Raw genomic sequence first — 115,343 nt, 5'->3', positions numbered from 1 at the left:
GCAGGGAGTCAGTCCGGCAGACTTTGAGCTGGAGCTGCGCAGTGATTTTATTATGCGCCGCAGTGAGTCTCTGATGCGGGTATTAACCGCCTTTCGCGATGCTGGCACCACCATTTATCTGGATAACGTGGGTCATGGCCGGTTTCGGTTCGATACACTGAAAAGTCTGCCCATAGACGGCATCAAGCTTGACCGGGGCCTGCTGAGCGACAGCATGGACGAATTTGACCGGGCGGTGATCCAGTCGTTACTGGCGCTGGCGCGTACCCTTGGGCTGACAACGGTTGCCTGTGGTGTGGAAACGCAGGCACAGCTTGCTCTGTTGCGGCAATATGGCTGTCAGCAGGTGCAGGGGGCGCTGGTGGCCAGCCCGCTGCCACCAGCACAAGTGCCGAGTTTTATTCCAGCCCTTGCAGAGTGAGTTGTCCGGGGCTGATACTCAGCCCCAGTACACTTTCTTTTAATTGTCGCTGCAGCGGATCCTGCTCATCCAGCCGGTAAACCGGATTCTGAGCCAGATATTCGGCCAGGCTTTGCAGCAGCAATGGCATAATGAAATTGGCCTGACCGCTGGCATCCTGATTATTGAGCCGGTAGCCGAGCAGCTCAAACTCATCCAGATAAAGTGCTCCCTCTTCGCTGTTAAAGCGGGGGCGGGCACTGAAATCACCACTGATGTCCCAGTCCCTGCGCACGCCGCCCTGCTCCAGTATCACCACTGCGCGGCCTGACACCCTTGCCTTGTCGGCCTCCTGCCGGCCCAGCGCCACCTGTATATCGGCCAGGCGCACACCGGCTTTCAGCCAGCTGCCAAGGTTGATGGGAAAGTCCCGGCCCAGCTGTGTAGTCAGGTGCTGGTTGATCTGTTGCTCTGTCAGTGTCAGGGTTTGTGCAGATAATGCCGCAGATACGCTAAATATCAGGAAAAAAAGTATACTTTTCATCATGCTGTACTCACGATGTGAATAGTCATTTGCTACAGTCTGCCCCGTCTGGTTAATAAGGAGCAAGGCGTTTTTGAACGATTACATCTCTACCATGGTGGGCTGGTTGCTGTTCGCTGCCCATACCAGTCTGGTACTGGGGGTAACTTTCAGGGTGATCATGAAGCGCCGGCCGGTGGGGGTTTCCCTGGCCTGGCTGGCACTGATCTATGCTATTCCGGTAGCCGGTGCCGCTACCTATATTCTGTTTGGTGAGGTACGGCTGGGCCGGAAGCGGGCCGAGCGTGCCCGGGCCATGTACCGGCCTCACGCCGACTGGATCAATGTGCTGGTCACCCGTTTTCCCGGCCAGCAGTTTGAAGTGAACGATCAGGTCAGGCCTATTTATGAGCTGGTCAGGGCCCGGTTCAATATGCCCATGCTCAGCGGCAACGGCATGACACTGCTGCAGCAGCCCGACACTATTCTGCATGCGATTGTAAAAGATATAGAGCGAGCGCGCAGCTCCTGTTACATGGAGTTTTATATCTGGCATGCGGGTGGCATGGCGGATGATGTAGCCCATGCACTGATGGCCGCTGCCCGCCGGGGGGTGGATTGCCGGCTGTTGCTGGACTCGGTGGGCAGCGCCGACTTTTTTCGCAGCCACTGGCCCAGGCGCATGAAAGAAGCGGGCATCAAGGTGGTGGAAGTATTACCGGTAGGTGCCTTTCGCGTGTTGTTTGAGCGACAGGATCTGCGCATGCACCGCAAGCTGGTGGTGATCGACGACGATGTGGCCTACACCGGCTCCATGAATCTGGTTGATCCTGCCTGCTTCAAGCAAAACGCCGGTGTGGGCCAGTGGGTGGATATCATGCTGCGTATTCGCGGCCCCATTGTGCCCATTATCTGGTCGCTGTTTGTGTGGGACTGGGAAATGGAAACCGGCGAGCGCTTGCTGGAGCAGCTGGAGTATCACCCGATCAGCTGTCTGGATAATCAGCTCAAGCTGCAGCTGTTGCCTTCCGGCCCCTTTATGGGGGGGGATGCCATTTCTCAGAGCCTGCTCTGTGCTGTGTATCAGGCGCGCCGCCGGCTGGTGCTGATCACCCCTTACTTTGTGCCTGACGATCCGCTGGTGGCTGCGCTGTGCTCCGCCGCTGACCGGGGGGTGGAAGTGCAGCTGGTACTGCCGGAGAAAAACGACTCACGCATGGTCAATCATGCCTGCAATGCTTTCTTTGATGAGCTGCTGCGGGCCGGCGTGGAAATTCACCTGTATTCTGCCGGCCTGCTGCATACCAAGTGTGTACTGGTGGATCACCAGTTTGGTCTGGTGGGCACGGTCAACCTGGACAAGCGCAGTTTCTGGCTGAATTTTGAAATGACCCTGCTGATCGACGACGGCAAGGCGATGGGCGAGTTGCTGCAGTTGGCCGACGGTTACCTGTCTCAGGCGCGTCCTCTGTCCTGGATGGAATGGCGCAAACGCCCGCTGCGCAAACGCCTGCTGGAAAACCTGTTTTATCTGCTCAGCCCGCTGCTTTAAATGCGGGGAATAGGAGCAGGGAATAGGGAGAAAACGATTCCCTGCTCCCCAATCCCTAATCACTGGGGTTATTGTTGGTAATGCTTGAGAAAGCGGGCAATACGCTCGACGGCATCGGTAATGTCGTCGACTCTGGGCAGGGTCACCAGCCGGAAATGATCCGGTTTGGGCCAGTTAAAACCGGTGCCCTGTACAATCAGCATTTTTTCCTGCAGCAGCAGATCGTAGACCATCTTTTGATCGTCTTTGATCTTATACACCTTGGGATCCATTTTGGGGAACATATAGATAGCGCCCTTGGGTTTGACGCAGCTGATGCCGGGAATTTCATTTAGCAGTTCCCAGGCCCGGTCGCGCTGGCGGCGCAGCCGGCCGCCGGGCAGCACCAGCTCGTTGATACTCTGATAGCCGCCCAATGCCGCCTGAATGCAGTGCTGCATGGGCACGTTGGCGCACAGCCGCATGGAGGAGAGCATTTCCAGCCCTTCGATATAATCCCGGGCCTGATGCTTGGGGCCGCTCAGCATCATCCAGCCCTGGCGAAAACCGGCGGCGCGGTAGCTTTTGGAGAGACCGTTAAAGGTGGCTACCAGCACGTCATCGCACAGGGTACACACCGAATGGTGGGCCACATCATCGTAGAGAATTTTGTCGTAAATTTCGTCGGCAAAGATAATCAGCTTGTTCTGGCGGGCAATTTCAATCACTTCCAGCAAAAACTCGCTGCCATACACGGCACCGGTGGGATTGTTGGGGTTGATCAGCACTATGCCCTTAGTGCGTGGGCTGATTTTGGACTTGATATCATCCAGATCCGGATACCAGTCGGCCTGCTCATCACACATATAGTGCACCGCTTTACCGCCGGACAGGGTCACGGCAGCGGTCCACAGCGGATAGTCGGGGGCGGGCACCAGAATTTCATCGCCGTTATTCAGCAGCGCCTGCATGGCCATCACAATCAGCTCGGACACGCCGTTACCGATATAGATATCGTCGATGTCGGTGGTGCGCAGTCCTTTTTGCTGATAATACTGCATCACCGCCTTTCGGGCGGAAAACAACCCCTTGGAGTCACAATAGCCCTGGCTGGTGGGCAGGTTCATGATCACGTCTTTCAGCAGTTCTTCCGGTGCTTCAAAGCCAAAGGGAGCCGGGTTGCCGATGTTCAGCTTAAGAATCCGGTGGCCTTCATCTTCAAGGCGGCGGGCTTCTTTATGTACTGGCCCGCGAATGTCGTAACAGACGTTATCCAGTTTGTGGGATTTTTCTACAGAATACATAAGTGGTGACGGCCTCGGAATCATGGAGCTGCCTGATGATGGCCCGCAACAGAAAAAACCGGTACAAGCCGGTATTTTGTGTCAGAGCGGATGCGGCAGTATCAAAATCAATGGCCCATAATGGAGCTTTGGCTGCGGAATGAAAAGAGGTTAAAGCGGGCTTTGAACGAAAAAAATGCTGATAAAGGGAGTTTTCAGATGAATAAGGCGTGAAACACACCAAAAAGGCGGCACTCGGGCCGCCTCGGTAATGCTTAGCTGTACAGGCCAAGATGCTCTTTGGCATGGGCTTCAAACTCGGTAAAGCCGCCAATATGGGCTTGATCCAGAAAAATTTGCGGCACTGTCTCTACCGGTTTGCCCACGGTTTTTTCCAAATCTTCCTTGGAAATGCCTTCCGCATGAATATCCACATAACGGAAGTTAAAATCATCCCGCTCGGCGGTGAGCTTTTCTGCCAGCTCTTTAGCGCGCACACAGAAAGGGCAACCGGGACGACCAAAAATCACTGCAAACATGTATCTCTCCTTTTAGTTAACTGGCGGCAGTATAGAGCAAGTCCAACTGCCGCCAAAATTGTTAGTTCTTGGTTTATTGATTGGTGCTGGCGATGGAAGCCCGCTCGGTAATGCCGGTCAGCCAGTTGCGCTCAAAGCGCCGGGCCGGCCATTCCAGCTGGCCGGCGGCCATGGCATTGGATTGCTCCGGGCTGATGGACAGGCCGTTTTGCAGCAGCACAAAGGCCTTGCGCTCGCCGTTGGGCGTGTCGATAAAGCCCGCCAGGTTCTGCACATGAGCGATGGTGCCGGTCTTGGCAATCACCTTGCCCTTCAGTGCCGGCCCCTGCACGCTTTTGCGATAGCGCAGGGTGCCGCTCTCACCACTGACCGGCAGGCGGGCAAGCAGCCACTGGGCGCGCGGGTCCTGACTGATGGTGAGCAGCACCGCCATCAGATCGCGGGCGCGCAGCAGGTTGTGGGCGGAAAGGCCCGAGCCGTCGGCCAGCCAGCTTGGGCCCAGATCAATATTGGCCTGAGCCTTGAGAATGTCCCGCACCGCCTGAGTACCGTTGCGAAAACTGCCGGGCTGACTGAAGTGCATGGCCCCCAGGGTACGCAGCAGGCTGTCGGCATAGAGGTTGTCGGAATAAACCAGAATACGCTCGGCAAGCTCCGCAAAAGGCGGTGACTTATGACTGGCCAGCACCGGCCACTGGCTGGTGTTGAGTCTGCTGTCTTCAATGGTGCCCGAATGGCCGATGCCGGCCTGTTTCAGTGCCCAGCCGGTCAGCTGTGTGCCCCAGTGAGACACATCCTGAATGGCAAAACGCAGGGGCCAGGGCTCCTTGCGCGGACCGATACAGCCGGTGAGGTGATATTGATTGTCCGGCCCCATGTCCAGCTCCAGCTCGCAGAAACTCTGCTCCCGCTCGGTGCGGTTGAGCACGGCCACTTCGGCACTGACACTGACGGGCTGATGAGCCGGCACTGTGGCCCGGGCCGGACTGCCGGTGCGGGCATAGAGGGCACCCTGCACACAGTTGCGATCCAGAATCAGCGCGGCAGCGGGTGCCGTGTAGCAAACGCCGAGATCGTTCCAGGACCAGCCATTTCCTCTGTCATAGCCGGTAAAGTGATACTGGTTGAGTAGTACCTTGCCGCTGATATGGCGAATGCCGCTGCGTCTGAGCAGCTCAGCCAGCTGCTCACGGGTAAGGCTGGGATCGCCGGCAAAGTCGATGAGCAAATCACCGGTGAGCCGTCCCTGGTCGAGATCTCCCCTGTACTGCAGGCGCGTTTCATATTGCCAGTCCGGCCCCAGTGTCAGCGCACCAGCCAGCACGGTGACCAGCTTTTGGGTTGAGGCCGGTTTCATCAGTAATTCATCCTGATGGCGCATTTCTATGTTGCCGGTATTGGCGTCGGCCAGCATCCAGGCGCTCTGGCCATGGGCCGGCGGCTCTATGGCCGCGGCACCGGCACTGAACAACAACAGCAGGGCACTTGTTAACCGTTTCATAAGCTCTCTTATAAGGCATGGGCGGTACGAAACCGACCCCGATAATCAAAAATGGTTTCCCGAATTTGCCAGCCCCGTTTAAAGGCCCGGGCAATCACAAAGTCCGGATGACGAAAACGGCCGGCGGCAGCCAGCACCTGCTCCAGACTGGCAAACTCGGGCTCAGTGCCCGGTGCCGGCCAGTGTGGACGCACAAATTCCTTGTAAAAACGGCCCTTGGGGCCTTTTTTGTCAAAAGCATACCATTTCTGCAGCTCGGTGCCGTCCTCGTCGTGATAGGTCACCTTGAGCGCAGGACCATGTTTGCCGGCGGCGCTTTCAAGGGTCAGACCGGCGCAGCGCAGCACCAGGGCATCCTTCAGCGCCAGCGCGTCTTTCAGTTTTTTGTCCGGATCCACCAGCACTTCGCCACAGTCATGGCACTGACGGGCGGCAATGTCGTTTTCCGCCAGACACTGAGGGCAGCTTTTAAAACGAAAGCGATAGCCGCATTCTTCCTGCTCGCCGTCATCGGTTTCGAACAAGCCCTGACAACGACGGCCAAAATGCTCCAGCACGCGGCCCTCGCTGTCGGTCTTGCCCCAGAAAATATTGGCAAAGCCGCAGGCGGGGCAGAGCACCTGTACCTGAGTGGTGTCCGGGTCGGGTCTGGGCTCGCCCACTTCCGGCGCAAAAATGTCCATATTGTTGCCGGCATAATCCAGTACCAGACAATCGGTTTTACCCGGGCTGAGGCGCAGGCCCCGGCCGATGATCTGCTGATACAGGGCCACCGACTGGGTGGGACGCAAAATGGCAATCAGATCCACATGGGGAGCATCAAAGCCGGTGGTGAGCACAGCCACGTTCACCAGATATTTCAGCTCACGCGCCTTGAAGCGATGGATAATGGCATCCCGCTCCGGCCCGGGAGTCTCGCCGGTTACCAGCGCAGTTTGTTTCTCAGGCAAGAGGCCGGCCACCTCGGTGGCATGGCGCACTGTGGCGGCAAAGATCATCACGCCCCGGCGTTCTTCGGCGTAGTCTTTTATCTGCTCCACCACATGAGGGGTGACCCTGGGCTGACGGGCCAGCTCCCGCTCCAGCGCCTGCTCGGTAAAGAGCCCCTGTTCATACAAACGGGAAAAATCGTAATGCACCACGGGGGCATCCACCAGATCCGGCGGACACAGGTAGCCCTGCTTGATCATCAGCCGCAGCGGCAGCTCAAACAGGCAATGCTCAAAAAAACGCGGGCCCCGGCTGCGCACCATGCCATTATGATGCGTGCGGTAAATCCAGCCCAGCCCCAGCCGGTAGGGAGTGGCGGTCAGTCCCAGTACCTTGAGCGCCGGATTGCTCCGGCGCAAATGATTAATCACCTGCGCATACTGACTGTTGTCATCATCGGAGACCCGGTGGCATTCATCGATAATCACCAGGCTAAAACCGCTGAAGACATCCAGATTACGGGCCACCGACTGTACCGAGCCAAACACCACCTGACGGCGGCTTTCCCTGCGCTTCAGGCCGGCGGAAAAAATATCGGCGTCCACGCCGTAAGCCTGGTATTTGGCATGGTTTTGCTCCACCAGCTCACGCACATGGGCCAGCACCAGCACCCGGCCTTTGGCCAGTCGCGCCAGCTCGGCAATCACCAGGCTCTTTCCGGCCCCGGTGGGCAGCACCAGCACGCCGGGCTCGCTGTGACGGCGAAAATAGGCAAGAGTGCGGTCAACCGCCTCCTGCTGATAGGGACGTAATGTAAACATTGTTCTCACTAAAGCTCGAAATCTGCACGTCGTCTGTTACCTCCGCCATGCGAAGCACCAACAGGCGGCCTCGAAGTCAGGCGATGCAGCAGCAGGGATTGCCGGAGCCGACCGTCAAATGCCATGGATGGCATTTGCCGAGCGTTCCATGGATGGGCTTGAAGCGTGTCGGCGCAGGTAACCCTGCTGCTGCATCGTGAGGCTGGCGGCAGGCAATTTGGGCCTCACATTTGCTTCGGAATAGGGTATCTTTAGCGCCTATTGTTTGTAATAACCGAGGCTATCAAGTTTATGATCATCAAACCCAAGGTTCGTGGCTTTATCTGCACTACCACCCATCCGGTTGGCTGTGAGGCGAATGTACGTGAGCAGATCGCCTACGTCAAAAGCAAGGGCAAACTGGCGCAGGGGCCGAAAAAGGTGCTGGTGATCGGCGCATCCACCGGTTACGGTCTGGCGTCCCGCATTAATGCCGCCTTTGGCAGCGATGCCGCCACCATAGGTGTCTTCTTTGAAAAACCGGGCACCGAGAAAAAAACCGGCACCGCCGGCTGGTATAATGCCGCCGCTTTTGACAAGGCCGCCAAGGAAGCAGGTTTGTACGCCAAGAGCATCAACGGCGACGCCTTCTCCAACGAATGTCGCGAAACAGTGATTGAGCTTATCAAGCAGGATCTGGGCGAGATCGATCTGGTGGTCTATTCCCTGGCGTCTCCGGTGCGCAAACTGCCCGACAGCGGTGAAGTGGTGCGTTCCGCGCTCAAGCCCATTGGCGAGCCCTATAAGTCTACTGCCCTGGACACCAACAAAGATGTACTGGTAGAAGCCGTGGTAGAGCCTGCCAATGAGCAGGAAATTGCCGACACCATTCAAGTGATGGGCGGCCAGGACTGGGAGCTGTGGATGAACGCCCTGGAAGAGGCAGGCGTGCTGGCCGAGGGGGCCAAGTCCGTGGCCTATTCCTACATTGGCACCGATCTCACCTGGCCCATCTACTGGCACGGCACTCTTGGCAAGGCCAAGGAAGATCTGGATCGCGCCGCTCACGCCATCGACAGCAAGCTGAAAGCGCGCGGCGGCAACGCGCATGTGGCGGTGTTGAAGTCCGTCGTTACTCAGGCTTCTGCCGCCATTCCGGTGATGCCGCTGTACATCTCCATGGCCTTTAAGGTGATGAAGGAGCAGGGCATTCACGAAGGCTGCATCGAGCAGATTCAGCGCCTGTTTTATGATCGCCTCTACAGCGCCCAGCCGGCATCGGTGGATGAACAAAATCGCCTGCGCCTGGACGACTGGGAGTTGCGTGATGAAGTACAGAACGCCTGCCGTGAGATCTGGCAGCAGGTGCAGGATGACAATATATACCAGCTTACCGACTATCAGGGCTACAAGGACGAATTCCTGCGCCTGTTCGGCTTTGGCCTGCAGGGCGTGGATTACGACGCCGATGTGGATACCCAAGTCGACTTTGATGTGATTGAACTGGCCTGAGCTGATTGAGCTATTCTGATAAAGCCCCGCAAGGGGCTTTTTTTATAACTGCGCCAATATGTGTCCCGTGACCGGCTGGCGTAAATAGTCAGCGGGCCTGACTCACACTAGAGTTACTGAATACAGTAAGGAGAGCGGAGGCATCATGAACAGAAAAACCATTATCATTTCGGCGCTGCTGGCTGGGCTGACAATGCCGGTGCAGGCCCAGCCGCCGGAAGGCAAGGGGCCTGATCATGCGCTAGGTCGTGAGAAAGAGCACAAATGGCAGCACGATGATCGGCGCAAGGATGACCGGCGTGGTGAATACCGTGAGCACAGACGCGATGACCGCCACGAGAATGATCGCCGTTACCGCCGTGATCCCGATATTGATGAACGGCTGCTGCGCCGGCTGTTCAGCGAGCACAGAGACTGGCTGGATTATGATGACAGACACAGTCTGCCGCCGGGCATAGCCAAAAATCTGCGCCGGGGCAAGCCACTGCCACCGGGCATTGCCAAACGCTTTGATCCCCGCCTGCGTGAGCGTCTGCCTTACTATGAAGGTTATGAGTGGCGGCGGGTTGATAACAAGGCGGTGCTGGTGGATCTTGCCACGGAAAACGTCCGTTATATTCTGGATGATATCCTCAGATAAGTGATGCTTATGCCTGGCAGACACACACCCGGTTACGGCCCGAGTTTTTGGCCTGATACAGTGCTTTGTCTGCACGCTGCAACCAGTCTGCAGCACTGCTCAGGTCCGGGGTCAGAGCTGCCAGACCCAGGCTGATGGTGTAATGGATGATTTCACCATGAGTCATTACCGGCTCGCTGCTGACGGCCAGACGCAGCCGTTCGGCAATCACACCCGCACCTTCTGCATCGGTTTGCGGCAAAATAAGGGCAAACTCCTCACCGCCATAGCGGCCTGCCGTGTCAGCATCCCGCAGCAGAGACTTAATCAGACTGGCCAGGTGACGAATCACATCGTCACCAGCGGGGTGACCATAACGATCGTTAATGACCTTGAAGTGATCGATATCCAGCATGACCAGGGTACCGGCCTGGTGATAGCGCTGAAAGCGGGAAAATTCTGCCTGGAGCAGATTTTCCCAGCTGCCCCGGTTCTGCAAGCCGGTCAGCGGATCCGTGATACTCAGCAGAGAGAGCTGTTCATTGGCTTGCTCCAGTGCCAGCTTGCTGGTGGCGACGTCGGTCACGTCATACACCATAAGACATACGCGCTGAATGCTGCCGTCAGGCTCAGCCAGCGGGTGTATGGTCAGGTTCTGGAACATATAGTCATGAGTGCCGGTAATAGGCCGGGTGCTGCGAAAGGGAAACAGCCAGGGGCGTTGCTCCCAGCTGGTAAAGGTACGGGTATTGAGCGTGACCACCGTATCTACCTTGCGTCTCAGCCATTGCTCCGGCAGGGCTGGAAACTGGCTGAAGATATTCTTGCCACGGACTTCGGCCGCGTTCAGGCCGCTGTGGTTTTCCATAAAGTCGTTCCACAGCGCAATACTGAAGTCCTTATCCAGTACCACCAGGCCAATATCAACCGACTCCAGCATATCGATAAGCCAGTGAAACTCCCGCGGGCTGTTTCCGGTCAGGGGCATAAATCTACTCCGTCAGATAGGCAAGCTTTTGCTGCAGCCGGCTGAGTGAGGTTTCTGTCAGCAGCACCAGCAGGTTGCAGTGAATGTGCTGTTGCTCCAGCACATAAGGAATTTCAATACACAGCAGTTGTTCCTGGCGATGGCGGTGATGTTCAAGCAGTGTACTGATGGGCTGATGTCTGCCCAGCACGGTAGGCTGGCCCAGGCCCAGACGTACATCCAGCTGATCGCCAAGGCCCTTGAGAAAGGCACCAAACAGTATGCTGGACATATCCATTAACACTTCCACATCCGGAGATATCGCATCGGCGGCGTCGTAGTGCAGTAACTGCATCATGGCATCCATGCCTTTGTCGGAAAACAGCAGTAACGCCTCGCCTGAAATGCCGGCACCGACAAAGCCCTGACACACAGCAGAAAAACCACTGTGCTCATCAGCGGCGCTGATGGCCATACTCAGTTCACCGCGGGCAATATGGGCCACTCTGGGAATGGGCTGGGGTACAAATACATTCAAGAGCCGGGCCAGCAGATCCGATGCTCTGCCCATGGCAATATTGGCCACTTCCTGCAGATAATCGGTCAGTTGCAACCCGTGTTCCGGGAGCCGGGCCGGCGCAGCAAAACGGGTATTACCGGGTTGATATAGCCCATATTGATGCAGCAGGCCGCTCAGCTCCATGTTGTTGACAGGTTTGGCAATAAACGCCATGGCTCCCAGCGCCATCACCCGCTCCCGTGCTCTGGGCTGAATATCTGCCGATACCACCAGAGTGAATACTTCCAGCTGCTCCCGGCGCAGCGCTTCCAGCACACCAAAACCGTCCAGCTTCGGCATATTGAGATCGAGAAACAGCAGGTCAAACGTCTGCTGGCGCAGCATGGCCAGCGCTTCAAGGCCATGACCGGCAAAATGCAGGCTGACTTGCCAGTCTTCGGGCAGGGATCTGGCCATTTGCTTACGGGCAACCGCCGAGTCATCGCAAATCAATATTTGAATGGTCATGGCAGTGCGGCCCCGGCAGCGTTGGTGTGAGTATTAACGATTTAACCACATAAACTTTACGTAAAAAAGCGCAGGCAGTAGGCAGTCTGTATAAAGGGCGGTATATTCCTGAGGCTGACGCCTGGCAACCGCACACCATCAGTGCGCCCAAATGAATGGTTAATATCTAACCAGTTGATAATCAAGCTAATATATTGTGAATTAGTGCCGTCTGACTCATATTGAAAACGAGGAGCAGTGGCTCGTTGCACGGGAATGTGTTTAAACATGCAGGATTTTTTTTCGTTGTCGCGCTGGATGCCCGGCCTGGTCACACTGCTGGATTACCGGCGTGACTGGCTGGCTGATGATGTTCGTGCCGGCCTGTCGGTGGCGGCGGTAGCCCTGCCGGTTGCCATTGCCTATGCCGAGCTTGCCGGTGTGAGTGCTGTGGTGGGGCTTTACTCCTGTATTTTACCCATGATCGCTTACGCGTTTTTTGGTACTTCCCGTCAGTTGATAGTGGGACCGGATGCGGCCACCTGCGCTGTAATTGCCGCTGTAGTGACGCCGCTGGCCGCCGGCGATGCTACCCGCCACTGGCAACTGGTCATGACCATGACCGCCATGACCGGACTATGGTGTCTGGCGGCCAGTTATTTTCGGCTGGGAGTGCTGGCCGACTTTTTATCACGGCCTATTTTACTGGGTCTGCTTAACGGGGTGGCCATCACCATTATGGTGGGTCAGCTGTCGCGGATTTTTGGCTTTACCTTTGATGAATCCCAGTTAATAGAGCGTCTCGCTGCCACGCCGGATTATCTGGCCCTGGTGCACTGGCCCACCTTGGGAGTCAGTGCTCTGACACTGATTATTATGCTGTTATGCCGGCACTACCGTCCGCTCTGGCCCAGCAGTTTACTGGCGCTGGTTGTCGCTGCTGGTGTGCTTTGGTACTTGGGTCCGGAGCGACTGAATATTGCCGTGGTAGGAAGTTTGTCAGAGGGCATTCCCGATTTTCAGCTGCCTGAGTTTCCTCCCGGTCTGATGCGGGATCTGGTGCTGCCGGCACTGAACCTGGCTATGGTAAGCTTTGTATCCATGATGCTCACTGCCCGCAGCTTTGCCGCCCGCAACGGCTATGATATCGATGCCGACAGAGAGTTTCGTGCGCTGGGAGTGGCCAATCTGGCCTCGGCTGTTTCTCAGGGATTTGCTATCAGTGGGGCCGACTCCCGCACTGCCGTGAACGATGCCAACGGCGGCAAAAGTCAGCTGGTTTCCATTGTGGCTGCCGGTGTAATTGCTGGCGTGACTTTTTTTCTGACCGAACCATTGCAATATATTCCTACCGCTGCACTGGGAATAGTGCTGGTGATGGCGTCCTGGTCTCTGATTAACCTGCGTGGCCAGTGGCAGTTGCACAAGTCTGACAAGCCTGCTTTCTGGCTGGCCTGGATTACTTTTATCAGCGTACTCTTTATGGGGGTTATTCCCGGTATTACGCTGGCGGTGTTGCTGGGGCTGTTTCAGTTTCTGCGCAATGTGATGCGACCCACGGATCAGCTGATGGGCATGAACGAAGAGGGGGTGGTGCACACTCTTGGCCGTAATGAAGAAGTGAAGGCCATTGCCGGTGTGCTTATTTACCGGTTCAATTCTCCCCTGACTTACTTTAACGCCTCTTATTTCAAGCGCCGGGTGCTGGCATTAATCGGACTGGAGAAAGCACAGCCCAATTGTCTGATCATTGATGCGGTTTCCTGTTTTACTCATCAGGATATCAGCGTGATGAGTGTGGTAGGGGAGCTGCATAAGGAGCTGAAACGCCGGGGTATTCATATGGTAATGGCAGGCCGGCGCACTCAGATGACCCATTGGCTTCAGCAGGCAGGAATCAGGGTTGGCGAAGAAGGTGTGCTGGTTTATCCCGACTTGTATGAGGCTTTGCGCATGACCCGCTGTTATCACACCCCCATGCCGGTAGTGACCCCGCAAGTAACCGAAGCGGTTAGGAGCGAGGCATGAGCAAGGCCCGCTTGTTGTTGTGGCTGCCGCCGCCCGCCGTGGCGGCATTGGTGGCGGGCCTGATGTGGCTGATGGCCGGCTGGCTGCCCGGGCTGACCGTTTTCTGGCCACGCTGGCTGGCCTGGGGGCCCTTACTTGCGGGTATTGGCTTGATGGTGCTGGCGGCCCGGTCGCTGCAACAGGCTCATACTACGCTGCTGCCCTTTACGCCGGAGCGGGCCAGCCGGCTGGTCACTAACGGCGTGTTTGCTCGTTCGCGCAACCCCATTTATCTGGGCGATGCCCTCTGGCTGCTGGCCTGGGCGCTTTGGCTGCAAAGCTGGCCGGCGCTGCTGGGGCCGGTACTGTTTGTGGTCTATATGAACCGAGTGCAAATCGCCGCCGAAGAGCGCGCCCTGACGCTGCGCTTTGGCAAAGCCTACACCGACTATTGCAATCGGGTACGGCGCTGGCTTTAACTCCTTGCCTGTAAGCCCGTGCACCCTTGTCGGACAAAGCACACTACTTCTCCGGCACGCCGTGACGAAATAAAAAGCCTGACCGAACATTGAGTATGTTTGCAGCAGGTATTTTTAGTGAGTGGCCTTTAACGAAGCGTGTCGGCTGAGCGCAACCGCGCTGTTGCTTCGCATGGCAGACTCTTTCAGCGAGCGCCAGCCCTTGCGGGGTGGGTGTCTGCGCCTTACACTGGCGCGGTTTAGCCAGGCCTGCTCTTTTCAGCCTTTGCCCGGCTGTTTTTAATTACCGGTAAGGAGCTGCCATGACCGATACCCCTCTCGATACCCGCCTGAATAAATTTATCAGTGAAACCGGCATCTGCTCCCGGCGGGAAGCCGACCGGCTGATTGAACAGGGCCTGGTGAAAGTAAACGGCGAAGTGGCCGGCATGGGTGTGCGGGTCAGTGACGCCGACGAGATCACCGTTCGTGGCAAGCCGCTGCGGGCCAAGCCCAAAGCGGTTTATCTGGTCTATAACAAGCCCATTGGCATTACCTGCACCACCGACAGCGCCGTGCCCGAAAATATCGTGGATGCGGTGAACTATCACGCCCGCATTTTTCCCATCGGCCGGCTCGACAAGCCGTCCTGCGGGCTGATTTTGCTGACCAACGACGGTGATATCGTCAACAAGATACTGCGCGCCGGCAATGCCCATGAAAAAGAATATATCGTATCCATGGACAAACCGATCACCGATGACTTTGTAGCAAAAATGTCGGCAGGGGTGCCCATTCTCGATACCGTCACCAAACCCTGCAAGGTGCGCAAAATCGGCCCCAGAACCATTAATATTATTCTGACTCAGGGGCTGAACCGGCAAATCCGGCGCATGGCGGAATATCTTGATTACCGGGTAACCAGCCTGAAGCGGGTACGCATCATGAATATTCACCTCGGCAACCTTAAGCCGGGGGAGTGGCGCTATGTTACTGAAGAAGAGCTGGCGCTGATTAACAACATGATTGCCGGCTCCAGCAAAACCGAAGAAGCCTCGGTTCTGGAACAGCCCAAAGCCGCTCGCCAGGGGCCACGTGCGGCACCTGCCCAGGCTCGCCGCCCGGTTAACAATGAACGCCGTAAACCACAGCCTCAGGGGCAGTCTCGGGGAAACCCGCGCAAAGAACGAGATGGCCAGCACAACAAGCCGGGCAGTTCCCGCATTCAACGCTGGAAGGGGCCTGCATCGGGCCGCCGTAAAAAAGACTGAGGCTATCTCTTTATCTGAAGATGTCCGGACGTCCTTGTGGCTCTCGCTCAAATGCCGTGGCGGTGTATAATGACCGCCATTCTGGGCAATACCGACAAGGACAAAGGGGACGCAGGTCATGATCCCAAGGTTAGCGCTGCAACAGCAGACAACCCCCACCTATTATTCATTTCTTGACGCGCTGGCTGACAGCGGCTTTCGTGGCGATATAGAGCGCAGTTACGCCAGCCGGCTGGCAGTGGCCACCGACAACAGCGTCTATCAGTGCCTGCCCCAGGCGGTGGTATTTCCGCGCTCCTCCCAGGATCTGGTGGTGATGCTGACCCTGGCGTCCAGGGACGCCTACAAGGAAATTCGTTTCTCTCCCCGGGGCGGTGGCACCGGCACCAACGGCCAGTCTCTCAACGACAATATAGTGGTGGACCTGTCCCGGCACATGACCCAACTGGTCACCATGGACGCTGCTGGCCGCCGGGTGCGCATTCAGACCGGCATGGTAAAAGACAGGCTCAACCAGCTGGTCAAACCCCACAACCTGTTCTTCTCGCCGGACTTGTCCACCAGTAACCGGGCTACAATCGGCGGCATGATCAATACCGATGCCTCCGGTCAGGGCTCGCTGGTGTACGGCAAAACCTCGGATCATGTGCTGGGCGTGACTGCCGTACTGGTGGACGGCACCCTGATTGAAACCGGCCCTGTCTCCGGCGAGGCGCTCGACCAGAAGCTGGAAGAAGACAGCCGGGAAGGGGAGCTGTACCGTTGCGTATATCACAGCGTGACCGGCCATGCCGGAGAAATTGAGCAGCGCTTTCCCAAACTGAACCGTTTTCTCACTGGTTACGATCTGAAACACGTTTACGATAAGCGTACCCATACCCTGGATCTGACCCGCATTCTGTGCGGCTCGGAAGGGTCGCTCGCCTTTATTACCGAAGCCTGGCTGGATCTGACGCCCATTCCCAACTGCCGTACCCTGGTCAACGTCAAGTACGACAGTTTTGAGTCGGCTCTGCGCAATGCCCCCCTGATGGTGGAGGCCAAGGCGCTGTCGGTGGAAACTGTCGACTCAAAGGTACTGAATCTGGCCCGGGAAGACATTATCTGGCATTCGGTGAGCGATCTCATTCAGGACGTGCCCGGCCGAGTGATGGACGGCCTCAATATGGTGGAATACGCCGACGAGGACGAGACCGCCCAGCGGGAAAAAGTGGAGGCGCTGTGCCAGCGGCTCGACGGCCTGATTGAACGGGGCGAAGCGGGCGTTATTGGTTATCAGGTGTGCGATGATCTTTCGTCCATCAACCGCATTTACGGCATGCGCAAAAAGGCGGTGGGCCTGCTGGGCAATACTCAGGGCCGCAAAAAGCCGGTAGCTTTTGTGGAAGATACCGCTGTGCCCCCTAAGCACCTGGCGGACTATATTATGGAGTTCCGCGAGCTGCTGGATAATCATGGCCTGCAATACGGCATGTTCGGCCATGTGGATGCCGGTGTGCTGCATGTTCGCCCTGCTCTCGACATGACCGATCCCGAGCAGGAAGTCATGCTGCGGCGTATTTCTGACAAGGTGAATGCGCTCACCGCCAAATATGGCGGCCTGATGTGGGGTGAGCATGGTAAGGGTTTTCGCTCCGAATACAGCCCTACCTTCTTTGGCGAGGTGCTGTTTACCGAGCTGCGCCGCATCAAGTCGGCTTTTGATCCCTTTAACCGGCTGAATCCGGGCAAAATCTGCACGCCGCTGAACAGCCTGGAGCAGCTGGTATCGGTGGATGCCACCAAGCGTGGTTATTTTGACCGGCAAATTCCGGTGCATGTGCGCGACGGCTTTACCCAGGCCATGGACTGTAACGGCAACGGCCTGTGCTTTGATTTTGATGTGCGCTCGCCCATGTGCCCGTCGATGAAGCTCTCCGCCGACCGTCGTTACTCGCCCAAGGGGCGGGCCGGTCTGGTGCGGGAGTGGCTGCGTCAGCTGTCGGCTCAGGGCTTTGACCCCATGACCGGCGAGGCCGCGGTGCAAAGCCGCAGCACCAGCGTCAAGAACATGGTGCTGCGCATCAAGCACACCCTCGACAAGCGCCGTGGCGAGTACGATTTCTCCCATGAGGTGAAAGAGGCCATGGATGGCTGCCTGGCGTGCAAGGCCTGCTCCAGCCAGTGTCCGATCAAGGTGGACGTGCCCACCTTCCGCGCGCGCTTTTTGCAGCTGTATCATCAGCGCTATCAGCGTCCGCCCCGGGATTATCTGGTGTCCTGGGTAGAAACCTATACCCCCTGGATGGCCAAAGCACCGGGCTTGTTCAACCCCATTATGAACCACAAGTGGGTGCAGAGCGGTACCTCCTCACTGCTTGGCATGGTAGATATGCCGGCCCTGAGCCAGCCCAGCCTGAAAAAGCGCCTTGGCAACAGTCCGGCGGCGCAGTTTGACCTGGAACAGTTGCAAGCGCTGGGGGATGAAGAGCGGGCCAACACCCTGCTGGTGGTACAGGATCCCTTTACTTCCTTCTACGACGCCGGCGTGGTGCACGATCTGGTGCGCCTGGCCACGGCACTGGGCTTTAATCCGGTGGTGCTGCCGTTCAGGCCCAACGGCAAGCCGGCTCATGTAAAGGGTTTTTTGCGCCGTTTTGCCGGTATGGCTGCCGACAGCGCCCAGTTTCTGAACCGGCTGGCCCGGCTCAATATTCCCATGGTGGGCGTGGATCCGTCTCTGGTACTTTGCTACCGGGATGAATACGCCAAAGTACTGGGGCCGGCCCGGGGTGACTTTGAGGTATTACTGCCTCAGGAGTGGCTACTGGGTATGCTGGACAGGATTCCGGCCCGGGAAAGCACCGGCGAGTCCTGGCATCTGTTTGCTCACTGCACCGAAAAAACCGCCAAGCCCACCACCCATCAGGACTGGAGCCGTATTTTTGCCCATTTGGGTGCAACACTGGAAGCCGTGCCCGTGGGCTGCTGCGGCATGGCCGGCACCTATGGCCACGAGCGGGAACACGCCGAGGGCTCGCGGACCCTGTTTGCCATGAGCTGGGCCGAGCCTCTGAGCCAGCTGCCACGGGAACGTTGCCTGGCCACTGGCTTCTCCTGCCGCAGTCAGGTCAAACGTATTGAGGGCGAGGGGCTTCGCCATCCGGTGCAGGCCTTGCTAAGCTTGTTGGCGTAAACCAACAAGGAGAAACATATGGGTCTTATTTTAGGACTGATTATCGGTGGTCTGGCGGGCTGGATTGCCGGCAATCTGACCAGAGGCGGTGGCTTTGGCCTGCTGGGCAATATTGTTATTGGACTGGTGGGCGGCTTTCTGGGCGGCGTGGTGTTTGGGCTGATCGGCCTTAAAAGCACCGGCATTATCGGCTCTCTGGTCACCTCGGTGGCCGGTGCCGTGCTGCTTATCTTTATCGTCGGCAAAATCAAAAAAAGATGAGGGAATAGGGACTCGGGATCAGGGGTTAGCGATCCCATTCCCTAATCCCTGCAGTTAAATATGTGGAAACGTGAATTTACACTGGACAGTTTGAACCAACTGTCGGAGAATACGCTCGCAGCCCAGCTGGGCATGACCTTTTGTGAAGTGGGTCACGATTTTCTACGCGGCACCATGCCGGTAGACAGCCGTACTCATCAGCCTCTTGGCATGTTACATGGCGGCGCGAGTGTCGCGTTTGCCGAAACCCTGGGTTCAGTAGCTGCCAATATGTGCGTTGAAGCGGGTTTTTATTGCGTTGGTCAGGGAGTTAACGCAAATCACGTCCGCGCCAAACGAAGCGGCCTGGTAACAGGAACCGCACGTCCCCTCCATTTGGGCGCGACGACACAAGTCTGGCAGATCGACATCCATGACGAGCGTAACCGCCTGGTATGTACCAGCCGGTTAACCATGGCGGTGTTGAGACAAAAACGGCCAGATTAGCCTTGTGTATCTTATGTGACACATTTCGTGTAAAGAAAAGCCCTCGCTTTGAGTGAGTATTGGCTTTTCCCCGGCCTTTTACTGTATCAGTCCGCCGACATTTTATTTTTTCGGAACTGTTAATAAATGACAAATACCTCTGTAGTACCCGCTTTTGCTGACCTCGGGCTGGCGCCTGCCGTTCTTCAAGCTCTGACCGACGCCGGTTATGAGCAGCCTTCTGCTATTCAGGCCGCCGCCATTCCGACGCTGCTGACCGGGCGCGACGTACTGGGTCTGGCCCAGACCGGTACCGGCAAAACGGCTGCTTTTGCTCTGCCGATGCTGAGCCGCATTACCGGCGGTAACGCCTATCCGCAGGTGCTGGTACTGGCCCCGACTCGGGAGCTGGCAATTCAGGTGGCTGAGTCCTTTGAAAACTACGCCAAATATCAGAAAGACATTCGTATCATGTCCATCTACGGTGGTCAGGCCTACGACAGCCAGATCCGTGCTCTCAAGCGCGGTGTTGATATCGTAGTGGGTACTCCCGGCCGGGTCATGGACCACATGCGCCGTGGCACCCTCAAGCTGGACAACCTGCAGGCGCTGGTGCTGGATGAAGCCGACGAAATGCTGCGTATGGGCTTTATCGACGACGTGGAATGGATTCTGGAGCACACTCCGGACACCCGTCAGATCGCGCTGTTCTCTGCCACCATGCCGCCGGCCATTCAGCGTGTTGCTCAGAAATACCTGAAGAATCCGCAGGAAGTGCGCATTGCCAACAAAACCCGCACCAACGCCAGCATTCGCCAGCGTTACTGGTTTGTGCGTGGCATGCCCAAGCAGGAAGCCCTGTGCCGTCTGGTAGAAACTGAAAACATGGACGCCTGTCTGGTGTTTGTGCGCACCCGCAAAGATGCGGAAGATGTGGCTGAAATGATGACCCGTGAAGGCCATGCCTGTGAAGCTCTGCACGGTGATATTCCGCAGAAACTGCGGGAAAAAGTGGTAGATCGTCTGAAAAACGGCCGTCTGAACGTGCTGGTTGCCACCGATGTGGTAGCCCGTGGTCTGGACGTGGAGCGCATCAGTCATGTTATCAACTACGACATGCCCCATGATAACGAGTCTTACGTGCACCGCATTGGCCGTACCGGTCGTGCCGGCCGCGAAGGTGACGCCATCCTGTTTGTGACCGGCCGTGAAAAGCGCAGCCTGTACAATCTGGAACGTCATACTCGCCAGCCCATTGAAGAAATGAGCATGCCCAGCGCTGACGATATCAACAAGATTCGTGCCGAGCGCTTCAAGGCCCGTATTCGTACCAGCGTAGAGGCTGACGAAAAAGCCCTGGCACCTTTCGTGGAAATGGTCACTGAGCTGCAGGCCGATGGCATGGACACTGCCGCCCTGGCCGCCGGTCTGGCCCGTCTGCTGCAGGGTGACCGTCCGCTGTTTGTGGAAGACAAGCCGATGTCGGCCCGTCGCCCGGATGTGCGTGAAGCCCGTGAGCCCCGTGGCCGTGGTGACCGCCCCGAGCGTGGCGAGCGTCCGCGCCGTGGTGGCAAGGACGAGGTGTCTGGTGTGACCATGGAAACCTTCCGCGTTGACGTGGGTCGGGTACATGGCGTCAAGCCGGGCCATCTGGTGGGTGCCATTGCCAACGAGGCCGATCTGGAATCCCGTTTTATCGGCCAGATCCAGATCCATGACGACTTCTCTACCGTGGATCTGCCGGAAGGCATTCCGTCCGAGTTGCAGCAGGTACTGCAGAAAGTACGGGTTTGTCAGCGTCCGCTGAACCTGGCCAAGTACGAAGGTGGCCCGCTGCCCCGTCGCCAGTTCCGTGGCAAGGATGAGCGTGGTGGTGAGCGCGGCAAGTTCCGCCCCCGTCGCAACGAAAAGCGTCTGAACGGCTAATCCCGTTTCACGCTGAATAAAAAAGCCCGCCGGCAAATACCGGCGGGCTTTTTTTGTTGCATGCCCGGTGTTAACCGAATGGACTGATGCCTCATTGACGCACCATATGACCAGAACTGTCCCACAGGTTTCTCTTTTCAGCATGTCTTTGGCTGTGACTGCCGCCTGCGACCATTTCCTTCGCAACCACTCCCTATATTGGCGTTTCATCACAGTGGCAGGAGTTCTATTATGCGCAAGGTTTCTCTTTTCAGTCTGGCAGGACTGCTGTGGCTGACCCTGGCCCCGGCTCAGGCTCATGACAACTGGCATTACGACCAGGATCGTGAATATCGTGATAATTACCGTGAGCGGCTGCCCATCACCAGCGTGGCCGAAGCCAAACATCTGCGGGATGACAGCCGCATAATTCTGTCCGGGCATATCGTACGCCGGCTCGATGACGACGAGTTTCTGTTCAGTGACGGCACCGGCACCATCAAAATAGAAATGGATGACGACGACTGGCGTAAACTGCGCCGCCACCGCCGGGGCAGAATTCTGATCTGGGCCGAAGTCGACAGGGACGACGGTCGCAATGAGCTGGAGGTGGAGCGGGTACGCCCGGCTTATCGGTAACGGTATGCTCGAAATCAGGGGAACATAAGAGTAAGATACCGGCCCCGGCTGCCATCAGGTGGCGGCCTGCTGACCTGACATCAGACGAGAACCTTATGTTTGTACCCGAATTACTTTCTCCCGCCGGCTCGCTCAAGAACATGCGCTATGCCTTTGCCTATGGTGCCGATGCCGTATATGCGGGCCAGCCCCGCTACTCCCTGCGGGTGCGCAACAACGAATTCAACCACGAAAACCTGCAGATAGGCATTAACGAAGCCCATGCGCTGGGCAAAAAGTTCTATGTGGTGGTCAATATTCAGCCTCACAACGCCAAGCTGAAAACCTTTCTGCGCGACATGAAACCCGTGGTCGACATGGGCCCCGATGCGCTGATCATGTCCGATCCGGGTCTTATCATGCTGGTGCGTGAGCATTTTCCCGACATGCCCATTCACCTGTCGGTGCAGGCCAACGCCGTTAACTGGGCCTCGGTCAAGTTCTGGCAGGATTACGGCATTGAGCGGGTGATTTTGTCCCGGGAGCTGTCGCTGGAAGAGATTGAAGAAATTCGCAGCCACTGTCCCACCATAGAGCTGGAAGTGTTTGTGCACGGCGCTTTGTGTATGGCCTATTCCGGACGCTGCCTGCTGTCGGGCTATATCAACAAGCGCGATCCCAACCAGGGTACCTGCACCAACGCCTGCCGCTGGGAATACAAAGTGCATGAGGCCAAGGAAGACGACGCCGGCCAGATAGTGCACAAGCAGGAGCCGATTCTGGTGCAGCCGGTAGAAAGCGACATCAGCCCCACTCTGGGTGCCGGCAAGCCCCATGACGAGCCGGTGCTGCTGGAAGAAGGCAACCGTCCGGGCGAGTATATGGCCGCCTATGAAGACGAGCACGGCACCTACATCATGAACTCCAAGGATCTGCGCGCGGTGCAGTATGTGGAGCGCCTGACCAGTATGGGTGTGCATTCACTGAAAATTGAAGGCCGTACCAAGTCCTTCTATTACGTGGCCCGCACCGCTCAGGTGTACCGCAAGGCTATTGACGATGCGGTGGCCGGCAAGCCCTTTGATACCACTCTGATGAGCACCCTGGAAAACCTGGCGCATCGCGGCTATACCGAAGGCTTTTTGAAGCGTCATGCTCACGGCGACTACCAGAACTACGACTACGGCTACTCTGTGTCCACCAGCCAGCAGTTTGTGGGCGAGATCACCAAGCGCGACGGCGGCTGGGTAGAAGTGGAAGTGAAAAACAAGTTCCTGGTGGGCAACAGCCTAGAGCTGATGACGCCGAAGGGCAACATCACCTTTACCCTGGAGCAAATGAAAAACCGCAAGGGCGAGCAGGTGGACGTGGCCCCGGGTAACGGCCATGTCATGTATATTCCCATCGACGCCGACATTGATGTGACCTACGGCATTCTGATGCGCAACCTGGGTGAACAGCAGGACACCCGCAACCCTCATGTGAAGCAGGCTGATGGCGCTGTTAATTAAGGACAACTGCATCAACTGCGACATGTGCGAGCCGGAGTGCCCGAACGGTGCCATTTATTACGGTCCGGAGATCTACGAGATAGACCCGGACCTGTGCACCGAGTGTGTGGGCCATTACGACAAGCCCACCTGCATCAGTGTTTGTCCCATCGACTGCATTATTAACGATCCGGAACATCAGGAAACCGAAGAGCAGCTCTGGGACAAATTTGTGGTGCTGCATCATCAGGCATAGTGGTCGCGTCTTTATACTCCCGGCACAGACCAGGCCAAGGTGCTGCCTGTGCCCTTGTTACTGCTCGCAGACGGTTTAACAGCCATTCATATTAATCCTTGCCTGCCATGGGCACGCTGGTATAATTCGCGCTCGAATTTTGTTCTTTAACATCAAGTGGGTCTTCTCATATGCATCCGATGCTGAATATTGCGGTACGCGCTGCGCGTAACGCCGGTCAGGTTATCGTCAAGGGTTTTGCCAATCCGGACAATCTGGAAACTCGTCAAAAGGGCCAGAATGATTTCGTTACCAATGTCGATCTTGACGCGGAAAGTGCCGTAATAAACACCATTCGCAAGTCTTACCCCGAGCACACCATTATTGGTGAAGAGTGCGGTGAGCTGACGGGCAGCAACCCGGATTATCAGTGGATTATCGACCCCCTTGATGGCACGACCAACTTCATGAAAGGCATTCCTCATTTTGCCGTTTCCATCGCCCTGCGCGTAAAAGGCCGCACCGAGCAGGCGGTTGTTTACGATCCCATTCGTGATGAACTCTTTACCGCCAGCCGCGGATCCGGCGCTCAGCTTAACGGCTACCGCATTCGCACCGGCAAGGCCAAAGATCTGACCAATACCGTGCTGGCCACCGGTTTTCCGTTCAAACAAAAGCACCAGACTGATGCCTATCTGGCCATGTTCAAGGGCATGTTCCTGCAGTGTGCCGACATTCGCCGTGCCGGTGCCGCCAGCCTGGATCTGGTTTATGTGGCCGCCGGCCGGGTAGACGGTTACTGGGAGCTGGGCCTCAAGCCCTGGGACACCGCCGCCGGCAGTCTGATCGCCCGGGAAGCCGGTGCCATCGTGACCGACTTTGTAGGTGGCCACAACTTTGACCGCAGCGGCAACGTGGTCTGCGCCAATCCCAAGGTACTGAAAAGCATGCTGTCCACCATTCGCGAGCATCTGCCCGAATCCCTGGCCAACTAAGTCCGGTTTGCAGCAGATATTCAAGGCCCCGCCAGCGAGCGGGGCTTTTTTATGGCTGGAGCTCAGGGACTGAGCGCGGAATCTGTATGTTGCAGGCCCACGTTTGGGGGGCAAAAAGAGGTGTCTGGCGGCGGGCTGTAGCTGAGTCCGATTAACGGCTTTCTTCCCCCCCCATGGCGTCAATCAGCTCGGGAATAAAACGGGACAGTTCGCCGGTGACCAGGGCAAAGTCGGCGTCAAAGCGGGCAGCGGCATCTTCGCTGGTTACGTCATCGTTCTGCTCGCGCAGCTCTTCGGAAAACTTGAGCCGCTTGATGCTCATGTCATCGCCGATAATAAAGCTGATGGTCTCGCTCCAGTTCAGCGCCAGCTTGGTCACCAGTTTGTCGGCGTCGAGGTGGGCTTTCATTTCATCGCTCAGCAAATCCTGCTGCTTGGCGCGAATAATACCACCGTGCTCCAGTGCCGAGCGCAGTTCGGCTTCATCTTCCAGCGCAAAGCCGGCGGGAGCGGCACCTTCTTTAAGCCAGTCGGTCAGGGTCAGCTCCGGAGGCGTGGTCATGGCCAGAGGCACCACCGGCAGGCTGCCGATACACTTGCGCAGCAGCGCCAGCAGATCTTCGGCACGCTTGGCGGAGCTGGCATCTACGGCAATAAAGCCGTCATCAGGGTTAATCCAGGCCCAGGTTTGCTGAAAGCGGCTGAAGGCGCGGGGCAGCAGGCTGACAATCACTTCTTCCTTGATGGCATCTTTTTCTTTTTTCTTCAGGGCCCGGCCCTGTTCCGCTTCCAGAGACTCCACTTTTTCAGCGACTTCATCATTGACCACAGAGCCCGGCAGCATTTTTTCTTCTTTTTTGGCACAGAGCAAAATCTGATTGCCGGCGCTGTGGGTCAGGGCCTGGCCCTGCTTGCCCAGCGGGGAAATCCAGCCAAACTTGGCTTGTTCCTGGCTGCCGCAAGGGCTGAAAGTCATGCTCTCCAGCTGGGTTTCCAGCTCCTCGAGGCTGAGTTCAAAGGGGCGGGTAAAACGGTAAACTTGCAGATTCTTAAACCACATGGCGTCCTCGGTCATGAGCCGAAAAACAGGCATTGTACTGTAATCCGACTTTGTGATCAGTGGTTCATTACCGAATGATAAATGCGGACCCTGCTCACAGAGGTGAACAAATTCGCGCGCCGGCCGGCTGCGAGTCCATACAATGACGTTATCAGCGGGGGCGGAGGAAAGGGAATGATACGACAGGCCAGGCCGGAAGATACCGATGCCATCCTGGATGTCTGGTTGCTGGCATCCTTGCAGGCTCACGATTTTGTGCCTGCCGCCTACTGGTGGCAGCAGCAGGAACAGATGCGGGCCCGCTATCTGCCCTCGGCAGAAGTGTGGGTGTGCGAGCGGGAAGGGCATATACAGGGGTTTATTGCGTTGGCAGATAATTATCTGGCGGCGCTGTTTGTTCGTCCGGACTGCCAGCAAAAAGGCATTGGCCGGGCCCTGATGGCCACCGCCAAACGCCGTCGCAAGCAGCTGATCTTAAACGTATATTGTGAAAACGATATCGCAGTGAACTTCTATCGTCAGCACGGTTTTACCGTTACTGATGAAAGCACGGATCCGGGCACAGGCCAGCCACAGCTGTGCATGGGCTTTAATACCGCCTTATAAATGAAACCTTTGCGTCATGGTTTCATAAAAATGTCATACTTGCTTCCAATAATGGGTTCCATCCAAAAGACCCATCTCAAGAGGCAAGGGAAAATGACACGGAAAATACTGGTGGTTGAGGATGAAGCACCCATTCGTGAAATGTTGTGTTTCGTGCTGGAAGAAAAAGGATTTGCAACGCAGGAAGCCGAAGACTACAACCAGGCTCTGGAGCTGATTAAAGAGCCTTATCCTGAGCTTATTCTGCTCGACTGGATGCTGCCCGGTGGCAGTGGTATTCAGCTTATCAAACATCTGAAGCAAGACGAGCTGACCCGTCAGATCCCGGTGATCATGCTGACCGCCCGGGCTGAAGAAGAAGACAAAATCAAGGGCCTGGATGTGGGTGCCGATGATTACATTACCAAGCCGTTTTCACCCAAAGAACTCACTTCCCGCCTGAAGGCAGTATTGCGCCGGGTGGCACCGACCTCGGTGGAAGATGTGATTGAAGTGCAGGGACTGCGGCTGGATCCGCTGAGCCATCGCGTCAGTACTGACAGCCAGCAACTTGAGATGGGGCCGACCGAATTCAAACTGTTGCACTTCTTTATGACGCATCCGGAGCGGGTTTACAGCCGCGAACAACTGCTCAATAACGTCTGGGGCACCAATGTATTTGTGGAAGACCGTACCGTGGATGTGCATATTCGCCGGCTGCGCAAGGCTATTTCTGCCGGTGGCCATGACCAGCTGATTCAGACGGTACGGGGTGCCGGCTACCGTTTTTCCGTTCGCCTCTGAGGCTTTATGCAGCAACAAACATCCGGCCAAAGCCGCTGGTGGCGCTGGGCGCTGTTTTATTCCGTGCTGGGCTTTGCCGGCTTGCTGGCGGGCAACCTGGCGGCCGGTCTGCTGGCTGGCACCATCATACAGCTGTTTTTGCACTACCGTTCCCAGCGTCGCTTATCGATATGGCTGTGGCAGGATCGTAGCCTGACCCCACCGGAAGGAAAGGGCAGCTGGGAAGGAATCTTTAACGGTATTTACCGGTTACAGCAGCGTCAGCGAGCCCGGCGGCGTGAGCTGGCACGACTGGTGCGCCGGTTTCGGGAAGGTGCCGAGGCCCTGCCCGATGCTGCCGTGGTGATTCGCCGCGATGGCAGTATTATCTGGTGTAACAAGCTGGCTCAGCAGCTGCTCGGGTTTCGCTGGCCCGACGATGCCGGCCAGCATATCGGCAACCTGATTCGCATGCCGGTATTTATTGCTTACCTGAAGCGGGCAGACTTTCGTGAGCCGCTGGAAATGCCTTCTCCCCTAAGTGAAGAGCGGCTGCTGGAATGCCGCATCATGCCTTATACCGATGATCAGGCGCTGCTGGTGGTGCGGGACGTGACCCGGTTGCGCAGTCTGGAGCAGGTGCGCAAGTCCTTTGTAGCCAACGTGTCCCATGAGTTGCGCACGCCGCTGACGGTATTAAAAGGCTACCTGGAAATGCTGGAAGAGCTGCCTTCTGCGCAGCGCTGGCAGAAAACACAAGGGGTGTTACTGGAGCAGACCCAGCGCATGGACGCCCTGGTCAATCAGCTGATGACCCTGACCCGCTATGAAGCTGCCACTCAGCCCGACTTCAGCAAGGTAGTGGATATGCCGGCCATGCTGCATATGCTGGAGCAGGAAGCCGTGGCTCTGAGCGGCGAGAGACAACATACCTTCAGCTTTGATGTCGAACCCGGTCTCAAGGTGCGAGGTGAGCCGGAGCAGTTGCGCAGCGCCGTCTCCAATCTGGTGTATAACGCCGTGCGTCACACACCGGCAGGCAGCCATATTGTGGTGGAATGGAAGCGGGCAGGAGAGGCCGGCCGTTTTGCCGTGACCGACAACGGCGAGGGCATAGCCCCGGAGCACATTGCCCGCCTGACCGAGCGTTTCTACCGGGTTGACAAGGCCCGCAGTCGTCAGACCGGCGGCTCCGGGCTCGGGCTTGCCATCGTGAAACATGCACTCAGCCACCATGACAGCCATCTTGAAATCAGCAGCCGCGCCGGTAAAGGCAGTTGTTTCAGCTTTGTCTTGCCTGCCCGGCTGCTGGTTACCGACAGCAGCCAGAGAGTAACTGACACCCTGTCATAAAACCGTCATCAGGGTTTCATAGCATTGTCATTGCCGGCAACCATACTGGCCGCGTCTTGAAAGACCGAACTTACTGGAGATTAAGGATGAAACTGAACAAACTGGCAACTGTACTGGGTTTAACATTCACCATGGCCGCTGCCTCAGCTGCTGCTGCCGTAGATGAATCGCTGAAGGATTATGAGAAAGTCAGTGGTGTATCCGGTAACGTGTCTTCTGTCGGCTCCGACACCCTGGCCAATATGATGACCCTGTGGGCGGAAGAATTTAAGCGCCAGTATCCTAACGTCAACGTGCAAATTCAGGCAGCCGGCTCTTCTACCGCGCCGCCGGCCCTCACCGAGGGTACCTCCCAGTTCGGCCCCATGAGCCGCGCCATGAAGAGCAATGAAATTGAAGCCTTTGAAAAGCGTCATGGTTACAAGCCCACGCCCATTCGTGTGGCCATTGATGCGCTGGCCGTGTTCGTCCACAAAGACAATCCGATTGACGGCCTGAGCCTGGATCAGGTGGATGCCATTTTCTCCAGCACCCTGGCCTGCGGCATGGCCGAGCAAATTACCCAGTGGGGTCAGGCCGGTCTGGATGGTGACTGGAGCAACCGTGATATTCAGCTTTATGGCCGCAACTCTGTGTCCGGCACCTACGGTTATTTCAAGGACGAGGCGCTGTGTAAAGGTGATTTCAAGAACAACGTAAATGAGCAGCCCGGCTCTGCGTCCGTGGTACAGTCAGTGTCTTCTTCCCTGAATGCCATCGGGTATTCCGGTCTGGGTTACAGCACGTCCAGTGTACGTGCCGTTCCTCTGGCACCGGCCGGCTCTGCTGATTATGTGGAAGCCAATGCCGATAACGCCATCAGCGGCGACTATCCGCTGTCACGCTTTCTGTATGTTTATGTGAACAAGCACCCGAACAAGCCTCTGGGACCGATGGAAGCCGAGTTCGTCAAGCTGATGCTGTCTAAACAGGGCCAGCAGATTGTTGATAAAGACGGCTATGTGCCTGTGCCCGCTGCCGTAGTAGAAGCGGATCTCAAGAAGCTGGGTCTGTAAGGTTTTACTGTTTCGTTATGGTTGTTGTTTGCGCCCCGGCTGGTCCGGGGCTTTTTTATGTTCATTAACAGGGCTTTGTTAGTCCAATAGTATAAGAAATCGGCTTAAGCGTCAGAAACTGGCTGCCAGACCACTTTTTTCTTGGCAGTAACTGTGGCTATATAGAGAAGGAAGCATGTAAGCAGTATCTACGCAGGAGCAATTATGGAAATCAGGACGATCCACAGTGGTGAAACGGGCAGTATCTGGCAGTTGTTCCACGATACCGTGCACCGGATCAGTCAGGCCGATTACAGTGAAAGTGAGCGGGCGGTCTGGGCACCTGAGGATTATGACGAGCCGCGCTGGGTCAGCCGTTTTATACGCACCCGGCCTTTGGTGGCAATGGAAGGAAAGCGGCTGCTTGGTTTTGCCGAGCTGGACGATGACGGCCGTATTGACTTGTTTTATGTGCATCATGACAGGCAGGGGGAAGGCATAGGTCGTGCCCTGATGCAGCGACTCAAGGCCGAAGCCGCATCAAGAGGGCTGAGCCGTCTGTATTGTGATGCCAGCATTAATGCCCGGCCTTTTTTTGAGGCCATGGGTTTTATTGAAGTAGAGCAGCGCCGGCTTGAGCGTCATGGCCAGCCGGTGCAGGTGCTGTTGATGGAGTACAAGGCATAACACAACAAAAAAGCCCACTGCATTGCAGTGGGCTTTTTCAGGATGATTTGGTCGGCGTGAGAGGATTTGAACCTCCGACCCCTGACACCCCATGACAGTGCGCTACCAGGCTGCGCTACACGCCGAATCGAGTGCAACTATAAAGATCTGCCTGCTTTGCTGCAAGCCCTGTTTCAGGCTTTTGTGTTCGTTTGTCGCTTTATTGCCCGTGCTGGCGGTTTTTACGGCTGTTTTTTGCTTTGCTTGCAGCCGGGCCGGCTTTTGCCATAATAGCCGCCTTCAGGAGGCGGTAATGAACGAGCAAGATGAATACTGGATGCGCCGGGCCATGGCGCTGGCAATGCGGGCCGAGCAGGAAGGAGAAGTGCCGGTAGGGGCCCTGGTGGTGCACAACGGGCACTGTGTGGGTGAGGGCTGGAACCGCTCCATCGGCCATCACGATGCCACCGCTCATGCCGAGATTATGGCGCTGCGTCAGGCTGGCGCACATTTAGGTAATTATCGCCTGCTGGAATGTACACTCTATGTGACTCTGGAGCCTTGCATCATGTGTGCCGGGGCCATGGTGCACAGCCGCATTCAGCGTTTGATCTACGGTGCCAGTGACGCCAAAACCGGCGCCGTGGATTCAGTGCTGCAACTGCTGGCCACGCCCGGGCTGAATCATCGCATTGACTGGCAGTCGGGGGTACTGGCTGAGCCGTGTTCCGCCCAGCTGAGTGCTTTTTTCAAGCGCCGGCGGGCCGAAAAAAAAGCCGCCCGCCAGCAGACCGGCTGACGGTTATATCAGCTCAATATCTACTACCAGATCATCACTCAGGGCTTCCAGCCGGGTTTGCAGATCTTCCAGGGTCTGACCGTGAGGCAGCGTCAGGGTACTTTGTGCTTCAAACAGGGCAATGCCGGTAATGGCAGCGGGATGGCTGTCTGTTTTCAGGGTTTTGACACTGATATTCAGGCTGTTAATGATGTCGGTGACCTCGTCGATGATACCGACCCTGTCATTGGCAGTGACGGTCAGTTTTAACCGCTGGCCATGGGGGGCAGGCCCTTTCCCTTCCACCAGCTGGACCTGAAAGTCCGGCAGTGACAGCAGCGCCTGTTCCAGTGCCTCGCTGTGCTCGGCGGGCACCTGTATTTCCACAATACCGGCAAAATAGCCGGCCAGTTCGCTCATGGCGCTGCTCTGCCAGCTGCCGTAGTGCCGGCGCACCAGTGCAGCCAGCTGCCTTACCAGCCCGGTTTTATCGGGACCTATCAGGGTGGCGACCAGGGTTTTCATACCTTCTCTCCTTGATGAATGAAACCATTTCATTGTTCAAGATACACGCCACCGGTTTTTTTTACAGGCTGGTGGCCCGCTTTTGTGCTCTGTAACAAAATTGTCATTTCATCGCCATAGAATGCGTGCAGTTGCAAAGCAAACGGAGTGACTGCATGTCAACCCAGACTCAAACCATGGCCCTGACCGGCAGCCGCAAGCGCTGGCTCAAGGACAGAGCAGCCCGTATGGGCGTAACCGCCGGCGGCATTATTGTACTGGTGGCCCTGCTGCTTATCTTTTTCTATTTGTTGTATGTGGTAAAACCGATTTTTAACGGAGCCAAGGTGACGCCGGCGGGGGAGTTTGCCCTTGCCGGAGATAAAGCACCGTTGCTGCTGGGAGTGGAGGAGCAGAACGAGCAGGCCTTTACTTTTTCGGCCCTCGGCGATATTCACTTTTATTCCCTGCGGCAAAACGGGGCGCTGCTGGCCAGCGAGTTGGTGCCCGGAAACATCACCACGGCCGCGGCCAACGATGGCAAGCCCATGGTGGCCTATGGTTTTGATAACGGTTCCATACGGGTGCTGGCACCCAAATTTGATGTCAGCTATCCCGATAATGTGCGCACCATTACCCCCGGCATCACTCAGCCTTTTGGTGCAGCGCCGCTGCAGGTGGACGAACAGGGCAGGGCGCTTGAGCGGCTGAGCTTTGCGACCAATGGTGAGGATCTGCTGACTGCAGCCGTAGTGGCCGGCGGTGATATGGTGCTGACCCGCTTTGCCGGCAAGGAAAACTTTCTCACCGGTGAACTTGAGCTGACGCCGACTCAGGTCGCGATTCCCGGTTTGCCGGCCCGGGTAGATCAGATGCTGGTCACGCCAAATCTGCGTTTTATGTTTGTACGCAGTGGCAATGAAGTGTCGGTATATGATGTGCGTAACATCAATCAGGTACGGCTGCGTTCTGTCATTTCCATGAATGCACCGGGGGGGAATATCAGCACCATGATATTGCTGGCCGGCGGCAATTCCTTGCTGGTTGGCAATGATAACGGCGTTGTGTCTCAGTGGTTTGAAGTGGCCAAAGACGGTAAACGCGAGTTTACCTTCATTCGTGAGTTTGAAGCCGCAGGACCGGTAGCGCAGATAGCCAATGAAATTAACCGTAAGGGCTTTGTGACTGTCAGTACCCGGGGTGATATCGATATTTTCCATACCACGGGTGACAGTCATCTCTTCTCGGACACCCTGGCTGGTGCAAACGTCTCGTCCCTTGCCCTGTCTCCGCGTAATAATCTGCTGTTGCTGGAGCAAAATAATCGTCTGGCTTTCTTTGAGGTGGAGAATGAGCATCCGGAAGTGACCTGGAAAGCGCTGTGGACCAAAGTCTGGTATGAAGGCTATCCCGAACCCCAGTTTGTGTGGCAGTCCACCTCCGGCAGCAGTGATTTTGAAGCCAAACTGAGTCTGGTGCCTATTTCCTTCGGGACCCTGAAAGCGGCCTTTTATGCGCTGCTGTTTGCAGTGCCCATCGCCATTGCCGGTGCGGTTTATACCGCTTATTTCATGTCGCCCGGGTTGCGCAAGGTAGTCAAGCCGACGGTAGAAATCATGGAAGCCCTGCCCACCGTCATTCTCGGTTTTCTGGCTGGTCTCTGGCTGGCACCCTTAATTGAAACGCATCTGCCCGGTGTGGTGCTGGTGCTGGTGCTGATGCCAGCGGCCATGCTGCTGACTGCCTTTGGCTGGCGCTTTTTACCGAAGCGGCTGCGCAATGCCGTGCCCGAAGGCTGGCACAGTCTGGTGTTGCTGCCGGTGGTGGTGCTGGTGGGCTGGGCCTGTTTTGCTTTCAGTCCGGCAGTAGAAAACCTGTTGTTTGGCGGTGATGCCCGCAGTTTTCTGACCAACGAGCTGGGCGTGGGCTTTGATCAGCGCAACTCTCTGGTGGTGGGCATTGCCATGGGCTTTGCCGTTATTCCTACCATTTTCTCTATTGCTGAAGACGCCGTGTTTTCGGTGCCCCGGCATCTCACCAACGGCTCTCTGGCATTGGGCGCAACGTCATGGCAGACCCTGACCCGGGTGGTCATGCTGACCGCCAGCCCGGGAATTTTCTCGGCGGTCATGATGGGGCTGGGCCGGGCCGTAGGGGAAACCATGATAGTACTGATGGCCACCGGCAATACGCCGGTGATGGACTTAAGTATTTTTAACGGCATGCGTACCCTGGCGGCCAATATAGCGGTGGAAATGCCGGAAGCGGAAGTAAACAGCTCTCACTACCGGGTGTTGTTCCTGGCGGCCTTTGTGTTGTTTGTGTTTACCTTCCTGTTCAATACGATTGCGGAGTTCGTGCGTCAGCGGCTGCGTGACAAGTACAGCTCAATGTAAGGGGCGATACGATGAATAAATGGTTCAAATCAGGGAGGCCCTGGATCTGGATGACCGGCGGTGCAGTCAGCCTCAGCCTGGTAGCAGTGCTTGGCCTGTTATTGATGATTGGCTGGCGTGGTCTTACTTACTTCTGGCCGCATACCATCTATGAATGGCAGCTGAGTACGCCGGAAGGAGAGCGCTATACCGTGATCGGTGAAATTCATGATCGTGAACAGGTGCCGGTGGCCCAGCTGCGTGGTGCCGGACTGGCACTTGAAGGGGTGACCAAAGAAAGCCTGACCCGTTATCTGGTAAAAACCGGCAACCGGGAGTTCGTGCCTCTCGATTTTCGCTGGATCCTGGAAACCGACATTATTTCCCGTAGCGAACCGGCAGACCTGGCGGTCATTGAACGTTCTCATAACGGCAATTTTTATGGTTATATTGAACGGGTGCTGGAAAACGGCAGCAGCGTTGCAGGTGATACGCATGAGCAGCTGATATCCCGTATTGCTCGTGTAGACGAGCTGAATGAACGTATGGAAACGCTGCAAAAAGGGGATATTGGCAGCATCAACCATCAGCTTGAGCGGCTGCGGCTGAAACAGCGAGGTCTGGAACTGGACGGAGAGCTGACTGACGATGCGCTGGCCGATATTCGTGCCCGGGAAGAAACCTTGCGTGCTGACTATCGTGTACTGGAAAAAGAGCTGTTTGCCCTGCGTGAACAGGCCCGTCGCGACAGCGTGATAGTACGAGACATGCGTGGTCAGGAGGTGACCATTTCGCTTGGCGAAGTACTGGATGTGGCCTGGCCTAACAACATGAGCCTGCTGGCACAGTCCGGACACTGGTTTACTGCCATCGGCAAGTTTGTGAGCAGTGACCCGCGGGAAGCCAACACCGAAGGTGGTGTATTCCCCGCCATTTTCGGCACTGTGTTCATGGTGATCCTGATGGCCATCATTGTGACCCCGCTGGGAGTGGTGGCCGCTATTTATCTGCATGAGTATGCCGGCAAGAACAGCCTGACCCGGGTTATTCGTATCGCGGTGATTAATCTGGCCGGTGTACCGTCCATTGTATACGGTGTGTTTGGCCTGGGCTTTTTCGTGTACATGCTAGGCGGCTCTCTCGACCGGCTGTTTTACCCGGAAGCGCTGCCCAGCCCTACCTTTGGCTCGCCCGGCGTGCTGTGGTCGGCGTTGACCCTGGCCATTCTGACCCTGCCGGTGGTGATTGTGTCCACCGAGGAAGGGTTGTCCCGGATTCCCTCCTCGGTACGTCAGGGCTCGCTGGCGCTGGGGGCGACCAAGGCAGAAACCCTCTGGCGCATCATTATTCCCATGGCCAGCCCGGCCATCATGACCGGCCTTATTCTGGCCATTGCCCGGGCTGCGGGTGAGGTAGCACCACTGATGCTGGTGGGAGTGGTTAAGCTGGCACCCAATCTGCCGGTGGACGGCAACTTTCCTTATCTGCATCTGGATCGCAAATTCATGCATCTGGGCTTTCATATTTATGATGTGGGTTTTCAGAGCCCCAATGTTGAGGCGGCCCGCCCCCTGGTATATGCCACTTCATTCCTGCTGGTCACCGTGATTGTGGGGCTTAACCTGACCGCCATCGGTATTCGTAATCATCTGCGTGAAAAATTCCGCTCGCTGGATCAGTAATTCAGCCTGCCAACATTGAAAGAGGTACAAACCATGATTAACCTGGCGACCACTTTGGATCAGGATATTGTTACCGAGGCTCCGTCACTGCAACAGACGGCACTGGAAGTGCGCGGGCTTAATCTGTTCTACGGTGCCAAGCAGGCCTTGTTTGATGTCAACATGAATATCAGCAAAGGGCAGGTCACTGCGTTTATCGGTCCGTCCGGCTGTGGCAAGTCTACCCTGCTGCGTTGTATTAACCGCATGAACGATCTGGTGGAAACCTGCCGCATAGAAGGTGAAATTCTGCTGCATAACCAGAATATCTACGGCAAGGAAGTGGATGTGGCGGCGTTGCGCCGGCAAGTTGGCATGGTGTTTCAGCGTCCCAATCCCTTTCCTAAATCCATTTATGAAAACGTGGTTTACGGCCTGCGGCTGCAGGGCATTAATGATCGCCGCCGGCTGGATGAGGCGGTGGAGCGTTCACTGCGCGGGGCAGCCCTGTGGGATGAAGTAAAGGACCGGCTGCACGACAATGCCTTTGGCCTGTCCGGCGGTCAGCAGCAGCGTCTGGTGATTGCCCGGGCCATTGCTATCGAGCCGGAAGTACTGTTGCTCGATGAGCCCACCTCGGCGCTGGACCCTATTTCAACCCTGGTGATTGAAGAGCTGATCAACACCCTAAAATCTCAATACACTGTGGTGATTGTGACGCACAACATGCAGCAGGCGGCGCGGGTGTCGGATCAGACCGCCTTTATGTATATGGGGGAACTGATTGAGTACGCCGATACCAACACCCTGTTTACCACCCCCAGCAAGAAAAAGACCGAAGACTATATTACCGGTCGATATGGCTAAGGAGCCCGCAATGGATAAGCTGAATCTTAATAAACATATTTCAGGCCAGTTTAATACCGAGCTGGAAGGGGTGCTCAATCAGGTGCTGGTGATGGGCGGGCTGGTAGAGCAGCAGCTGACCGATGCAATTACTGCCATTCATGAGCAGAACATGACCACAGCCCGGCAGATTGTGGCCAACGATCACAAGGTTAATGCGCTGGAAGTGCAGATTGATGAAGAGTGCACCCGCATTATTGCCAAGCGCCAGCCGGCAGCCTCGGATCTTCGTCTGGTGCTGGCCATTATCAAGACCATTACCGATCTGGAGCGTATCGGTGATGTGGCCAAACGCATCGGCATGATGCTGCTCGACAATGCCAATAAAAAGCAGCCGCCGCTGGTGTCCATGGAGAACATGGGCCGGCGTACCGTGCGCATGCTGCACGAGTCGCTTGATGCCTTCGCCCGCATGGATGTGGAGGCGGCCATCGAAGTGCACAAGGAAGATGACAAGGTAGACAGAGAATACGAGTCGATTATTCGCGAGCTGATGACCTTTATGATGGAAGATCCACGTTCCATTCCTCATGTGCTCAATGTGCTCTGGTGCGCCCGCTCTCTGGAACGGGTAGGAGACAGAGTCCAGCACATCTGCGAATACATCATTTATTTCGTGAAGGGAAAAGATGTGCGCCACATCAGTGATGAAGATATTCACAGCATGCTGGACTGAGCAGAACGGGTTTACAACAACGCGCCTCGGCGCGTTTTTTTGTATGCAGACGCGACCAAAGCGCCAAACTGATCCCCGATCCTTGATGGATCCTGAATCAAAGGTTAAAATTCCAGCGCTTTGACCATATGTTTGAATTATAAGTAATAAATTTTTGGTAATAATCTTTTATTCACAAATTGTGAAGATCCTGTGACTATATAAAACAATTCGACTTTGCCTCTTTCCTCCTTCGCAGGTAAACTATCGCTCCCATGCGATTAGGGTTAGTGATCGGTCGAACACTACTGACAACTAGAATAGAAGAAGCAACTATGACGGAACGTACTCACCTCGGCACTTTGCAAGTCGCTACCGTTCTACATGATCTGGTAGTTAATGAAATCATTCCCGGTACCGGCGTTGAGCCCGCCGCGTTCTGGAGTGGCATGGAACAGATTGTTAACGATCTGGCCCCTAAAAACCGCGCTCTGCTGGAAAAGCGCGATGCACTGCAGAAGCAGATTGACGAATGGCATCATGCCAATGCTGGCAAGCCCCACGATGCCGCGGCCTACAAACAATTCCTGACCGACATCGGCTATCTGGTGCCGGAGGTGGAAGACTACAAAATTACCACCACCAACGTAGATGCTGAACTGGCGACACTTGCCGGCCCGCAGCTGGTGGTTCCGGTCAATAATGCCCGTTATTGCCTGAACGCCGCCAACGCCCGTTGGGGCAGCCTGTATGATGCTCTGTATGGCAGCGATGCCATTGCCGAGACGGATGGCGCTGAAAAAACCAAGTCACTGAACCCGCGTCGTGCCGAGAAGGTCATCGCCTGGGGTCGTAATCTGCTGGATCAGGCCGCTCCCCTGGCTGCCGGCAGCCATGCCGATGCCACTGCTTATGCCGTTGTTAATGGTCAGCTGCAGATCACGCTGGAAAACGGTGATACCACTACTCTGGCTGATGCCGACAAGTTCGCCGGTTATAAGGGTGACACTGCTGCACCTGCTTCGGTACTGCTGCGTAACAACGGTCTGCACATTGAGCTGCAGTTCGATGCTGCCAACCCGGTTGCCAAACTCGACAAGGCCGGCATCAAGGATCTGATCGTTGAAGCGGCCCTGTCCACCATCATGGACTGCGAAGATTCCGTAGCGGCGGTGGATGCCGAAGACAAAGTCGGCGTATACCGCAACTGGCTGGGCCTGATGAAAGGCACCCTGACCCAGAAAATTCAGAAGGGCGATAAAGAAATCATTCGTGCCCTGAATCCGGATCGCGAATATCTGAATCCGCAGGGTGAAGCCTTTACTCTGCACGGCCGCAGCCTGCTGTTTGTCCGCAACGTGGGTCACCTGATGACCAACGAAGCCGTTCTGGACAAAGACGGTAACGAAGTTCCGGAAGGCATCATCGACGGTCTGGTAACCTGTCTGATCGCCATTCACGACCTCAAGGGCAACGGCCAGTTCCGTAACTCCCGTACCGGCAGTGTATATATAGTTAAGCCCAAGATGCATGGTCCTGAAGAAGTGGCCTTTGCTGTTGAACTGTTCGGCCGCATCGAAAAAGTACTGGGTCTGGCGGAGAACACGCTGAAAGTCGGTATCATGGATGAAGAGCGCCGTACCAGCGCCAACCTGAAGTCTGCTATTTATGAAGCCCGTGACCGTGTTGTATTTATCAACACCGGCTTCCTGGATCGTACCGGCGATGAAATCCACACCAGCATGGAAGCCGGCCCGGTTGTCCGTAAAGGCAACATGAAGCAGCAGGCCTGGATCCAGTCTTACGAGAACAACAACGTCGATGTGGGTCTGGCGGCTGGCTTGCAGGGCAAGGCTCAGATTGGTAAAGGCATGTGGGCCATCCCCGACAATATGGCCGATATGCTGGAGCAGAAAATTGCTCACCCGCTGTCTGGTGCCAACACTGCCTGGGTACCGTCTCCGACTGCTGCCGTATTGCACGCCACTCACTACCATCAGGTGAACGTGAAGTCCCGTCAGGATGAGCTGAAGTCTCGCGAAGCGGCCAGCCTGGACGATCTGCTGACCATTCCGCTGCTGACTCAGGCCGATAAAGACGCCCTGACTGCAGACGAGATCCAGAATGAGCTGGACAACAACGCTCAGGGTATTCTGGGTTACGTGGTTCGCTGGATCGACCAGGGTGTGGGCTGCTCCAAGGTGCCCGACATCAACAACGTGGGCCTGATGGAAGACCGCGCTACCCTGCGTATTTCTGCTCAGCACATTGCCAACTGGCTGCGCCACGGCATTCTGACTGAAGAGCAGGTCATGGAGTCCATGAAGCGCATGGCCGCCATCGTAGACGAGCAGAACGCCGGTGATCCTTTGTATCGCAATATGGCTCCCGGCTTTGACGGCATTGCCTTCCAGGCAGCCTGTGCTCTGGTGTTCGAGGGTACCACTCAGCCCAGTGGTTACACTGAACCGCTGCTGCACGCCTACCGTCGCAAGCTGAAAGCTCAGGGTTAAGCCCGGCTTTTGCTTAACGAAAAACCCCCGGCCTCAGGCCGGGGGTTTTTGTTTGTAGGCGGTGTCGCCTGTATGTGCAGAAAAAGTCGGCCAAACGGCCGGCTTCCCGACACGTTTCGAGTACCTCCCTGTAGCGTCCGGCCAATACCATCCTGGTCGTGAACCTGCTCCTTTTGCCCTCCTTTCAGCATTCATTCCGGTGAAGAGACAAGAACAGTGATCTGTCGCGGGTTTTGAATGAATGAGGCTTGTTCAGCTCCGCGGCTTGCTGCCAATCTGAGCAATATTCATTTTTTATTCAGAGTGTTGCCATCATGATAAGACGTCTGGTTATCTCGCTGTCGTCGCTTATTTTCAGTGTATTTCTGCTGATGGGGGGGAATACCTTTGTGATGACCCTGCTGGGCGTTAACCTGGGGCTCAGGCAGGTGGAGCCGACGTTTATCGGCAGCATTATGGTGTGCTATTCGGTGGGCTTTGTGCTGGGTTCACTGTATGGCCCCAGAATGATCAAGCGGGTAGGGCATATTCGTGCCTTTGCGGTGTTCAGTGCTGTGTTGGCCAGCTCTACTCTGATTTTTCCGCTTACCGACAGCATTATTATCTGGGCGCTGCTGCGTGCGCTGAGCGGCATTGCCGTGGCCGGCAGTTTTGTGGTGATTGAAAGCTGGTTCAGTGCCGTGGCTACCAGTGATAACCGGGCTACCCTGTTTTTCGCTTACCAAATTTGTGCTTACATGGCGGCCACCGCCGGTCAGCTGCTGATTGGCTTTATCGATCCCGCCGCCTTTGTGCCTTTTACGCTCGGGGCTATTTTGCTGACCGCCGCTCTGGTGCCACTGTCACTGACGCGCATGGAAGCACCTACGGTAGAGCACAGTGAGCGTATCAGTTTGAAGGCCATAGTGCGCAGTGCGCCGGTAGGCCTGCTGGCGGCCCTGTGCAGTGGTGTGCTGATCAGCAGTTTTTATGCCATGGCACCGGTTTATGCCATTCAGGTTGGGCTGCCGGTGGATCAGTTGTCTTATTTTATGGCTGCGTCCATTTTTACTTTTATTCTGTTTGCCTGGCCTTTGGGGCGCTTGTGTGACCGGCTGGATCGCGGCCGCATCATGCTGGCCATCAATCTGGTGATAGCCCTGAGTGCGGCCGGCGTGATTATTGCCGGTGGTTATCATCTGGGCATTCTGATTGGTTTCTCAGCTCTCTATATGGGAATGGTGGCTTCCATCTACCCGGTGGCGGTGGCCATTACCAATGACCGTATGGAAGCTGAGCATATAGTGGCTGCCAGCACCACCCTGCTGCTGAGTTATGGGCTTGGCAGCTCCCTGGGGCCGCTGTTCAGCTCCGCCATGATGAGCTGGCTCGGCCCTCAGGGGCTTTATATCGGTTGTGCCGGTGTGGCGCTGTTGCTGGGTACTTACACCTGGTGGTGGCAGCGGCGTACTCCTGAATTACCGGTGGAAGAGCAAGCGGCTTATATTGCTACGCCGGTAGACACTGCCGGGGTGATCACCGAGCTGGATCCCCGTAACGAAGAATTTGTGGGCTTGCCCATGGAGGAGGTGTTTCCGGATCTGGAAGAGGAAGCCATTGCCGAGGCCAGTGCCGGTCAGATGGAGCTGGAGCTGACTGTACCTGAGGCCGAAAAAGCGGAGTAGATACCGGCCTGATGCGCACGGGTTGGCCTTTCATACAGAAATGGGGTAGTGTCATTAAACCGTCACTGACCGGCGGTATTCTGAGTCTGGTTTCAATCAGCGAGGACAAGTCCATGGATAGTGTGCCGCTTATGAAGGCTGTCTCGACCCCGCCCGCCTGTATTTGGTCGGCGGATGACTGTTACCCTGCCAGAGTGCTGCACTGGTTGCAGCAACAAGCCGGACAGGCAGAGGTTATTCCGATTGTTACCGAGCCTGAGCCTGATCTGGAAGTTGTGTGAATTTTGTTCCCCCGGCCAGCCACTGGCCGGGGTTTTTCCTTTTTCGGGCCTGTATCACTGCCTTCACCATTCCCCTTGCTTTCAATCCTCGTTAGACTTGGCATTGTTTTAAATACTGAGCCTTGAGCCAAGCAGGAAGCAAACAGCCATGATTCGACTCGCCATTAATGGTTACGGCCGTATCGGCCGCAGTGTGTTGCGCGCTTTTTATGAGCGTGGACTTGATCAACACATGAAAATTGTGGCCATTAACGAGCTGGCTGAGCCTGAAGCCATGGCGCATCTTACCCGTTATGACTCCAGCCATGGTCGTTTTGGTCAGGAAGTAACGCTGGATGGTCACCATCTGCGTATTGGTGACGATCTTATTCGCTTGTGTCACGAGCCAGAAGCAAACAAGTTGCCCTGGAGCGAGCTTGGCGTAGATCTGGTGCTCGATTGCACCGGTGTGCTGTCAAGCCGTGCTGATGCCGGCCTGCACATGGCCGCGGGAGCGGGGCGGGTGTTGTTTTCCCACCCGGCCGACAGCGATGTGGATGCCACCATAGTGTATGGGGTTAACCATCAGCAGCTGACCGGTGATGAAACCATTGTTTCCAACGCGTCATGCACTACCAATTGTGTGGTACCGGTGATCGAGACCCTGCATCGAGTATTTACCATCAAGTGTGGCAATATCACCACCATTCATTCCGCCATGAACGATCAGCAGGTGATTGACGCTTATCACAGCGATCTGCGCCGGACCCGTGCAGCGAGTCAGTCCATTATTCCGGTAGATACCAAGCTGGCTAAAGGGGTTGAGCGCATTTTGCCACATTTTGCCGGCAAGTTTGAGGCTATCTCCGTGCGTGTTCCTACCATTAACGTGACCGCCATGGATCTGAGTATTATTGTGGAAAAGCATGCGTCAGTAGCAGAGGTGAACCGGGTACTGAAAGACGCCGCCGCCGGACCACTGCGAGGTATTCTTGATTACACCGAAGCGCCGCTGGTGTCGGTAGACTTTAATCACGATCCCCATTCTTCCATTATTGACGGCACCCAGACGCGGGTCAGTGATGCCAACCTGATTAAAATGCTGATGTGGTGTGATAACGAATGGGGCTTTGCCAACCGCATGCTGGACACCAGTCTGGCCTGGCTGGCCGCGGGAAAATAAATCCATAACACAACCGTACTGCCAATTTAGAGGACGTAATATGTCTGTCATCAAAATGAATGAACTCAGCCTGTCCGGCAAGCGGGTACTGATCCGTGCTGACCTGAACGTGCCGGTAAAAAACGGCAAAGTCGGCTCAGATGCCCGTATTCTCGCTTCTCTTCCCACGATTGAAGCAGCCTTGGCCAAGGGCGCCAAGGTGATGGTGACGTCGCATCTGGGACGCCCCACTGAAGGTGAGTTTGCCGACGAGTTCTCTCTGCAACCGGTGGTGGACTATCTGGCTGGCAAACTGTCTGTGCCGGTGCGGCTGGCCAGTGATTACCTGAATGGCCTCGATATTGCTGAGGGCGAGCTGGTGGTACTGGAAAATGTGCGCTTTAACAAAGGCGAGAAAAAAGACGATGAGACCCTGTCGCGCCAGTATGCTGCGCTCTGTGATGTCTTTGTGATGGATGCGTTTGGAACAGCACATCGTGCCCAGGCTTCTACTCATGGTGTTGCCAAATACGCCCCCGTGGCCTGTGCCGGTCCGCTGCTGTCTGCCGAGCTGGAGGCCCTGGCCAAGGCCATGGATAAGCCCGCCCGGCCCATGGTGGCCATAGTAGGCGGCTCCAAGGTATCTACCAAACTGACCGTACTGGAGTCATTGTCCAAGGTGGCCGATCAGCTGGTAGTGGGAGGCGGTATTGCCAATACCTTTATTGCGGCGGCCGGCCATGATGTGGGTAAATCACTCTATGAGCCCGACTTGCTCGATACCGCCAGAAAGCTGGCAGCCGAATGTGCCATTCCTCTGGCCACTGATGTTGTGGTGGGCACCGAGTTTTCCGAGCAGGCCGATGCTGCTGTCAAGCCGGTTAACGAAGTGGAAGCCGACGATATGATTTTTGATCTTGGCCCCGACTCTGCCGACGCCCTGGCCAGGATCCTGAAAGAAGCCAAAACCATTCTGTGGAACGGCCCGGTGGGTGTGTTTGAGTTTGATCAGTTTGCTCACGGCACCGAAGTCGTGGCCAACGCCATTGCCGAGAGCGATGCCTTTTCCATTGCCGGTGGCGGCGATACTCTGGCGGCCATCGACAAGTTTGGGATCAAGGACAAGGTATCTTACATTTCCACCGGTGGCGGTGCTTTTCTTGAGTTTGTAGAAGGCAAGACTCTGCCGGCGGTGGCTGTTCTGGAGCAACGTGCTCAGAGCTAACTCTTATTTACTACTGCGGCTGGTTACTCCGGCCGTAAGCAAGCTTACAGGAGCAAGATAATGTCTCAGAAGATTTCCGATGTGGTCAAGCCGGGTGTAGTCAGCGGCGATGACATGCAGAAGATTTTTGAAATCGCCAAGGCCGGTAAATTTGCCCTGCCGGCGGTTAACGTTGTGGGTACCGACTCGGTTAACGCTGTCATTGAAGCTGCAGCCAAGGTTCAATCACCGGTGATTGTGCAGTTCTCCAATGGCGGTGCCGCCTACTTCGCCGGTAAGGGGCTTAAGATGGAAGGCCATCAGGCTGCCATTCTGGGTGCCATTTCCGGTGCCCGTCATGTGCATGCGGTCGCTGAAGCCTATGGTGTGCCGGTGATACTGCACACTGACCACGCCGCCAAAAAACTGCTGCCCTGGATTGACGGCCTGCTTGACGCCGGCGAAAAACACTTTGCCGAAACCGGCAAGCCGCTGTTCAGCTCTCATATGATTGATCTCTCTGAAGAGAGCCTGGAAGAAAATATCGAGATCTGTGCTCAGTATCTGGCGCGTATGAGCAAGATTGGCATGACCCTGGAAATTGAGCTGGGCTGCACCGGTGGTGAAGAAGACGGCGTTGATAATACCGGCATGGACAGCTCTTTGCTGTACACCCAGCCGGAAGACGTGGCTTATGCCTATGAGAAGCTGAGTGCCATCAGTGACAAGTTCACCATTGCCGCGTCTTTTGGCAACGTGCACGGTGTGTACAAGCCCGGTAACGTCAAGCTGACCCCGAAAATTCTGGATAACTCCCAGAAGTTCGTCTCGGAAAAGTTTGGCCTGGCACCCAAGTCTCTGAACTTCGTGTTCCATGGCGGCTCCGGCTCTTCTGCGGAAGAGATTAAGGAATCCATCGAGTACGGTGTGATCAAGATGAACATCGACACCGATACTCAGTGGGCCACCTGGGCCGGCGTGATGAATTACTACAAGGAAAAGGAAGCCTATTTGCAGGGGCAGATAGGCAATCCGGACGGCGACGACAAGCCCAACAAAAAGTATTACGACCCCCGTGTCTGGCTGCGTGAAGGTCAGCTCAGCATGATCGCCCGCCTTGAGCAGGCGTTCCGTGAGCTGAATGCCGTTAACGTGCTGTAAGGCTTTATCTGCAAAAAATACCGGCCATCTGGCCGGTATTTTTTTCGGTGTGTGGGCTGGCTTTTCATATTCCGGCCCTGAGCCGGAATTCAGAATGCCGGATCAAGACCCGGCATGACGGGCGTTTACCCTTCCAGCTCGCCGCAGAAGCGGTAGCCTTCGCCGTGAATAGTGGCGATGATTTCAGGAGTGTCGGGCACCGACTCAAAATGCTTGCGAATGCGGCGAATGGTGACGTCCACGGTGCGATCGTGAGGCTTGAGCTCACGGCCGGTCATTTTCTTCAGCAGCTCGGCACGGCTCTGGATCTGGCCCGGATGCTCACAGAAATGCACCATGGCACGAAATTCACTGCGCGGCAGCTTGAACACTTCACCGTTGGGGCTGAGTAATGCACGGCTGTTGATGTCCAGAGTCCAGCCGTTGAAGCGATAGGCTTCTACCTGCTTGTCATCTTCCTGAGCATCGGGAGCCTGCATGGTACGACCCAGCAGATTACGGGCACGAATGGTCAGCTCGCGAGGGTTAAAGGGCTTGGTAATGTAGTCGTCGGCGCCGATTTCAAGGCCCAGGATCTTGTCGACTTCGTTATCACGACCAGTGAGGAACATCAGCGCCAGATTGTGTTGCTCGCGAAGCTCACGGGCCAGCAGCAGACCGTTCTTGCCGGGCAGGTTGATGTCCATAATGACCAGGTTCACCTTATGGCTGGACAGGGCTTTGTACATCTCTTCGCCATCGGTGGCTTCCAGTACAGCGTAGCCTTCTGCCTCAAAAATGCCTTTAAGGGTATTGCGGGTGACCAGTTCGTCTTCAACGATAAGAATGTGTGGAGTCTGCATGAGCTTACCTGTTCTCTGAATGTAAAAATACTGTCATCGGCACTGTGATAGCAGCGAAGGCTGAGTTGTCCGTTTTTTGTGTAACAAACTTACGATATCAAGCGAAAACGGCCCGCCTGGACCACAGTGCAGTTATTATTTTTTATATGCATCCCATGCAGTTGCTGCGTCATACCCAACAGATTAGAAAACGGGAAGAACAGAGGTCCTTTTAATAGTTTGATGTTATTTTAACAGTTAACAGGGGCATAACAACAGTTTGCGGCGGATATTGTTAAATTGTTTTATGGCCTGGTTTGATCCAGGTCAAGCATCAATTTAACAAAACTGCTGTTTTTTTAGCGAACTGTTACACTCTGCAGCCCGGGGCTCAGGTCTGAGCCTGTATTGATAACGGAGGACACATGCTCGATTTGTTGCCGGATCTGTGTGATGAACATGCAGATAAAGTAAAAGTGTTGGATCCCATCTTCCGCGATTTTGGTGCCAGTCCGCTGTTCTGGGGGCAGGCGGTCACGGTACGTTGCTATGAAGACAACTCCCGGGTCAGGGAGCTGGTTGCTCAGCCCGGTACCGGTAAGGTATTGGTCGTGGACGGTGGCGGCCTGCTGCGTTGCGCGTTGATGGGCGATATGCTGGCTGAAAAAGCGCTGGAAAATGGCTGGGAAGGCATTGTTATTCATGGTGCCATTCGCGATGCCGGCACGCTTGGGGGACTTTCTCTGGGGATCAAGGCGCTGGCGGCCTGCCCTGTCCGCTCCGAGAAGCGCGGCGAAGGCGTGGTAGACGTGCCGGTCACTTTTGCAGGTGTCACCATTCAGCCGGGTGACTACGTTTACTCCGATCTTAACGGTGTTCTGATTTCCCGCGAACCCCTGAGCCATCCACAGCTTTGATGTTTGTGTGAGGAGTGAGGAGATCACCTCACTCCTCACCATCCTTATATTTAAACCGCTGCCGCCGGCGGTAAGGAAATATATCTGCTACTCGTCCCTGCTCAATGTTGCGTTGCAACTGTCGCCAGTACTGTGCGCTGAATAACTCCATATGCTGTTCGTTAAAGGCAGCACGAATACGGGGGTTATAGAGCAGAAAGGTTTTAAACTCCTCCGGGAATACATCACTGGGTCCTACCGAGTACCAGGGCTCAGGACTGAGCTGATCCTGAAGATGGTCGGTTCTGGGAATGTCGCGAAAATGACATTCTGTCATATAGGCGATTTCATCATAGTCATAGAAAATTACCCGGCCATGACGGGTAACACCAAAGTTCTTGAACAGCATGTCACCGGGAAAGATATTGGCCGCCGCCAGCTGCTTGAGTGCATTGGCGTATTCTTCAAGCGCATCACTCAGTTGCTCTCCTTCTGCCTGATCCAGATAGAGGTTAAGAGGCGTCATGCGCCGCTCGGTATACAGATGATGAATGATTAACCGGTCATCTTTAATGGTTAATAACGAAGGGACCTCCCTTTGCAGCTCATCAAGCAGCTCGGGGCTGATGCGGTTAAGGGGCAATTCAAAGTTGGTAAACTCCATGGTGTCAGCCATTCGGCCCACTCTGTCATGCTGTTTTACCAGCCGGTATTTTGCCTTGACAGTATCACGATCTACGGTTTTGGGTGGTGTGAAGTGATCTTTAATGATTTTGAATACCACATCAAAGGAGGGCAGGGTAAAGACGCACATCACCATGCCTTTTATACCTCTGGCAGGGACAAAGTTATCTTTTGAATGCTGCAGGTGCTGCAGAAAGTCCCGGTAGAAAATGGTTTTTCCGTGCTTCTGCCAGCCGATGGCGTTGTAAATTTCATAGTCGGACTTATTGGGCAGCAGAGGGCGCAGAAACTGTACCAGCAGTGAAGGTCCGGGGCACCAGACCATAAAGTAGGCCCGGGCAAATCCAAACAGAATGGACGCGTCATCATGACTGAGCAGCAGGGTATCCAGGAGCAGGCCGTCGTCACCATGTATCAGCGGAATAATAAAAGGCAAAGGCCCTTCAGGCCGCTCCAGGCGGCCAATCAGATAAGCTCCCTTGTTGCGGTAAAACAGAGTATTAATCACGGTCAGTTCAAGAGATGCGTCTGCCAGTCCTTGTTCGGCCAGCTTTTGTTCAGCCTGGGCCAGACCCTGTTCGAGCTGAATAAAAGGCCTGTCCAGCTTCAGGCGGGCAAGCAAGGCTCGCAAGGTATGCGCTATTTCTCCCGGTGCCATGGTATAGCGCCAGGTGCATGATGAAAGATCCTGCTCGCCGGGCTGAGGCACAAAGGGATGGATATAAAGATTTTCGGCACGAATGCTGCGATGACGGGTAGATCGCCGGTATACCGAGTTGTAGAAAGACTCGGCCATATCCGGATTAGGGTGGCCGATCAGCAAGTCATTGAAAGATTGTTTGAGGGCTTTCAGCTCATGGTGGCGCAGCGGACCCCGGTTATAGTCGAGGACGGCACGCACCGTATTATTCACATATTCATCATACAGCCAGATGCGCCGGCGTGAGGCCAGTTGCACGCCACTCCAGTCCTGAGCTTCAAAGCGGCTTTTTGCACCTTGTGTGATCACCAGAAAATAGCGGTGAAACGCATCAAATCCGCGCATCACAATATGCGCCATTTCTCCCGTACGACTGTTCATTGCACCGTTGCTCCTCATTAAGTCCGGAGCATATGTTAATAACATCAACGAAAGGAAAGCGAAGGGGGAGTGAGCGTTTTGTGGTCTGCCGCAAGCTGCCACCAAAGCAGCAAAGCAAATTTGTGAAGCAGGACGAAGCAGGCTTGCTTCGTCCTGTTTGAGTATTACTTCAGCTCGTCAGTCAGTTTAACCGCGCGGCCGATATAGTTTGCGGGAGTCAGTTGCTTGAGTTCATCCTTAACGGACTCGGGCAGTTCCAGGGTGTCGATAAAGGCGCGCATGCCGGCACCGTCTACCCGCTTGCCACGGGTCAGCTCTTTCAGCTTCTCGTAGGGCTTTTCAATACCGTAGCGGCGCATGACGGTCTGCACCGGCTCGGCCAGCACTTCCCAGTTCTGATCCAGATCGGCGGCCAGGGCATCCGGGTTGGCTTCCAGCTTGCTGATGCCCTTCAGGGTGGCCTGATAGGCAATCAATGAGTAGCCTACGGCCACACCCAGGTTACGCAGCACGGTACTGTCGGTGAGGTCCCGCTGCCAGCGGGACACCGGCAGCTTGGCAGCCAGGTGGTTGAAGATGGCATTGGCCAGCCCCAGGTTACCCTCGGAGTTTTCAAAGTCGATGGGGTTAACCTTGTGGGGCATGGTGCTGGAGCCGATTTCGCCGGCCACGGTTTTCTGCTTGAAGTAACCCACAGAGATATAACCCCATACGTCCCGGTCAAAGTCGAGCAGTATGGTATTGAAACGGGCGACCGCATCAAACAGCTCGGCAATGTAGTCGTGGGGTTCAATCTGGGTGGTGTAGGGATTCCAGGTCAGACCCAGACCAGTCACGTACTTTTCAGAAAAAGCGTGCCAGTCCACTTCCGGATAGGCGGAGATATGCGCGTTATAGTTGCCCACGGCACCATTGATCTTGGCCAGCAGTTCAATACTCTTGATTTGCTTGAGCTGGCGCTCCAGGCGGTAGGCCACGTTGGCCATTTCCTTACCCAGAGTGGTGGGGGAGGCGGGCTGACCATGTGTGCGGCTCAGCATGGGCAGATCACGATACAAAGCGGCGAGGCGCTTCACTTCATCCACCAGCTGCTGGCAATAAGGCACTACCACATCATCGCGGCCGGCTCTCAGCATCAGGGCATGGGCGTTGTTGTTGATGTCTTCACTGGTGCAGGCAAAGTGAATAAACTCGCTCACCGCAGCCAGCTCGGGCAGGGTTTCTACTTTTTCCTTCAGAAAGTATTCCACGGCTTTTACGTCGTGGTTGGTGGTGCGCTCAATGTCCTTGATGCGCTGACCGTCAGCTTCATTGAAGTTGGCCACGATGGCGTCAAGCAGGGCGTTGGCTTCATCAGAGAAGGCGGGCACTTCGGCAATGGCCGGCTCGGCCGCCAGCGCCTGCAGCCAGCGCACTTCCACTTCCACGCGAAAACGCAACAGACCAAATTCGGAAAAAATGGCGCGTAGCGCCTCGGTTTTGCTGCCGTAACGGCCATCGACCGGGGAAATGGCCGTTAATGCTGACAATTCCATCAACTGAAACTCCTGAAGGTTGGGGGGTAAAAAGATTAATAACGCAATACTGCCTGGGCCTGAGCCACCAGCCGCTTGCGGGAAAACAGAATATGCCGGCGCTTGCCGCCCAGTTGCCGCCACAGCACGGCACTGCGAATGCCCGCCAGCAGCAGGGCACGAATTTGGTGCTGTACCATGGGCTGTTGCAGGTGGCTGGGGTTGCCCGCCACCTGAATACGCGGGCCGATGGGGCTGACAATATCGCTGTAAATGCCGGCCAGGTTGGCCAGCACCTGCTCGTCGAGCAGGTCAAAGTGATGCAGCTGGCGCTTGACCTGGCTGATGCGCTCACCCAGCATCGACATCAGATCCCGCCGCTTGGCCAGTTTGCGTTCCAGCGCCACCACACCCACCAGATAACGGGTGAGCTCGGCATCTTTTTTGCTGCTGTCGCCGTTCAGCTGTTCAATCAGGGTCTGATAGCCAAGACGCAGGTTTTCATGGCCGCCATAAATATCGGCCGACTGCTCGGCGTCGGTCACCAGAATGCTGTTCAGGGTCGTGGCCAGCACATCCTTGTCATCAATTCTGCCCTCTCGGGCCACTTGTTGCACCAGACGTGCGGCCTGACAGATGCCGGCAAAGGCCAGGGTTTGATTTTCCAGACTATGACTCACGCTTGATCCTTGTTGAAACGGGTTTCAATAATGCCGCCGCCAAGGCATACCTCACCCTTGTAGAACACCGCAGACTGACCCGGGGTGACTGCGGCCTGAGGCTCATCAAAGGTCACGCGAATGGTGTCGGCGTCTAACGGCTCAATGGTGCAGGGAATGTCGGTCTGGCGGTAACGGGTTTTTACCGTGCAGCGCAGGGGGGCGGTAAGGGGCTGACGATCCACCCAGTGCAGCTGACGGGCAATCAGTCCGTCGGAATAGAGCCGTGGATGATCTCCCTGAGCCACCACCAGCACATTGCGCTCCACTTCCTTGTCCACTACGTACCAGGGCTCATCACCGGCGTTTTTCAGACCGCCGATGCCAAGCCCCTTGCGCTGGCCAAGGGTGTGATACATCAGGCCCTGATGCTGGCCAATCACCTCGCCGTTTACGGTTTCAATATTGCCCGGCTGAGCGGGCAGGTAGCGGGCCAGAAAGTCGGTAAACTTGCGCTCGCCGATAAAGCAGATGCCGGTGGAGTCTTTTTTCTTGGCGGTGACCAGCTCCAGCTGCTCGGCAATGCGGCGCACCTCGGGCTTTTCCAGCTCGCCCACCGGAAACAGGCTTTTGGCTACCTGCTGAGAACTCAGAGTGTAAAGGAAGTAACTCTGATCCTTGTTGCCGTCAATGCCGCGCAGCAGTCTGGGCTCATCGTCAAAGCTGCGGCGCACATAGTGACCGGTGGCAATGTAATCGGCCCCCAGATCCTCGGCGGCAAATTCCAGAAACGCCTTGAACTTGATTTCTTTATTGCAAAGGATATCGGGGTTGGGGGTGCGGCCGGCCTTGTATTCCGCCAGAAAGTGCTCGAACACATTGTCCCAGTATTCGGCGGCAAAGTTGATGGTGTGCAGTTCAATGCCGAGCTTGTCACACACCGCCTGAGCATCGCGCAGATCTTCTGCCGCAGAGCAGTATTCGTCGGTGTCGTCTTCTTCCCAGTTTTTCATGAACAGGCCTTCCACCTGATAGCCCTGCTGTTGCAGCAGATAGGCTGAAACGGAAGAATCCACACCGCCGGACATGCCGACAATCACTTTAACCTGACTGTTATCGCTCATAACGCCCATTACCCGATTGCAAAACGGGCGCTATTTTACCAGACAAATGCCGTGAGGGGGAGGGAGCTTTCTTTGAGGGAGCAGGGAATAGGGACTGGGGAATGGTGGATAGGGAGTCGACTCCCTAATCCCCAGTCCCTAGTCCCAGCCTTTAAGCGCCGAGATTGGAAACCGCTCTCCCGCCAGGTAATCCTGCAGAGAGGCCAAAATCAGCGGGCTGCGCAATTGTTTGCCGAGGGCTTCAATTTCAGCCAGCGTCAGCCAGTGGCAGCGAATAATGTCACCGTCGGGGTCCTGCGGGTTTGTTGGCAGTGGCTCGGCCACTTCGGTGCAGAAGGTAAAACGCACAAAGTGCTTGCCGTTGTCCGGTGCCGTGTACTGGTATACGCCCACCGCTTGCTCCAGGGGCAAGTCCAGACCTGTCTCTTCCAGCAGCTCGCGCCTGGCACCGTCCAGCAGGTTTTCACCGGGTTCCAGATGGCCGGCGGGCTGATTGAACATCACTTGGCCCTGCTGCCATTCTTCCACCATTAAAAAACGTTCACCGGCGCGCACTATTACCGCCAGGGTTACCGCATGACTCATCAAACTTTTCTCCATTGTCCGGGTTGCAGGCTGTCCAGGGTCCAGTTGCCCACGGCGTAGCGTATCAGCCGCAAGGTAGGGAAGCCGATATGGGCGGTCATGCGCCGTACCTGGCGGTTGCGCCCCTCGGTAATTTTTATCTCCAGCCAGGTGGCGGGAATATTTTTACGTTCGCGAATGGGCGGGTTGCGCGGCCAGATCGCCGGCTCGTCCATGCGCCTGACTTGTGCCGGCAGGGTGGGGCCGTCCTTCAGCGTAACGCCCTGGCGCAGCTTATCGAGATCGGCTTCGCTGGGGTCACCTTCCACCTGTACCCAATAGGTTTTGGCGGTCTTGCGCCCGGGCTGGGTCAGGCGGGCATTGAGCGCGCCGTCGTTGGTCAGCACCAGCAGGCCCTCGCTGTCGCGATCCAGCCGGCCGGCGGCATACACACCGGGTACGTCCACGTAATCGGCCAGGGTCTCGCGACCGTTGCCGTCGGTAAACTGGCACAGCACCATATAAGGCTTGTTCAGCAATAAAGTCACCGGCGGGCCCGAGGGCTGTTTCGGTGCCGGCTTGCGGGGGCGGCGGGCAGGGGGGCGTATAGACTTGGGTTTCATGGGAGTGATTCAGGGAATAGGGAATGGGGAGCAGGGAGTTGGAAAATGTTGGCTGTTATTCCAACAAGCGACACCAATATTTCACGAAGCAGCAGCGGGGATTGCCGTAGCCGACCGTCAAATGTCATGGCCGAAAAGTTGCTCCTGCATTTTCGGCATTTCCGCCATCCTTGGCGGGCAGATGCATTTGCCGAGCGTCCATGGGGCGAGCTTACTCGCCGTGACGAATCAGTAAAGCCTGACCGAACATCCAGTGAATGTTCGCAGCAGGCTTTACTGGTGAGTGGCATCCACCGAAGCGTGTTGGCGGAGCGCAACCGCGCTGCTGCTTCGTATTGTGGTCAGGCGGTGATGATCCGCGGCAGAGTATCGTCCTTGCGCAGGGTCAGTACTTCGCAGCCGGTGTCGGTCACCAGAATGGTGTGCTCATACTGGGCCGACAGGCTGCGGTCCTTGGTCACCACTGTCCAGCCGTCGGCCAGCATCTTGCTGTGGCGTTTGCCCACGTTAATCATGGGTTCAATGGTCAGGCACATGCCGGCCTTCAGCACCTCACCGGTGCCAGGCTTGCCGTAATGCAATACCTGAGGCTCTTCATGAAACTCGGCACCAATGCCGTGGCCGCAGTATTCCCGCACTACCGAATAGTTGTGGGCCTCGGCATGCTTCTGAATGGCGGCACCGATGTCACCCAGGTGTACCCCGTCCTTCACCATTTTAATGCCTATTTCCATGCATTCCTGGGTTACCCGGCACAGGCGCTCGGCCATAATGCTGGGCTTGCCCACGGTAAACATTTTGGAGGTATCACCGTGATAGCCGTCTTTGATCACGGTAATGTCGATATTCAGAATATCACCGTCTTTCAGCTTTTTGTCTGAGGGAATACCGTGGCAGATCACATGATTTACCGAGGTGCAGATGGATTTGGGAAAGCCATGATAGTTCAGTGGTGCCGGAATGGCCTGTTGCTCATTCACAATATAATCGTGACAGATTTGATTGAGTTCGTCGGTGGTGACGCCGGGCTTGATGTAAGGCTCGATCATTTCCAGCACTTCCGCGGCCAAGCGGCCGGCCACGCGCATTTTTTCTATTTCTTCCGGGGTTTTTATGACTATGCTCATATTCGTCTCTGTTACTGGCGGCGTTAGGCGGGCGTACCCGTGAAAGGGCCAAAAGTGTACCCTTGCCGGCGGCTAACTTCCAGCACCGAAATCAGCGCTCATGCTGGTGCGGAGCATGCAATTGTGGTATAAAGCGCGCCGTGATGCAGGTTTGATCAAAATCAGCATTGCAACCACATTCACTTTTTTAACACACACACACATCGGCACATGCTCCAGGGTGCCTTCGGGTCGGAGTCATGGGATGTGTGGAGGCCTAACCCAATACATATTTGAGGAAATCATGGCACAAGTATCAATGCGCGACATGCTGAAAGCCGGCGTTCACTTCGGTCACCAGACCCGTTTCTGGAACCCCAAGATGAAGCCTTACATTTTCGGCGCCAGCAACCGGGTTCACATCATCAACCTGGAAAAAACCGTTCCCCTGTTCAACGATGCGCTGAACTACCTGGGTAACGTGGCCTCCAAGAAAGGTAAAATCCTGTTTGTTGGTACCAAGCGCGCAGCTTCTGAAGCCGTTAAAGAAGCCGCTACCAACTGCGATCAGTTCTATGTGAACCATCGCTGGCTGGGCGGTATGCTGACCAACTGGAAAACCGTGCGTCAGTCCATCAACCGCCTGAAAGACCTGGAAGCGCAGGCTCAGGACGGTACTTTTGAAAAGCTGACCAAGAAAGAGGCGCTGATGCGTACTCGTGAAATGGAAAAGCTTGAGAAGTCCCTGGGTGGTATCAAGGACATGGGCGGTCTGCCCGACGTACTGTTCGTTATCGACGCCGATCACGAGCACATCGCTATCAAGGAAGCCAATAACCTGGGCATCCCTGTGGTTTCTGTTGTAGACACCAACTCCAACCCGGACAGCGTTGACTACATCATTCCCGGTAACGATGACGCCATCCGCGCCGTTCAGCTGTATCTGAACGCTGCTGCCGACGCCGTTAACGCTGCCCGCGCGCAAGATCTGGCCGTACAAGCCGAAGACAACTACGTCGTAGAAGAATAATAAAGACTGAGCATTTGCTCACGCCTTTATTAACCATACGCAAGTGATAGGTTAACAGGGGCCATGTGCCCCTGTTTTCTTAACAAGACCGAGGACATTACGAATGGCAAACATTACCGCCGCCCTGGTAAAAGAACTCCGCGAGCGCACTGGCGCCGGCATGATGGATTGTAAAAAAGCCCTGATCGAAGCCAATGGTGATATCGAGCAGGCCATTGAAGACATGCGTAAATCCGGCCAGGCCAAAGCCGCCAAAAAAGCCGGCCGCATTGCTGCCGAAGGTATCATTCTGGCCCGTCAGGCCGGCAATGTAGCCGTACTGGTAGAAATGAACAGCGAAACCGACTTTGTTGCCAAAGATGCCAGCTTCCTAGCTCTGGGTGATCAGATTGTTGAGCTGGCCCTGGCCAACAAGATTGGCGACGTAGACACTCTGAAAGCCGCCACTCTGGCCAACGGCGAAACCGTTGAAACCGCCCTGACCAACCTGATCGCCAAGATCGGTGAGAACATGAGCCTGCGCCGTGTTGCTCTGGTAGAAGGCGACAATGTAGTGACTTATCTGCACGGCACCCGCATCGGCGTTATCGCCAACCTGCAGGGTGGCGACGAAGAGCTGGCCAAAGACGTGGCCATGCACGTGGCTGCTTCCAGCCCGCAGTTCGTCAAGCCCGAAGACGTTTCTGAAGAAGTGGTTGCCAAAGAGCGCGAAATTCAGGTTGAAATCGCTGTTAACTCCGGCAAGCCGAAAGAAATTGCCGAGAAAATGGTTGAAGGCCGCATGAAGAAATTCACCGGTGAGATCTCTCTGACCGGCCAGCCTTTTGTTAAGGATCCGTCTGTTTCTGTTGGCGACCTGCTCAAGCAGAAAGGTGCCGACGCTCAGGGCTTTATCCGCTTTGAAGTGGGTGAAGGCATCGAGCGTAAAGAAGAAGACTTCGCTGCCGAAGTTCAGGCTCAGATCGCCGCTTCCAAGGGTTAATTCCCTGCTTTTTTAATGCTATTCAGACCGCGACATTCCGTCGCGGTCTTTCTATGACCAGGAATAGAAAGCATGAGTACCAATCCGAAACCCGCATACAGACGCATTCTTCTCAAGCTCAGCGGCGAAGCCCTGCAGGGTGAAGAAGGCTTTGGCATTGATCCTGCCGTACTGGAGCGTATGGCTCAGGAAATCAAGGAACTGGTTGAGCTGGGTGTTCAGGTCGGCCTGGTGATTGGCGGCGGTAACCTGTTCCGTGGTGCGGGCCTGGCCAAAGCGGGCATGAACCGCGTGGTGGGCGACCACATGGGTATGTTGGCCACCGTGATGAATGGTCTGGCCATGCGCGATGCTTTGCACCGTGCTTATGTGAATGCCCGTCTGATGTCTGCCATTACCCTTGAAGGCGTGTGCGACAGCTACAACTGGGCCGATGCCATCAGTCTGCTGCGCAAGGGCCGGGTAGTGATCTTCTCTGCCGGCACCGGCAACCCCTTCTTTACCACCGACTCTGCCGCTTGCCTGCGCGGTATTGAAATTGAAGCCGATGTGGTGCTCAAGGCCACCAAGGTAGACGGTGTGTTCAGTGAGGATCCGGTCAAAAATCCCGATGCCGAGCTGTACCATCATCTGGGTTATGATGATGTGCTCGACCGTGAGCTTAAGGTCATGGACCTGGCTGCCTTTACGCTGGCACGGGACCATAACCTGCCTATTCGTGTATTTAACATGAATAAGCCGGGCGCGCTGCGTCGTGCTGTTATGGGTGAAACCGAAGGCACTCTGATCAGTAACAAGCTTTGATATTTTGTAAGGAGTAAGGGGAGAAGAGTGAGGAATAAAACACGAACCCGACAGCCATTGCTGGTGGGTTTGCGTCTTTCGCTTCACGCCTGACCCCTCACCCCTCACTCACAAAAAAGGATAACGACCGTGATAAACGACATTAAAACCGACGCCAAGACCCGCATGGAAAAAAGCGTCGAAGCGCTGAAATCCCAGATGAACAAGGTGCGCACCGGTCGTGCTCACCCCAGCCTGCTCGACACCATTCATGTGGATTACTACGGTGCTTCCACGCCGTTGAATCAGCTGGCCAACATCACTACCGAAGATTCCCGCACCCTGGCAGTGACCGTGTTTGACCGCTCCATGATTCAGGCTGTTGAGAAGGCCATCATGATGTCTGATCTGGGCCTGAACCCGTCCAGCGCCGGTGCCATGATCCGCATTCCGCTGCCGCCGCTGACCGAAGAGCGCCGCAAGGATCTGATCAAGGTAGTGCGCAATGAAGCCGAACTGGGCCGTGTGGCTATTCGCAATATTCGTCGCGATGCCAATAACAGCCTTAAAGCGTTGCTGAAAGACAAGGAAATCTCTGAAGACGACGAGCGTCGTGGTCAGGATGATGTTCAGAAAATCACCGATACTTTTATCAAGCAGGTAGACGATGCACTGGCTGCCAAAGAGAAAGAGTTAATGGAAATCTGATAGTTACATCAGGTATAGTAGCCGACGCCGCGTAGCTGCCTGCGCGGCGTTTGTTTTTGTGCAGGAGTGATTATGCCAGCTACGGCAGCACCGAATAATGACGCGCGTTTACCTCGCCATGTGGCCATTATTATGGACGGCAACGGCCGCTGGGCCGAGCAAAGAGGCAAGTTCAGAGTGTCCGGTCATAAGGCCGGCGTCAAGTCGGTGCGGGCAGCGGTCACTTTCGGCTATAAACTTGGCCTTGATGCCCTGACCCTGTTCGCCTTTTCCAGTGAAAACTGGCGCCGGCCGGAAGAGGAAGTCAGCGCTTTAATGAGCCTGTTTATTGCCGTGCTGGGCTCGGAAGTACGCAAGCTGCATCACAATAATATTCGGCTGCGCATTATCGGCGATCGCAGCGCCTTTGCTCCTCACCTGCAGCGCAAAATTGACGATGCAGAGCGTCTTACCGCCAACAATACCGGTCTTACTCTTAATATTGCTGCCAATTATGGTGGCCGCTGGGATATTACTCAGGCGGCCCGCCTGCTTGCAGAGCAGGTAGCGGGTGGCGAGCTGAAGGCGGAAGACATTACCGAGGAGCAGCTGGACAAGCATATACAGATGGCAGAGCTTGCTCCTGTCGATCTGTTGATCCGTACCGGTGGTGAGCAGCGTATCAGCAACTTTTTGCTGTGGCAGCTGGCCTATGCCGAGTTTTACTTCACTCCTGTGTTGTGGCCGGACTTTGGGGAAGATGCCTTCAGCGAGGCCATTGCTGCTTTTGTTAGTCGGGAGCGGCGTTTTGGCTGTACCGGTGCTCAGATCAGGGAGTTGCTGGCACAAAAGGCCTGAGCGCAGGTCCGGCCTCAGCGGATCAGCCTGACCGGCAGCCACAATAAAAGAGGCCGACAGAACTAACACTGAGCGGATAACAAATAAGAACGAGGATACCTCTTGCTAAAGCTTCGTATTATTACGGCCCTGTGCCTGATCCCTGTGGTGCTGGGGGCAGTTTTTTTACTGCCCCTGCCGTTTTTTGCTCTTTTTGCCACTGTGGTTTATCTGCTGGCAGGAAGAGAGTGGGGGCGTTTTATTGATGCCGGAAAGTCTAATGTCGTCATGGTATTTCTGGCTTTGGTACTGGTGGCACTGATGGCTGCAGTGCCCATTGAGCATATCTGGGCCAATGGCCTGCATCCCTGGATTGGCATTGTGCTGACGGCCGGTGCACTCTGGTGGCTGGTGGCCCTGCCTCTGGTATTGCGTTACCCCCAAAGCCGTGGTCTCTGGCAAAACCGGCCCTGGCTTAAAGCGCTGTTTGCCCTGCTCAGTCTGGTGCCGTTTTTCTGGTCGCTGCTGGTGCTGCGCAGTTATCAGTATGAGCAGGACGCCCACTACGGTGCCTGGCTGCTGCTGTTTGTGATGGCGCTGGTATGGGCTGCCGACACTGGTGCCTACTTTGCCGGCAAAGCCTTTGGCAAACACAAGCTGTGCCCGCGGGTCAGCCCGGGTAAGACCATTGAAGGCATGCTTGGTGGTGTTCTTGCGGCCTGTTTGCTGGCGCTGGCGGTTACTTATGCCATTGACCTGAGCAGTGCGCAGCGCACGGCTGTGTTGCTGGCATCTGTAGTGGCGGTGCTGGCGTCCGTGCTGGGGGATCTGGTTGAAAGCATGTTCAAACGGGAAGCCGGCATAAAAGACTCCGGCAGCATTCTGCCCGGCCATGGCGGCATTATGGACCGCATCGACAGCCTGACGGCAGCACTGCCGGTGTTTGTGGTGGTCTATCAACTGGCAGGGCAGGGCTGATGCAACAGCTGACCATACTGGGGGCCACAGGCTCCATCGGCCAGAGCACCCTGTCTGTGGTGCGCCGCCATCCCGAGCAATTTTCTGTTTTTGCGCTGACGGCTTGTCAGCAGCTACCACAAATGCTGGCCGACTGCCTGGAATTTTCACCCCGTTATGCGGTGATGGCCGTACCGGCTGCGGCTGCACAGTTGCGCCAGATGCTGGCACAAAGCGGCAGTACCACAACCGTCCTGGAAGGCACTGAAGCGCTGTGCCGGGTAGCGGATGATGCCGAGGTGACGGTGGTAATGGCGGCCATAGTGGGAGCGGCCGGTTTGTTGCCGACACTGGCGGCAGTGCAGGCGGGCAAGCGGGTACTGCTGGCCAATAAAGAAGCTCTGGTCATGAGCGGCGAGCTGTTTATTGACGCCGTGCACCAAAGTCATGCCGAGCTGCTGCCGGTAGACAGTGAGCATAATGCCATTTTTCAGTGTCTGCCCGAGGCGCTGCAGCGCAATCCCGGCCGGGGGTGCCTGAATCACGCCGGCATCAGCAAACTACTCCTGACCGGCTCCGGCGGTCCGTTTCGTTATACTCCGGTCAGTGAGCTCACCGCTGTTACGCCGGCACAGGCAATAAACCACCCCAACTGGTCCATGGGGCCTAAAATTTCCGTTGATTCCGCCACCATGATGAACAAGGGCCTGGAATATATAGAGGCCCGCTGGCTCTTTAACGCGGCACCAGAGCAGATTGAAGTACTGGTTCATCCGCAGTCGGTCATTCATTCCATGGTGCAGTACTCGGACGGTTCCGTCTTGGCCCAGCTTGGACAGCCGGATATGATGACACCTATTGCCCATGCGCTGGCCTGGCCCGAGCGAATGGAGTCGGGTGTGGCACCGCTGGATTTTACCCGGCTGGGTGAGCTCAGTTTTATGGCACCGGATATGGCCCGTTACCCCTGCCTTGAGCTGGCGATGGACGCCTGTGCACAAGGGCAGGGAGCCACGACGGCACTGAATGCCGCCAACGAAGTGGCGGTAGCCGCGTTTTTGAATCAAGACATTGGCTTTATGACCATCGCTGATATTAACCGCAAAGTCACAGAGCAGCTGGGTACCACCAGAGCGGTAATACTGGAAGATATACTGGCGCTGGATGAAGAAGCGCGCCGGCTGGCTGTACAACTTATCAGGACACACACATGACCGGAATATTATGGAATCTGGGTGCCTTTATCGTTGCCCTGGGCATACTGGTAGCGGTGCATGAATATGGTCACTTCTGGGTGGCCCGGCGCAATGGCGTAAAAGTAGAGCGGTTTTCCATCGGTTTTGGCAAGCCCATCTGGCGCAGAACCGGCCGCGATGGCACTGAATATGTGGTGGCCATGATCCCCCTGGGGGGCTATGTCAAAATGCTTGACGGCCGCGTGGATGAGGTGCCGCCTGAGTTGGCTGATCAGGCGTTCAACAATAAGTCGGTATGGGCACGAATGGCGATTGTGGTAGCCGGTCCCATGGCCAACTTTCTGTTTGCTGTGTTTGCCTTCTGGCTGATGTTTCTGATTGGTGTGCCCTCGGTCAAGCCGGTAGTACGTGATGTGGTTCCTGAATCTCCGGCGGCGGTGGCCGGTGTTCAGCCGGGCATGCAAATTACCGCCATTAACGGCAACGACATTCTGACCTGGGAAGACGTCAATTTCTCCCTTATCGGCAGCATTGGTGCTGAGCAAACCGTCATCACGGTACAAAACGACAGCGGACGTCAGCAGCAACTGGCGGTGCCGCTTGCCCGCTGGCAGTTTGATCCTGACAGTGAGTCGCCCATTACTGCGCTGGGGCTGATGCCCGAAGGCCCTGTTGCCACCCTTACGCTTGAACAGGTCATGGCGGATGGAGCCGGTGAACAGGCAGGGTTACAGTCCGGTGACCAGATAACACAGGCAAATGGTGAAATACTGCGCGACTGGAATCACTTTGTGGCACTGGTGCAGTCTTCTCCTGAACAACCGATGGAACTTGTGGTACTGCGTGATGGTCAGAGGCTCGACCTGACACTGACCCCGGCGCTGCGTGAGACCAACCGCCAGGCCGTGGGCTATGTCGGGCTGGCACCTGCTGTGCTGCCTGTAGACGAACGCTATCGCTTTGAGCTGACCTACGGACCGCTGGAAGCGGCATGGCATGGCATGGAGCGGACCTGGGAGCTGACGGTGCTGACGTTTAACATGATTGGCAAGCTGCTGACCGGCATTGTCTCGGTGGATAACCTGAGCGGGCCCATCTCCATCGCCAAAGGTGCCGGTGCCAGTGCCGGTTTTGGTCTGGTGTACTTTCTGAGCTTTATGGCGCTGGTCAGTGTTAACCTCGGCATTATCAATTTGCTGCCGTTACCGGTACTCGACGGCGGCCACCTGCTGTTTTATATGGTGGAAGCGGTAACCGGACGACCGGTACCGGAGAAAATACAGGAACTGGGTTTCAGAATTGGAGCGGCTCTGTTGGTGTTACTGATGGGGCTGGCACTGTTTAACGATATTGGTCGCCTGTGAGCGGCAAGACACAAGGACAACGTCAGGCTATGGCAAAAACAAGGGCAGTAAAACACACCCTCGCCGCTTCCTGCCTGCTGGGTGCCAGCATGCTGGCACAGGCACAGAGCAATGTGGCCCCCTTTGTAGTGGAAGATATTCAGGTAAACGGTTTGCAGCGGGTCACCCTGGGTGCCGCTCTGCTCAGCCTGCCGGTACGGGTTGGTGAGGAAGTGGATCAGGGGCGTCTGGCCGAGGCCATTCGCAGTCTTTACGCCTCCGGTAACTTTGAGCAGGTACAGCTGCTGCGTGACGGCGGTACGCTGGTGGTACAGGTGACCGAACGGCCCACCATTGCCGGCATCAGCTTCAGCGGCAACAAAGAAATAAAGGAAGAGCAGCTGCGTGAAAGCCTGGAAAGTGCCGGCGTGCGTGTGGGTGAGCCCCTGGACCGCACCACCCTGAGCGAGCTTGAAAAAGGCCTAGAAGACTTTTATTACGGTGTGGGTAAATACTCTGCAGATGTTAAAGCCGTACTGACGCCGCTGCCCCGTAACCGGGTTGAGCTCAAGTTTGAGTTTATTGAAGGCAATGCTGCTGAAATCAAACAGATTAATATCGTCGGTAACCGGGCCTTTACCGAAGAGCAGCTGCTGGCTCAGCTGGAGTTGTCCGACAGTGTGCCCTGGTGGAATATTCTGGGTGACAAGCGCTACCAGAAACAAAAACTGGCCGGCGACATTGAAACCCTGCGCTCTTTCTATCGTGACCGGGGTTACCTCAAGGCGGAAATCACCTCTACTCAGGTATCAATGTCACCGGACAAGGAAGGGGTTTACATTACCCTGAACGTCACTGAGGGCGAACAATATACGGTATCCGGAGTCAGCCTGCGCGGTAATCTGATTGACCGTGAACGGGAAATGAACGAGCTGATCCCCATTGAAAATGGTGACCTCTATTCCGCCGGTGATGTGGCCCACATGGAAGAGCTGCTGTCCCGTTTTCTCGGCCGTTTTGGCTATGCCTATCCACGGATCAATACCTTTCCGCAAATTGATGAGGCCACCAACAAGGTTGAGCTGATCGTTAACATAGAGCCGGGTAACCGTGTGTATGTACGCCGTATCAATTTCAGCGGCAACGAAATCACCAAAGATGAAGTCTTGCGCCGGGAAATGCGTCAGATGGAAGGCACCTGGCTGTCCAGCGAAAACGTCGAGCAATCCCGTACCCGTCTGAACCGCCTGGGCTATTTTGAGCAGGTAGAAGTGGAGACGCAGCGTATTCCGGGCCAGGATGATCTGGTGGATCTTGGCGTTAAGGTAAAAGAGCAGCCTGCCGGCTCCATCAACTTTGGGGTAGGTTTTGGTACTGATTCCGGCTTCAGCATTCAGGCCGGTCTGCAGCAGGATAACTTCCTTGGAACAGGTAACCGGGTGGGCATCAACTCCCAGATGAACGATTACTCCAAGAATGTGTCACTGGATTATACCGACCCCTATTTCACGGTAGACGGCGTCAGTCTTGGCGGACGTATTTATTATCGCTCATTTGAGCCCGATGATGATCTGGGCTCCATTGACTATGAAAGCACCACCTATGGCGTGCGCGGGCTGACCGGCTTTCCGGTCAATGAAAACAACAGCCTGAACTTCAGTGCTGGCTATGAGCACAATACTCTGAGCCAGCCGACAGAGCCGTCCATTCAGCTGAATGACTTCTGGCTTGATAACGGTGCTGATCCCAAGGATAAAATCAGCTTTGATGACTTTGATATCACCGCCGGCTGGACCCGCAATACCCTGAACCGGGGCATCTTCCCTACCGCCGGCAGCCGTCAGAGTGCCAGCATCAAGGTAACAGTGCCCGGCTCGGATCTGCAGTATTACAAACTGAGCTTTGATGACGGCCATTATTTCCCGCTGGACCGCAAGCACAACTGGGTGCTGCATGGCAAATTCCGCGCCGCCTTTGCCGATGGCTACGGTGATACCGCACGTCTGCCCTTCTTTGAAAACTACTATGCCGGTGGTTTCAGCACATTGCGGGGCTTTAAGAGCAACTCGGTCGGACCGCGGGCGGTTTATCTGGAAGATCCTAAAGATCCTAATTCAAAGAAGGTAACTGACGGCAGTGCCATTGGCGGTAACGCCCTGCTGGCTGCGTCGCTCGAGCTGATTGTGCCCACGCCCTTTGCCGGTGAAGATCTGCAGCGCTCTTTGCGTACCAGCCTGTTTATGGATGTGGGCACCGTCTGGGATACCAACTATGACGCATCGGATTTCACCAATTGCGATCAGGGCTGTTATGACTTTGGCGACCCGAGTGAATATCGCGCTGCGGCCGGTGTCAGCATGCAGTGGCTGTCGCCGCTCGGCCCGCTGGTGTTCTCTCTGGCCACACCGGTAACCGAGGTGGAAGGGGACAGAACCGAAGTCTTTAACTTCAATATCGGACGTACGTTTTAAAGGAGTGTTACATGAACAGATTGATTCAACTGGCCGGCGCCCTGGTGCTGGTCATGACAGCGACTTTTGCTCAGGCCCAGGGCAAGATAGCGGTGGTGGATACGGCAGAAGTATTTCAGAAAATGCCTCAGCGTGACGTAGTACGTAATCAGCTGCAAAACGAATTTGCTTCGCGGGTAAAAGAAGTTCAGCAGCTGGAACAGCAAGGCCGCAGCTTTGTGGAAAAACAGCAAAAAGACATGGCCTTCATGAACGACAGCCAGAAAGCAGAAGCCCAGAAAAAGCTGAATGACATGCAGGCTACCTTTGTCCAGAAAGCCCGCTCACTGGAGCAGGACAGAGCCAAACGTGAGCAGGAAGAACGGCAGAAAATGCTGTCGCGCATCAAGGGCGCGATAGATGATATCACCAAGGCGCAAGGGCTGGATCTGGTGATTGAACGAGGAGCGGTGATTTATGTCAATCCTTCTCTCGATATCACTCAACAGGTGATCAGCCGCGTCAGTAAGTAACAAGAGCAAGATCATGAGCATTACACTGCAACAACTGGCCCAGGAGCTGGGCGCTGAGCTGCGTGGCGAACCGGCGCAGCTTATTCATAAGGTGACCACCCTGGATAAAGCAGGCCCCGGCGATGTGGCCTTTCTGACGGATGGTAAATATCAGCATCTGCTGAAAGACACCAGAGCCTCTGCAGTGATACTGCGTGAAGCCGACAGTCAGGCTTGCCCGGTAGCTTGTCTGGTGATGAGTGATCCGTATCTTGGCTTTGCCCTGGCCGCTCAGGCGCTGGATACCACACCGGCTCCGGCGCTGGATATTCACCCCAGTGCCGTGGTGGCCGCCGATGCTGCCCTTGGTGACGGTGTGGCCATTGGGGCTAACGCGGTCATTGAGTCCGGTGTAGTGCTTGAAGAAGGCGTTATCATTGGTCCGGGTTGCTTCGTCGGCAAGAATACGCGCCTGGGCGCGCGCACCCGGCTATGGGCTAATGTGACTGTCTACCATGGCGTGACCATGGGAACTGACTGTCTGGTGCAGTCCGGTGCCGTTATCGGCTCAGATGGCTTCGGCTATGCCAATAACAAGGGTGAGTGGATAAAAATTCCTCAGCTTGGTGGCGTGGTGATCGGTAACCGGGTAGAAATTGGTGCCTGCACTACCATCGACAGAGGAGCGCTGGATGATACCCGCATTGCCGACAATGTGATTATCGACAATCAGTGTCAGATAGCACACAACGTAGACATCGGCTACGGCACCGCCATAGCCGGCGGCACCATCATGGCCGGTAGTCTCAAGGTCGGTAAATATTGTATTATTGGCGGTGCTTCTGTGTTTAATGGCCATATGGAAATCTGTGATGGGGTCACCATTACCGGTATGGCCATGGTGATGCGCCCCATTACCGAGCCCGGCATTTATTCCTCCGGCATTCCGCTGCAACCGAACAAGGAGTGGCGCAAAACGGCGGCGCGCGTGATGCGCATAGACGATATGCACAAGCGGCTGAGCCAGCTTGAAAAAAAACTGAACAACAACGATTAAGCACACTTTTTGGTAGGGTTAAATTTTGAGTAACGAACTGAATCAGTTGGACATCCAGGAAATTCTGGAACTGTTGCCGCATCGCTATCCTTTTCTGATGGTCGACAAGGTAGCTCACTACGAAATAAGCCCGGAGCGTAAAACCCTGCGCGGCATCAAGAATGTATCGTTCAACGAGCCCATGTTCACCGGCCACTTTCCCAACAAGCCGGTATTTCCCGGTGTGCTGATCCTGGAAGCCATGGCTCAGGCCACCGGTATTCTGGCATTTAAAATGGTCGGTAAGCCCAAGCCCAACGAGCTGTACTATTTTGCTTCCATCGACAATGCCCGTTTCAAGCGTCCTGTGGTGCCGGGAGATCAGCTGGTGCTGGATGTGGTGTATCTGAAAGAGCGCAGAGGCATTGCCAAATTTACCGGTGTTGCCAGTGTTGACGGTGAAGTGGTTTGCACCGCCGAACTGATGTGCGCCAAACGCGAGGGTTAAGTGTGAGTGAACAAGGTACAGTGATCCATGAAACCGCCATCGTTCACCCGGATGCCGTGATTGGCAAGGGTGTGGAGATAGGCCCCTGGACCCTGATAGGTCCGGAAGTTGAAATCGGTGATCATTGCCAGATTGCCTCTCATGTGGTGATTAAGGGGCCGACCCGCATTGGCAAGCGCAACCGTATTTTTCAGTTTGCCTCCATCGGTGAAGACTGCCAGGACAAGAAATATGCCGGCGAACGCACCGTGCTGGAAATTGGCGACGACAACGTGATTCGTGAGTCCTGTACCTTTCACCGGGGGACGTCCCAGGACGAAAGCCTGACCACTGTCGGCAGCCGTAACCTGTTTATGGTGAACGTGCACGTGGCCCACGACTGCCGCATTGGCAGCGACTGCATTTTTGCCAACAATGCCACTCTGGCAGGACATGTGCACATTGGCGATCATGTTATTTTTGGTGGTCATGCCGCCATTCACCAGTTTGGCCGGGTTGGCAGTCATGCCTTTATTGCCGGCTGTGCCGCCCTGAATAAAGACGTGCCGCCCTATGTGATGGCGGCCGGACACTATGCCAAGCCCTTTGGCATCAATTCCGAAGGGCTGCGTCGTCGCGGCTTCAGCAAGGAAGGCATCTCTGCCATTAAACAGGCTTACCGGGAACTGTTTCGCAGCGGTAAAACCGTGGAAGAGGTCATTCCGGTACTGGAAAGTCTGTGTGAAACACAGCCTGAGGTAAGCATCATGGTCGATTTCCTCAAGGCCAACGAGCGCGGTATTATTCGTGCCTGAGGTGCCGCTTCGTATTGGTATTGTGGCCGGAGAAGTTTCCGGCGACACGCTGGGGGCGGGGCTCATTCGCGAGCTGCGCCGCCGTCATCCCGATGCCATTTTTGAAGGCATTGCCGGCCCGCAGATGCAGGACGAAGGTTGTCGGGCCCTGTTTGAGATGGACGAGCTGGCGGTCATGGGCATAGTGGAAGTGCTGGGCCGGCTGCCGCGCATTCTGCACATTCGCAGGCGCATTATTCAGCACTTTATCGATAATCCGCCTGATGTGTTTATCGGTATCGATGCCCCCGACTTCAACATCGGCGTTGAACTCAAGCTCAAGCAGGCCGGCATTGCCACCGTGCATTATGTCAGCCCATCGGTCTGGGCCTGGCGGCAAAACCGCATCCATAAAATTAAAGCTGCCACCGACATGGTGCTGGCCTTTCTTCCTTTTGAAAAAGCCTTTTACGATCGCTTTGACGCGCCCTGCCGTTTTATTGGCCATACCCTGGCCGACAAAATGCCACTGGTGCCCGACACACGGGGTGCCCGTGAACGACTGGGACTGAACGCTGATGGCCGCTATCTGGCGCTGCTGCCCGGCAGTCGTCATGCCGAAGTGACTCTGCTTGCGCCCGTGTATCTGGAAGCCTGCAAGCAACTCAAGGTGCGCCACCCCGAACTGGAATTTGTGGTGCCATTAACCAGTGAGAAGCGCCGGCAGGAATTTTCGGCCATCAAAAAAACCGTGGCTCCTGATCTTGAGGTGATCTTGATAGAAGGTCAGGGCCGGGAAGTGATGACCGCCGCCGATGTGATTTTGCTGGCATCGGGTACCGCCACGCTTGAGGCCATGCTGGCCAAAAAGCCCATGGTAGTGGGCTATAAACTGAAAGACTTCAGCTACTGGCTGGCTCAACGGCTGGTAAAAACCGAGCATGTGTCTCTGCCCAACCTGCTGGCAAACCAGACCCTGGTGACCGAGCTTATTCAGCACGAATGCACGCCGGGCCACATAGTGGACGAGGTGGGCAAGCTGCTTGATAACGACACCAGTGAGCTGATTGCTCACTTTACGCAATTGCATAAACGCATTCGTTGCAATGCCGATGAACAGGCCGCCCTGGCAGTGCTGGAGCTGGCAAAAAGAACATCATGACCGACATTATTTACCCCAGCGGCGTGCTGGTGGCCGGTGTTGACGAAGTGGGCCGGGGCCCGCTGGTGGGTGACGTGGTCACCGCCGCCGTTATTCTTGACCCGAACCATCCCATTCCGGGGCTTGCCGACTCCAAGGCCATCAGCGAGAAAAGGCGTGAAAAGCTGGCACCACTGATACGTGAACACGCCCTGGCCTGGGCCATCGGCCGCTGCTCCGCCGCCGAAATTGATCAGCTGAACATATTGCAGGCTACCCTGCTGGCCATGACACGGGCGGTGGCGGCGCTTGCCGTGCAACCCGGTTTTGTATTTATCGACGGCAACCGCTGCCCCGAGCTGCCCATGCCGGCACAGGCAGTGGTCAAGGGCGACAGCCGGGTAGCGGAGATCAGCGCCGCTTCCATTCTGGCCAAGGTAGCGCGGGATAATGAAATGCTGGCGCTGGATGCCATGTATCCGCAATACGGTTTTGCCCGCCACAAAGGGTACCCCACCAAGGAACATCTGGCAGCGCTGGCCGAGCATGGCGCTTTGCCCGAGCATCGTAAAAGCTTTAAACCTGTTGCCAGAGCGCTGGAGCGGATATGACGCCGGGCTTTATTCACCTTCGCATTCACTCCGACTTTTCCATGGTGGACGGGCTGGCCAAAATTGGTCCCATCACCGCCAGAGTGCAGGAGCTGGGTTATCCGGCGCTGGCGCTGACTGATGAGATGAACCTCTGTGGTCTGGTGCGCTTTTATGGTGATGCGCATAAAAAAGGCCTTAAACCGCTGGTGGGTGCAGACTTCTGGCTGCAAAGCGAAGAGATGGGCGAGCAGCTGTTTCGTCTTACTCTTTTAGCCATGGATAATACCGGCTATCAGAATATTACCCAGCTTATTTCCAGAGCTTATCTGCGTGGTCATATTCAGCACAGGCCGGTGATCGACAAAGCCTGGCTTGCCGAGCTCAGCGACGGCCTTATTGTGCTGTCCGGGGGCCGGGAAGGGGATGTGGGCACTTATCTGCTGAAAGGCAACCAGGCCCTGGCGGAGCAGTGCCTCGCTTTTTATCAGCAGCATTTTCCCGACCGTTATTATGTGGAGCTGCTGCGCACCGGCCGGCCCGATGAAGAAAGCTATCTGCATATGGCGGTGGCGCTGGCGGCTGAGCAGCAGCTGCCGGTGGTGGCCACCAATGAAGTGGTGTTTCTTGATAAAGACGACTTTGACGCCCACGAAATTCGTGTTGCCATTCACGACGGCTACACCCTTGACGACAAGCGCCGTCCCAGGCGCTACAGCCCCGAGCAATATCTTAAAAGTGCTGAGGAAATGGCCGAGCTGTTTGCCGACATTCCCGAGGCGCTGGAAAACAGCGTGGAGATTGCCAAGCGCTGCAACGTGACCGTGCGCCTGGGCGAGTATTTTTTGCCCGACTTTCCTACCGGCGACATGAGCATTGAAGACTTTCTGGTCAAATGCTCGCAAGAAGGGCTGGAAGAGCGGCTGGCGTTTCTGTTTCCGGACCCGGCAGTGCGAGCCGAAAAGCGCGGTGAATACGACGAGCGGCTGCAGATTGAGCTCGATGTGATCAACCAGATGGGCTTTCCCGGCTATTTTCTGATCGTGATGGAGTTCATTCAATGGTCCAAGGATAACGGTATTCCTGTGGGACCGGGCCGGGGCTCGGGTGCCGGCTCCCTGGTGGCCTACGCCCTGAAGATCACCGATCTTGATCCGCTTGAATTCGATCTGCTGTTTGAACGTTTTCTTAATCCCGAGCGGGTGTCCATGCCCGACTTTGACATCGACTTCTGCATGGACAGACGGGACGAGGTGATCGATCATGTGGCCGAGCTCTATGGCCGGGATGCGGTATCCCAGATCATTACCTTTGGCACCATGGCTGCCAAGGCGGTGGTGCGCGATGTGGGCCGGGTGCTGGGCCACCCTTATGGCTTTGTGGATCGTATTTCCAAGCTGATCCCGCCCGATCCGGGCATGACCCTGGCCAAGGCCTTTGAGGCTGAACCCAAGCTGCCTGAGCTTTACGATCAGGATGAAGAAGTGCGTGCCTTGATTGATATGGCCCGCATTCTGGAAGGGGTGACCCGTAACGCCGGCAAACATGCCGGCGGCGTGGTCATTGCTCCCACCAAAATCACCGATTTTGCCCCGCTCTATTGCGATGCCGAAGGTCATCATCCGGTGACCCAGTTTGATAAAAACGATGTAGAGTCTGCCGGCCTGGTGAAGTTTGACTTTCTTGGCCTGCGCACCCTCACCATCATTGACTGGGCGCTGGGCATGATCAACCCCAGGCTGGAGCAGGAAGGCAAGCCGCCTGTCGACATTGCCGCCATTCCCATTGACGACAAGGCTTCTTTCCAGCTGCTCAAGCGCCATGAAACCACGGCGGTATTCCAGCTGGAATCCCGTGGCATGAAGGACCTGATCAAGCGCCTGCAGCCGGACTGTTTTGAAGACATGATCGCTCTGGTAGCGCTGTTTCGCCCGGGGCCTTTGCAGTCGGGCATGGTAGATAACTTTATCGACCGCAAGCACGGCCGCGAGGCGGTGTCTTACCCCGATGAACAGTGGCAGCACGACTCTCTCAAGCCGATTCTTGAGCCTACCTACGGCATTATCCTGTATCAGGAGCAGGTGATGCAGATTGCCCAGGTATTGGCGGGCTATTCGCTGGGCGGCGCTGACCTGCTGCGCCGGGCCATGGGTAAAAAGAAGCCTGAGGAGATGGCCAAGCAGCGGGCCGGCTTTGAAGCGGGGGCTGTGGCCAACGGCATCGACGGCGAGCTGGCAATGAAGATCTTCGATCTGGTGGAAAAATTCGCCGGATATGGCTTCAACAAGTCACATTCTGCCGCTTATGCGCTGGTGTCTTATCAGACTCTGTGGCTTAAAACCCACTTTCCGGCGGAGTTTATGGCGGCGGTGATGACTGCCGATATGGACAACACCGACAAGGTAGTGACGCTGGTGGATGAGTGCCAGCGCATGGGGCTGACGCTGAGTCCGCCCGATGTCAATACCGGCCGCTATCGCTTTACCGTGAATGAAGACGGTCACATAGTGTATGGTATCGGGGCCATCAAGGGCGTGGGCGAGTCACCTATTGAGTCCATTCTTGCTGCGCGTGAACGTGGCGGTCCCTTCCGTGATTTATTCGACTTCTGCAACCGGGTAGATCTTAAAAAGCTCAACAAGCGAGTGATGGAAAAGCTGATCCTGTCGGGTGCCATGGATAAGCTGGGTCCGCACCGGGCGTCCATGATGGCTACCCTTGAGGAAGCCATGAAGGCGGCGGATCAGCATGCCAAAGCAGAGGCGCTGGGCCAGGGCGACATGTTTGGCGTGCTGGTAGAAGAAGACAAGGTGGAGCACGCTTTTGCCGATGTGCCCCACTGGCCCGACAAAATCTGGCTGGAAGGAGAGCGGGACACTCTTGGCTTGTATCTTACCGGTCACCCCATTAACCAATATGCCAGAGAGCTGCGTCATTACACCAGTGGCCGGCTTAATGAGGTACAGCCCGGCGGGCGTGACAGACTCAGCACGGTAGCGGGGCTGGTGATTGCCGCCAGGGTGATGACCACCAAGCGGGGCAACCGCATGGGCATTCTGACCCTGGATGATAAATCGGGCCGTTTGGATGTGACTCTGTTTTCTGATGCGCTGGAACGCTATGAGTCTTTGCTGGAAAAAGATAAAATTCTGGTTATCAGTGGACAGGTCAGCTTTGACGACTTCTCCGGAGGCCTTAAAATGTCGGCCAGAGAGGTGCTTGATATCAGCGATGCCCGGGAGCGGTTTGCTCGGGGCCTTGCACTGTATATAGATAAAAGCCGCATAGAACAGGGCTTTTTTACTCAATTGCTGGATATACTCACGCCGGTTAGGGCGGGCGTATGTCCTGTGCGTGTGACCTACCACCGACCCGGCGCACGAGCCGAGCTGACTCTGGGCACAGAATGGCGGGTAACCCCCACTGACGATATGCTCGATTCGCTAAAGGGCCTGCTGGGTGCGGACAGGGTCGAACTGATTTTTGACTAGAGGGCAGCCATGAGCCACCATTTTCTGGATTTTGAACAACCTATTGCCGAACTTCAGGCCCAGATTGAAGAACTTCGTCACGTAGGCGAAGGCGACGGCCTCGATATCGATCTGGATGAAGAGATCGGTCGTTTGGAAGTGAAACGTGATGAGCTGACTAAAAAGGTGTTCAGCAATCTGGGTCCCTGGCAGATTTCCCAGCTGGCCCGCCACCCTCGTCGTCCTTATACTCAGGACTACCTGGAGATGATGTTTGGTGAGTTCGACGAGCTGGCCGGCGATCGGGCCTATGCCGACGACAAGGCCATTGTGGGTGGTGTGGCCCGCTTTGAAGGCCGTCCGGTCATGGTGATCGGCCACCAGAAGGGGCGTGAAACCAAAGAAAAGATAAAGCGTAACTTTGGCATGCCCCGTCCGGAAGGCTACCGCAAGGCCCTGCGTCTGATGGAAATGGCCGAGCGCTTTAAAATGCCCATTCTTACCTTTATCGACACCCCCGGTGCCTACCCGGGTGTGGGCGCTGAAGAGCGCGGCCAGAGTGAAGCCATTGCCCGCAACCTGAAAGTGATGTCGGGCCTCAAAACTCCCATCATCTGTACCGTAGTGGGCGAAGGCGGATCCGGCGGTGCCCTGGCCATTGGCGTGGGTGACCGTGTGAACATGCTGCAATATTCCACCTATTCGGTGATCTCACCGGAAGGCTGTGCTTCTATTCTGTGGAAGAGTGCTGACAAGGCTTCGGTGGCTGCCGAGGCCATGGGCATTACCGCCGGTCGTATTCATGAGCTGGGTCTTATCGACAACGTAGTGGAAGAGCCCATGGGCGGTGCCCACAGTAATCCATTACTGACCGCCGAGCGTCTGAAAGCGCGCCTTGTCGCCGATCTGGCCGACCTTGATCAGCTTGATACCGACACCCTGCTTGAACAGCGCTATCAGCGCCTGATGAAATACGGTTACTGCTAAACCCCGGCTTTGCCGGGAGCTGTCAGCTTTAAGCGATAAGAAAAGTCAAGGTTGGGACTTGTCCCAACCTGGCTGTTACTTCCGGCTTTCAGCTCCCAGCTCCTCAAAGAGGCGCACCCACAGTAAACTCCGGCCAAAACTGTTATATTCCGGCTAAGAACGGAACCAATTAACAGGGAATGTTTACATGAACCTCCGTCACCTGCAGCTGCTTGCCGGCTTTTGCTGGCTGCTCATCGCACTGCCCCCCGCGGCTGCCCAGTCGCCACTGAAGAACTTTTACCAGGACAGCTGGAATACCCGTAACGGTCTGCCTCACAACAGCATCAACAGCATGGCGCAAACGCCCGAAGGCTACCTCTGGTTTGCCACCTGGGAAGGAATATCCCGCTACAACGGGCGGGGATTTCATACTTTTGTGCGTGGTGAGCAAACCGGTCTGCCTGACTCGGGTATTCGTGGCCTTACGCTGGACGATGACGGCCTGCTGGTAGTCGGTGCCCGAGGCGGTTTCAGCCGCTATCAGCATCCTCGTTGGTTTCCTCAGCAGCACCTGCCAGCCATGGTAAACCATGTGTTACGTGATAATCGCGGCCGGCTGTGGTTTGCCACCGAAGGGGACGGCATCTATATGCGCGACGCTCAAGGTGAACAGCATCACTTCTCTGTGCAACAGGGCCTGCCCGGGCTGGCGGTATACCGGCTGCTGCAGACAAGTGACGGGCGGATCTGGGCGGGTACGTCCCGTGGCCTGGCGGTTATTGGTCCCAATAATATCATCAGTGTAAACCGGCATATTCCCGCCGCTCCTGTGCTGGCGCTGCTGCAAACCCGGGAAGAACAGTTACTGGTAGGCTCGGCTCAAGGGCTCTATGGCAGCAAAGATCAGCACTTTGAATTGATGCACCCGCAGCTTGCCGAAGAGGCCATCAGCAGCTTGTTGCAGGACAGGGACGGGGCGCTCTGGATTGGCACCACAGATCGCGGGCTGGCGCGGCTGGGCAGTTTGGGGCTGGAGCGGCTTGGCATGGAGCAGGGACTGCCCGATAACCGTGTGCTGTCGTTGTTGCAGGATACCGAAGGTAATATCTGGGTGGGCACCAATGGTGGTTTGCTGCGCCTTCGTGATGCCCCTTTTACCAGCTTTACTCAGGAGCAGGGGCTGGCAGGTAACTATGTGCGTTCTGTGTTGGCCGACGATAACGGCCAGGTATGGGCAGGCACCAGCAATGGCCTGAGCGTGATTGATGCTGACGGCACCCGAGCCGTTCCGGTCTTACTGCCGGATGGCAAGACGCCGTCCATTCTTAGTCTGGCCCGTCAGGGGGATATTCTCTGGTTGGGTACCTATACCCATGGTCTGGTCGGACTCAAACCCGGACAGCAGCCGGTTATTATCGACCGGGATCAGGGTCTTAGTGCCAATGAGGTTCGCGCCATATTACCCGCACGGGACGGCAGTCTGTGGGTGGGCACCGCGGAAGGACTGAGCCGGGTGCATCAGGGCCGGGTATTAACCTACGGCAAGCAGGACGGCCTGCCTGGCGAATTTGTGATGGCACTGCATCAGGCGGAAAACAATGATATCTGGGTAGGAACCGGGGTAGGGGCAGCCATTATTGAGCAAGGGAATCCATCCCGGATTCGTACTCTGGATCTGCACAGCCAGGAAAATGCCGAATATGCCTTTGGTTTTTATCAGCAGCCGGGCAGTGATGCGGTGTGGATTGCGACGGATCGTGGCTTGCTGCGTTACCGTTACACTGACAGCAGCCTGTCGATGGTAGGCCGGCCCCATGGTCTGCCCATTGAAAAAATGTTTCAGCCGGTAGCGGATTATCATGGCGGGATCTGGGTGACGACCAACCGCGGTATACTGCGGCTGGATTTGCAGCAGGCCCATCAGGCTGCAGATGGTGAGCTGGCTGTCATTGCGTTTGAACTCTTTGGTGAAGGTGACGGTATGGCCAGCAGCCAGGCCAATGGCGGCTCAGGCCCTTCAGCAACGCTGGCTGCTGATGGCAGTATATGGGTAGCCACCGCCATGGGAGTGGCGCGGGTACAGCCTGAGCGTCTGGCTGAGCTTGTTCAAAATAATCTGCCGGTGGTGCTGGAACAGGTCACCGTGAATGGCCAACCTGTGGTGCCAGATACACCGTTGAAACTGCCTGCCGGTAGTGAGCGTATACAAATCGGGTTTGCCGGTCTGGGGTATGTGATGCCTGAGCGGATCCGCTATCGCACCCGGCTGGAAGGCTTTGACAAGGAGTGGGTAGAGCGGGGAGATCAGAGTCTGGCGGAATACACTAATCTGGCTCCGGGTAACTATCGTCTGCAGGTGGCAGCCGCTTATCCTTACAGTCGCTGGAGTGACCGACAGGCCAGTCTGAGCTTCAATATTGCGCCTTTTTTCTGGCAGCGTCCGCTATTCTGGGCAATGTTGGCGGTGGCCGGACTGATACTGCTGTGGGGAATATTTCAGCTGCGCCTGCGAATGCTTAAACATAATGCCGCTACCCTGCGGCGGCTGGTGCATGAAAAAACCGAAGCGCTGCAACAGCAAACCCAGAACTTTGAACGTCAGGCGCGGGAAGATCAGCTGACCGGCCTTGCTAACCGGCGGGCCTTTGATGACTGGCTGGCTCAGGCCTGGCAGCGTTTTAGTGATAAAAACCAAGGGTTTTGCCTGGCGGTTGTTGATATTGATCACTTTAAGCGGGTTAATGACCAGTGGTCCCACAGTGTGGGTGATGAAGCCATTAAAACGCTGGCCCGAATCCTGAGTACACAGGTGCGTGAGCAGGACTATGTGGCACGCTGGGGGGGCGAGGAGTTTACTCTGTTGTTTCCCGATACCCGGCTGCATGATGCCATGGCGGTCTGTGAGCGTATTCGGCAGCGGGTGGCAGATTTTGACTGTAGTGCCATTGCCGAGGGCTTAAGTCTGACTATTTCGCTGGGAGTGGCTGAGGCGTTTGCCACTGAAAGTGCTGACCGGCTGTTGGCCAAAGCCGATCAGGCGCTTTATCGAGCCAAAAATAACGGTCGTAACCGGGTAGAAGCTGCTTCATGAACGAATATCATCATGTTTACCAATGCCTCAAGGATCTGTACCCGAACGGGCCACTTTATGTCGGCTTCAGTGGCGGGCTGGACTCTACGGTGCTGCTGGCGCTGGCGGCGCGCTTTGCCAGAGAGCAGGGCCGTGAGCTGACCGCCCTGCATGTTCATCATGGTCTGCAGGCCGCCGCCGATGCCTGGCCGGCGCACTGTCGGCAAGTGGCGGCCAGTCTGGGGGTGGAATGCCGGGTGTTAACCGTCACCGTGGCAACCGGTCCGCGGGTAAGCCTTGAGGCCGCTGCCCGCCATGCCCGTTATGCCGCTCTTGCCGCTGAGCTGCCGGCAGGAGCGGCACTGCTGACCGGCCATCATCTGGATGATCAGGCCGAGACCCTGCTGCTGGCCCTGAAGCGGGGGGCAGGTGTTGCCGGTCTGGCTGCCATGCCGGAGCATAAACCGTTGGGCAGGGGCGTGCAGTTACGGCCTTTGCTGCATCTTTCCCGTGCCGAGCTTGAGCGGTTTGCTGCCGAGCAGGGGTTGAACTGGGTGGAGGACCCGTCCAATGCCGATAACCGCTTTGATCGCAACTTTCTGCGCAATGAAATATTGCCGCGGCTGCTGACGCAATGGCCGGCCTTTGCACGCACCGTCAGCCGCAGTGCAGCGCTCTGTGCTGAGCAGCTGGAGCTGGCACAGGATCTGGCCCGGCAGGATTTGATCGGGCTGGTTAATAGTGCCGGTGGCTTGAGTGTGACTGATTTGCGGTCTTTTACTCTGGCCAGACGTAATAATGCGCTGCGCCATTGGCTGAGTGAGCGAGGGCTGTATTTAAGTCACAGCCAGCTGGCGGTGGCCTGGAATGAACTGGCACTGGCCGCTGAAGATGCAACCCCTGTGCTTGAGATTAAAGGCGTCAAGCTGCGCCGCTATCAGGGCCATTTGTATGTAACAGCACGGGAAAGCGAACCAGTGGCTCTGAATACCATCAAGCCCGGATGCTGGAATGAGCTGGCCGTGGGCCGGCTGCAGTTGCAGCCGGTAACAGCAGGTGCCGATATCACAATGGCACCGGAGCAGCTGCATATTGCCTTTGGGATCACTGGCCTGCGGGGGCAGCCGGCAGGGCGGCACGGCTCGCGGCCGCTGAAAAAACTCTGGCAGGAATATGGCATACCGCCCTGGCAGCGAGGGCGGATCCCCTTGTTGATGCACGGTGAGCGGCTGGTCGCCGCTCTCGGGTTATTTATCTGCGAGGAATATGCCGCCAACCCCCACCAGCCCGGCTGGAAAATTGAATACAGCGCTGAACCCGAGGGTACAGGGAGTGGGGAATAGGGGTTACCGGTACAAACTCTGGGCCAGCTGCTCCAGGACCCGGTCATTGCCGGTTACCGGCAGCGCAAAACCACTGACACCGGTGGCGCTTAACGCTTCTGCCAGGCGAGGCAGAGTGGCGGCGTCTCCGTTTAAGCGGCTGACCAGCGGCAGGTGGGTCTGGCCGCTCAGTTCCAGCAGGCGGGCCAGCGGTAAGGCCTGCGTATCCAGCAGAGCAAGCTGCTGGTTGCCTTGCTGCAGAATATGCTGAGCCAACCGTAAACTGTGCCCGGGCTCTTCACTCAGCTCTAGTAGCAAGGGCCGGGTACAGCGGCCCGCGGCATTTAACAATGCTTCATTGCCGGCGGCACTGGTATCCAGCAGCAGCAGATCCACCTGTTCGGCGGCTCTGTGCACCTGTTCGGCACTGGTCACCCTGGTCATGGCTGCCAGATCAAAGCGGTCGGCACTGGCATGCAACTGCTGCAGGCGCTTCAAACCCTGCTCGGCACTCACATCACTGAAGCAATCCACCGCCAGCACCTGGCCGCCCTGCTCCTTGATGCTGCGGGCCAGCTCATCCAGCCGCTCGGTACCTGGCCAGCCGGCCAGCTCGGCAATCAGCAGCGGCTCGTCGTCGCCCAGCATAAAAGGACCAATCTGTACCTGAGTGTTGTTTGCCTTGTAATGACGGCTATAACGTACCGGCTCGTCGCTCTGGCCGGCGCTTTTGCTCTTGTTCAGCAGGCGGGCAGGAATACGAGTGGGAGCCACCTCGGCACTGGGGTAACAGCCCAGCACCTTGATAAAACGAGTGATGCGGCCCAGCTCTTTCATGGCAGCCTGCATATCGGCACTATTTACATTGGCAGCCACATCCACATAAAACATCTCTTCCCAGGGATTGCCGATAATGGGGCGCGACTCCAGCCGGGTCATGGTAATGCCGTGGTTGCGCAGCACCAGCAGGGCTTCTACCAGGGCACCGCTTTGCTGGCCGGTCGACATGATAAAGCTGGTTTTGGCCGGAATTTGCTCTGCGACTTCAATGGGTTTGCGTGCCACCACAATAAAGCGGGTCATGTTCTGCTTCTGGTTGGCCAGGCCTTCCACCAGTGGTGTCAGACCATGCAGCTCGCCGCCGTCGGCACTGCCCAGGGCCGCCACGTCCGCACGCTTCAGTCTGGCTACCTGCTCCATGGCGTTGGATGATGCCGCGCAGAACTTCACCTCCAGCTCGCCCAGCCGGCTTAAATACTGGGAGCACTGCTGGTAAGGCTGAGAGTGAGTATAAAGCGTGGTGATTTGCTCCACACTGGTGTCGGTGGCCACCAGCAGACAATGCTCTATAGGCTGGGTCAGCTCACCCACAATCGACAGACTGGTGTGCTGCATTAAATCGAACACATCGTTAATGGCACCGGAGCTGGTATTTTCTATCGGCAAAATGCCATATTGCGCCCGGCCTGACTCCACGGTTTCAAATATCTGCTGAAAGGTCTCGCAGTTATGCTCTATCAGAGGGGCCTGAAAGCGCGACAGATATTTGCGCGCCGCCATATTGGAATAGGAGCCCTTAAGCCCCAGAAAGGCCACGCTGATAGCGGGCACTTCGTCCTGCGGGTTGAGCAGGTCCTGCAGCAGTGCCTGTTGTGACAGTACCGAATCTTCAATAACGGTGTGAAAAATGCGGGTAACAAAGTGAGCATCCAGCCCTAGCTGACGACCCTGTTCCACCAGCCTCACCAGCAGCGCCTGCTCCCGCTCCTGATCGCGAATGGGGCGGGGATTTTCCAGCTTGGCGCGGGCCACGTCCAGGCTAAGGGCCTTGCGTTGAGCCAGCAGGTTCAGCAGCTCTCGGTCCAGGTTAGTGATCTTGCTTCTAATGTCGTCCAACTTCATGAATAGGGCTTCCTTCCTCACCGGCATGCACACATAAAAAAGGCCTCCCGGTGGGAGGGAGGCCTGTTGATATATACATACTGAAAAGTGGTGCCAGAGGCAAGTGATTTCTGGAAAACCCGGTTATTCCTCGCTTTCTTCTTCTTCTGCTACCGGCTGACCGGCGTTGGCGCGCTGTGCCAGCGGCTTCTCTGCATATTTGGTTAGCTGACGTTCCAGTTTGTGACCAAGATCGTTGATAGCCGCATACAGGTTTTCATCTTCTGCCTGAGCAAACAGGGTTTCGCCCGGCACGCCGGCACTGGCTTCTACCAGATAATTCAGTCCTTCTTTCTGAATCATCACATGCGGTGTGATCAATGCAATCTGACGCCGGTTCAGCTTTTCAAAACGACTCTCAATCCGTTCACGGATGGCGGGAGTGATGTCAATAACTTGGCTGGAAATGGCAATGGACATAAAAGACCCCCTTGGTTGTTGTCGTCTGCTTACGGTTTCAGATTACTCCTTCGGTAATATGTTGTCGTGAGCTGGATCAATTAACGAATAAATTACCATTGGAGCATTGGCAGTCAGGCTGCCATTTCTTACGATAGCACTACTATATCGTCGCGGGAGCAAGCAGCGTGTTCAAACGGGCAGGAATCGGCATTTTATTACTTACTCTGGGAGTCACGGCTCAGGCATCGCCGCTCAGGGAGCAATATCGTCAGGCAGAGCAGGCCTTAAAGCAGAATAATACAGAACACTACCGGCAGCTCAGAGCCGGGTTGAATGACTATCCGCTGGTGCCTTATCTGGATTACCGCTATCTGGCGGACAGGCTCAGCTCGCTCAGCAGCCAGGATGTGACCGGTTTTATAAACCGCTACCCCGATTCGCAGCTGGCCGACCGGCTGGAGCGGCAATATCTGTTCCGTCTGGCCCGGGAGCAGCGCTGGCGTGATTTCCTGGCGCTGTATCCCGAGCTGCCCAACAGCACAGAGCTGCAATGTGCTCACTATCGGGCCAAGTGGGCCACCGGGGAGCAGGCCGAGGCACTCAAAGGCGCGGAACAACTCTGGAATTACGGCCGCTCCCGCCCCAATGCCTGTGATCCTTTATTTGATATCTGGAAGGCCAAAGGCGGTCAGACCGACGAGCAAATCTGGCAGCGTATGCTGCTGGCCTATGAAAACGGCCAGAGCGGGCTGATTAAATACCTCACCGGTCTGTTGAGTAAAAACGCCGGCCCCGACGGCGAGCTGTTAATGGCGCTGGATAACAATCCTGCTGTGCTGGCTGAACGTGATCGCTTTGGCAGCAGTCAGCGCCACAGTGATGCCATTGCCGTGGCGCTGGCCCGTCTGGCGGACAAGGATCCGGCGCTTACCATGGAGCTGTATTCCGGCTTCAAGCGCAAGCCCGGTTTAAGCAGTGCTCAGCAGGCCGAAATAGAGCGCAGCCTGGCCCGCCGCCTGATGTATAACCGCACTCATGAATATCGTCGCTGGCTGGATACGCGCCTGCCCGAGGTGGGCAGTGATGCGCTGTTTGAGCTGCGCACCCGGCTGGCTATCTGGGAGCAGGACTGGGAGCACCTGATTGGCTGGATAGACCGTCTTCCTGCCGAGGAGCAAAACAGCAGTCGCTGGCAATACTGGCGGGGCCGGGCGCTGGAACAAACCGGCAAGCCTGAGCAGGCCGCCACCGCCTTTGCCAAGGCTGCTGCCGAGCGGGAATACTACGGCTTTCTGGCGGCCCAGCACAGCCAGCGGCCCTATGCGCTTAACCGCAAGGCACCGCCGCCGGCACCCGAGTGGCGCACCGCCGTTAAAAACTGGCCGGCCCTGCTGCGGGTGGAAGAATGGCTGGCGCTGGGCAATAAATCGGCGGCCCGCAGCGAGTGGTATCACCTGCTGAGCAAGGTTGATGAGCAAGAAAAACTGGCGCTGGGTTCACTGGCACTGGAACGGGGCTGGCATGACAAGTCCATTCTGGCCAGTATTCGCGCCAAGGCCTGGGATCAGCTCGATTTGCGCTTTCCCGTTGTTTACCGCGATATTTTTCGCAAGCAGGCGGCCCGGCTGAAGCTGGACGAGCCCATTCTGTTTGCCATTGCCCGGCAGGAAAGCGCCTTCTATGAAGAAGCCCGCTCACCGGTAGGCGCCGGCGGTCTGATGCAGTTAATGCCGGCCACCGCCAAAGAAACTGCCCGCAAGCACAATATCAGTGACTACCGGCGCAGCAGCGATGTGTATGTGCCCGGTATTAATGTGCAGCTGGGCTCCAGCTATTTCAGTGAACTGCTGGCCCGTTACAACGGCAACCGCATTGCGGCCATTGCCGCCTACAACGCCGGCCCCGGCCGCATCGACCGCTGGCTCTCGGGCAGTGGCAGCCGGCCGCTGGATGTATGGGTAGAAAATATTCCCTATCGGGAAACCCGCGGATACGTACAGAACGTGCTGGCCTATTCCGTGGTGTATCAGGAAATGCTGGGCCAGCAGCACCACTTTCTTAAACCAAGCGAGCTGAACCATGTTTACTGAACGCAGCATTGCCATACTCGGGCTGGGCTGGCTGGGAGAGCCTCTTGGGCTCACATTGCAGCAACAGGGCTGGCAGGTGAGTGGTACCTGCCGGGATGAGTCCAAGGCAGAGCGGCTGCAGCAGCAAGGTCTGCATGCCATTACCATGGAGTTTAACCAGCCGCTGCCGGCGCAGTGGCCCGACGCGCTCAGGGCGCACACTCTGTTGCTGTGTATACCGCCTGGTAAACTGGATAACTATGCCAGCCGGCTGGGCCAGCTGGCTCAGGCCGCCGTGGCTGCCGGCACTCAGCGCGTGATCTTTACCAGTGCCACCTCTGTATATGGCGGCACCGGCATAAAAACCGAACATGACGCCAGCCCCGACGGCCCCAGAGGAGAGCGCATGCTGGCCGCCGAGCAAGCGGTGCAGGCCTGTGGGCCCGGGCAGGTGCTTATTTTGCGGCTGTCCGGCCTGGTGGGCGGCAACCGCGAGCCCGGGCGCTTTTTGGCGGGCAGGGAGTTTGACGGCGGCGACGAGCCGGTCAATCTGGTGGCGCAGGAAGACTTGTTACGGTTTATTCCGGCCCTGCTGGCGCGTAATGACTGGCCGGCCGTGCTGAACCTGAGTGCGCCGCATCATCCCAGCCGAAAGGACTTTTACCGCGAAGCGGCTCGTTTGCAGCAGCTGCCACCGCCCATCTTCAGCGGTGGCGGTGCCGGCAAGACCATAGACGGCAGTGCCATCTGCGGCTTGCTGGGCATGGATTACAGCGTGACCGACTGGTTTGAATGGCTGCAGGCGCGGCGCTGATTGCGAGGCCGTGCGGCAAGGATTATGATCCCCGTTTTCAACCGGACATAAGAGAATACTGAATGAGCGAATCCATCAACCCCAGAGGCGATTTGTTGTTGCGCACCATGGCCATGCCCGCCGACACCAATGCCAACGGCGATATCTTTGGCGGCTGGATCATGTCTCAAATGGATTTGGGTGGCAGCCTGCTGGCCAACGAAATTGCCCGTGGCCGGGTATGCACGGTAGCGGTAGATAAAATGGTGTTTGCCCGCCCGGTGCAGGTGGGAGATGTGATCTGCTGCTATGGCGAGCTGGTAAAAGTAGGGCGCACGTCCATTACCATCAAGGTCGAAGTCTGGGTCAAGCCCGTGCTCACGCCGGAAAGCGGCCCCCGCTATTCGGTGGCCGGTGCCGAGTTTGTATATGTGGCCATAGACGAAAACGGACGCCCCCGTGTCGTTAACGCCGGTTAAGGGACTGGTGCTGGCAGGGGCGCTGGCCCTTGCCGGCTGCCTGGAAGTGCCCCGGCAGACACTGCTGAGTAATGAGTTTCAGCCTGCCGAGCATTGCCTTTACCCTTCACTACCGGCCATAGCGCCGCTGCCGGCGCAGTTTTCTCTGCTCAGCTGGAATATTTATAAACAGCAGCGCAACTGGCAGCCGGAGCTTTCCCGCTGGATGGCAGACACAGATGTGCTGCTGCTGCAGGAGGCCAGCGGCCGGGATGACTTTTATCAGTGGCTGGAGCAGCAACAGCTGCACTGGTTTCAGGCAGATGCCTTTGAGTGGCAGCAGCTGCCCAACGGCGTCTTAACCGCCAGCCGCCAGCCCGCGGTTCAGGTATGTGCCGAGCGCATGACGGAGCCCGCCACCCGCATTCCCAAATCCTTGCTGTTCAGCCGCTATTCACTGGCAGGAGCCAAAGAGCAACTGCTGGTGGTTAATCTGCACGCGGTCAATTTCTCTCTGCGCGGGCGCACCTATCAGGCCCAGCTGGACATGATCAGCCGGGCCATTGCCGGGCACAGCGGTCCGCTGATTGTGGCCGGCGACTTTAACCGCTGGAATGCGCGCCGCCAGCAGCAGTTAAACCAATGGGCTGTTACCCATCAGCTCAGTGAGGCCGTTCCCGCGCCCGATCTGCGTACCCGCTTCTGGGGCTATCCGCTGGACGCCATCTTCTACCGGGGGCTGACGCTGATAACAGCGCACAGCATCAATACCCACGCCTCTGACCATACCCCCATTAAGGCCAGCTTCAGCACTCTGTAGGTTCTGGTTTATCCGCGGCCATAACAAAAAAGCCCAGCATCTCTGCTGGGCTTTTGAAATTTGGCGGAGCGGACGGGACTCGAACCCGCGACCCCCGGCGTGACAGGCCGGTATTCTAACCAACTGAACTACCGCTCCGGTGCTTGGCTTTCGCTGCAAGCGGGTTAAACTATATGGCTGAACGGAAAGGGCGTCAAGCCCTGAAATGCCAATTATGAATCGTTCGCTTGTTTTTTATACTCAAGACGCCAAAAACATCACTTTGGCTGTTTTCGGCGTTTACGCCACCACAATCCGGCAACGGCTGAGATCACTACCAGGGCAAGGGCGGCCCACAGCCACCACTGCTGCCACAGCGGAGCGGGCGGCGTCTGAGCGGCGCTGCCGGCAAAGGGCTCAGGCAGGGGGGCTACCACTCGCACAACCTGGTCTTTTAATTTAATCTGAATTTCACGGCCGTCCATGGTAGTGACATACGCTTTTCCCTGCCAGCGATAGTTGCCGGGCTGGCGGGCAGCAGGCAGCGCTATGCTGGTGCCCTGGCCAGAAATAGTCACCGACTGCTCCAGCGGGTTGATAAGCTCGCCGGTCACCACCAGACTGTCAGCCAGTACGTCACTGTCAGTTTCCAGCTCAATACGCCAGTTACGTTCAGAATCGGGGGTGGTAAAACGGGCCCGCACCGGCTGTGGATAAAGCAGCAGTGTATGCTGAACGTAGCGGGCCAGCACACCATTGGATACTTCTGCCTGAAACAGATAATCCCCCGGTAGTGCATCAAAAATAACTTCTGCAGTCATGATGCCGTCACCGGGAATGGCGTCGGCACCGGTGCCATTATCCTTGAAAGTGCCAAGCTCAACAGGCGCACGAGAAAAGGCATCCTGGTTCTGCGGGTTTTCGGCATAAAGCAGTGCTTTCAGTGAAAGGCCATCAAGATAATAATTGGCATCGAGGGTGGTATTTTTATAGGCAAGCTGACCGTTCAGCTGAATGACTTCATTCTGAAACACACGGTTGGGCAGGGCATCCAGCTGCAGATGAAACACGCTGAGCAAAGTAATAGCGTGCTCGCCGGCTATTTTACCGGTGGCCTGCCAGGGACCGGGCTGTGGCTGCCAAAGGGTAATGACATCCCGCTTGTCGGTAGAGGCCCAGCTCACGTTATCAGGGTGGCGCTGGTAATAGAGTTTACTGCCATCCGGTTTAATCAGCACTACCGGCACCGAAGGGGCTTCACGCTCTATAAACAGGGTGACTTCCTTGACCGAAGGATCAATTCTGAAGGTGTTGTCAAGCCAGCGTGCGTGTTGCTCTTTGCCTGACGCGGTAAAAGACAGCAGCGCCAGTGCCGTCAGCAGCATCTGTTTGATCATGGTTAGTTGCATCAGGGACGCCACAGGCAGGAGCCGCCTTGTTTTTCAATCAGATCGAGCCGGCGTTCGTGGGCTTCCAGCTCTGCATTCAGAGCGCGAATGATCTTCAGGGGAGGCCGGCTGCTGGCCAGTCGCCGCAGCTCGCTGCCGTTGTTGCTTTGTTCTCCGCCATCCTGGTACAGGTTGAGTTTGGTCTGGCCACCTGTCATCAGCAGGTAGACATCTGCCAGGATCTCGGCATCCAGCAAAGCGCCGTGCAGGGTACGGTGACTGTTGTCTATGCCATAGCGATCACAAAGCACGTCCAGGTTGTTGCGCTTGCCCGGATAAAGCTGGCGCGCCATGGCCAGCGTATCGGTGACCTTACACAGCTGGGCCATGCGTTCAGGCCTGCCCAGCAGCTCCATTTCATAATCAAGAAAGCCAACGTCAAAGGGGGCGTTGTGGGCGACCATTTCGGCCCCACGGATAAAGTCGATAAATTCATCAGCCTGGCTGGCAAATTCTGGTTTGTCAGCGAGAAAATCATCAGTAATGCCATGAACCCGAATGGCTTCTTCATCTACTTTTCGGTCTGGTCTGAGGTACATATGCAGGTGCCGGCCGGTTAAGCGCCGGTTGACCACTTCGACACAGCCAATCTCGATCACTCTGTGCCCCACATAATGAGGGCCCGAGTCCATGTTCATACCTGTGGTTTCGGTATCGAGCACCACCTGCCGCTGATAGCCAGATTCGGTTAACACTGTGTTTATCCTCCGCAAAATGCAGCGGTCAGTATATCGTCTGAAGCACAATATGATAAGGGTGTGCGCTGGCTCACCCCCTGTGTTTATGGCAGACTGCCGGCCTTTGTATATTCATGTAACAGGCAAGATATGAAACAGGTTCAGCTCTATACAGATGGCTCCTGCCTTGGTAATCCGGGGCCGGGCGGCTATGGTGCCGTGCTTATCTACAAGCAGCACCGAAAAGAGCTGAGCGGCGGCTTTCGGCTGACCACGAATAACCGCATGGAGCTGCTGGCCGCGATTGAAGGCCTCAAAGCACTCAGCTCCCCTTGTGAGGTCTCTCTGACCACCGACAGTCAGTATGTGCGTCAGGGCATTACTCAATGGATTTCGGGGTGGAAGCGGAATAACTGGCGGACCTCGGCGAAAACACCGGTAAAAAATGCTGATCTCTGGCAACAGCTGGATGATGCCTGCCAGCGTCACAAGGTGGAATGGCATTGGGTGAAAGGTCACAGCGGACATCCGGAAAATGAGCGGTGCGACGATCTGGCCCGGGAGGCAGCCATGAAGGAAAGCAGCCACCGGGAGGATACCGGTTATTCGCGCTGACGGGCCATCTCGGGGCGGGCTACCGGCGCGGGAGCCCGTCTGCGTTCCTGTATGGGCGTAAGCGGAAAACGGCGTTTGCGTGCCAGTAAAATATAGACCGCTGCCGGAGACGGGCAAAACTGCGGACAACGCTGCCGCTGCCAGTGGGCCAGCCAGGGCATAAAACCGGTAAAGCCGATGTAATCGCGCTTAATCACTTCAAACCCCAGCAGTTTCAGCCAGTCTTCTACCCTGGCAGGTGCCACCATGGCGTGCCAGTGGGGCAGTCTTTTACGCCACCCCGGCAGCCAGCGCGCCAGACCGGCACTGCCATAAGGATTAAAGCCCGATAAAATAAGCCAGCCGTCATCTCTCAGGGCGGTTTCTGCCTCCCGCAGAATGGCATGAGGATGAGCACTGTATTCCAGCACATGGGCCAGCAGACAGGCATCCAGGCTGCCCGGGGAAAAAGGCATGGCAGTGGCGTCGCCCAGCAAATCCATGCTTTCCTGCTCGGTCTGGGCCATCACCACGCCCTGGCGCAGCCGGCTGCGCTCCAGCGACAAAGCCGCACTGAGTGCATCCACCTTGAGCAGGCTGAAACCGAATAGGCCGGGAGCCCAGTCATCCAGGCGCTGCTGTAGCTGAGCGGCAATGTAGCGCCCCCGGGGCAGACTGCTCCAGGTGAGCGGAGGAGATAGTGTGGTGTGGCTGGCTGTATCCATAATCCCTCTGGTAAGCTTTGGCGACTTTAATATGCCAAGGATGCAAGAACAATGAATGCAATTTCCCTTCGTGCCTTTAACGATAACTATATCTGGCTGGTAAGCAATGGCCGGCAGGCCGCCGTGGTGGACCCGGGTGATGCCACGCCTGTGCTGACGGCACTAGCTGAGCGTGAGCTGGCGCTTGCTGCCATATTAATTACGCATCATCATCATGATCATACCGGCGGTGTAAAACAGCTGCTGGCACAGTATCCCGATGTTGCCGTTTATGCGCCTGCCGGCGAGCGTCTGCCGGTTCCTGATGCCATTGCGCTGAAAGAAGGTGACCGGGTGTCATTACCGGCACTGGAGCTTGAGCTGCAGGTGCTGGAAGTACCCGGCCATACTTTGGGGCATATTGCTTATTACGGCAACAATATGCTGTTTTGTGGGGACACATTGTTTTCGGGGGGCTGTGGCCGTTTGTTTGAAGGAACGCCAGAGCAGATGTACCGGTCGTTAAGCCGGCTGGCCGCCTTGCCCGGCAGCACACAGGTCTATTGTGCCCACGAATACACTCAATCCAATCTGGCATTCTGTCATGCGGTAGAGCCGGGTAATACGGCATTGCTCAGTTATATGAAAGAAGTGGCTAAATGCCGGCAACAGGACGTGCCTACGCTGCCATCCAGCATAGAACGTGAAAATGCCGTGAATGTGTTTTTACGGGTAGCGCAGCCTGAAGTAAGAGCCGCTGCCCAGATGCAGGCGTTAAGGGAGTTAAATGAAGAGCATGAGATATTCGCTGCACTTAGACGCTGGAAAGACCATTTTTAACGAACTTGATTAAGCTGCTCACAAAGCATACACTGGCCGCCGTTTTTTTGGAAAGCAGACACGATGATAAGACTTTGCCTTTTATCCGGTGCCTTGCTGCTGGCGGGTTGCCAGGCGGTATCCACCGATTCGGCGCGCCAGACACATGGCCATAACAGCACCGAGCAAACCAGTCAGCGGCTCTATCCCAAGTCGAAAGACCATGCTTCACTCAAGGCCTCCGGTCGTTACAGCCGGCATTCTTCGGACGATACGCCAAGTGCCCCGGAGAGCAAGCTGGAGCAGCAGGATCTGTGGCAGCATCTTGCCGACGGCATGACCCTTGAGATACCGGCTGATCACCCAAGAGTGGTAGCCCAGCGCAACTGGTATCTGAAGCAGACACAGTACATGAGTTCCGTCACTGAACGCGCCAGACCGTTTCTCTATCTCATCAAGGAAGAGATAGAAAAACGGAATATGCCAATGGAGCTGGCCCTGCTGCCGGTGGTGGAAAGCACTTTTAACCCCAAAGCCTATTCTCACGGTCATGCTGCCGGTCTGTGGCAGATGTTGCAAAGCACCGGCAAGAACTTTGGCCTGCACTACGACAGCTGGTATGACGGCCGTTATGATGTGATGGCATCTACCCGGGCTGCACTGGATTACCTTGAGTATCTGCACAAATTCTTTGATGGTAACTGGACGCACGCTCTGGCTGCCTATAACTCCGGCGAAGGCCGGGTGCAGCGCGCCATTCGTGCCAATCGCCGTCAGGGCAAGCCCACTGACTACTGGTCTTTGTCTTTGCCCAAAGAAACCCAGAACTATGTGCCCAAGCTGATGGCACTGGCTGATATTCTCAAGCGTCCCGGGCACTATGGCATGGTTGTGCCTGCCATTCCCAATCGTCCGCAGGTTGCGGCCGTGGCGGTAGAAGGGCAGGTAGATTTGCACATGGCTGCAGATCTTGCCGGTGTCAGCCGGGCTCAGATAAAAGCACTGAACCCGGCTTACAAGCACACGGCCACTTCACCGCTGATTGCAGCAGAAATCCTGGTGCCGGTGCGTCATGCAGAAACGTTTGAACTGGCCATGGCCGACTTGCCGGCCGAAGAGCGTATGAGCTATGCCCGTTACCGCGTAAAAGGGGGAGACAGCCTGGGAGTAATTGCCCGTCGTCACGGCACTCATATCAGCGCGCTTAAACAGGCCAATAACCTGACGAGCAACACTATTCGCATTGGCCAGACCTTGCTGGTGCCTTCCAGTGCCGCGCCGGCACCGGCTGCAGTGCCTGAGCAAAGCACTTATCTGGTTAAGGCCGGTGACTCGCTGTCTGTGATTGCCAGCCGCTTCAGCGTCAGCATTGCCGACCTGCTGCGCTGGAACCAGCTGAGCAGCAAGCATATGTTACGCACCGGCCAAAAGCTGATTGTTGCCGCCAACGCAGGGTGAAAATCGGGGAGTAGGGAGCAGGGAATTGGGAATTCTTTGGTTTTACTTCCCGATTCCGGCCCACCATTCCCCATTCCCTTGTTTTTCAATCACACTTCCAAAAACAAACACACTTCTTCCATGCGTGCCCGCGTATCTTTATAGCCCAGATCAATCAGCTCCCGGCAATATTCCTGCTCAAACAGCAAAAAGCTTGCCAGACCGGTGGCATCGCCGGCCTCTACGCCAAACAAACGCAATACTGCACGAATGTTACCGGGTAAGCGATGAAAGTGTTTATGGGTTAATTCATCCAGATTCTGGCTGGGCTGCAATACCAGATTATCAATATGACGCAGTGCCAGTTGCTCGCGCTTACGCTCCGGCACCAGCGCTATGGTGCTGTTAATACGTTGCAGCCGCTCAATGTCTGAGGTGAGGGCATCGGTAAAAATGGTATCCAGCAAATGGCCGGCAATGTCCGAGCTGCTGGGGTTGCCGGAAAGCAGTGCCGAGTCTTGCTCTTCATGAGCCAGGCTCACAATTAAAATGCGTCTGGCCCCCAGATGAATGGCCGGGCTCAATGGATTCAGCTGGTGAATGGAGCCGTCACCATAAAAGTGGTTCTGCAGGCGGCAGGGTTTGAATACAAAAGGCAGGGCACTGCTGGCCATTAAATGTGGCGTGGCAATAATGGAGGAGCGACCGGAGCGGCCTGCTCTGGCCCAGGGCTGATGATAGGGCCGGCCCTGAAAAAAGGTGGTGGAATCACCGGTGTTATAGTTGGAGGCAGTAATGGCCAGTACTTCCAGGGCACCGTAAAGCAGGTTGTTATCGATGCGCTGAAAGTCAATCAGGGTTTCCAGCAGGCGTTCCAGCGGGCTGTTATCAAACAACGGCATGGCCATCTGTGCTGGCTGCCCTAACGCGCCCTTAATCAGACTTTTGGCAGAGTGCGTAACAATGCGCCCCAGCTGCAGGCGCAGCACCTTATGGGTGTTAAGATGACGCCACACATACTCCAGCTTGCGCACGCCCAAATGAAAACAGGAAGCATAGCAGGCCAGCGCGGTGGCATTAATGGCACCGGCGGACGTGCCGCACAATATGGGGAAGGGAATAGCATGCCCCCGTGGGTAGCATTCGGCAACGGCCTTCAGCACCCCCACCTGATAAGCTGCCCGTGCTCCTCCCCCGGTCAGTACCAGTGAACAGGCATTGCCGGTTTCCTGCTCCATTCATACCTCCCTGTCGGTCACGGCGCTGTGCTTAGTTTTCGTTTTCTAAGGACAGCCGGATACCATGAGGTTCTATCACGATTTTGCCCTGCTTATAAAGACCGCCGATGGCTTTTTTAAACGTGCCCTTGCTGATACCGAACTGGCGGTAAATAGTGTCGGGATCGGTCTTGTCATTAACCGCCAGGCTGCCGCCGGCGGCCTGCAGCCTGGCCAGAACCTTTTCTGCGGCTTCGTCGGTTTTACCCGGGCCGGGTTTAAACAGGGTGAGATCCAGTTTGCCGTCGTCGCGCTGCTGCTTGATGTAGCCACGCAGGCTTTTGCCCATGGGCAGACGTTCGGGCAGCTCAGACTTGAACAGCTGGCCCCAGTATTTGCCATCCACAATGGCTTTCAGTCCCAGCGGCGTACCGGCCACGATCAACAGACTGACTTCGTCTCCGGCGTGGTAGCCGGGCATATCCTTGCTGAGAAAAGGCTCCAGCTTGCTGGTGGCGACCATGCGGCCTTCGTGATCCAGATACAGGTAAACCACATAGTGGCGGCCGGTTTGCATGGGCGTGGCCTGATTGCGCTGAGGGACGAAAATGTCTTTCTTCATGCCCCAGTCCATAAAGGCACCCAAACGGTTAACCGTGACCACGCGCAGTGAGGCAAACTCGTTCACCCGCCCCTTGGGCCTGTCGGTGGTTACCACCGGTACCAGATCTGCGTCCAGATAAATGAAAACGGTGATCTTGTCGCCCGGCTTGGCATTGGCCGGCAACTGACTGTGGGGCAGGAACAATTCGCCCTCATCACCGCCGTCCAGCCAGCCGCCCTTGTCGCCCAGTCGTAACAGAGGAAGAGAGTTATAGTCGCCAAGCTTTATCATGGAGGTCACCGAATAGAATTAAAGGCTGGATCTTAGCGCGCTGAAGACGGAAACACCATCTTTGTACATCTGGCATATAAACCTTAAAGTTCAATGGTTTATCTAGATTTTTCGGTTGTGCACAAAAGAAAGGCTGCTACACTCGAAAAATGTTGGTGATGGTGTGATTTCGCTCCCGGGGCGTGATGCCATCCTTTGAGAGAGATACGGGTTATGGATCAATCACAAATCACCATTCTGGCTATTCTGGCCGCGACAGTGGTGCTGTTTATGTGGGGACGCTGGCGTCACGATATGGTGGCATCGGCAGCTCTGCTGGCCTGTATCTTTACCGGCCTGGTGTCGGCTGACGCTGCTTTTGATGGCCTGGGGCACCCGGCAGTGATCACGGTGGCCTGTGTGCTGGTGCTGAGTAAGGGGTTACAAAGTTCAGGTGCCGTTGATGTGCTGGCCCGTACCTTTCTGCCCGCTCAATCCGGCCCTGTGGTGTCCATTGTGGCGCTCACCGGCCTGGGAGCCGTGCTGTCTGCCTTTATGAACAACGTAGGGGCGCTGGCACTGCTGATGCCCATTGCGCTGCAAATGGCCAGGCGACAGCAGCTGCCCCCTGGCAAAATACTGATGCCCCTGGCCTTTGGCACTATTTTGGGGGGCATGACCACCCTGATAGGCACACCCCCTAACCTGATTGTATCCGGCTTTCGCCAGGCCAGCAGTGGTGATGGCTTTTCCATGTTTGATTACACACCGGTAGGGCTGGCGGTGGCCCTGGCAGGCATAGTGTTTATTGCCCTGATTGGCTGGCGGCTGGTACCCGGACGCAAACAGGCAGGCATGGAAGGGTTTGAATCCGGCGCTTACATCACTGAAGCGCGGGTGCCGGAAGGCAGCAAGGCGGAAGGTCTGACGCTGCGCGAGCTGGAAATCGCACTGACTGACGCGGATGCTCAGATCCTGGGGTTGGTGCGTAACTCGGTGCGGGTGATGCCGCCCAGCCCGCGGCGGCGCACCCGGGCGGGTGATATTCTGATGCTGGAAGCGGAAGCAGAGGCACTGTCACAGGCGCTGTCTTCGCTGGGACTTAAGCTGGAAGAAGATCTGGCTACCAAGGAAGCAGACAAGGAAAAAGAGAGCAAAAAGGAAAAAAGCCAGGAAGATAACGGCACCCGCGAAGCGGTTGTCGGCGCAGACAGCAAGAAAGAGAAAAAGGATGGTAAAGACAAGGGAGAGAGTGACAGCTCCGATGAAATTGTACTGATGGAGCTGGTTATTCTGCCCAGCTCTGAACTACTGGGGCGTACTGCCAGGGGCATACAGCTGCGCACCCGATTTGGCGTTAATCTGCTGGCGGTCTCCCGTCAGGGCCAGCGCTCCTTCAAGCGACTGCGGGCGCTGGCCTTTCGTGCCGGTGATTTGCTGCTGATGCAGGGCTCCCCCGAGCTGATTGCGGAATTTGCTTCCAGCACGGGGTGTGTGCCACTGGCGGAGCGGGAGCTGCGCATTCCCGATAAGAAAAAAGCCCTGATGGCAGGTGGCATAATGGCGGCCTCGGTCACGGTGGCAGCACTGGGCTGGCTGCCGGCAGCGGTGGCCTTTGCCAGCGGTGTGCTGGCCTCTATGGTGTTGCGTACCGTACCGCCCCGGTCTGTATATAACGCAGTAGACTGGCCGGTAGTGGTACTGCTGGCAGCATTAATTCCGGTAGCAGATGTGATGGAAACCACTGGCACCGCCAGTTTAGTGGCAGCCTGGCTGCTGGATGGCGTGGCGCAGGGCAGTGCCCTGGTGGCACTGGCGCTGATCCTGGTGGTGACCATGACACTGTCGGATGTAATGAATAATGCGGCCACGGCAGCGGTCATGTGTCCGATTGCACTGGGTGCCGCCAGCCAGCTGGGAGTGAATGCCGATCCCTTTTTAATGGCGGTGGCCATTGGCGGCTCCTGCGCCTTTCTGACGCCGATTGGTCATCAGAACAATACGCTTATTCTGGGGCCGGGAGGCTTCAGATTCGGGGATTACTGGCGCATGGGCCTGCCCCTGGAGCTGCTGGTGGTCGCCATCAGCCTGCCCATGTTATTGTGGGTATGGCCGCTATAACAGAGGAAAGCAAGATGCAAAATGAACTGAATAACCGCATTATTCTGGAAGTGTTCGACAAGATCCGCCGCTTCGGCGAACCTTACGAGGATGGCCACATGCTGGAAGGCATAGTGGCCAAAAGCGATTTTGATGGTTACAGCGTATTACTGGAAGGCAGTGGTGTGACCCTGCAGCTTAACTTTCATCAGAGTTATCACTTTGATTATGCCACCACGGCACTGAAGGATCAGTTTATGGCCAAAGTTGACTACATTCATCGCAACTTTAACGAGTCATAAGCACCTGATGTCAATCAGCCCAGTTTGCTGACCCGTACGCTGCGGCCTTTGACCTTGCCCTGTTGCAGGTGCTTCAGCGCCTGCCTGGCCACGTCTTTATGAATGGCAACATAAGACTGCATTTCCGTGATGTCAATTTTTCCGATCTGATCACCACTGATGCCGGCATCACGGGTCAGGGCACCGAGAATATCACCGGCACGGATTTTGGTTTTGCGGCCGCCGGCAATGTTCAGCGTGACCATTGCCGGCTGACGCGGCGCAGTGGTGCCGTTCAGCGAGCTTAAATCCCCATGAGCCATGGGGGCACGCTGATATTCCTCAATCATGTTAACCCGGTAGGCTTCTTTGGCGCTGTACAGACTCAGTGCCAGCCCCTGATGACCGGCACGGCCGGTGCGGCCGATGCGGTGTATATGTACCTGAGGATCCTGGGTCACCTCATAGTTAATGACCGCTTCCAGCTCGCGAATATCCAGGCCGCGGGCAGCCACATCGGTGGCCACCAGAATATTGGCACTGCCATTGGCAAAGCGCACCAGTACCTGATCCCGCTCTCTCTGCTCCAGATCGCCGTTCAGTGCCAGCGCGGCAAAGCCCAGACTGCCGAGGTGATCGGCCACTTCCTGACAAGCCCGCTTGGTATTGCAGAACACCACCGCCGATGCCGGAGCATAATGGGCCAGCAGGGTGGCCAGTGCGCTGCGGCGCTGATCCTGTGATACTTCAAACCACAGTTCCACAATATTGCTGCCGTTTTTCTCATCGGCCACCGAAATTTCTGCAGGCTGTTGTTGCAGCCCGCGGCTGAGGGTGCCTATTTCTTCGGGATAGGTGGCAGAAAACAGCAGCGTCTGGCGTGCTTTCGGGACAAACTCCACCACGTTGTGAATATCGTCGGCAAAGCCCATATCCAGCATGCGATCCGCTTCATCCAGCACCAGGGTATTGAGCGCATCCAGGTTAAGGCTGCCTTGCTGCAGGTGCTTGAGTATGCGCCCCGGTGTGCCCACCACGATATGTGCACCAAATTGCAGGGTAGCGGTCTGGGCGGCGGTGGGGCTGCCGCCACACAGTGAGACCAGTTTTACATTGGCCAGGGTGCGGGCCAGCCGGCGCAGCTCGCGGGCCACCTGATCGGCCAGCTCCCGGGTGGGGCACAGAACCATGGCCTGCACCCGGTTGAGGTTAACATTCAGCCTCGACAATACTCCCAGGCCAAAGGTCAGGGTTTTGCCGCTGCCCGTGCTGGCCTGAGCAATGACATCCTGGCCCGCCAGCACCAGTGGCAGCCCCTGAGCCTGGATAGGGGTCATTTGAGTAAAATTCAGGCTGGCAAGATTATCCAGCAGCGCTGAGTCCAGCGGCAGGGAAGAAAAGTCGGTATGAGTCACGGAAGGTTTCGCTGTGTAATGAAATGAAAGTGCCGAAGCGGCAGGCAAATATAATAGCAGAAATGCACCGGGTGTGGCGATTTTCCGGACGATGAAAACAATAACGGCGCTGTGAGTGACAGCGCCGTTGGCATGGACAGAGCGCCGTTATACCGGGCTGCGTCATGCATTCAGAAGATGCCGGCTCAAAGGCCGGCATGACCGAGGCTCAGTTATGCTTGTGCAGCTCGGCGTTCAGCTCAACGGCAGACTTGTTGGTCTTCACCTCAATGCGGCCGGTCTGAGAGTTGCGGCGGAACAGCAGATCCGGTTTGCCGGCCAGATCGGCAGCCTTTACGGTCTGCACTTCATTGTTCTGGTCGTCCAGTACGGTCACCTTGGCACCCGCAGTGATGTAAAGGCCGGATTCAATAGTGCAGCGGTCACCCAGGGGAATGCCCAGGCCTGCGTTGGCACCCAGCAGGCTGCCTTCACCCACGGAAATCACAATATTGCCGCCGCCTGAGAGGGTACCCATGGTGGAGCAGCCGCCACCCAGATCGGAGCCGTTACCCACTACTACACCGGCAGAAATACGACCTTCCACCATGCTGACACCCAGGGTACCGGCATTGAAGTTGATAAAGCCTTCGTGCATCACAGTGGTGCCTTCGCCTACATGAGCACCCAGACGAATGCGGGAGGCATCGCCGATACGCACGCCGGCAGGCACTACGTAGTCAGTCATTTTGGGGAATTTGTCTACTGAATTCACGCTGATAGTGCGCCCTTGAGCGCGTGCCTGCAGCTGACGCCTGGCCAGTTCGTCCACGGCAATGGCCCCTTCGCTGGTCCAGGCCACGTTGGGCAGCAGGCCAAACATGCCGGACAGATCCAGACCATGGGGCTTGACCAGGCGATGAGACAGCAGTGCCAGCTTGAGATACACCTCGGCGGTGCTGGACGGGGCGCTGTCGCTTTCCAGAATGGTGAGCACCAGCGGTTGCTCGGTGCCAGCCAGGGTGTCTGCAATATCAGCCTGCTCGCTGGCATCGGCGGAGACAAAAGCCGCTTTCAGTTCATTGAGCTGACTGGCATTCAGCTCAATGGCGGTATTGCCGCCCTGATAACCGACCAGGCCGGCAACGGCCTTGATCAGGGTTTCGCTGGCGTTCAGCAGCGGCTGATTATAATAAACCTCAAGCCAGTCTCCCTTGGCGGACTTGGTGCCCACGCCCAGACCGAAAGCAAAGTTTGCCATGGTGTTCACTCCGTTAATGTTGTTGCTTTCCTGAAATTGACGCACCTTTTATCACATTTTGCCCCTTTGTTTGAGCTCATCAGTCAACTTTTCTCGTAATTGCGTCTGCTCCTGCTCAGTTAATGGCCGATCATGCGCATTAGTGAGGCTGAAAAAGTCTTCTACCCGCTCGCCAATGGTCGTGATCTTGGCGGCATGCAAATTCAGTTTGAGCTGGCTGAACACGGCCCCGATGCGCGCCAGCAAGCCCGGCGTATCCAGTGCCACCAGTTCCATCAGGGTGCGCTTGCTGGCGCGCACCGGTTGCAGAAACTGCACTCGGGTAGGAACATCAAACTCCCGGTGCCGGCGGGAGGGCGGCCGGGCGCGGATCACCGGTGGCTGACTGCGGGCCAGAGCCCGGGCCAGATCCCGGCATAAATCAGTGAGCCGGTCACCGCTGACCGGCTGGCCGTCAGGCTCCAGCACAATAAAGGTATCCAGGGCGTAGCCGTCTTTGGAGGTCATGATCTGGGCATCGTGAATATTGAGGTTTTTCTGATCCAGCGCCGCCGCCACCCGGCCAAACAGGTTGGGGGAGTCGGGGCAGTAGATAAACAGCTCACTGCCGCCACGGCCCGGCTGCTGGCTGATCTGCACCAGTGGCGTTCCCGCCTTGTTGTGGGCCAGAATATGCCGGCTGTGCCAGGCAATCTGCTCTGGTGTATGGCGCAGAAAATAATCCGCGGGCAATCTGGCCCACAGCGGTTTGATATGTTCAAACGACGTATCCAGGTGTTCCAGCAAATGACGTGCCTGCTGCTGGTTTTCCCGAATGCGCAGGCGCAGATCCGGCGGATTTTCGAGCCCCCGGCGCAATGCCCGCTGAGTGGAAAAATACAGTTCCCGCAGCAGGCTGCCTTTCCAGTCGTTCCACAGTGTATCGTTGGTGGCACAAATGTCTGCGACCGTCAGGCAATACAGAAAATCGAGATGCAGCTCATCGCGCACCTGAGTGGCAAATTCCCGAATCACATCCGGATCGTGAATGTCCCGGCGCTGGGCGGTCACCGACATCAGCAGGTGCTGGCGCACCAGCCAGGACACCAGCCGGGCATCGGATTTGTCCAGGCCGTGAGCCAGACAAAATTCCAGTGCATCGTCAGCTCCCAGGGTGGAATGATCTCCCCCCCGGCCTTTGGCAATATCATGAAACAGGCCTGCCAGCAGCAGCAGCTCGGGCTTGCGTAACCGGGTGCAGATGTCGTAACACAGCGGGTGCCGGCGCTGGTTGCCGGGCTGACGAAAGCGGTCGATATTTTTTAATACTCTGTGAGTATGCTCGTCTACCGGATAGGCGTGGAACATGTCGAACTGCATTTGCCCGACAATCTTGCTCCATTGTGGAAAATAAGCCGCCAGTATTCCATAGCGGTGCATCAGGGTCAGCGCCAGCCGGCCACTGCCCTGATGGCGCAGTAACATCATAAACAGCCGCCGGCAGTCGGCCCGCTCGCATAAATAAAACTGTTGAGTGCGCCGGGCTTCGCGCAGCTCCCGCAGTGTGCTGGAATAAATGCCGGTAATTTGCGGGCAGGCGGCAATCTGATAAAACAGCCGCAAAATAGCCGCCGGCTCACGTGTAAGCAGGGTAGAGTCTGCCAGATCAATCAGCCGTCCGCGCAGGCGAAACTCAGGAGTAAGGGTTTTCACATCCATGGCAATGTGGCCGAGAATGGCTTCATCAAACAGCTGCAACAGCAGTTCGTTCAGCTCCGCCACCCGGCGAATGGTCTGGTAATAGCGTTTCATCATGCATTCGATGGGCTGATTACCTTCGCCGGCATAGCCCAGCGCCGTGGCCACCGCTCTTTGCCGGTCAAACAGCAAACGGTTATCAGCCCGTCCGGTGACGGTATGCAGGGCAAAGCGCAGCTTCCATAAAAAATTCTGGCAGTCCTGCAGTTCACCAAACTCAGCTTCGCTGAGAAAACCATGGCTGGCCATTTCTCCCAGCGTGCTGGTACCAAAGTGGCGACGGGCCACCCAGTTGATGGTTTGAATGTCGCGCAGGCCGCCGGGGCTGTTTTTTATATCCGGCTCCAGTTTATAGCTGCTGTCGTGAAATTGCTGGTGGCGCTGTGCCTGTTCATCACGCTTGGCTTCAAAAAAGGCCTGGCTGGGCCAGAAGTGATCCGGTGCCGTGGCTCGAGTGAGATCAGCAAAGGTGTCATAACAGCCGGTGATCAGCCTGGCTTCAATCAGATTGGTGGCCACGGTAATATCGTGCTCACCCTGAGCCACACACTCGGCCACGGTGCGCACGCTGTGACCTACCTCAAGATGCAGATCCCACAGTTGAGTCACAAAGCGGCCAATGGCGTCATTCAGAGGTTCATTATGCTGATACCGGCTCAGGATCAGCAGATCAATATCGGAGCAAGGGTGCAGCTCGCCCCGGCCGTAGCCGCCCACCGCCACCAGCGCCAGGTTGTCCTGCTGAGCCAGACCATGGCGTGTCCACAGGCCGGTGAGCAGCTGATCCATATGCTGGGAGCGCAGGGAAACCAGCTCATTGATGTCGTCACCGGCCTCAAAGCGCTGTTCCAGCCAGGTTTGCAGGCGAGCCAGCATGTCTTTGCAGCGGGTAATGGTCAGCTCATCGGGAGAGAGCAGGGCAGGGGCGAGCAGATTAGGTTCCATGATGCCGGGTCCGCGTTATGTGTCAGCCTTTAACTTAACAAAGCCGGTGGACCGGGCAAAGCCGCAGAAACTCTGGCACACTGAAATCATGACTGAGCGGGAGCGACATAATGGCAAATATGCAGGCACAGCTGCCACACTGGTTGCAGCGTTTCACCGGGTCACACTGGCTGCTGCCGGTGGTGTTCGTGGCGTCCATGCTGGAAGCGGTGATAGTTCCGATTCCTCTTGAGCTGTTATTGATTCCTTTATTTCTGATTGAACAAAAGCGCCTGTGGGCACTGGCTGCCGCCGCCCTGCTGGGATGCCTGGCGGGCGCATTGGCCGGTTATGGGCTGGGGGGCTGGCTGTTCGACAGTCTGGGCCAGCAGCTATTACAGCTGACCGGCGGCCAGGATGCGCTTGACCGTTTTACTCAGGAGCTGAAGCAGGACGGCTTTATGGCCATTGTCATGGTGGGGATAACGCCAGTCCCCTTTCAGGTGGCCATGCTGGCAGCCGGCGCGGCCGGCTATTCCCTCTGGCTGTTTATACTGGCTTCAGCCATCGGCCGTGGAATTCGTTATTTCGGACTGGCACTGCTGGTGCGTCTGACCGGAGAGAAGGCGCTGCAACTGTGGCAGCAGCATGCCAGAAAGCTGGGTTTTGCCCTGCTCGGGCTGGCGGTGCTGGGTTATGGTCTGAGCCACTGGCTGAATGCCTGAATGAAGAAGGGGCACAAAATGTGCCCCTTGCTTACTGGAATGATGTGTCATTCCCGTGCTTGTTATGCAGGCTGACCATCGGGCACTATGCTCACTGCATGATTACCCTTGGGGCCTTTTTGTATTTCGTATCGAACGACCTGGCCCGCCTTCAGGGTTCGGTATCCGTCCATCTGAATGGTGGAAAAATGAGCAAATACATCTTCGCCACCCTCAGCCGGGCAGATAAAACCAAATCCTTTGGCGTTGTTAAACCACTTAACCGTTCCGGTTGTCATACTGTGCATCCTTTTACTCAAACATCCTAAACAACATTGAGAAAATGGCAGTGGCCAATTATAACTACAGCGCTTTTTCGCCGGATGCGGCCACACAGAAGCTTCAAATGAAGCTTAACTGACTGCCAGATATCCACTCTAGAGCAACCGGGACGGGAGTCAAGTGCTGCATGAGTGAACAACCGATCGGCAACGCAAAATGCAATGCCTTACAGGCCTTGTGGTTGACAGGCCCGGTACAGGCGGTAGGGTGGGATCAACACCACGAAAAAGCGACCTTTACGCTGCTTCGGTAGCAGGATTCAATCCCGTGATTTAGAGTAATGATATGGGCAGGAGAACACAGCATACCCTTGATGACAAACTGAAAGAGGCGGAAGAAACAGCGCTGCAACCCCCTCCTATGTATAAAGTCATCCTGAACAATGACGACTACACACCCATGGATTTTGTTGTAGAAGTGCTGCAGACATTTTTTTCCATGGACATGGACAGAGCCACCGAGGTGATGTTGTCGGTGCACTATCAGGGCAAAGGGGTATGCGGAGAATTTACCGCAGAGATTGCAGAAACCAAGGTTGCACAAGTGAACAAGTTTGCCCGGACGCACGAACATCCGCTGTTGTGCACCATGGAGCAGGCGTAAAAATAATCCCTTGGGCGGGATTATCGAGGTTTTTTAGGGGAGGTGCCTATGTTGAACAAAGATCTTGAGAGCACACTGAACGATGCCTTCAACGAAGCCCGTCGCTCTCGCCACGAGTTCATGACGATGGAGCACCTGTTGCTGGCCCTGCTTGAGAATCCGGCCGCCAAAGAGGCTTTAATGGCCTGTGGTGCCGATCTGGAACAGCTGCGTCGTGAGACTCACAGCTTTATCGAGCAGACCACGCCGCTCATTCCGGTGGGTGATGATGAAATCGAAACGCAGCCCACGCTTGGATTCCAGCGAGTACTTCAGCGGGCCGTGTTCCATGTTCAGTCTTCCGGTAATGCCGAGGTCACCGGTGCCAATGTGCTGGTGGCCATTTTCAGTGAACAGGAGTCTCAGGCAGCCTACCTGCTGAAGAAAGTCGGTGTGGGCCGGCTGGATGTGGTTAACTTTTTGTCTCACGGCATTCGCAAAGACGGCGAGCAGGAAGACGCCTCTTCCTCACAGCATGAAGAGCAAAGCGAAGAAGGTAACAGCAACCAGACCGAAGGCTTTGTCATTAATCTGAACCAGTGGGTAAAAGATGGCCGCGTCGATCCGCTGATTGGCCGGGATCAGGAAGTGAACCGGACGATTCAGGTGCTGTGTCGCCGGCGTAAGAATAACCCCCTGCTGGTGGGTGAGGCCGGGGTGGGGAAAACCGCCATTGCCGAAGGCCTGGCCTATCGGATTGTGCATGATGATGTGCCGGAAATTATTGCCGGCAGCACTATCTATTCTCTCGATATGGGCGCTTTGCTGGCAGGCACCAAGTACCGCGGTGATTTCGAAAAGCGTTTCAAGGCGGTGCTCAAGCAGTTTGAAAAGCAAAAAGGGGCCATTCTGTTTATTGACGAGATCCACACCATTATTGGTGCCGGGGCTGCGTCTGGCGGTCAGCTCGATGCCGCCAACCTGCTCAAGCCGCTGCTCTCGGGCGGGCAAATCCGTTGTGTCGGCTCGACCACCTATCAGGAATACAGCCAGATTTTTGAAAAAGATCGAGCCCTGGCGCGGCGTTTTCAGAAAATCGATATTCTGGAGCCCTCGGTAGAGGATACCGCCAAGATACTGCAGGGGCTGAAAAGCCGCTATGAGTCACACCATGATGTGCGCTACACCAGCAAGGCGCTGCGGGCGGCGGCGGAGCTGTCGGCCAAATACATCAACGATCGTCACCTGCCCGACAAGGCCATTGACGTCATTGATGAGGCCGGTGCGCAAATTCGTATGTTGCCACCCTCAAAGCGGAAAAAGACCATAGGGGTAGGCGACATTGAAGCCATTGTGGCTAAAATTGCCCGTATTCCGGAGAAGTCGGTGTCCAGCTCCGACAAGGAAAACCTCAAGAACCTGGAGCCAAACCTGAAAATGGTAGTGTTTGGTCAGGACAAGGCCATTTCGGTGCTGACCGATGCCATTCGCCTTACCCGTGCCGGTCTTGGCAATGAGAAGCGGCCTATTGGCTCTTTCCTGTTTGCCGGCCCCACCGGTGTGGGCAAAACCGAGGTGACCCAGCAGCTGGCGCGTATTCTCGGCATTGAGCTTATTCGCTTTGATATGTCGGAATACATGGAGGCTCATACCGTGTCCCGTCTTATCGGCGCGCCTCCCGGTTATGTGGGCTTTGATCAGGGAGGTCTGCTGACCGATGCGGTGATCAAACATCCTCATGCGGTGCTGCTGCTCGATGAAATCGAAAAGGCGCATCCTGATGTGTTCAATATTCTGCTGCAGGTCATGGACAACGGTACCCTGACGGACAACAACGGCCGTAAGGCGGATTTTCGCAACGTTATTCTGGTGATGACCACCAATGCCGGCGTACAGGAAACCGTACGCAAGTCTATTGGCTTTCAGCAGCAGGATCACAGCCATGATGCCATGAGCGAAATAAACCGCACCTTTGCGCCCGAATTCCGCAACCGGCTCGACCATATCATCTGGTTCAATCACCTTGATATCGATATTATTCATCGGGTGGTGGACAAGTTTATTGTGGAGCTGCAGGCCCAGCTGGATGCGAAAGGAGTGTCGCTTGAGGTGAGTGAACCTGCCCGTCACTGGCTGGCGGAAAAAGGTTACGACAAGTCGATGGGCGCGCGCCCCATGGGCAGAGTGATTCAGGAGCAGCTGAAAAAGCCGCTGGCCAACGAGCTGCTGTTTGGTGAGCTTGTCGGCGGTGGCTCGGTGCGGGTCAGTCTGAAAGATGACGAATTGCACTTTGAGTTCCAGTCGGAGGCGTCCATGGCCTGATGGCATCACGCCTGAATACAGCAATAATGCCCGGAGCCCGCAAGGCACCGGGCATTTTTTTATTGATACGGCAAAATAAAACAGGTGCCTTGCTTTCAGCCGTGCGGCAAGCACGGCCTACAACAAAACCAAGGGTATCAAGCCTGTTGGCTTAACCTGATGGAGGGGGTTTAGCGGGAGCGGAAGACGATGCGGCCCTTGGACAGGTCGTAGGGGGTCAGCTGAACAGTAACCTTGTCACCGGTCAGGATGCGAATGTAGTTTTTACGCATTTTTCCGGAGATATGAGCGGTGACCACATGGCCGTTTTCCAACTCTACGCGGAACATGGTGTTGGGCAGGGTTTCCAGAATGGTACCCTGCATTTCAATACTGTCTTCTTTAGCCATTGAATCCTCTTGTTAACGCAGGCAATAAAAACGGCTGCGATCATGCCGGATTTCGCCTGCAGTGTAAAGATTAGGCTCCGTCTTTCATGATGTGCCATTGGCCCTTTATCAGCCGCTGATGGGGCCGGAATTGTTGCTTGTAATTCATTTTGCGGCAGTCATCGACCTGATAGCCCAGATACAGCCAGTGTTTACCGAGTGTCCGCGCCAGTTTTATCTGGTTGAGAATGGCATAAATGCCCAGGGATCTGTGCTCTTCGGCGGGATCATAAAAGGTATACATGGCGCTGAGGGAGTCGTTCAGCGAGTCGGTCACTGCCACTGCAATCAGACGGCTTTCAGCATAAAACTCAAGAAACAGAGGGGTCAGCCAGTGGCACAGTAAAAAACCGTCATATTGCTGCCGGCTGGCGGGATACATGGCCCCGTCTTGATGGCGTTGTTCAATATAATACTGATAAAGCTCGAAATATTCCGGTTTATCAGTATCACTCACCACCATGGTCAGATCCCGGTTATTGCGCAAAATGCGCTTCTGGCTGCGGCTGGGCACAAAGTCGTTAACCGGAATACGCAATGATTCACAGGCCTGACAGGCCTGACAGCGCGGCCGGTATATATCGCTACCGCTGCGGCGAAACCCTGCCGTCAGCAGTTGCTCATAGCCTTCGGGGCAGAGCAGCTCGCGGTCCAGCAGCACCAGCAGCTGCTCCAGCCGGCCGGGCAGATAACTGCAGGGATGCCTGGGGGTCAGACCGACCTTTAAATTTACTTCCCTCATAGACTCAGCTCTTGCGATTGCCAGCACAGGGCAGAAACGGATTGGGTTTGCAGCTCTCTGAGTTTATGCAGAAAGCGTGATCTGGGCCAGCTTTTCACTCCCAGGCTTTGCAGGTGCGGATTGGGTAACTGACAGTCAATCAGTGCGCCGCCGTAGTGAGCAAAGTGCCGGCACAGGGCCAGCATGGCCAGCTTGGAGCCGTTGCTGACCAGGTGAAACATGGATTCACCACAAAACAGCCGGCCCAGGCCGATGCCGTAGAGCCCGGCCACCAGCCGCTGCTCGTCCCATACTTCAATGGAATGGGCATGCCCCTGATGGTGCAGCCGGCAATAATTGTGCTCAATGTCGGGGGTGATCCAGGTGCCCGGGCCGTCTTCCCGTAGCTCACGGCAGTGGCGAATGACAGCCTCAAAAGCGTGGTTGACGGTCAGCCGGTAGCGCTGCTTGCGGGCCAGCCTGGCCAGGCTACGGCTGACATAAAGGGCGTCCGGTGAGATCACGGCACGGGGATCCGGTGACCACCACAACGGCGGCTGAGATTGATCATACCAGGGGAAAATGCCCATGCGATAGGCCAGCAGCAAACGCTCGGGGCGCAGGTCGCCCCCCACTGCCAGCAGCCCGTCGGGCTCCTTCAGGGCTGTAGCCGGATCAGGAAACCAGAGTGTTTCATTCAGTTGGGTCAGGTACATAACAGTGACTCACTCGGACAATTTCTGCCAGTCTTCACCGGTTTGCTGCTCAATATAGTCACGAATAAACTGCCTTACCTTCTGGGACGGCGTCACGTCTTCTTCGGCACACAGGCGCTCAAACAGCGCCTTCTTGCGCGGGTCTATCAGCAGGGTCAGGCGGGCGGTACGTTGCTCCATAAAAACCTCCGGTGCATATCACATGTTAATCATATTACCATTGAATGCATTTATGATGAGAATACAATCAATGTCTGTTCATGCCTTCATCCACCGTGGAGCCAGCCATGTCTCATCGTGCTCATCTGTTTTCCCTGCGTCCCGGTCACGCTCTGATCGAAGCCTGCCGGCATGAGCCTTATGGCCGCAAACATCTGCTTAAGGATGTGCTGGCAGGGATAACGGTGGGTATTATTGCCATTCCGCTGGCCATGGCGCTGGCTATTGCCAGCGGTGTGGCCCCCCAGTACGGGCTTTATACCGCCATCATCGGCGGCTTTGTGATTGCGCTGACCGGTGGCTCCAGGTTGAGTATTTCCGGCCCCACGGCAGCCTTTGTGGTCATCCTTTACCCCATTGCGCAACATTACGGTCTGGGTGGTCTGCTGTTGGCTACCCTGATGGCCGGTGGCTTACTGGTACTGATGGCGCTGCTGCGGCTGGGCCGTCTGGTTGAATATATTCCCGAGCCGGTAACCCTGGGTTTTACCGCCGGGATTGCGGTAGTGATAGCAGGGTTGCAGCTGAAGGACTTTTTTGGCCTCGCGGCCACCGGATTGCCCGAGGCCTTTGTACCGCGACTGCTGGCGCTGGCCGGGCATCTGCCGGCGCTGCACTGGCCCAGCCTGCTGGTAGCCGGACTGACTCTGGTCATCATGCTGCTCTGGCCCCGGCTGAAAACCGGGGTGCCGCCCCATCTGCCGGCGGTATTGCTGGCCAGTCTGCTGGCGATGTTACTGAACCAGCAGGGACTTGGTATTGATACCATCAGTAGCCGGTTCAGTTATTTATTACCCGACGGCAGCTCAGGCGCGGGCATACCTCCGGTGCTGCCGGCCTTTACCTGGCCCTGGCTGCAGCCGGGGCCTGATGGCAGTCCGGTGGGCCTCAGTGTTCAGCTGTTGCGGGATCTGCTGCCAGGTGCCTTTGCCATTGCCATGCTGGGAGCGATAGAGTCGTTGCTGTGTGCCGTGGTGCTGGACGGCATGACCGGCAAGCGCCACAGTGCCAACAGTGAGCTGCTGGGGCAGGGCATAGGCAACCTGATAGCACCGTTTTTTGGTGGCATTCCTGCTACTGCTGCCATTGCCCGCTCGGCGGCCAACGTTCGCGCCGGTGGTGTCTCGCCGGTGGCGGCCATGGTACATGCGCTGGTGGTACTGGCGGGGCTGGTCTTGCTGTCGGGGCTGCTGGCCTGGCTGCCCATGCCGGCCATGGCGGCACTGTTGCTGGTAGTGGCCTGGAACATGAGTGAAGCGCCCAAGGCCGTGCATTTGTTCAAGACAGCGCCGAAGGGCGACTTGCTGGTGTTTCTTACCTGTTTTTCCCTGACCATTGTCTTTGACATGGTGATTGCCATTACGGCCGGTATTCTGATGGCCATGGTGTTATTTGTGAAAAACATCGCTGATATGACCCGTATCGTAAATATTACCCAGCATGAAAGAATGGTGCCGGCTGCCTTGCCTGCGGGCTGGGAGGTTTACAAAATTAACGGCCCGCTGTTTTTTGCCGCTGCCGATCGCGTGTTCAGCGAGCTGACGCTGCTGGTGAAGGAATGCCGGGGTGTGGTGTTGTATATGGATGCGGTACCGGTACTGGATGCCGGCGGTCTGTCGGCGCTGAATCGTTTTATTGACGTCTGCCGGAAACAGGGGACGGAAGTAGTGATTGCGGATTTACAGTTTCAGCCGCTGAAAACCATGGCCCGCTCCGGCATGACGCCGATAGAGCACAGCCTGAGTTTTCATTCCACACTAAAGGAAGCGCTGAATTACGTACGGCCTGGCAACACAGCCGTGGCGTAAACATCAATAAAAACGGCGCTGTGAGTACAGCGCCGTTTTGTTCGTATGAAGCGGCAGTGGATATTACCCTTACAGGTAGGTTGGGACGAGTCCCAACATTCCGGCAGACGGCGAAAATGTTGTGAATTTGCTACGCTCATCGCCAACCTACGCAGCTTCCAGCTTTACTGTTGGGCGTCCAGATAGCGTTCGGCGTCCAGGGCGGCCATGCAGCCGGTGCCGGCAGAAGTGATGGCCTGACGATAAACGTGATCCATTACATCACCGGCGGCAAACACGCCTTCAATGCTGGTTTGGGTGGCGTTGCCGTGCAGACCGGACTGTACCTTGAGGTAGCCGTTTTCCATCTCCAGCTGCCCGGCAAAAATGCCGGTGTTGGGCTGATGGCCAATAGCAATAAAGACGCCGGCCACCGCCAGTTCTTCGGTGGCATCGGACTGAGTGTCTTTCAGGCGCACGCCGGTGACGCCCATGTCGTCGCCCAGCACTTCGTCCAGGGTGCGGTCGGTATGCAGAATAATGTTACCGTTGGCCACCTTGTCCATCAGCCGGTCGATCAGAATCTTCTCGGAACGGAACTGATCACGACGGTGAATAAGGTGCACCTCGGACGCAATGTTGGACAGATACAGGGCTTCTTCCACGGCGGTGTTGCCGCCGCCCACCACCGCGACTTTCTGGTTGCGGTAGAAAAAGCCGTCACAGGTCGCACAGGCCGACACGCCCCGGCCCTGAAATGCTTCTTCCGAAGGCAGTCCCAGATATTTGGCAGAGGCGCCGGTGGCAATGATCAGCGCATCACAGGTGTACTCACCACTGTCACCTTTCAGACGGAAGGGGCGCTGGGTCAGCTCCACGCTGTTAATGTGGTCAAACACGATTTCTGTTTCAAAACGTTCGGCATGTTCTTTCATACGCTCCATCAATGCCGGACCTGTCAGGCCTTCGGCATCACCGGGCCAGTTTTCTACCTCTGTAGTAGTGGTCAGCTGGCCACCTTGCTGAATACCGGTAACCAGCACCGGGCTCAGGTTGGCCCGGGCGGCATAAACGGCAGCGGTATAGCCGGCAGGGCCTGAGCCCAGAATAAGCAGTTTGGCGTGTTTGGCTTGACTCATGATTTCTCCAACCAGTGGCAAATGGGCGATAATTTTGGTTAACGATTGTAGGGGATTGAGAAAGGGGAATAAAGAACTGCAACCGTCTTTGCCGGCCTGCTGAATGTAAAATCATGACGGCAGCAAGTATAACGAATAGTTATGCAATATAACTTCATTATATTGGAATCTTATTTCAATTCTGGTTCAGGCCGGACAATATGCTGTATATCAAGGCCAATACACGCACTCTGGCGGTGTGCGCACCATAGGTGTGGCGCTATTTCAGCAGTATCCATGGCTTTCTCTGAGCCGGGTATTCGGTTGTCTGATTCAGGCTAAATCCCTGCCGCCTTCACCTAAAGTTATAATTTGACGCTTTTTTGTCGTTCCAGACAAACACTTGTGCTACCGGTTTCCTTTTTATCATGTTAAGCTTCTGTTCATTGCATTTTGTATATGTAATCAATAATTTCAGATTTTTATTTTAGTAAGGCGGTATGCCGTTTTTCACGGCTGTGACAGCGGTAACCGTTACACCTTCTGAGTTTGCACTCGAGTGGTGCCGATGCAGAAGAAGCCCAGAATCCAAAGTGGAATGTACCTAAAATGAGCCAAAGGATGGATGAAGTGTTGGATGCGAACAACCGCCCCTTAAAGGAACTCGACCGGATTGACCGCAACATACTTAACGAACTGCAGCAAGATGGCCGCATCTCCAATGTGGAGTTGTCCAAGCGCGTTGGACTGAGCCCTACTCCTTGTCTGGAGCGAGTGCGCCGGCTGGAGCGTCAGGGATACATTGAAGGCTATACCGCCATTCTTAACCCGCAGTTTCTTGATGCATCACTGCTGGTATTCGTGGAAATTACCCTGAACCGCGGCACACCCGATGTGTTTGACGAGTTCAATGACGCCGTGCAGAAGCTGGAAGAAATTCAGGAGTGTCACCTGGTATCCGGTGACTTTGACTACCTGCTGAAAACCCGGGTGGCCGATATGTCTGCCTACCGCAAGTTACTGGGGGAAACCCTGCTGCGTTTGCCCGGGGTGAATGACACCCGCACCTATGTGGTGATGGAAGAGGTGAAGCAGAGCAACCGGCTGGTAATCAATACCCGTTAAGCTGTGCTAAAGTATGCCGCTCTGGTATTTTGATGCCGGCGGGACGGGAAGATTATCATTCAGCGAGCGGCCCCGGCCGCTCGTTTGTCGTTGTATTAACCATGGTGACGACTTTTTCCGTCGCATTCCCCTGATATTCTGAGCACAATCATCACAACGAGGAGCGGACGTTTGGCGGAGAAAAAGCTGTTTACTCCCATGTCTGGTTTGCAGCGTCTTTTTGAGGCTGGGCTGATAGCCATCATTCTACTGGCCGTATTTATGATGCTGTCACTGGTTTCCTATCACCCGTCGGATCCGGGCTGGTCACAGACTGCCCGTGGCGCAGACATCAGTAACGCAGCCGGCCCTGCGGGGGCCTGGCTGGCCGACATTCTGCAGTTTGTATTCGGGTTCTCAGCCTATCTGCTGCCACCCTTTATGGTGTTTGTTGGCTGGATTACCCTGTGGCGGCCCAAGGGGCTGATCGACATCTGCTACCTGACCCTGAGCCTGCGTATCATCGGCTTTTTAATGGTGTTGCTCAGTTTGCTGGCGCTGGCCAGCATGAACATAGGTGACATCTATTATTTTTCAGCGGGTGGCCTGATAGGTGACATGCTGGCCGGTACCCTGAGTCCGGTATTTGGTACCCTGGGGACCACTCTGGTGTTGCTCTGTTGTCTGGCCACCGGCATTACTTTTTTTACCGGCTGGTCCTGGCTGCTGATTGTAGAGCGTCTGGGAGCCATGGTAATGGAAGCCCCCAACTGGCTGTCGACCTTGCCGGCACGCATCGCCGACTGGCAAACCCGCCGTCAGGGCGATGATGCGCCGGTGCCGGCCGCCGCAGTGCCTGCAGCTGCTCAGCCCCGTGATCCGGACGCTGCCAGGGCCGGCTTCAGTGGCTGGCAGCGCTTTCGTGAGCGCCTCGGCAAGCAGGACAGTGACAAGCATGATGACAATGAAGCCGGGCAGGATGATCCGCTGCTGGCTCCCATGCCTGAACCTTCCGCACGGCGCACTCTTATCAGTAAAAAAACGCCACCGCAGCGCCGGGAGCCGGTACTGCAGATGGCTGATGACGATGACAGCGAGCTGCCACTGGCCACGCTGGCCGAGAGCAACGGCTGGATGGATGATGACGACGATGACGAACTGGATTTGCCCTGGGCCGGTGAGGAAGACACACCAGCACCGGTTGCACAAAAGCCCGCCGCGGCACCGGCACCGGTATCCAGGCCCCGCAACAGTGAACTGACGACTTTGCCGGATGTGACGCTGCTGGATCCGCCCAAGCCACGTCAGCATGAAGTGAGTGAAGAAGAGCTGGAGCGCATTGCCCGGCTGGTGGAAGCCAAACTGGCTGACTATAACGTGCAGGCTAATGTGGTGGGCGTGTATCCGGGGCCTGTGATCACCCGCTTTGAACTGGATCTGGCCCCCGGAGTCAAGGTCAGCAAAATTACCAACCTGGCCCGGGATCTGGCCCGCTCCCTGTCTGCCATCAGCGTGCGGGTGGTGGAAGTGATCCCCGGCAAGCCTTATGTGGGACTGGAGCTGCCCAATACCCGCCGTGAAACCGTCTATTTGCGGGAGGTGATTGACAGCGACCTGTTTCACAGCAGTAAGCACCCGCTTACCATGGTGCTGGGGCAGGACATAGCCGGCGATCCTGTGGTGGTGAATCTGGCCAAAATGCCTCACGTGCTGGTGGCCGGTACCACCGGCTCGGGCAAGTCGGTGGGGGTGAACGTCATGATACTGTCCATGCTGTTCAAGGCCACGCCGGAAGAAGTGCGTTTTATCATGATCGACCCCAAAATGCTGGAGCTGTCGGTGTATGAGGGTATTCCCCATCTGCTTACCGAAGTGGTCACCGACATGAAGGAAGCGGCCAATGCCCTGCGTTGGTGCGTGGGCGAGATGGAACGCCGCTACAAGCTGATGTCGGCCATGGGAGTGCGTAACCTCAAGGGCTTCAACACCAAGGTACAGGACGCCATTGATGCCGGAGAACCTTTGCGGGATCCGCTGTGGCAGCCCACTCAGTCCATGGACACTTATCCGCCAGCGCTGGAAAAGCTGCCCCATATTGTGGTGGTGATCGACGAATTTGCCGACATGATGATGATAGTGGGCAAAAAGGTGGAAGAGCTGATTGCCCGTATCGCCCAGAAGGCCCGGGCGGCCGGTATTCATCTGGTGCTGGCCACTCAGCGCCCGTCGGTGGATGTGATCACCGGTCTTATCAAGGCCAACATACCCACCCGTATGTCTTTCCAGGTGTCGAGCAAAATCGATTCCCGCACCATTCTCGATCAGCAGGGGGCCGAATCCTTGCTGGGCATGGGGGATATGCTTTATTTACCGGCCGGCGACAGCAACCCCACTCGTGTGCATGGGGCCTTTGTGGATGACCATGAGGTACACAAGGTGGTGGCGGCCTGGAAGGAGCGGGGCGAGCCGGATTATATTGAAGATATTCTTAACGGCGATGTGGGGGCCGACGGCCTTCTGCCCGGTGAAGCGCCGGAAGGCGGTGATGGCGAACTGGACGAGTTATTTGATCATGCGGTGGCTTTTGTCGCTGAGACGCGCCGCGGCTCTACCTCCAGTGTGCAGCGCAAGTTCAAGATAGGCTATAACAGGGCTGCCCGCATTATCGAGCAGATGGAAGCCCAGGGCATTGTCAGCCCGGCGGGCAGCAACGGCCAACGAGAAGTGCTGGCACCACCGCCGGCCAGGGGATAACCAATGAAAAAAGTAATAATGGCAGGAATGATGCTGTGGTCTGCCAGCACTCAGGTGCTGGCAGACGCAGCGACGGATCTGCAACAGAAGCTGTCGGCGCTGGGGCGTTTTTCTGCCGATTTTACTCAGCAGGTCTACGATGAAAGCGGTGAGCCCATGCAGACCGCCGAGGGCAGCATGCAGCTGGCGCGGCCGGACCGCTTTCGCTGGCACACCACCTCGCCCGACGAGAGCCTGATTGTGTCTGACGGCACCGATGTGTGGATGTACGACCCCTTTGTGGAGCAGGTGAGCATAGTGCCTTTGGAGCAGGCGGTGCAGAATACGCCGTTTTTGCTGATCTCCGGTGGTGATAAGGCCCGCTGGCAGAACTATCGCATCAGCGAGCAGAATGACACTTATGTGGTGACCAGCAAGGATCCGGCGGAGCTTATTCAGCGCTTTACGCTGCGCTTTGATAATCAGGGCCGGCTGGCGCGTTTTACCGTGGTGGAGTCCGGCGGCCAGCGTAGCGAATTTACCCTGAGTGAATTTAATACCAGCCCTGAGCTTGCCGCCAACGCCTTTCGTTTTACCCCGCCGGCGGGCGTTATGGTGGACGATCAGCGCTGAGGTGGCATGAGCCCGGCATGCAAAGCGACAGCGGGGTTGCGCTACGCCGACACGCTTCAAGCCCCTCCATGGGACGCTCGGCAAATGCCTTCCCTGGCATTTGACGGTCGGCTTCGGCAATCCCCGCTGCCGCTTCGTGTCGCCGACGAAAGCGCATTATGCAGCAAACGGCACTTTGTTTTATGTGGATGAAATACCATGAGTACCCTGAGTCTGGACTTTGAGCAGGACGACTTTCGGCCGCTGGCGGCACGGATGCGTCCGGTGCGCATTGAACAATATCTGGGCCAGCAGCACATTCTGGGGCCGGGCAAGCCCCTGCGCCGGGCGCTTGAAAGCGGTCACTGTCATTCCATGATTTTGTGGGGGCCGCCGGGTACAGGTAAAACCACGCTGGCGGAGCTGGTGGCCCACTACTGCGATGCCCAGGTGGAGCGGGTCTCGGCGGTGACCTCGGGGGTGAAGGACATTCGCGCCGCCATCGAGCGCGCCCGGGAGTACAAGCTGGCGGGCCGGCGTACTATTTTGTTTGTGGACGAGGTGCACCGCTTCAACAAGTCTCAGCAGGATGCTTTTCTGCCCCATATTGAAGACGGCACCGTCACCTTTATTGGTGCCACCACCGAAAACCCTTCTTTTGAACTGAACAATGCATTGCTGTCCCGGGCCCGGGTCTACTTGCTCAAGCGTCTGGAAACCGCCGATGTGGAAGCCATGATCGAGCAGGCGCTGAACGATGAACGCGGTCTGGCGGGACAGGGTATCAAGCTTGCCGACGGCGTTCAGCGGGCACTGGCAGAGCTGGTGGACGGCGACGGCCGCAAGGCGCTCAACTATCTGGAGCTGCTGGCGGACATGGCCGGGGAGCACAACGGTGAGCGCTGTATCGACAAGGCATTGCTGGCGGAAGTGACCGGCGAGCGTCTGGCCCGGTTCGATAATCAGGGCGACCTGTATTACGATCTGATCTCCGCCATTCACAAGTCCATTCGTGGCTCTAATCCCGATGCGGGTCTGTACTGGTATGCCCGCATGATCACGGCTGGCTGCGATCCGCTTTATATTGCCCGCCGGCTGCTGGCCATTGCTTCGGAAGATGTCGGCCTGGCCGATCCCAAGGCCATGGAGGTGGCGCTGGCGGCCTGGGACTGCTTTACCCGGGTGGGGCCGGCAGAAGGGGAGCGGGCCATTGCCCAGGCCATTGTTTATCTGGCCTGTGCGCCCAAGAGTAACGCCCTTTACACCGCCTGGAAGGCGGCGCTGCAGGATGCCCGCGAGCTGCCCGATTTTGAGGTGCCGGTGCATTTACGCAACGCCCCCACCAAACTGATGAAAGCGCTGGGCCATGGTGCCGAATACCGCTATGCCCATAACGAGCCGGGTGCTTATGCCGCCGGCGAAACCTATCTGCCCGAAGCCATGATGGGGCGGCGCTATTATATGCCCAACGAGCGGGGCTTTGAGCAGAAAATTCAGGCCAAGCTCGATTACCTCAGCCAGCTTGACCAACAGGCCAAAGGTGGTTCCTGAACAAAGCAGCTGCGCTCAGGATCTGCGTTCTTGGCCCGTTGCGGCCGATGCTGATAAACTGTAGCAGAACTCATTTAACCCCTTTGGCGTGCAAACGCATCACACGAATTTAAGGTAACTCATGCTGGATCCCAAATATCTGCGCGGCGATATCGACGACACGGCGGCGCGGCTGGCAAGCCGTGGTTTCACCCTTGATACGGCCCTGTTCAACCGGCTGGAAGAGCAGCGTAAAACCCTGCAGGCCCGCACTCAGGAGCTGCAGGCGGAGCGCAACGCCCGCTCCAAGGCCATTGGTCAGGCGGCCCGTAACGGCGAAGACATAGTGCCTCTGAAAGCCGCCGTGACTGCCATCAACGACGAGCTCGACAGCTGCAAGGTCACCCTGGATGAGCTGCTGAACGAGATTCAGGACTTTTGTGCCGCCATTCCCAACCTGCCTCACGAGTCGGTGCCGGTGGGCAAGAACGAAGACGACAACGTTACCGTGCGCAGCTGGGGCGAGCCCACACAACTGGGTTTTGAGCCCAAGGATCATGTGGCGCTGGGCGAAGCCCTGGCGGGGATTGATTTTGAAGGCGCGGTAAAACTGTCGGGCTCGCGCTTTGTGATTATGCAGGGCCAGATAGCCCGCATGCACCGTGCACTGGCCCAGTTTATGCTGGATCTGCATACCACAGAGCATGGTTACACCGAATGTTATGTACCTTATCTGGTCAATAGTGACAGCCTCTATGGCACCGGCCAGCTGCCCAAATTCTCGGCAGATCTGTTCCACACCGCCATTGAAGGCGAGGGCGATGACGAGGGCAAGGTACGCCGTTTCTCGCTGATCCCCACGTCTGAAGTGCCGCTGACCAATATGGCCCGCAACGAGATCTTCGAGGCGGCCCAGCTGCCCATGAAGCTCACCGCTCACACCCCCTGCTTCC

Annotated in this window: 99 protein-coding genes, 2 tRNA genes and 2 pseudogenes (2 of these 103 cut by a window edge); 68 read left to right on the top strand and 35 right to left on the bottom strand. The window is 56.3% G+C overall.

Features of this window, described 5'->3' with window-relative positions; translation table 11 throughout:
* Positions 1–421, top strand: the final stretch of a protein-coding gene (locus N2M06_RS11175) for an EAL domain-containing protein (protein WP_317075212.1). It extends 1,310 nt beyond the left edge of the window; only the last 421 of its 1,731 coding nucleotides appear in the window; its start codon lies off the left edge, out of view; it ends in the stop codon at positions 419–421.
* Here N2M06_RS11175 and N2M06_RS11170 read toward each other — a convergent pair.
* Complete coding sequence (locus N2M06_RS11170) at positions 399–947, bottom strand: DUF1439 domain-containing protein (RefSeq protein ID WP_019934270.1); 549 nt, start codon at positions 945–947, stop codon at positions 399–401. The genes N2M06_RS11175 and N2M06_RS11170 overlap by 23 nt on opposite strands.
* A 91-nt stretch (positions 948–1,038) precedes the next feature.
* On the opposite strand from N2M06_RS11170, the gene cls reads away from it, so the two are divergent.
* Complete coding sequence (gene cls, locus N2M06_RS11165) at positions 1,039–2,475, top strand: cardiolipin synthase (RefSeq protein ID WP_019934269.1); 1,437 nt, start codon at positions 1,039–1,041, stop codon at positions 2,473–2,475.
* A 68-nt stretch (positions 2,476–2,543) separates the two neighbouring features.
* On the opposite strand, the gene N2M06_RS11160 is transcribed toward cls, so the two are convergent.
* From N2M06_RS11160 to N2M06_RS11145, 4 genes are all read right to left on the bottom strand, one after another.
* Entirely contained in the window at positions 2,544–3,758 is a 1,215-nt protein-coding gene (locus tag N2M06_RS11160; RefSeq protein ID WP_317075213.1) for a pyridoxal phosphate-dependent aminotransferase, read from the bottom strand.
* A gap of 254 nt (positions 3,759–4,012) precedes the next feature.
* A complete protein-coding gene (locus N2M06_RS11155; protein ID WP_317075214.1) occupies positions 4,013–4,276 on the bottom strand; it encodes a GrxA family glutaredoxin in 264 nt (87 codons plus the stop codon).
* 73 nt (positions 4,277–4,349) lie between these two features.
* Complete coding sequence (dacB, locus tag N2M06_RS11150) at positions 4,350–5,777, bottom strand: D-alanyl-D-alanine carboxypeptidase/D-alanyl-D-alanine-endopeptidase (protein ID WP_317075215.1); 1,428 nt, start codon at positions 5,775–5,777, stop codon at positions 4,350–4,352.
* An 8-nt stretch (positions 5,778–5,785) separates the two neighbouring features.
* The gene (locus N2M06_RS11145) at positions 5,786–7,528 is read right to left on the bottom strand and encodes a DEAD/DEAH box helicase (protein ID WP_317075216.1); all 1,743 of its coding nucleotides are present in this window, start codon (positions 7,526–7,528) and stop codon (positions 5,786–5,788) included.
* Positions 7,529–7,819: 291 nt separating this feature from the next.
* On the opposite strand from N2M06_RS11145, the gene fabV reads away from it, so the two are divergent.
* Complete coding sequence (gene fabV / locus N2M06_RS11140) at positions 7,820–9,019, top strand: enoyl-ACP reductase FabV (protein WP_317075217.1); 1,200 nt, start codon at positions 7,820–7,822, stop codon at positions 9,017–9,019.
* Between the two features lie 145 nt (positions 9,020–9,164).
* Positions 9,165–9,659 carry an anti-virulence regulator CigR family protein gene (locus N2M06_RS11135; RefSeq protein ID WP_346350782.1) on the top strand — a complete coding sequence of 165 codons (495 nt, stop codon included), beginning with the start codon at positions 9,165–9,167 and terminating at the stop codon, positions 9,657–9,659.
* A 7-nt stretch (positions 9,660–9,666) separates the two neighbouring features.
* Here N2M06_RS11135 and N2M06_RS11130 read toward each other — a convergent pair whose 3' ends face one another.
* Positions 9,667–10,626, bottom strand: a complete 960-nt coding sequence (locus N2M06_RS11130; protein WP_019934262.1) for a sensor domain-containing diguanylate cyclase — start codon at positions 10,624–10,626, stop codon at positions 9,667–9,669.
* Between the two features lie 4 nt (positions 10,627–10,630).
* Positions 10,631–11,632, bottom strand: a complete 1,002-nt coding sequence (locus N2M06_RS11125) for a response regulator (RefSeq protein ID WP_317075220.1) — start codon at positions 11,630–11,632, stop codon at positions 10,631–10,633.
* 267 nt (positions 11,633–11,899) lie between these two features.
* Between N2M06_RS11125 and N2M06_RS11120 the strand changes: the two genes are divergently transcribed.
* From N2M06_RS11120 to suhB, 11 genes are all read left to right on the top strand, one after another.
* Complete coding sequence (locus N2M06_RS11120) at positions 11,900–13,639, top strand: SulP family inorganic anion transporter (RefSeq protein ID WP_317075221.1); 1,740 nt, start codon at positions 11,900–11,902, stop codon at positions 13,637–13,639.
* Complete coding sequence (locus N2M06_RS11115; protein ID WP_317075222.1) at positions 13,636–14,097, top strand: isoprenylcysteine carboxylmethyltransferase family protein; 462 nt, start codon at positions 13,636–13,638, stop codon at positions 14,095–14,097. The genes N2M06_RS11120 and N2M06_RS11115 overlap by 4 nt, the downstream gene beginning before the upstream one ends.
* Before the next feature lie 302 nt (positions 14,098–14,399).
* Positions 14,400–15,347: a 23S rRNA pseudouridine(2604) synthase RluF gene (rluF, locus tag N2M06_RS11110; protein WP_317075223.1), complete on the top strand. Its 948-nt coding sequence runs from the start codon at positions 14,400–14,402 to the stop codon at positions 15,345–15,347.
* A 118-nt stretch (positions 15,348–15,465) separates the two neighbouring features.
* Positions 15,466–18,522, top strand: coding sequence for an FAD-binding and (Fe-S)-binding domain-containing protein (locus N2M06_RS11105; protein ID WP_346350781.1), 3,057 nt, complete (start codon positions 15,466–15,468; stop codon positions 18,520–18,522).
* Positions 18,523–18,540: 18 nt separating this feature from the next.
* The gene (locus tag N2M06_RS11100) at positions 18,541–18,783 is read left to right on the top strand and encodes a GlsB/YeaQ/YmgE family stress response membrane protein (RefSeq protein WP_019934256.1); all 243 of its coding nucleotides are present in this window, start codon (positions 18,541–18,543) and stop codon (positions 18,781–18,783) included.
* A gap of 60 nt (positions 18,784–18,843) precedes the next feature.
* Positions 18,844–19,269: a hotdog fold thioesterase gene (locus N2M06_RS11095; RefSeq protein WP_019934255.1), complete on the top strand. Its 426-nt coding sequence runs from the start codon at positions 18,844–18,846 to the stop codon at positions 19,267–19,269.
* Positions 19,270–19,395: 126 nt separating this feature from the next.
* On the top strand, positions 19,396–21,174 hold the full coding sequence (locus tag N2M06_RS11090; RefSeq protein WP_019934254.1) for a DEAD/DEAH box helicase: 1,779 nt from the start codon (positions 19,396–19,398) through the stop codon (positions 21,172–21,174).
* A 231-nt stretch (positions 21,175–21,405) separates the two neighbouring features.
* A complete protein-coding gene (locus N2M06_RS11085) occupies positions 21,406–21,792 on the top strand; it encodes a NirD/YgiW/YdeI family stress tolerance protein (protein WP_317075225.1) in 387 nt (128 codons plus the stop codon).
* Positions 21,793–21,887: 95 nt separating this feature from the next.
* A complete protein-coding gene (gene yegQ, locus N2M06_RS11080; RefSeq protein ID WP_346350780.1) occupies positions 21,888–23,282 on the top strand; it encodes a tRNA 5-hydroxyuridine modification protein YegQ in 1,395 nt (464 codons plus the stop codon).
* Entirely contained in the window at positions 23,266–23,517 is a 252-nt protein-coding gene (locus N2M06_RS11075; protein WP_019934251.1) for a YfhL family 4Fe-4S dicluster ferredoxin, read from the top strand. The genes yegQ and N2M06_RS11075 overlap by 17 nt, the downstream gene beginning before the upstream one ends.
* Positions 23,518–23,687: 170 nt before the next feature.
* Positions 23,688–24,491: an inositol-1-monophosphatase gene (gene suhB / locus N2M06_RS11070; RefSeq protein ID WP_026344730.1), complete on the top strand. Its 804-nt coding sequence runs from the start codon at positions 23,688–23,690 to the stop codon at positions 24,489–24,491.
* A gap of 151 nt (positions 24,492–24,642) precedes the next feature.
* Here suhB and rdgC read toward each other — a convergent pair whose 3' ends face one another.
* The gene (rdgC, locus tag N2M06_RS11065; RefSeq protein ID WP_317075226.1) at positions 24,643–25,551 is read right to left on the bottom strand and encodes a recombination-associated protein RdgC; all 909 of its coding nucleotides are present in this window, start codon (positions 25,549–25,551) and stop codon (positions 24,643–24,645) included.
* Between the two features lie 174 nt (positions 25,552–25,725).
* On the opposite strand from rdgC, the gene N2M06_RS11060 reads away from it, so the two are divergent.
* From N2M06_RS11060 to N2M06_RS11040, 5 genes are all read left to right on the top strand, one after another.
* Positions 25,726–26,157, top strand: a complete 432-nt coding sequence (locus N2M06_RS11060; protein WP_019934248.1) for an N-acetyltransferase — start codon at positions 25,726–25,728, stop codon at positions 26,155–26,157.
* Between the two features lie 93 nt (positions 26,158–26,250).
* Positions 26,251–26,940: a phosphate regulon transcriptional regulator PhoB gene (gene phoB, locus N2M06_RS11055; RefSeq protein WP_019934247.1), complete on the top strand. Its 690-nt coding sequence runs from the start codon at positions 26,251–26,253 to the stop codon at positions 26,938–26,940.
* Positions 26,941–26,946: 6 nt separating this feature from the next.
* On the top strand, positions 26,947–28,272 hold the full coding sequence (phoR, locus tag N2M06_RS11050; RefSeq protein WP_019934246.1) for a phosphate regulon sensor histidine kinase PhoR: 1,326 nt from the start codon (positions 26,947–26,949) through the stop codon (positions 28,270–28,272).
* An 86-nt stretch (positions 28,273–28,358) separates the two neighbouring features.
* Entirely contained in the window at positions 28,359–29,327 is a 969-nt protein-coding gene (locus N2M06_RS11045; RefSeq protein ID WP_019934245.1) for a phosphate ABC transporter substrate-binding protein PstS family protein, read from the top strand.
* A 204-nt stretch (positions 29,328–29,531) separates the two neighbouring features.
* Positions 29,532–29,993: a GNAT family N-acetyltransferase gene (locus tag N2M06_RS11040; protein WP_019934244.1), complete on the top strand. Its 462-nt coding sequence runs from the start codon at positions 29,532–29,534 to the stop codon at positions 29,991–29,993.
* Between the two features lie 48 nt (positions 29,994–30,041).
* On the opposite strand, the gene N2M06_RS11035 is transcribed toward N2M06_RS11040, so the two are convergent.
* Positions 30,042–30,118: transfer RNA gene (locus N2M06_RS11035), tRNA-Pro, on the bottom strand.
* A gap of 167 nt (positions 30,119–30,285) precedes the next feature.
* Between N2M06_RS11035 and tadA the strand changes: the two genes are divergently transcribed.
* Positions 30,286–30,771: a tRNA adenosine(34) deaminase TadA gene (gene tadA / locus N2M06_RS11030; protein WP_346350779.1), complete on the top strand. Its 486-nt coding sequence runs from the start codon at positions 30,286–30,288 to the stop codon at positions 30,769–30,771.
* A 3-nt stretch (positions 30,772–30,774) separates the two neighbouring features.
* On the opposite strand, the gene N2M06_RS11025 is transcribed toward tadA, so the two are convergent.
* Positions 30,775–31,275, bottom strand: coding sequence for an ACT domain-containing protein (locus N2M06_RS11025; RefSeq protein WP_346350778.1), 501 nt, complete (start codon positions 31,273–31,275; stop codon positions 30,775–30,777).
* Positions 31,276–31,430: 155 nt separating this feature from the next.
* On the opposite strand from N2M06_RS11025, the gene N2M06_RS11020 reads away from it, so the two are divergent.
* The 9 genes from N2M06_RS11020 (at position 31,431) to fbaA (ending at position 44,815) form a co-directional block, all read left to right on the top strand.
* Positions 31,431–33,650 carry an ABC transporter permease subunit gene (locus N2M06_RS11020; RefSeq protein ID WP_346350777.1) on the top strand — a complete coding sequence of 740 codons (2,220 nt, stop codon included), beginning with the start codon at positions 31,431–31,433 and terminating at the stop codon, positions 33,648–33,650.
* A gap of 11 nt (positions 33,651–33,661) precedes the next feature.
* A complete protein-coding gene (gene pstA, locus N2M06_RS11015; protein ID WP_346350776.1) occupies positions 33,662–35,311 on the top strand; it encodes a phosphate ABC transporter permease PstA in 1,650 nt (549 codons plus the stop codon).
* A gap of 33 nt (positions 35,312–35,344) precedes the next feature.
* Complete coding sequence (gene pstB / locus N2M06_RS11010; protein WP_019934239.1) at positions 35,345–36,157, top strand: phosphate ABC transporter ATP-binding protein PstB; 813 nt, start codon at positions 35,345–35,347, stop codon at positions 36,155–36,157.
* A 10-nt stretch (positions 36,158–36,167) separates the two neighbouring features.
* Positions 36,168–36,872, top strand: coding sequence for a phosphate signaling complex protein PhoU (gene phoU / locus N2M06_RS11005; protein ID WP_019934238.1), 705 nt, complete (start codon positions 36,168–36,170; stop codon positions 36,870–36,872).
* A 314-nt stretch (positions 36,873–37,186) separates the two neighbouring features.
* Positions 37,187–39,364, top strand: coding sequence for a malate synthase G (locus N2M06_RS11000; protein ID WP_317075231.1), 2,178 nt, complete (start codon positions 37,187–37,189; stop codon positions 39,362–39,364).
* A 314-nt stretch (positions 39,365–39,678) separates the two neighbouring features.
* A complete protein-coding gene (locus N2M06_RS10995; RefSeq protein ID WP_346350775.1) occupies positions 39,679–41,028 on the top strand; it encodes an MFS transporter in 1,350 nt (449 codons plus the stop codon).
* A gap of 429 nt (positions 41,029–41,457) precedes the next feature.
* On the top strand, positions 41,458–42,471 hold the full coding sequence (gene epd / locus N2M06_RS10990; RefSeq protein WP_019934234.1) for an erythrose-4-phosphate dehydrogenase: 1,014 nt from the start codon (positions 41,458–41,460) through the stop codon (positions 42,469–42,471).
* Positions 42,472–42,511: 40 nt separating this feature from the next.
* Positions 42,512–43,675 carry a phosphoglycerate kinase gene (locus N2M06_RS10985; protein WP_346350774.1) on the top strand — a complete coding sequence of 388 codons (1,164 nt, stop codon included), beginning with the start codon at positions 42,512–42,514 and terminating at the stop codon, positions 43,673–43,675.
* Positions 43,676–43,735: 60 nt separating this feature from the next.
* Entirely contained in the window at positions 43,736–44,815 is a 1,080-nt protein-coding gene (fbaA, locus tag N2M06_RS10980) for a class II fructose-bisphosphate aldolase (protein ID WP_019934232.1), read from the top strand.
* Positions 44,816–44,940: 125 nt separating this feature from the next.
* Here fbaA and arcA read toward each other — a convergent pair whose 3' ends face one another.
* Positions 44,941–45,657 carry a two-component system response regulator ArcA gene (gene arcA / locus N2M06_RS10975; RefSeq protein ID WP_019934231.1) on the bottom strand — a complete coding sequence of 239 codons (717 nt, stop codon included), beginning with the start codon at positions 45,655–45,657 and terminating at the stop codon, positions 44,941–44,943.
* Between the two features lie 404 nt (positions 45,658–46,061).
* Here arcA and N2M06_RS10970 point away from each other — a divergent pair, with 404 nt between their 5' ends.
* Complete coding sequence (locus N2M06_RS10970; protein WP_317075234.1) at positions 46,062–46,553, top strand: putative 4-hydroxy-4-methyl-2-oxoglutarate aldolase; 492 nt, start codon at positions 46,062–46,064, stop codon at positions 46,551–46,553.
* Between the two features lie 28 nt (positions 46,554–46,581).
* Here the strand turns inward: N2M06_RS10970 and aceK are convergent, their stop codons facing one another.
* The 7 genes and pseudogenes from aceK to map all read right to left on the bottom strand — a co-directional run bounded on the left by aceK (position 46,582) and on the right by map (position 53,908).
* Complete coding sequence (aceK, locus tag N2M06_RS10965) at positions 46,582–48,297, bottom strand: bifunctional isocitrate dehydrogenase kinase/phosphatase (RefSeq protein WP_346350773.1); 1,716 nt, start codon at positions 48,295–48,297, stop codon at positions 46,582–46,584.
* 164 nt (positions 48,298–48,461) lie between these two features.
* Positions 48,462–49,832, bottom strand: coding sequence for an adenylosuccinate lyase (gene purB / locus N2M06_RS10960; RefSeq protein WP_019934228.1), 1,371 nt, complete (start codon positions 49,830–49,832; stop codon positions 48,462–48,464).
* 35 nt (positions 49,833–49,867) lie between these two features.
* Positions 49,868–50,491: a high frequency lysogenization protein HflD gene (hflD, locus tag N2M06_RS10955; protein WP_346350772.1), complete on the bottom strand. Its 624-nt coding sequence runs from the start codon at positions 50,489–50,491 to the stop codon at positions 49,868–49,870.
* Entirely contained in the window at positions 50,488–51,594 is a 1,107-nt protein-coding gene (mnmA, locus tag N2M06_RS10950; RefSeq protein ID WP_346350771.1) for a tRNA 2-thiouridine(34) synthase MnmA, read from the bottom strand. The genes hflD and mnmA overlap by 4 nt, the downstream gene beginning before the upstream one ends.
* A 138-nt stretch (positions 51,595–51,732) precedes the next feature.
* The gene (locus N2M06_RS10945; RefSeq protein ID WP_346350770.1) at positions 51,733–52,179 is read right to left on the bottom strand and encodes an NUDIX hydrolase; all 447 of its coding nucleotides are present in this window, start codon (positions 52,177–52,179) and stop codon (positions 51,733–51,735) included.
* A 2-nt stretch (positions 52,180–52,181) separates the two neighbouring features.
* Positions 52,182–52,781, bottom strand: a pseudogene (locus N2M06_RS10940) (pseudouridine synthase); the annotation flags it as partial.
* Positions 52,782–53,122: 341 nt separating this feature from the next.
* On the bottom strand, positions 53,123–53,908 hold the full coding sequence (gene map / locus N2M06_RS10935; protein ID WP_346350769.1) for a type I methionyl aminopeptidase: 786 nt from the start codon (positions 53,906–53,908) through the stop codon (positions 53,123–53,125).
* Positions 53,909–54,191: 283 nt separating this feature from the next.
* Here map and rpsB point away from each other — a divergent pair, with 283 nt between their 5' ends.
* The 19 genes from rpsB to tilS all read left to right on the top strand — a co-directional run bounded on the left by rpsB (position 54,192) and on the right by tilS (position 77,564).
* A complete protein-coding gene (gene rpsB, locus N2M06_RS10930) occupies positions 54,192–54,917 on the top strand; it encodes a 30S ribosomal protein S2 (RefSeq protein ID WP_019934222.1) in 726 nt (241 codons plus the stop codon).
* A 103-nt stretch (positions 54,918–55,020) separates the two neighbouring features.
* Positions 55,021–55,899 carry a translation elongation factor Ts gene (gene tsf / locus N2M06_RS10925; RefSeq protein ID WP_019934221.1) on the top strand — a complete coding sequence of 293 codons (879 nt, stop codon included), beginning with the start codon at positions 55,021–55,023 and terminating at the stop codon, positions 55,897–55,899.
* A gap of 72 nt (positions 55,900–55,971) precedes the next feature.
* Positions 55,972–56,703, top strand: coding sequence for a UMP kinase (gene pyrH / locus N2M06_RS10920; protein ID WP_014293058.1), 732 nt, complete (start codon positions 55,972–55,974; stop codon positions 56,701–56,703).
* A 129-nt stretch (positions 56,704–56,832) separates the two neighbouring features.
* Positions 56,833–57,390, top strand: a complete 558-nt coding sequence (gene frr / locus N2M06_RS10915; protein WP_346350768.1) for a ribosome recycling factor — start codon at positions 56,833–56,835, stop codon at positions 57,388–57,390.
* A 72-nt stretch (positions 57,391–57,462) separates the two neighbouring features.
* The gene (gene uppS / locus N2M06_RS10910) at positions 57,463–58,227 is read left to right on the top strand and encodes a polyprenyl diphosphate synthase (RefSeq protein ID WP_346350767.1); all 765 of its coding nucleotides are present in this window, start codon (positions 57,463–57,465) and stop codon (positions 58,225–58,227) included.
* 102 nt (positions 58,228–58,329) lie between these two features.
* Positions 58,330–59,184 carry a phosphatidate cytidylyltransferase gene (locus N2M06_RS10905; protein WP_346350766.1) on the top strand — a complete coding sequence of 285 codons (855 nt, stop codon included), beginning with the start codon at positions 58,330–58,332 and terminating at the stop codon, positions 59,182–59,184.
* The gene (gene ispC / locus N2M06_RS10900) at positions 59,184–60,377 is read left to right on the top strand and encodes a 1-deoxy-D-xylulose-5-phosphate reductoisomerase (protein ID WP_346350765.1); all 1,194 of its coding nucleotides are present in this window, start codon (positions 59,184–59,186) and stop codon (positions 60,375–60,377) included. Before N2M06_RS10905 ends, ispC begins: the two co-directional genes overlap by 1 nt.
* A complete protein-coding gene (gene rseP / locus N2M06_RS10895; protein WP_317075245.1) occupies positions 60,374–61,723 on the top strand; it encodes a sigma E protease regulator RseP in 1,350 nt (449 codons plus the stop codon). Before ispC ends, rseP begins: the two co-directional genes overlap by 4 nt.
* Positions 61,724–61,752: 29 nt before the next feature.
* Positions 61,753–64,173: an outer membrane protein assembly factor BamA gene (gene bamA, locus N2M06_RS10890; RefSeq protein ID WP_346350764.1), complete on the top strand. Its 2,421-nt coding sequence runs from the start codon at positions 61,753–61,755 to the stop codon at positions 64,171–64,173.
* 11 nt (positions 64,174–64,184) lie between these two features.
* On the top strand, positions 64,185–64,685 hold the full coding sequence (locus N2M06_RS10885; protein ID WP_346350763.1) for an OmpH family outer membrane protein: 501 nt from the start codon (positions 64,185–64,187) through the stop codon (positions 64,683–64,685).
* Between the two features lie 13 nt (positions 64,686–64,698).
* Positions 64,699–65,721 carry a UDP-3-O-(3-hydroxymyristoyl)glucosamine N-acyltransferase gene (gene lpxD, locus N2M06_RS10880; protein ID WP_346350762.1) on the top strand — a complete coding sequence of 341 codons (1,023 nt, stop codon included), beginning with the start codon at positions 64,699–64,701 and terminating at the stop codon, positions 65,719–65,721.
* A 25-nt stretch (positions 65,722–65,746) separates the two neighbouring features.
* Positions 65,747–66,208, top strand: a complete 462-nt coding sequence (gene fabZ, locus N2M06_RS10875) for a 3-hydroxyacyl-ACP dehydratase FabZ (RefSeq protein WP_014293049.1) — start codon at positions 65,747–65,749, stop codon at positions 66,206–66,208.
* A 2-nt stretch (positions 66,209–66,210) separates the two neighbouring features.
* Positions 66,211–67,002, top strand: coding sequence for an acyl-ACP--UDP-N-acetylglucosamine O-acyltransferase (gene lpxA, locus N2M06_RS10870; protein WP_026344723.1), 792 nt, complete (start codon positions 66,211–66,213; stop codon positions 67,000–67,002).
* Positions 66,995–68,143 (top strand): lipid-A-disaccharide synthase, encoded by a 1,149-nt coding sequence (gene lpxB / locus N2M06_RS10865; RefSeq protein ID WP_317075367.1) that lies wholly within the window; start codon positions 66,995–66,997, stop codon positions 68,141–68,143. The genes lpxA and lpxB overlap by 8 nt, the downstream gene beginning before the upstream one ends.
* A complete protein-coding gene (rnhB, locus tag N2M06_RS10860) occupies positions 68,140–68,733 on the top strand; it encodes a ribonuclease HII (protein WP_019934210.1) in 594 nt (197 codons plus the stop codon). The genes lpxB and rnhB overlap by 4 nt, the downstream gene beginning before the upstream one ends.
* A complete protein-coding gene (gene dnaE / locus N2M06_RS10855) occupies positions 68,730–72,203 on the top strand; it encodes a DNA polymerase III subunit alpha (RefSeq protein ID WP_317075248.1) in 3,474 nt (1,157 codons plus the stop codon). Before rnhB ends, dnaE begins: the two co-directional genes overlap by 4 nt.
* Before the next feature lie 9 nt (positions 72,204–72,212).
* Complete coding sequence (accA, locus tag N2M06_RS10850; protein WP_019934208.1) at positions 72,213–73,169, top strand: acetyl-CoA carboxylase carboxyl transferase subunit alpha; 957 nt, start codon at positions 72,213–72,215, stop codon at positions 73,167–73,169.
* A 187-nt stretch (positions 73,170–73,356) separates the two neighbouring features.
* Entirely contained in the window at positions 73,357–76,242 is a 2,886-nt protein-coding gene (locus N2M06_RS10845) for a two-component regulator propeller domain-containing protein (protein WP_346350761.1), read from the top strand.
* Entirely contained in the window at positions 76,239–77,564 is a 1,326-nt protein-coding gene (gene tilS, locus N2M06_RS10840) for a tRNA lysidine(34) synthetase TilS (RefSeq protein WP_346350760.1), read from the top strand. The genes N2M06_RS10845 and tilS overlap by 4 nt, the downstream gene beginning before the upstream one ends.
* 720 nt (positions 77,565–78,284) lie before the next feature.
* Here tilS and N2M06_RS10835 read toward each other — a convergent pair.
* Both N2M06_RS10835 and raiA read right to left on the bottom strand, forming a co-directional pair.
* Positions 78,285–79,445 (bottom strand): annotated as a pseudogene (locus N2M06_RS10835) (chorismate mutase); the annotation flags it as partial.
* A gap of 123 nt (positions 79,446–79,568) precedes the next feature.
* Complete coding sequence (gene raiA, locus N2M06_RS10830) at positions 79,569–79,904, bottom strand: ribosome-associated translation inhibitor RaiA (protein ID WP_346350759.1); 336 nt, start codon at positions 79,902–79,904, stop codon at positions 79,569–79,571.
* Positions 79,905–80,071: 167 nt separating this feature from the next.
* Between raiA and N2M06_RS10825 the strand changes: the two genes are divergently transcribed.
* The 4 genes from N2M06_RS10825 to N2M06_RS10810 all read left to right on the top strand — a co-directional run bounded on the left by N2M06_RS10825 (position 80,072) and on the right by N2M06_RS10810 (position 84,026).
* On the top strand, positions 80,072–81,976 hold the full coding sequence (locus N2M06_RS10825; RefSeq protein WP_346350758.1) for a transglycosylase SLT domain-containing protein: 1,905 nt from the start codon (positions 80,072–80,074) through the stop codon (positions 81,974–81,976).
* Positions 81,966–82,769 carry an NAD(P)-binding domain-containing protein gene (locus N2M06_RS10820; RefSeq protein ID WP_346350757.1) on the top strand — a complete coding sequence of 268 codons (804 nt, stop codon included), beginning with the start codon at positions 81,966–81,968 and terminating at the stop codon, positions 82,767–82,769. The genes N2M06_RS10825 and N2M06_RS10820 overlap by 11 nt, the downstream gene beginning before the upstream one ends.
* A 62-nt stretch (positions 82,770–82,831) precedes the next feature.
* A complete protein-coding gene (gene yciA / locus N2M06_RS10815) occupies positions 82,832–83,227 on the top strand; it encodes an acyl-CoA thioester hydrolase YciA (protein ID WP_019934201.1) in 396 nt (131 codons plus the stop codon).
* Positions 83,208–84,026 carry an endonuclease/exonuclease/phosphatase family protein gene (locus N2M06_RS10810; RefSeq protein ID WP_346350756.1) on the top strand — a complete coding sequence of 273 codons (819 nt, stop codon included), beginning with the start codon at positions 83,208–83,210 and terminating at the stop codon, positions 84,024–84,026. The genes yciA and N2M06_RS10810 overlap by 20 nt, the downstream gene beginning before the upstream one ends.
* Before the next feature lie 61 nt (positions 84,027–84,087).
* Here N2M06_RS10810 and N2M06_RS10805 read toward each other — a convergent pair.
* The 3 genes from N2M06_RS10805 to dnaQ all read right to left on the bottom strand — a co-directional run bounded on the left by N2M06_RS10805 (position 84,088) and on the right by dnaQ (position 86,148).
* Positions 84,088–84,164 (bottom strand) — tRNA-Asp (locus tag N2M06_RS10805).
* A gap of 119 nt (positions 84,165–84,283) precedes the next feature.
* Entirely contained in the window at positions 84,284–85,402 is a 1,119-nt protein-coding gene (locus N2M06_RS10800) for a choice-of-anchor X domain-containing protein (RefSeq protein WP_317075270.1), read from the bottom strand.
* A gap of 11 nt (positions 85,403–85,413) precedes the next feature.
* A complete protein-coding gene (dnaQ, locus tag N2M06_RS10795) occupies positions 85,414–86,148 on the bottom strand; it encodes a DNA polymerase III subunit epsilon (protein ID WP_019934198.1) in 735 nt (244 codons plus the stop codon).
* Between the two features lie 132 nt (positions 86,149–86,280).
* Here dnaQ and rnhA point away from each other — a divergent pair, with 132 nt between their 5' ends.
* Positions 86,281–86,745, top strand: coding sequence for a ribonuclease HI (rnhA, locus tag N2M06_RS10790; protein WP_317075271.1), 465 nt, complete (start codon positions 86,281–86,283; stop codon positions 86,743–86,745).
* Here rnhA and N2M06_RS10785 read toward each other — a convergent pair.
* Entirely contained in the window at positions 86,733–87,449 is a 717-nt protein-coding gene (locus N2M06_RS10785; RefSeq protein ID WP_346350755.1) for a methyltransferase domain-containing protein, read from the bottom strand. The genes rnhA and N2M06_RS10785 overlap by 13 nt on opposite strands.
* 51 nt (positions 87,450–87,500) lie before the next feature.
* On the opposite strand from N2M06_RS10785, the gene gloB reads away from it, so the two are divergent.
* Together gloB and N2M06_RS10775 are read left to right on the top strand one after the other, a co-directional pair.
* Positions 87,501–88,268 (top strand): hydroxyacylglutathione hydrolase, encoded by a 768-nt coding sequence (gene gloB / locus N2M06_RS10780; protein ID WP_346350754.1) that lies wholly within the window; start codon positions 87,501–87,503, stop codon positions 88,266–88,268.
* A gap of 63 nt (positions 88,269–88,331) precedes the next feature.
* Positions 88,332–89,705, top strand: a complete 1,374-nt coding sequence (locus N2M06_RS10775; protein ID WP_019934194.1) for a LysM peptidoglycan-binding domain-containing protein — start codon at positions 88,332–88,334, stop codon at positions 89,703–89,705.
* An 89-nt stretch (positions 89,706–89,794) separates the two neighbouring features.
* On the opposite strand, the gene N2M06_RS10770 is transcribed toward N2M06_RS10775, so the two are convergent.
* Together N2M06_RS10770 and N2M06_RS10765 are read right to left on the bottom strand one after the other, a co-directional pair.
* A complete protein-coding gene (locus tag N2M06_RS10770) occupies positions 89,795–90,922 on the bottom strand; it encodes a patatin-like phospholipase family protein (RefSeq protein WP_019934193.1) in 1,128 nt (375 codons plus the stop codon).
* Positions 90,923–90,953: 31 nt separating this feature from the next.
* The gene (locus tag N2M06_RS10765) at positions 90,954–91,796 is read right to left on the bottom strand and encodes a S1-like domain-containing RNA-binding protein (RefSeq protein WP_019934192.1); all 843 of its coding nucleotides are present in this window, start codon (positions 91,794–91,796) and stop codon (positions 90,954–90,956) included.
* Positions 91,797–91,991: 195 nt separating this feature from the next.
* On the opposite strand from N2M06_RS10765, the gene N2M06_RS10760 reads away from it, so the two are divergent.
* Both N2M06_RS10760 and N2M06_RS10755 read left to right on the top strand, forming a co-directional pair.
* Positions 91,992–93,896, top strand: coding sequence for an SLC13 family permease (locus tag N2M06_RS10760; RefSeq protein WP_346350753.1), 1,905 nt, complete (start codon positions 91,992–91,994; stop codon positions 93,894–93,896).
* Positions 93,897–93,910: 14 nt separating this feature from the next.
* Positions 93,911–94,177 (top strand): DUF3081 domain-containing protein, encoded by a 267-nt coding sequence (locus N2M06_RS10755; protein ID WP_019934190.1) that lies wholly within the window; start codon positions 93,911–93,913, stop codon positions 94,175–94,177.
* A gap of 14 nt (positions 94,178–94,191) precedes the next feature.
* Here the strand turns inward: N2M06_RS10755 and dbpA are convergent, their stop codons facing one another.
* From dbpA to glnD, 3 genes are all read right to left on the bottom strand, one after another.
* Positions 94,192–95,571, bottom strand: coding sequence for an ATP-dependent RNA helicase DbpA (gene dbpA, locus N2M06_RS10750; protein ID WP_346350752.1), 1,380 nt, complete (start codon positions 95,569–95,571; stop codon positions 94,192–94,194).
* A gap of 208 nt (positions 95,572–95,779) precedes the next feature.
* Positions 95,780–96,811 (bottom strand): 2,3,4,5-tetrahydropyridine-2,6-dicarboxylate N-succinyltransferase, encoded by a 1,032-nt coding sequence (dapD, locus tag N2M06_RS10745; RefSeq protein ID WP_026344721.1) that lies wholly within the window; start codon positions 96,809–96,811, stop codon positions 95,780–95,782.
* A gap of 51 nt (positions 96,812–96,862) precedes the next feature.
* Positions 96,863–99,493, bottom strand: coding sequence for a bifunctional uridylyltransferase/uridylyl-removing protein GlnD (gene glnD, locus N2M06_RS10740; protein ID WP_346350751.1), 2,631 nt, complete (start codon positions 99,491–99,493; stop codon positions 96,863–96,865).
* 110 nt (positions 99,494–99,603) lie between these two features.
* Between glnD and N2M06_RS10735 the strand changes: the two genes are divergently transcribed.
* A complete protein-coding gene (locus tag N2M06_RS10735) occupies positions 99,604–100,197 on the top strand; it encodes a VTT domain-containing protein (RefSeq protein WP_019934186.1) in 594 nt (197 codons plus the stop codon).
* A 62-nt stretch (positions 100,198–100,259) separates the two neighbouring features.
* Here N2M06_RS10735 and cspD read toward each other — a convergent pair whose 3' ends face one another.
* On the bottom strand, positions 100,260–100,475 hold the full coding sequence (cspD, locus tag N2M06_RS10730) for a cold shock domain-containing protein CspD (RefSeq protein ID WP_346350750.1): 216 nt from the start codon (positions 100,473–100,475) through the stop codon (positions 100,260–100,262).
* Positions 100,476–100,803: 328 nt separating this feature from the next.
* Here cspD and clpS point away from each other — a divergent pair, with 328 nt between their 5' ends.
* Positions 100,804–101,121 carry an ATP-dependent Clp protease adapter ClpS gene (clpS, locus tag N2M06_RS10725; protein WP_346350749.1) on the top strand — a complete coding sequence of 106 codons (318 nt, stop codon included), beginning with the start codon at positions 100,804–100,806 and terminating at the stop codon, positions 101,119–101,121.
* A 48-nt stretch (positions 101,122–101,169) separates the two neighbouring features.
* A complete protein-coding gene (gene clpA / locus N2M06_RS10720; protein WP_346350748.1) occupies positions 101,170–103,422 on the top strand; it encodes an ATP-dependent Clp protease ATP-binding subunit ClpA in 2,253 nt (750 codons plus the stop codon).
* Between the two features lie 170 nt (positions 103,423–103,592).
* Here the strand turns inward: clpA and infA are convergent, their stop codons facing one another.
* The 4 genes from infA to N2M06_RS10700 form a co-directional block, all read right to left on the bottom strand.
* Positions 103,593–103,811: a translation initiation factor IF-1 gene (gene infA, locus N2M06_RS10715; protein WP_014291892.1), complete on the bottom strand. Its 219-nt coding sequence runs from the start codon at positions 103,809–103,811 to the stop codon at positions 103,593–103,595.
* Between the two features lie 70 nt (positions 103,812–103,881).
* Positions 103,882–104,592 carry an arginyltransferase gene (locus tag N2M06_RS10710; protein ID WP_019934182.1) on the bottom strand — a complete coding sequence of 237 codons (711 nt, stop codon included), beginning with the start codon at positions 104,590–104,592 and terminating at the stop codon, positions 103,882–103,884.
* Positions 104,589–105,287, bottom strand: coding sequence for a leucyl/phenylalanyl-tRNA--protein transferase (gene aat / locus N2M06_RS10705; protein WP_317075278.1), 699 nt, complete (start codon positions 105,285–105,287; stop codon positions 104,589–104,591). Before aat ends, N2M06_RS10710 begins: the two co-directional genes overlap by 4 nt.
* 9 nt (positions 105,288–105,296) lie before the next feature.
* The gene (locus N2M06_RS10700; protein ID WP_019934180.1) at positions 105,297–105,467 is read right to left on the bottom strand and encodes a hypothetical protein; all 171 of its coding nucleotides are present in this window, start codon (positions 105,465–105,467) and stop codon (positions 105,297–105,299) included.
* A gap of 107 nt (positions 105,468–105,574) precedes the next feature.
* Between N2M06_RS10700 and dauA the strand changes: the two genes are divergently transcribed.
* Positions 105,575–107,314 carry a C4-dicarboxylic acid transporter DauA gene (gene dauA / locus N2M06_RS10695; RefSeq protein ID WP_317075279.1) on the top strand — a complete coding sequence of 580 codons (1,740 nt, stop codon included), beginning with the start codon at positions 105,575–105,577 and terminating at the stop codon, positions 107,312–107,314.
* A 164-nt stretch (positions 107,315–107,478) separates the two neighbouring features.
* On the opposite strand, the gene trxB is transcribed toward dauA, so the two are convergent.
* Complete coding sequence (gene trxB / locus N2M06_RS10690; RefSeq protein WP_019935521.1) at positions 107,479–108,432, bottom strand: thioredoxin-disulfide reductase; 954 nt, start codon at positions 108,430–108,432, stop codon at positions 107,479–107,481.
* A gap of 609 nt (positions 108,433–109,041) precedes the next feature.
* On the opposite strand from trxB, the gene lrp reads away from it, so the two are divergent.
* From lrp to serS, 5 genes are all read left to right on the top strand, one after another.
* Positions 109,042–109,536: a leucine-responsive transcriptional regulator Lrp gene (gene lrp / locus N2M06_RS10685; RefSeq protein ID WP_014291898.1), complete on the top strand. Its 495-nt coding sequence runs from the start codon at positions 109,042–109,044 to the stop codon at positions 109,534–109,536.
* Between the two features lie 171 nt (positions 109,537–109,707).
* Complete coding sequence (locus N2M06_RS10680; protein ID WP_317075280.1) at positions 109,708–112,269, top strand: DNA translocase FtsK 4TM domain-containing protein; 2,562 nt, start codon at positions 109,708–109,710, stop codon at positions 112,267–112,269.
* Positions 112,270–112,272: 3 nt separating this feature from the next.
* Positions 112,273–112,881, top strand: coding sequence for an outer membrane lipoprotein chaperone LolA (gene lolA, locus N2M06_RS10675; protein ID WP_346350747.1), 609 nt, complete (start codon positions 112,273–112,275; stop codon positions 112,879–112,881).
* Positions 112,882–113,079: 198 nt separating this feature from the next.
* The gene (locus N2M06_RS10670) at positions 113,080–114,411 is read left to right on the top strand and encodes a replication-associated recombination protein A (protein ID WP_346350746.1); all 1,332 of its coding nucleotides are present in this window, start codon (positions 113,080–113,082) and stop codon (positions 114,409–114,411) included.
* A gap of 121 nt (positions 114,412–114,532) precedes the next feature.
* Positions 114,533–115,343: the 5' portion of a serine--tRNA ligase gene (gene serS / locus N2M06_RS10665; protein WP_019935526.1), read on the top strand. It continues 488 nt past the right edge of the window; only the first 811 of its 1,299 coding nucleotides appear in the window; the start codon lies at positions 114,533–114,535; the stop codon falls past the right edge of the window.

The organism is Oceanimonas sp. AH20CE76, assembly GCF_039654065.1.
GTDB classification, from domain to species: domain Bacteria; phylum Pseudomonadota; class Gammaproteobacteria; order Enterobacterales; family Aeromonadaceae; genus Oceanimonas; species Oceanimonas smirnovii.
This window is presented reverse-complemented; position numbering and strand designations above follow the sequence as displayed.

Coding starts and splice junctions, on each gene's coding strand:
- N2M06_RS11170 (WP_019934270.1), bottom strand. CDS start 947: ATGATGAAAAGTATACTTTTTTTCCTGATATTTAGCGTATCTGCGGCA.
- cls (WP_019934269.1), top strand. CDS start 1,039: ATGGTGGGCTGGTTGCTGTTCGCTGCCCATACCAGTCTGGTACTGGGG.
- N2M06_RS11160 (WP_317075213.1), bottom strand. CDS start 3,758: ATGTATTCTGTAGAAAAATCCCACAAACTGGATAACGTCTGTTACGAC.
- N2M06_RS11155 (WP_317075214.1), bottom strand. CDS start 4,276: ATGTTTGCAGTGATTTTTGGTCGTCCCGGTTGCCCTTTCTGTGTGCGC.
- dacB (WP_317075215.1), bottom strand. CDS start 5,777: ATGAAACGGTTAACAAGTGCCCTGCTGTTGTTGTTCAGTGCCGGTGCC.
- N2M06_RS11145 (WP_317075216.1), bottom strand. CDS start 7,528: ATGTTTACATTACGTCCCTATCAGCAGGAGGCGGTTGACCGCACTCTT.
- fabV (WP_317075217.1), top strand. CDS start 7,820: ATGATCATCAAACCCAAGGTTCGTGGCTTTATCTGCACTACCACCCAT.
- N2M06_RS11135 (WP_346350782.1), top strand. CDS start 9,165: ATGAACAGAAAAACCATTATCATTTCGGCGCTGCTGGCTGGGCTGACA.
- N2M06_RS11130 (WP_019934262.1), bottom strand. CDS start 10,626: ATGCCCCTGACCGGAAACAGCCCGCGGGAGTTTCACTGGCTTATCGAT.
- N2M06_RS11125 (WP_317075220.1), bottom strand. CDS start 11,632: ATGACCATTCAAATATTGATTTGCGATGACTCGGCGGTTGCCCGTAAG.
- N2M06_RS11120 (WP_317075221.1), top strand. CDS start 11,900: ATGCAGGATTTTTTTTCGTTGTCGCGCTGGATGCCCGGCCTGGTCACA.
- N2M06_RS11115 (WP_317075222.1), top strand. CDS start 13,636: ATGAGCAAGGCCCGCTTGTTGTTGTGGCTGCCGCCGCCCGCCGTGGCG.
- rluF (WP_317075223.1), top strand. CDS start 14,400: ATGACCGATACCCCTCTCGATACCCGCCTGAATAAATTTATCAGTGAA.
- N2M06_RS11105 (WP_346350781.1), top strand. CDS start 15,466: ATGATCCCAAGGTTAGCGCTGCAACAGCAGACAACCCCCACCTATTAT.
- N2M06_RS11100 (WP_019934256.1), top strand. CDS start 18,541: ATGGGTCTTATTTTAGGACTGATTATCGGTGGTCTGGCGGGCTGGATT.
- N2M06_RS11095 (WP_019934255.1), top strand. CDS start 18,844: ATGTGGAAACGTGAATTTACACTGGACAGTTTGAACCAACTGTCGGAG.
- N2M06_RS11090 (WP_019934254.1), top strand. CDS start 19,396: ATGACAAATACCTCTGTAGTACCCGCTTTTGCTGACCTCGGGCTGGCG.
- N2M06_RS11085 (WP_317075225.1), top strand. CDS start 21,406: ATGCGCAAGGTTTCTCTTTTCAGTCTGGCAGGACTGCTGTGGCTGACC.
- yegQ (WP_346350780.1), top strand. CDS start 21,888: ATGTTTGTACCCGAATTACTTTCTCCCGCCGGCTCGCTCAAGAACATG.
- N2M06_RS11075 (WP_019934251.1), top strand. CDS start 23,266: ATGGCGCTGTTAATTAAGGACAACTGCATCAACTGCGACATGTGCGAG.
- suhB (WP_026344730.1), top strand. CDS start 23,688: ATGCATCCGATGCTGAATATTGCGGTACGCGCTGCGCGTAACGCCGGT.
- rdgC (WP_317075226.1), bottom strand. CDS start 25,551: ATGTGGTTTAAGAATCTGCAAGTTTACCGTTTTACCCGCCCCTTTGAA.
- N2M06_RS11060 (WP_019934248.1), top strand. CDS start 25,726: ATGATACGACAGGCCAGGCCGGAAGATACCGATGCCATCCTGGATGTC.
- phoB (WP_019934247.1), top strand. CDS start 26,251: ATGACACGGAAAATACTGGTGGTTGAGGATGAAGCACCCATTCGTGAA.
- phoR (WP_019934246.1), top strand. CDS start 26,947: ATGCAGCAACAAACATCCGGCCAAAGCCGCTGGTGGCGCTGGGCGCTG.
- N2M06_RS11045 (WP_019934245.1), top strand. CDS start 28,359: ATGAAACTGAACAAACTGGCAACTGTACTGGGTTTAACATTCACCATG.
- N2M06_RS11040 (WP_019934244.1), top strand. CDS start 29,532: ATGGAAATCAGGACGATCCACAGTGGTGAAACGGGCAGTATCTGGCAG.
- tadA (WP_346350779.1), top strand. CDS start 30,286: ATGAACGAGCAAGATGAATACTGGATGCGCCGGGCCATGGCGCTGGCA.
- N2M06_RS11025 (WP_346350778.1), bottom strand. CDS start 31,275: ATGAAAACCCTGGTCGCCACCCTGATAGGTCCCGATAAAACCGGGCTG.
- N2M06_RS11020 (WP_346350777.1), top strand. CDS start 31,431: ATGTCAACCCAGACTCAAACCATGGCCCTGACCGGCAGCCGCAAGCGC.
- pstA (WP_346350776.1), top strand. CDS start 33,662: ATGAATAAATGGTTCAAATCAGGGAGGCCCTGGATCTGGATGACCGGC.
- pstB (WP_019934239.1), top strand. CDS start 35,345: ATGATTAACCTGGCGACCACTTTGGATCAGGATATTGTTACCGAGGCT.
- phoU (WP_019934238.1), top strand. CDS start 36,168: ATGGATAAGCTGAATCTTAATAAACATATTTCAGGCCAGTTTAATACC.
- N2M06_RS11000 (WP_317075231.1), top strand. CDS start 37,187: ATGACGGAACGTACTCACCTCGGCACTTTGCAAGTCGCTACCGTTCTA.
- N2M06_RS10995 (WP_346350775.1), top strand. CDS start 39,679: ATGATAAGACGTCTGGTTATCTCGCTGTCGTCGCTTATTTTCAGTGTA.
- epd (WP_019934234.1), top strand. CDS start 41,458: ATGATTCGACTCGCCATTAATGGTTACGGCCGTATCGGCCGCAGTGTG.
- N2M06_RS10985 (WP_346350774.1), top strand. CDS start 42,512: ATGTCTGTCATCAAAATGAATGAACTCAGCCTGTCCGGCAAGCGGGTA.
- fbaA (WP_019934232.1), top strand. CDS start 43,736: ATGTCTCAGAAGATTTCCGATGTGGTCAAGCCGGGTGTAGTCAGCGGC.
- arcA (WP_019934231.1), bottom strand. CDS start 45,657: ATGCAGACTCCACACATTCTTATCGTTGAAGACGAACTGGTCACCCGC.
- N2M06_RS10970 (WP_317075234.1), top strand. CDS start 46,062: ATGCTCGATTTGTTGCCGGATCTGTGTGATGAACATGCAGATAAAGTA.
- aceK (WP_346350773.1), bottom strand. CDS start 48,297: ATGAACAGTCGTACGGGAGAAATGGCGCATATTGTGATGCGCGGATTT.
- purB (WP_019934228.1), bottom strand. CDS start 49,832: ATGGAATTGTCAGCATTAACGGCCATTTCCCCGGTCGATGGCCGTTAC.
- mnmA (WP_346350771.1), bottom strand. CDS start 51,594: ATGAGCGATAACAGTCAGGTTAAAGTGATTGTCGGCATGTCCGGCGGT.
- N2M06_RS10945 (WP_346350770.1), bottom strand. CDS start 52,179: ATGAGTCATGCGGTAACCCTGGCGGTAATAGTGCGCGCCGGTGAACGT.
- map (WP_346350769.1), bottom strand. CDS start 53,908: ATGAGCATAGTCATAAAAACCCCGGAAGAAATAGAAAAAATGCGCGTG.
- rpsB (WP_019934222.1), top strand. CDS start 54,192: ATGGCACAAGTATCAATGCGCGACATGCTGAAAGCCGGCGTTCACTTC.
- tsf (WP_019934221.1), top strand. CDS start 55,021: ATGGCAAACATTACCGCCGCCCTGGTAAAAGAACTCCGCGAGCGCACT.
- pyrH (WP_014293058.1), top strand. CDS start 55,972: ATGAGTACCAATCCGAAACCCGCATACAGACGCATTCTTCTCAAGCTC.
- uppS (WP_346350767.1), top strand. CDS start 57,463: ATGCCAGCTACGGCAGCACCGAATAATGACGCGCGTTTACCTCGCCAT.
- ispC (WP_346350765.1), top strand. CDS start 59,184: ATGCAACAGCTGACCATACTGGGGGCCACAGGCTCCATCGGCCAGAGC.
- rseP (WP_317075245.1), top strand. CDS start 60,374: ATGACCGGAATATTATGGAATCTGGGTGCCTTTATCGTTGCCCTGGGC.
- bamA (WP_346350764.1), top strand. CDS start 61,753: ATGGCAAAAACAAGGGCAGTAAAACACACCCTCGCCGCTTCCTGCCTG.
- N2M06_RS10885 (WP_346350763.1), top strand. CDS start 64,185: ATGAACAGATTGATTCAACTGGCCGGCGCCCTGGTGCTGGTCATGACA.
- lpxD (WP_346350762.1), top strand. CDS start 64,699: ATGAGCATTACACTGCAACAACTGGCCCAGGAGCTGGGCGCTGAGCTG.
- rnhB (WP_019934210.1), top strand. CDS start 68,140: ATGACCGACATTATTTACCCCAGCGGCGTGCTGGTGGCCGGTGTTGAC.
- dnaE (WP_317075248.1), top strand. CDS start 68,730: ATGACGCCGGGCTTTATTCACCTTCGCATTCACTCCGACTTTTCCATG.
- accA (WP_019934208.1), top strand. CDS start 72,213: ATGAGCCACCATTTTCTGGATTTTGAACAACCTATTGCCGAACTTCAG.
- N2M06_RS10845 (WP_346350761.1), top strand. CDS start 73,357: ATGAACCTCCGTCACCTGCAGCTGCTTGCCGGCTTTTGCTGGCTGCTC.
- tilS (WP_346350760.1), top strand. CDS start 76,239: ATGAACGAATATCATCATGTTTACCAATGCCTCAAGGATCTGTACCCG.
- raiA (WP_346350759.1), bottom strand. CDS start 79,904: ATGTCCATTGCCATTTCCAGCCAAGTTATTGACATCACTCCCGCCATC.
- N2M06_RS10820 (WP_346350757.1), top strand. CDS start 81,966: ATGTTTACTGAACGCAGCATTGCCATACTCGGGCTGGGCTGGCTGGGA.
- yciA (WP_019934201.1), top strand. CDS start 82,832: ATGAGCGAATCCATCAACCCCAGAGGCGATTTGTTGTTGCGCACCATG.
- N2M06_RS10800 (WP_317075270.1), bottom strand. CDS start 85,402: ATGATCAAACAGATGCTGCTGACGGCACTGGCGCTGCTGTCTTTTACC.
- rnhA (WP_317075271.1), top strand. CDS start 86,281: ATGAAACAGGTTCAGCTCTATACAGATGGCTCCTGCCTTGGTAATCCG.
- N2M06_RS10785 (WP_346350755.1), bottom strand. CDS start 87,449: ATGGATACAGCCAGCCACACCACACTATCTCCTCCGCTCACCTGGAGC.
- gloB (WP_346350754.1), top strand. CDS start 87,501: ATGAATGCAATTTCCCTTCGTGCCTTTAACGATAACTATATCTGGCTG.
- N2M06_RS10775 (WP_019934194.1), top strand. CDS start 88,332: ATGATAAGACTTTGCCTTTTATCCGGTGCCTTGCTGCTGGCGGGTTGC.
- N2M06_RS10770 (WP_019934193.1), bottom strand. CDS start 90,922: ATGGAGCAGGAAACCGGCAATGCCTGTTCACTGGTACTGACCGGGGGA.
- N2M06_RS10765 (WP_019934192.1), bottom strand. CDS start 91,796: ATGATAAAGCTTGGCGACTATAACTCTCTTCCTCTGTTACGACTGGGC.
- N2M06_RS10755 (WP_019934190.1), top strand. CDS start 93,911: ATGCAAAATGAACTGAATAACCGCATTATTCTGGAAGTGTTCGACAAG.
- dapD (WP_026344721.1), bottom strand. CDS start 96,811: ATGGCAAACTTTGCTTTCGGTCTGGGCGTGGGCACCAAGTCCGCCAAG.
- glnD (WP_346350751.1), bottom strand. CDS start 99,493: ATGGAACCTAATCTGCTCGCCCCTGCCCTGCTCTCTCCCGATGAGCTG.
- N2M06_RS10735 (WP_019934186.1), top strand. CDS start 99,604: ATGGCAAATATGCAGGCACAGCTGCCACACTGGTTGCAGCGTTTCACC.
- cspD (WP_346350750.1), bottom strand. CDS start 100,475: ATGACAACCGGAACGGTTAAGTGGTTTAACAACGCCAAAGGATTTGGT.
- clpS (WP_346350749.1), top strand. CDS start 100,804: ATGGGCAGGAGAACACAGCATACCCTTGATGACAAACTGAAAGAGGCG.
- clpA (WP_346350748.1), top strand. CDS start 101,170: ATGTTGAACAAAGATCTTGAGAGCACACTGAACGATGCCTTCAACGAA.
- infA (WP_014291892.1), bottom strand. CDS start 103,811: ATGGCTAAAGAAGACAGTATTGAAATGCAGGGTACCATTCTGGAAACC.
- N2M06_RS10710 (WP_019934182.1), bottom strand. CDS start 104,592: ATGAGGGAAGTAAATTTAAAGGTCGGTCTGACCCCCAGGCATCCCTGC.
- aat (WP_317075278.1), bottom strand. CDS start 105,287: ATGTACCTGACCCAACTGAATGAAACACTCTGGTTTCCTGATCCGGCT.
- N2M06_RS10700 (WP_019934180.1), bottom strand. CDS start 105,467: ATGGAGCAACGTACCGCCCGCCTGACCCTGCTGATAGACCCGCGCAAG.
- dauA (WP_317075279.1), top strand. CDS start 105,575: ATGTCTCATCGTGCTCATCTGTTTTCCCTGCGTCCCGGTCACGCTCTG.
- trxB (WP_019935521.1), bottom strand. CDS start 108,432: ATGAGTCAAGCCAAACACGCCAAACTGCTTATTCTGGGCTCAGGCCCT.
- lolA (WP_346350747.1), top strand. CDS start 112,273: ATGAAAAAAGTAATAATGGCAGGAATGATGCTGTGGTCTGCCAGCACT.
- N2M06_RS10670 (WP_346350746.1), top strand. CDS start 113,080: ATGAGTACCCTGAGTCTGGACTTTGAGCAGGACGACTTTCGGCCGCTG.